Consider the following 101,994-nt stretch of genomic DNA (forward strand, 5'->3'; position numbering starts at 1 on the left):
GCGCCGGGATGGCGACGGTGTCCGCCCAGGGCCCGGTGCAGGAGGCCGGCGGCGACCTCGACCCGTTGGCGCCGCTGGACCCGGTGGACGGCCGGGAGTTGCTGGTGGCCGACGAGCCGACCGCGCCGCCGCCCGAGGCGACCGGGCCGCCCGTCGGGGACGGCGGCGCGGCGCGACGCAAGACCGTTCCGCCGGGCCGTCGCGACGGCCCGCTCCTGCCCACCGGACCGGCCGACCCGGTGCTGCTGGAGAAGGCGCTGGCGGAGCTGGAGCGGATGGTCGGCATGGAGCCGGTCAAGCGGCACGTGCGGGCGCTCTCCGCGCAGTTGCGGATGGCGCGGCTGCGCGCCGGCCAGGGCCTGCCGGTGGCGCCCCCGAAGCGGCACTTCGTCTTCTCCGGCCCCTCGGGGACCGGCAAGACCACCGTGGCCCGGATACTCGGCCGGGTCTTCTATGCGCTGGGACTGCTGGGCGGTGACCATCTCGTGGAGGCCCAACGGGCGGATCTGGTGGGAGAGTTCCTCGGCCAGACCGCGGTCAAGGCGAACGAACTGATCGACTCGGCGCTCGGCGGGGTGCTCTTCGTCGACGAGGCGTACAGCCTGTCCAACTCCGGCTACAGCAAGGGCGACGCGTACGGCGACGAGGCGCTGCAGGTCCTGCTCAAGCGCGCCGAGGACAACCGCGACCGGCTGGTGGTCATCCTGGCCGGCTACCCCGAGGGCATGGACCGGCTGCTGGCCGCCAACCCCGGGCTGTCCTCACGGTTCACCAGCCGCGTCGACTTCCCCAGCTACCGCCCGCTGGAACTCACCAAGATCGGCGAAGTGCTGGCGGCGGAGAACGGCGACCGCTGGGACGAGGAGGCCCGCGACGAACTGCGCAGCATCAACGGCCACGTCGTCGAGCAGGGCTGGATCGACGAGCTGGGCAACGGCCGGTTCCTGCGGACCCTGTACGAGAAGAGCTGCGCCTACCGCGATCTGCGGCTGTCGACCTGGCAGGGCACGCCGACCCGGGACGACCTCGCCACCCTCCGCCTGGCGGACCTGATGCAGGCCTACGGCGAGGTGCTCTCGGGGCGCGGGCCCGATCCGCAGGCACCGCCCAAGGGGATGGACTTCTAGGGCACCGACGGCCGGACGCGCGTGGGGGCGCGCCGGTTGTCCGGCGCGCCCCCACGTCCGCGTCTCCGTCCGGCGTCAGCCGGCCAGCGCGGGGTCCTCGGTCGCCAGTGGCGCCCGGTCCTGCGGTGCGCCGACCCGCCCGGTGCCGGCGCGGGGCGCCGGGCCGGCCGTCGACTCCGTGCGGTGCGCCGGATCGCGGACCTCACCGACCAGCATCTCCAGGACGTCCTCCAGGGCGACCAGGCCGAGTACCCGACCACTGGCGTCGGACACCGCGGCGAGGTGCGAGGCGGCCCGGCGCATCGCGGTCAGGGCGTCGTCCAGCGGCAGTTCGGCGCGCAGCGTGGTCATCGGGTGCCAGATCCGCTGCGGCACCGCCCGCTTCCGGTCCTCCAGGTCCAGGACGTCCTTGACGTGCAGGTACCCCATGTAGGCGCCGCCGGGCGCGCAGACCGGGAAGCGGGAGTAGCCGGTCCGTACGGTCAGCTCCTCCACCTGGCGGGGCGTCACCGTCGGCTCGACGGTGATCAGCCCGGCGGGGTCGAGGAGCACGTCGGTGACCGGGCGGCTGCCGAGCTCCAGGGCGTCGGAGAGCCGTTCCTGCTCGACCGGGTCGAGCAGGCCCGCCTGCCCGGAGTCCTCGACGAGGTGGGTGAGCTGCTCACTGGTGAAGACCGCCTCGACCTCGTCCTTGGGCTCGACGCGGAAGAGCCGCAGCACGCCCCGGGCCAGTGCGCCGAGCAGCGCGGTGACCGGGCGGCACAGTCGGGCGAAGGCGACCAGTCCGGGGCTGAACCACAGGGCGGTCTTCTCCGGCGCGGCCATCGCCAGGTTCTTGGGGACCATCTCGCCGATCACCAGGTGGAGGAAGACCACCAGCGCGAGGGCGAGGGCGTAGCCCAGCGGGTGGACCAGGGCCGCGGGCAGGTGGACGGCCTCGAAGACCGGTTCCAGCAGGCTGGCGACGGTCGGTTCGGCGACCGCGCCGAGGGTCAGGGAGCAGACGGTGATGCCGAACTGGGCGGCGGCCATCATCTGCGGCAGGTTCTCCAGGCCGTGCAGCACCCGGCGGGCCCGTTTGGAGCCCATGGCGGCGAGCGGTTCGACCTGGCTGCGGCGGACCGATACCAGGGCGAACTCGGCGCCGACGAAGAAGCCGTTGACCAGCACGAGCAGCAGCGCGAAGAGGAGCTGGGCCACGGTCATCGGGCCACCTCCGCACCGGCCGCGACCCGCTCGCGGGCGGCCTCGGGAACGACCGGGGTCGCCAGCCGGACCAGCCGTATCCGCTCGGCGCGGTGGTGCGCGACCAGCCGCACCCGCAGGCGCCACCCGTCGAGCTCCGCGGTGTCGCCGGGGGCCGGGATCCGGCCGAGTATGTGGGCGACCAGTCCGGCGACCGTCTCGTACGGGCCGTCGGGGGCGTCCAGGCCGATGCGGCGCAGGGTGTCGACCCGGCAGCCGCCGTCGGCGTCCCAGGCGGGGCGGCCGTCCTCGGGCGGTGCCTGACCCAGTTCGGGCAGGTCCACCCGGTCGTGCTCGTCGCGGACCTCGCCGACGAGTTCCTCGATGATGTCCTCCAGGGTGACCACGCCGGCGGTGCCGCCGTACTCGTCGACGACGACGGCGATCGGCTGCTCGCTGCGCAGTCGCTCCAGCAGCGGCTGCACCGGCAGCGTCTCGGGCACCAGCAGCGGCGGCACCGCGATCCGGGCCGCCGGGATGCGCAGCCGCTCCTCGGCGGGGACCGCCAGGGCGTCCTTGAGGTGCACCATGCCGACGATCTCGTCGAGCCGGGTGCGGTAGACGGGGAAGCGGGAGAGGCCGGTGGCCCGGGTGAGGTTGACGACGTCCTCGGCGGTGGCGTTGGCCTGGAGGGCGCTGACCCGGACGCGGGGCGTCATCACGTTCTCCGCGGTGAGGTCGCCGAGCGAGAGGGTGCGGACGAAGAGGTCCGCGGTGTCCTGCTCGATCGCACCGGCCCGGGCGGAGTGCCGGGCCAGCGAGACCAGCTCGCCGGGGGTGCGGGCGGAGGCCAGTTCGTCGGTCGGCTCCACGCCCAGGGCGCGGACCAGCCGGTTGGCGACGGTGTTCAGCATGGTGATCACCGGCCGGAAGAAGCGGGAGAACGCGTCCTGGGGGCCGGCGACGAAACGGGCGACCTGGAGCGGCTTGGAGACCGCCCAGTTCTTGGGCACCAGCTCGCCGATGACCATCTGGACGGCGGAGGCCACCAACATGCCGATGACCACCGCGATGCCCGGGACGGCGCCCTTGGGCAGGCCGAGTGCGAGCAGCGGGCCGGACAGCAGTTCGGCCAGCGCCGGCTCGGCGAGCATGCCGACCACCAAGGAGGTGATGGTGATGCCGAGTTGGGTGCCGGAGAGCTGGAAGGAGAGTTCGCGCAGTGCGGAGACCACGGTGCCGGCCCGGCGGTCGCCGTCGGCGGCGGCCCGTTCGGCGTCCGCCTTCTCGACGGTGACGAGGCCGAACTCGGCGGCCACGAAGAAGCCGTTGGCCAAGATCAGTGCGAGTGCCGCAAGGAGGAGCAGCAGGGGGCCGGTCATGCCGCCGCCTCCGTCGTATGCGGAGGTTCGGGAGGGGCGGCGCAGGTACTACAGGACGATCCGTCCATTGCCGGAGGGAGTCACTCCTCGGGTCGTTGGGGCCCACTCAGGGGCAGGGGTGCGGGTGCACCCCGGAGAACAGAGTAAACAGCGGGGCCCGCCTTGCGGCAGGGTCAGCGGGCCGTGTGGTCGACGGCACCGTGCCGCTCGACGAGGTCGCGCAGCGCACGGGCGTCGCGGAGGGCCTGCTCCCGGGCGATGCCGGGCTGGATGCCCATCGCGGGCAGACTGGTGCCGTCGGCGAGGTCCAGATGGACCCAGGGGTCGCCGGCACGGAGGTTGACGCGCAGGACCTGGGCCCACGCCAGGTCGCGTCGGGTGGTGAGGTTGACGACCGTGACGCCCTCCTGCCGCGCGACCACCCGGGGGCGGCTGAGCAGCAGGAGGACGGCGCCCACGAGCACCCCGGTGCCGACGAAGCTGATCCGCTCGCCGCCGCTCAGCTCCGGCAGCAGCACCGCGATCGCGGTGAGGGCGGCGAGCTGGGCGATCCCGACGGTGTACAGGACGGCCCGGGTGCGGGACGGCCGGAAGGTCACCGGGAGGGCGGGCAGGGCGGCAGCGGGGGACGCGGGCGCGGACACGTGTCGTCTTCCGTCAGGAGGGTTGGAGGCGCTGGCGGCGGTGCGTCAGAGCCGGCAGGCGTGGATGCCGGTGGTCAGGATCGCCCGGGCGCCGAGGTCGTACAGCTCGTCCATGATGCGCTGGGCGTCCTTGGCCGGAACCATGGAGCGGACCGCGACCCAGCCTTCGTGGTGCAGCGGGGAGACGGTCGGGGACTCCAGGCCCGGGGTGAGCGCCACGGCCTTCTCGACCTGGTCGACGCGGATGTCGTAGTCCATCATCACGTACCGGCGGGCCACCAGGACGCCCTGCATGCGGCGGAGGAACTGGCGGACCTTCGGGTCGTCGTCCGGGGCGCCGGTGCCGCGGATGACCACGGCCTCGGACTTCAGGATCGGCTCGCCGATGATCTCCAGGCCGGCGTTGCGCAGGGTGGTGCCGGTCTCCACGACGTCGGCGATGATCTGGGCGACGCCGAGCTGGATGGCGGTCTCGACCGCGCCGTCGAGGTGGACGACGGAGGCGTCCACCCCGTTGTCGGCGAGGTGCTTGGTGACCAGGCCGGAGAAGGAGGTGGCGATGGTCATCCCGCCGAACTCGCTGACGTCCTTGGCGGTCCCGGGACGGGTGGCGTAGCGGAACGTGGAGCCGGCGAAGCCGAGCTGGAGGATCTCCTCGGCCGGCGAGCCGGAGTCCAGCAGCAGGTCGCGGCCGGTGATGCCGATGTCGAGCTTGCCGGAGCCCACGTAGACCGCGATGTCGCGGGGGCGCAGGAAGAAGAACTCGACGTCGTTCTCCGCGTCGACCAGGACCAGTTCGCGGCGGTCCTTGCGCTGGCGGTAGCCGGCCTCATGGAGCATCGCCGACGCAGGCTCGGACAGTGAACCCTTGTTGGGGACAGCGATGCGCAGCATGACAGCGATTTCCTTTGCAGCTGAGGGAGTTGGGGACGTGCGTGGGGGTGGCTGGATCAGAGGTGGGCGTAGACGTCGTCGAGGGAGATTCCCTTGGCGACCATCATCACCTGGAGGTGGTAGAGGAGCTGCGAGATCTCCTCGGCGGCGGCGTCGTGGGACTCGTGCTCCGCGGCCATCCACACCTCCGCGGCCTCTTCGACGATCTTCTTGCCGATCGTATGGACACCGGCCTGCACGAGTTCGGCGGTGCGGGAGGTGGCGGGGTCGCCCGTGGCGGCCTTCTGCTGGAGCTCGGCGAAGAGCTCCTCGAACGTCTTCTTGGACATGATGGCGCCTACCCTACGCGGTGACGTCGCTGCGACGCGCAGCGCCTCGTGCGAAGGCCGGTGGGCCGGGGCGCCTGCGCCCGGTGGCTGAGCAGGGCGGCTCAGCGCCAGGGCTCCGCGACGGTGCGGAGCGTCGCGGCGGTGGCGACGGCGGCGGTGACCGCCTCGTGCCCCTTGTCCTCGACGGATCCGGGCAGTCCGGCACGGTCCAGCGCCTGCTCCTCGGTGTCGCAGGTCAACACGCCGAAGCCGACCGGAACGCCGGTGTCCACCGCGACCTGGGTCAGGCCCTGGGTGACGCCCTGGCAGACGTAGTCGAAGTGCGGGGTGCCGCCGCGGATCACCACGCCGAGCGCGACCACCGCGTCGTAGCCGCGGCCGGCGAGGGCCTTGGCGACGACCGGCAGCTCGAAGGTGCCGGGCACCCGCAGCAGCGTCGGCTCGTCGATGCCCAGGTCGCCCAGGGCCCGCAGCGCGCCGTCCACCAGGCCGTCCATGACCTGCTGGTGCCACTGTGCGGCGATCACGGCCACCCGCAGGTCGCCACAGTTCTTCACGGTCAGTTCGGGTGCGCCCTTGCCGCTCATGCTTCTCCTCGTACGGGTGATGCGTCGGTGTTCGGTTGACGTGGTGGTGGGGTGGTCACTGGTTGGCGCAGGTGCTCGGTGCGCCGTCCAGCCAGGGCAGGTCGTGGCCCATCCGGTCGCGCTTGGTGCGCAGGTACCGCAGGTTGTGCTCGCCGGCCTGGACGGGCATCGGCTCGCGGCCGGTGACGGTGAGGCCGTGGCGCACCAGGGCGGCGGTCTTCTCGGGGTTGTTGGTCATCAGGCGCAGCGAGCGCACGCCGAGGTCGCGGAGCATCTGGGCGCCGGCGCCGTAGTCCCGGGAGTCGGCCGGCAGCCCCAGTTCGAGGTTGGCGTCGAGGGTGTCCCGGCCGCGCTCCTGGAGCTCGTAGGCGCGCAGCTTGGACAGCAGTCCGATGCCGCGTCCCTCGTGGCCGCGGAGGTAGACCACCACGCCGCGGCCGGCCTCGTCGATCCGGCGCAGCGACTCCGCCAATTGGGGGCCGCAGTCGCAGCGCTGCGACTGGAAGACGTCGCCGGTCAAGCATTCGGAGTGGATGCGGACCAGGACGTCCTCGCCGTCGCCGAGGTCGCCGGCGACCAGGGCGACGTGCTCGACGCCGTCGGCCGTGGAGCGGTAGCCGTGGGCGGTGAACTCGCCGTGCGCGGTGGGCAGCCGGGTGGTGGCCTCGCGACGGACGGTGGGTTCGGCGGACCGGCGGTAGGCGATCAGGTCCTCGATGGAGATGATCGCCAACCCGTGCTTGCGGGCGAACGGGACCAGCTCGGGCAGCCGCAGCATGGTGCCGTCCTCGCCGGCGATCTCGACGATGGCGGCGGCCGGGCGCAGTCCGGCCAGGCGGGCGAGGTCCACCCCGGCCTCGGTGTGGCCGTTGCGGACCAGCACGCCGCCGGGCTTGGCGCGCAGCGGGAAGACGTGGCCGGGCCGGACGAAGTCGCCGGCGGTCGAGCCGCCGGCGGCCAGCAGCCTGAGGGTGGTGGCGCGGTCGGCGGCGGAGATGCCGGTGCTGACGCCGTGCGCGGCGGTGGCGTCGACCGAGACGGTGAAGGCGGTGCCCATCGACTCGGTGTTCCGGTCGACCATCTGCGGGAGGTCGAGGCGGTCCAGGTCGGGGCCCTCCATGGGGGCGCAGATCAGACCGCGGCACTCACTCATCATGAACGCGACGATCTCCGGGGTGGCCTTCTCGGCCGCGATGATCAGGTCGCCCTCGTTCTCCCGGCTCTCGTCGTCGACCACGACGACCGGCCGGCCGGCGGCGATGTCGGCGATCGCCCGCTCGATCGGGTCGAGCGTGAGCGCGCCGGCCCCGGTCTCGCCGTACCAGCTCTGCAGTGCGGTCATGCTGCGGCTCCTTCCAGTGCGGGGCGTTCGGCGGCGGCGGTCCGCGAGCGGAGCCACCAGTCGCGCATGCCCCAGGCGACGAGCGCGAGGTAGACGACGTAGACGAGCCCGGAGAAGGCCAGGCCGCTGCTGAAGGCCAGCGGGACGCCGACCACGTCGACCAGCAGCCAGGCGAACCAGAACTCGACCAGCCCGCGGGCCTGGGCGACCATCGCGGCGAGCGTGCCGACGAAGATGTAGGCGTCCGGCCAGGGGTTCCAGGACAGCTGCGGGACCAGGGCGAACAGGCCGCCGACGGCGAGCGTGCCGAGGGCGGTGCCGCCGATCAGCAGCCCGCGCTCGCGCCAGGTGGCGAACCGGACGGCGATCGAGCCGTCCTGGGCCTGTCGCCGGCCGCGCTGCCACTGCCGCCAGCCCCACAGCGCCACGCCGATGACCAGCAGTTGCTTGCCGACGCCGCCGCTGAGGTGGGCGGAGGCGTAGGCCGCGACGAGGATGACGCCGGAGAGGAACTGGGTGGGCCACGTCCAGATCGAGCGTCGCCAGCCGAGCGCGAGGGCGGCCAGGCCGACGGTGTTGCCGATCATGTCGGACCAGATGACCCGCTGGCCGAAGGCCGTGAAGGCCGGGCCGTTGAGCCAGTCGAGGACGCTCACCGGTCCATCTCCTTGATCTCCGCGAGGTCGTCGGCGTCCCCGTCGCCCCGGCCGAGCAGCCGCTCGACGTACTTGGCGAGCACGTCCACCTCCAGGTTGACCGGATCGCCGGGCGCCTTGATGCCGAGCGTGGTCAGGGCGAGGGTGGTGGGGATGAGGCTGATGGTGAAGTGGTCGTCGGCGGCGTCGACGACGGTGAGGCTGACGCCGTCGACCGTGATGGAGCCCTTCTCGACGACGTAGCGGGCGAGTTGGGCGGGCAGCGCGACCTTCACCAGCTCCCAGCGTTCGCCGGGGGTGCGCTCGACGATGGTGCCGGTGCCGTCGACGTGGCCCTGGACGAGGTGGCCGCCGAGCCGTCCGCCGAGGGCCATCGGACGTTCCAGGTTGACCCGGGAGCCGATGGTCAGCGCGCCGAGGCTGGAGCGCTGCAGGGTCTCGGCCATCACGTCGGCGGTGAACTCGCCGTCCGCGGTGTCCACGACGGTCAGGCAGACGCCGTTGACGGCGATCGAGTCGCCGTGCTTGGCGCCCTCGGTGACGACGGGGCCGCGCAGGCGGAAGAGGGAGCTGTCGCCGAGGTTCTCGACGGCGACGACCTCACCCAGTTCTTCGACGATTCCGGTGAACACGTCAGTTCTCCTCGGGACGGAGTGCGGAGGCGGAGCCCTTGGCTGCACGGGCGGTGACGGGCCGGGGCCGCGTCCCGGCAGTGGCGGGGTGGGACACGGTGGCGGTGATGCGCAGGTCGGGGCCGAGCCGGTCGGTGTCGGTCACGTCGAGCCGCAACGCCTGGGTGAGGGTGGTGATTCCGACGTCGCCGACGACGGACGGGCCGGCGCCGAGCAGCACCGGCGCGAGGTAGCCGACGACCTTGTCGACGGCCCCGGCGGCGAGGAAGGCGCCGGCCAGCGTCGGCCCGCCTTCGAGCAGTACGGACCGCACGTCGCGGGCCTGGAGGGCCTGGAGCAGGGCGGGGATGGACAGGCCGCGCCCCTGCGGTGCGCGCGGCAGTCGGACGAGCGGGGCGAGCCCTTCGAGGTGGGCGGCGTCCGCGTCCTCGGCGACCGCGATCAGGGTCGGCGCGGTGCCGTCCAGGACCCGGGCACCGGCCTTGACGGCGCTGGCACTTGAGTCGACGACCACCCGCAGCGGCTGGCTGACCGCGTCGTCCGCGAGCCCGGAGACCCGCGCGCCGAGCTGCGGATCGTCGGCGCGGGCGGTGCCGGAGCCGACGATCACGGCGTCCGCGGCGGCGCGCAGCCGGTGCACGTCGGCGCGGGACTCGGGCGAGGAGATCCAGCGGCTGGTGCCGTCGGCGGCGGCGATCCTGCCGTCCAGCGTGGCGGCGTATTTCCAGAGGACGAACGGGCGGCCGCGCAGCACCGAGGTCAACCAGGCTTCGTTGCCGGCGGCGGCCTCGTCGGCGAGCAGTCCGCCCTCGACGTCGATCCCGGCCTCAGCCAGGGTCAGTGCGCCGCCGGTGGCGGAGGGGTTGGGGTCGGAGACGGCGTAGACGACGCGAGCGACGCCGGCGTCGATCAGCGCCTGGGCACAGGGGCCGGTGCGACCGGTGTGGTTGCAGGGCTCCAGGGTGACCACCGCGGTGCCACCCCGGGCGCGCTCGCCGGCGGCCTGTAGGGCGTGAACCTCGGCGTGCGGTCCGCCGGCCCGTTGGTGCCAGCCCTCGCCCGCGGTGCGGCCCGCGGAATCCAGGACGACACATCCGACGACCGGGTTCGGGCTGGTGTGACCGAGGCCGCGGGCGGCGAGCTCGATGGCCCGGCGCATCGCCGCGGTCTCCACGGGGGCTGAGGTGGCCACCGGGTCCTCCTGCCTCATCGGGCACGGACTCCGGGGCTGTCTGGACGACAGGAGCGGACGCTGAAGCCGAAGGACACCGGGTCGGCACGGAACGACCCGACCGGACGAGACGTCCGGACGCGCCACCGACGGCGGTGTACCTCAAGCTGGCCCGCCGCGCACTGCCTCCCATCCGGACTTTCACCGTCGGTGCAGGAATTTCACCTGCTCAACCGGCCGCTGGCTGCGGACGGGTCGCGGACTATAACCGCCGGTTCGGAATTACACCGACCCCGGAGTGCGCTGCTGCTTATGTCAGTACAGCTCCAGTCTGCCACGGCCGATCGTCGCCCATGCGAGCGAAGCGCTGTGGGCTGTCTCACAAGGCGTGGGCGCGCCGCCCGTCACCGTCACGTCCGGTGCCCCGTCATGGGTCGGTACCCCCACCTCCCCTTCCCTCCCTTCTCTCCCCTTTCTGCTTTTCTGCCTTTTCTCCCCGCATGCAAGGAGGGTCCGCAATGACGGACACGACGGAGATCCTGGTCACCGGCGGCACGGGCACCCTCGGGCGCGCCGTGGTCGACCGACTGCTGGCCGCCGGCCACGGCGTGCGGTCGCTGAGCCGCCACCCGCACACCGGGGTCGCGCGCCCCCGCCCGCGGTCGTACGCGGTCGACCTGCGGGACGGCACCGGGCTGGCGGAGGCGGTGGCGGGCGTGGGCACGGTCGTGCACTGCGCCTCCACCCTCGCCGGCGGCGACGCGGAGGCGGCCGGACGGCTCGTCGAAGCGGCGCGCGGAGCCGGCGTCCGGCACCTGGTCTACATCTCGATCGTCGGCGTGGACCGGATCCCGCTGCGCTACTACCGCGCCAAGCTCGCGGTGGAGCGGCTGGTGGCGGAGTCCGGGATCGGCTTCACGGTGCTGCGGACGACGCAGTTCCACGACCTGCTGCTGCACCTGGTCAGGACGGGGGCCCGTTCGCCGGTCCTCCCGGTGCCCGCGGGGATCCGCTTCCAGCCGGTGGACTCCGGCGAAGTGGCCGACCGGCTCGCCGAGTTGGCGCTGCTCGGGCCGGCCGGGCGGGTCGCCGACGTGGGCGGGCCCGAGGTGCTGACGGCCGACGAGGTGGTCCGGATGACGCTGCGGGCCGGCGGGCGGCGTCGGCTGCCGCTGCCGGTGTGGCTGCCCGGCCCGACGGTCGCTGCGCTGCGGCGCGGCGAGAACCTCACGCCCGAGCACGCGGTGGGCCGTCGCACCTACGGGGAGTTCCTGGCGGCCCGGACCCGCGGGTGAGCCGGTGGCCGGCGCGGGCCCGGGGCGCGACGGGGCCCGGGCCGGTCCCGGCGGGTTCAGCCGGCGGGGCCGAACAGGTCGTCCTGCGCGGCGTCCCGGGCGGCGAGCACCGCGCCGCGCAGCACCGCCCGGCCGCCGACCGTGCCGGCCCGGACGTCGGTGCGCAGCGGGGAGAGCCGGGCGAGGTGGTCGGCGACGCGCTCGGCGAGCGGCGCGCCGCCGGCCCGGCCGATCTCGCCGCCGAGCACGACGCACCCGGGATCGAGCACCGCGCACACGCCCGACACGCCGAGGGCGATCCGGGCGGCCAGGTCGTCGAGGAAGCCGGCAGCGGCGTCGCCCGCGGCCACCGCGTTGCGGACCAGGGCTTCGGCGGGCGGGGCGTCGGTGCGTTCCGGGCCGTCGGCGGGGGGCGCCGGGCGGCCGTGTTCCGCGGCGAGCCGACTGATCGCGGCGGAGCCGGCCAGGGAGTGGAAGCCGCCGTCGCAGCCGGTGGCGGAGGGCAGTCCGCCGGTGCCCGGGACGGGCAGGAAGCCGATCTCGCCGGCGCCGCCGGAGGCGCCGCGCCGCACCGCGCCGTCCAGGACCACGGCGGCGCCGGTGCCGTGGCCGAGCCAGAGCAGGACGAAGGTGTCGCGGTCGCGGGCGGCGCCGTCGCGCTGTTCGGCGAGGGCGGCGAGGTTGACCTCGTTCTCCAGCAGCAGGGTGCCGGTCCCGCGCTCGCGCAGGGCGCCGATCAGCGCGGCGTGCCAGGTGGGGGCGGAGCCGCCGAGCCGCCCGGTGACCGGGTCGACCAGGCCGGGCGCGCCGATGGCGAGGGCGTGCGCAGCGCCGGCCCCGGCCTCCGCGAGCGTCGCGTCGACGGCGGCGAGCGCGGTGGCGAGGGCCGCTGCGGTGGTGTCTGCCGGGGTGGCGGCCGGCCGGTCGGCGGCGGGCGCGCCGACCGGCACGGTGCGTTCGGCCCGCACCCGGCCGAGGAGGTCGGCGACCGCCACCGTGAGGGTGCCGGTGCGCAGGTCGAGGCCGAGCAGGTGGGCGCGGTCGGCGACGATCCCGTAGAGCCGGGCGTTGGGGCCGCGGCGCTGGGCACCGCTCTCACCGACCACGGCGACCAGTCCGGCGGCCTGGAGGCGGTCGACGAGGTCCGCGACGGTGGGGCGGGACAGTCCGGTCAGGTTCTTGAGTTGACCTGCCGTCAAAGGGCCCTCGGACTGGAGGAGTTGGAGGGCCAGTCGGTCGTTGATGAGCCGGGCGGTGGCCGGGGAGGCGGTACGGCCGGCGGCTGCCGCGAGCGGTGCATGCATGGCTGGATTCTTCCATCCTGACGAGCCGTCACTCTTATTATCAGGCAGGGTTCCTGATAGTTTACCGGCCATGGCTGGCCACGGCGTTCCCGACGCCACCCCCCGCGCCCCGCTGCCCCCGCTTCCCGACCACCGGCTGCGCCGTGCCCGTTGGGCGATCGCCGCGGTGTTCCTCGTCCACGGATCGGTCACCGGAAACTTCGCCACCCGCATCCCCTGGATCCAGGACCACACCCAGATCCCACCGGGTCAACTCGGGCTGGCCCTCGCCTTCCCGGCGATCGGCGCGTCGCTGGCGATGCCGCTGGCCGGCCGGATCAGCCACCGTTTCGGCGCCCGCACGGCGCTGCGCGCCCTGCTCGCCCTGTGGACCCTGTCGCTGGCGCTGCCCGCCCTCTCCCCCAACCTCCTCGTGCTGTGCGGCGCGCTCTTGGTCTACGGCGGCACCTCGGGCACGGCGGACGTGGCGATGAACGCACTGGGCGTGGAGACCGAGGACCGGTGGGGGAAGCCGATCATGTCCGGGCTGCACGGCATGTGGAGCCTGGGCGCGCTGCTCGGCTCGGCGGTCGGCACCGTCGCCGCGCACAGCGGCACCGACGCCCGGCTCCATCTGGCCGGCGCCGCACTGGTGTTGACCGTGCTCGGGGCGCTCGCCTGCCAGGGCGTACTGGACCTGCGCAGCGGCCCCGAGGAGCATCCGCCGCCGCGCTTCGCGCTGCCGCCCCGCTCGGCGCTGGTCATCGGCGTCATAGGGTTCTGCGCGGTGTTCGCCGAGGGCGCCTCGTTGGACTGGTCGGCGGTCTACCTCCGCGACCGGTTGGGCACGGACGCGGGGCTGGCGGCCGCCTCCACCACCGCGTTCTCCTGCACCATGGCGGTCGCGCGACTGGCCGGGGACAGGGTGGTGGCCCGCTTCGGCCCGGTGCGCACGGTCCGGGCGGGCGGGGTGCTGGCCACCGTCGGCGGGCTGCTGATCGTCACCGCCGGCCATCCGGCGCCGGCACTGGCCGGCTTCGGCCTGGTCGGCCTGGGCATCGCGGTGGTGGTTCCGCTGGCGTTCGCGGCGGCCGGGCACAGCGGCCCGGCCCCCAGCCAGGCCATCGCCGGGGTGGCCACGATCACCTACACCTCCGGGCTGATCGCCCCCTCCGCGATCGGCGGAATCGCCCAGGCGACGTCCCTGACCGGCTCGTTCGCCCTGGTGGCGGTGTTGACCTGCGGCCTGGTGGCAGGGGCCCGGGTGCTGCGGGTGCCGGCCCGGACGGCGTCGACGGGCGCGCCGGCACCCGCCGACCGCGGCAGCGGCCTGGAACGCTCCTGAGCGCCGCGGCTCAGGCCGCGGCGGCCTCGTCGTCCGCCTGCTCCGGCCGGAGCAGGTCCGCGGCGATCGTCCGGGCCCGGTCCGACCACGGGGTGGGGCGCAGGGTCTGCGGGTCGACGCGGACCAGCACGCGGTGGCCCTGGGCGTGGGTCTCGGTGCCGTCGGCGCAGCAGAGCCGGAAGCCGTAGGTCAGGCTGGTGCGGCCGAGGCGTTCGACCCACAGGTGCGCGGCGTAGTGGCCGGCGCGGGTGACCGGGCGCTCGTAGGAGACCTTCATCTCCTTGATGACGTTGCACATGTCGCCCGCGGTCGCCCAGTCACCGTCGAAGCCGAAGCCGAGGCCGTGCCAGTACTCCGCCCAGGCGCGTTCGGCGAGCAGCGGGTAGCGGGAGTTGTGGAGCATGCCGAGCGCGTCGAGGTCGTCGAAGTGGACGGTGACGGGGACCAGTTGCCCGTAGGGGACGGGGGCGGCGGCCTGGAGGGGTTCGACGGTCACGGGTGGTGCTCCTGGGAATTCCGAGTGGGTGGTCCGGTGCGGGCGGCGCCGACGGTCCGGCGCGACGAGCCCGAGCCATAGTAAGCGGCTGCTTAGAATGGTTTGCGTCCGCCCGTGCACGACGGTCCCCGACGAGGCCCCCGCCGCCGCACCGCCCGCCGCACCCGGCCCCTCAGGCGGTCACGGTCTCGACGAGCCAGGCCAGCCCTCCCACCAGCGCCCCGTAGCCGGGGACGGCCAGGAGCGGCCAGGGAACGGGGCGGGGGACCAGCACCTTGGCGTGGAAGGCGAGGTCACGGTATTCCGGCATGCCCTCGGTGCCGGGGAGCACCATGAAGCGCGGCCGCACGGTGCAGAACAGCAGCCAGTCGATGACCAGCAGGTCGAACAGGGTCAGGGCGAGGAAGCCGGTGGCCCCCAGGACGAACGGCGGCAGGAAGCCCAGGCGTCCCTCGGTCCGGTCGTGCAGGTCCAGCACGCCGACCACCGGAACGGCGATGAACAGCGCGAGGTTCAGCAGGCCGGCCACCGCCGCGGTCCGCCGGCCGCGTGCGCTCTGCGTCCCGTACCGCTCCCTGATCGCGGGCGGGTAGTCGGAGAGCAGGGCGTCCCGTGCCACGAACAGGGAGCCGATGACGACCAGGGTGAAGAGGGACACCAGGACGAGGGCATAGCCCATGCTGACGCGAGCGATCACCGTGAAGCCCATGGCATCGGAGCCTAACGAGACCGTCGCCGCGCCCGTTCGTTTAGTGATCGTTTATTGCCGATCGACAGGATGTGCAGGGTCGAGAAGGATCGTTCACAGGGGACGGCATGGCCAAGCTGTATCTGGAGAAGCTCACGTGCGTCACGACTGAGGGCTGGGGCGGCTTCGACGAGCAGCGGCTCGTCGTCCAGGACCGCGGCACCGTCTGGAACGGAACGGTGCTGGGAGACCGGATGTACACCGTGAAGTACGACTGCGACTTCACGGGGACGATCGCCGTCTCCCTCGGGGAGACCGGCACCCCGGGCGGGGGCGGCGGACTCGGGGAGCAGTGGATCACGGACACGCCCGGCGAGCGCAGTCTGCGCTTCCGGGCGGACGGGGCGGAGTACCGGCTCCTGTACGCGGTGGAGTAGCAGGCCGACGGGTGGCGGGGCGACGCCCGCCGGGCCGCGGTCCCGCCGATCCGGCCCCGACCCGTCGGACCCGCCCTAGTCCCGCCCGCCCGCGCGCGGCCAGCGCGCGGTCTGCTCGTCGCGCGCCACCGCATACGTCACGGTGAAGCGATCGGCGGACATGCGGGTGCGGTTCACCTCCACGACCTGCTCCCCGACCCGGGACACCCGCGTGACCACCAGGACCGGCAGGCCGGCCCCGATCCGCAGGTGCCGCTGCTCGTGGTCGTCGGCCGGCCGGGCGGCCACCGTCTCCTCCCAGGAGAGCGCGGCGCCGAAGTGCTCTTCGATCCGGTCGTAGATGCCCCCGGGCCCGGTCTCGTCCGCACCGAGGACCGGGAGCCGGTCGACGAGCGTCATCGGGAGGTAGGACGTCGCCAGTTGCCAGGGGTGGGAGGCGTCCGGCGGGCCGATGGCGCGGTCCCTGATCAGCACGGGTTCGCCCGCGGCGACGCCGAGCAGCTCCGCCGCGTCGGCCGGCGGCGGGCCCACTTCCTGCGTCGGGGTGCCGACGCCGCGCCACTCCGCCGCGTTCGGGCCGAAGAAGTAGCCCCGCGCGTCGCGGCGGACGTGCCGGTCCCGGGCCACCGTCCGGGCGGGGGCCGCGGGGCGGATGAACGTGCCGCGGCGCCCCTCGCTGTACAGCAGCCCCTCCGACACCAGGTGCTGGACCGCGCGGTTGGTCGTCTGGCGAGCCACTTCGTAGCGGTCCTTCAGCCGGTCGATGCCGGGGATCGGCCGGCCGGTCGGCCAGACGCCGGCCTCCACGTCGGCGCGGATGCGCGCCGCGACCTCCCGGTATCCGGTCCGGTCCGACTCCTCGCGGGTCATCGTCCGTCTCCTATCGGTCGTTGCGGTCGGCGGAACTGTCGTAGTCGCTGGTCCCCGCGTCCAGCAGGGGCATGCGGCCCTGGCCGGCCGCCTGGGAGAGCCAGCGCAGCCCGTGATAGCCGGTCAGCACGATGAGCGTGCCCAGTGCGATGCCACTGAGTTCGAAGTGCTCCGTGAACTTCAGCGAGACGCCGCCGATCGCGATGATGATGCCGGCCGCGGCGGGAATGAGGTTCAACGGAACGGTGAAGTCGACCTTGTTCCGGATCCAGATCTGCGCGCCCAGCAAGCCGATCATGCCGTAGAGGATGACCGTGATGCCGCCGAGCACCCCGCCGGGGATCGCGGCGACCACCGCGCCGAACTTCGGGCACAGGCCGAAGAGGACGGCGAAGCCGGCCGCCGCCCAGTAGGCCGCGGTGGAGTAGACCCGGGTCGCCGCCATCACCCCGATGTTCTCGGCGTACGTCGTCGTGGCAGGACCGCCGACCGCCGTCGACAGGACCGTTGCCGTGCCGTCGGCGACGATGGCCAGCCCCATCTTGTCGTCCAGGTCGTCACCGGTCATCTCCCCGACCGCCTTGACGTGCCCGGTGTTCTCCGCGACGAGGGCCACCAGGACCGGGAGCGCCACCAACACGGCGGAGGCCGAGAAGTTCGGTGCGTGGAACGTCGGCAGCCCGATCCAGTCGGCCTTCTGGACACCGGAGAAGTCGATGCGCCAGTGGTCGGTCACCTTCCCCGCGCCGTTGGCCGCATGGATCATTCCGGTGGTGCGGTCGAGGATCCACGACAGCACGTAGCCGAAGACCAGGCCGAGGAAGATCGCGACCCGCGACCAGAAACCCCGGAGCACGACCAGGGCGAGGCCGGTGAACATCATGGTCGCCAGGGCCGTCCACTGGTCCTGCGGCCAGTAGGTCGAGGCCGTCACCGGTGCCAGGTTGAAGCCGATCAGCATCACGACGGCACCCGTCACGACGGGCGGGAGGACCGCATGGATCACCCGGGCCCCGAGGACGTGGATGACGATGCCGCAGCCCGCCAGACAGGCGCCGACGACGAGCATGGCGCCCGTCAGGGTGCCGGCGTCCCCGCCCTGACCGGCGATCACCGCGGACACGCCGACGAAGGAGAGCGACGACCCCAGGTAGCTCGGGATGCGCCCGCGCGTCACCACCAGGAAGAGCACGGTGGCGACGCCCGAGGCCATGAGGGCCAGGCTCGGGTCCAACCCCATGAGGACCGGGGCGACGAAGCACGCGCCGATCATCGAGACGACGTGCTGCGCGCCCAGCGCGATCGTGCGTCCCCACGTCAAGCGCTCCCCCGGCTTGACGACCTCCCCCGGCTTCAGGTGCCGCCCGTCCCCGTGAACCTTCCAGCGCAAGCCGACCATGAACGCTCTCCACTTCTGCGACGCCCTGCACGTCACAGAGCCGAGGGGATTCATAACCGAACCGCGGCTTTAGGACAAACTTGACCGCGACCGGCCGGCGATCCGCAGCACCGACCGCTTCCACCACGACGTCCACCACGACGTCCGCCGTGCAGCCGCCGCGCACGAGGGCACCGACCGCGGCCGGCGGGGCCCGGGCTTGCTCCGGAGGCGCGGGCGGGCGGTCGGGCCGCGCCCCCGAAGCGTGGCCACGGTTACTTTCCGAGCTTCTTGACGGCCTGGTAATACGTCCAGGCCAGCCCGTTGCAGGACGTCTTCTTCGCGCCGGAATAACCGGCGCAGACCCGCTTCAAATCCTCATACAGGGCACTGTCCAGGCGCGGCTTGTTGGCGGCGAAAGTGCCCGCCTTCTTGTAGTTGCGGTAGCCGAAGTCGTGCCGGGCGCAGGAGAGCTTGAAAGGGAAGCCGAAGGGGTTGTCCGGCGACTTGGAGCAATAGTCGGTGGACCAGTCGAAAGCGTAGGCGGCCCATTTTCCCTGAGCGTTGCGGGCCGCCAGCCAGTTGCCGTAACTGGCCGCGCTGGTCTGCGTGAAGCTGGCCATCACCTGCGGCTTGTCGGCGGGGACGGCCTGGGCCGGGGCGGCGGCCACGGCCAGCGCGGAGACCGCCAGCAGCGGCGTGACCAGCGCGGCGGCAAGTCTTCGGGACACGGATCAACCTCCGGAATTCTGCGCCGCGTTCAGGCGGCGTTTCCTGGGATGCCGAGTGGATATTGATTTCTCAAGGGACGCCGGGTGTGCGGGAGGTAGCGGGGACTGCTCCGCCGTCGGCCGCCCGGCCGGAAATGCGCAGCACGGATCACCGCGGTACGGAGAGCGCGGGAAGTGCACGGCGCACAACGGACGGGAAGTGCCTCAGGACGGCGCGCCGATTATTACGCCGATCCGGTCAACTCGCCATGGTCTTCGCCGTATTCGAGGTCTTCCCGATGTCACGCTGAGCGGATGACGACCCTTCAGCAGCACGGCGGCAACGGCCCGCAGCGCACCGCCGCAGGACCCGCCGACGGCGCCGCGAGCCCCACCGGACCCGCGGAGCAGGCGGGGGTGGCGCACGTACTGGCCCGGATGCGGGCGCTGGACCGGGCACTGCCCGCCGACGACGGGGTGGCCGTGTTCAACCGGGTCTACTTGACCGTCACCGAGGCCGTCGCCCAACGGGTGGGGGGCGGCGCCTTCGAGGACCCGGCGGCCGCCGGCGAGCTGGACGTCCAGTTCGCCCGCCGCTACTTCACCGCGGTGGACGCCGACGCCACCGGGCGGCGACCGCCGGCCTGTTGGCGGCCGCTGTTCCAGCTGCGCGGGCATCCCCGGGTCCGCCCGCTGCAGTTCGCGCTGGCCGGCATCAACGCCCACATCGGGCACGACCTCGCACTGGCCGTCGTGGACACCTGTCGGGCACTGGACTGCGAACCCCCGTCCCTGGAAGGCGACTTCGACCGCATCGGCACGATCCTGACCGGCCTGGAGGAGGGCATCCGGGAGACCCTGATGCCCGGCCCCGACCTCCTGGACGTCGCCGATCCACTCACCCACCTGATCGGCTCCTGGAGCCTGGACCGGGCCCGTGACGGCGCCTGGGCCGCGGCCCGCATGATGTGGGGAGTCCGCCGGCTGCCGGAGGTGGTGGAGGAGTTCGCCGACCGGCTGGACGCGAGCGTCGGGCTGATCGGCCGCTGTCTGCTGACCCCGCTGGGCTAACCGGCGGGCCCGGTGCGGCGGCGGGAGCGGGCCCGCCACGTCCGGCGTCGGCTTCGTTCCGCCGCCGGGCACCGCGTCGTAAGGTGCGCCCCATGACGTTACGACTGGGACTGGGGCTGCCCCAGATGCCGCAGTACGATCCGCGGCGCGCGGTGCGGGAGGTGGCCCGCGCCGCGGAGGTCATCGGCTTCGACAGCGTCTGGGTCTTCGAGCGGACGGTGTTCCCGCGCGCGCCGCTCGACGGGCTGTACGGCGTGCCGGACCTGCCCTGGCCCGACTTCTACCAACGGTGCGCCGACCCGCTGGTGGCCCTCGCGCTGGCCGCCGCCGTCACCGACCGGGTCAGGTTGGGCAGCAGCGTGCTGGTCTCCGGGCTGCACGCGCCGTTCCCGCTCGCCCGGACGCTGGCGTCGCTGGACGCGGCCAGTGGCGGACGGGTGCTGGCGGGGCTGGGAACGGGCTGGTCGCAGGACGAGTACCGGGCCGCCGGGATCACCCCGTACGCCGACCGCGGCGCCCAGTTGGACGAGGTGTTGGACGTCTGCGCCGCCGTCTGGGGACCCGATCCGGTCGCCTACCGGGGGCGCTGGACGGAGATCGCCCCGGCCTCGGTCGGGCCCAAACCGGCCCGCCCGATCCCCGTCTACCTCGCCGGGGGCGGCGGCCGGGCCCTGGACCGGGTGGCGCGGCGCGCCGACGGCTGGCTCCCGGCACACCTGACGGGCGAGCGGCTGGCCCCGCTCCTGGCCCGGCTGACCGGCGCGGCCGAGCGCCACGGCCGGGACGCGGCGGAGCTGGACGTCGTGCTGCGGGTCGGGGTCGAGCTGACCGACGCGCCGCTGCCGAAGGCCGGGCGCCCGCCGTACACCGGCAGTCACGAGCAGGTGCTGGCGGACCTGGCCGGTGCCGCGGACGCCGGGGCGCGGGAGGTGCTGGTGGACCTCCAGGTGCACTGCCGCGACGGCGCGGAGCTGGCCGACCGGGCCGCCGAACTCCACGGCCGCATCCGCGCGGCCGGCCTGTGACGGCGGTGGGCGGGCCCGCGTCGTGCGGGCCCGCCCACCGGTATGGGGCTCAGTCCTCCGGGAGCTCCACCGGCGCGATCGCGTCGTAGACGTCGCCCGGGCCGGGGTTGGCCGCGTCGGTGCCGCCGCCGAGGTGGTGCATCACGCCCCACACCGCGTTCAGCGCGGTCTGGATGGCGCCCTCGGCCCAGCCGGCCGTCCAGGAGATGTCGTCGCCGGCGAGGAAGATGCCGCGCTTGTCCTCCGGGAGCAGCTCCTGCATGAAGTGGGTGAACAGGCGCCGCTGGTAGCGGTAGTGGCCGGGCAGGTTGGCCTTGAACGCACCCATGAAGTAGGGCTCGTTCTCCCAGGACACGGTCACCGGGTTGCCGATGATGTGCTTCCGGATGTCGACCTTCGGGTAGATCTCGCCGAGCGACTTGAGCATGACCTCCATGCGCTCGTTCGCCGACAGCGGCAGCCACTTCAGGCTGTCGTCGCACCAGGTGTAGGAGAGGCAGATGACGGCCGGCTGGTCCGGTCCGTTGTCGAGGAGGTACGTCCCGCGCGTCATGCGGTCGGTGAGGGTCATCGACATCACGTCGCGGCCCGTCTCGTTGCCCTCGTCGTCGACGGCCTTGTCCAGCCAGAACGGCCGGTCCACGGGCACGAAGAGCTTGCTGGACTCCATGTAGTGGGTGCGCTCGATCGCCGTCCAGTGGTCGATCGGGAACAGGTCGTCGTCGCAGTCGATCTTCGACAGCAGCATCCAGCTCTGCGCGGTGAAGACCACGGCCTTGTACGAGCGGATGTCGCCGGAGGCGTCGGTGACGGTGACGTGGTTGCCGGCGGTGCGGTGCAGCCGGGTGACGGCCGGCCGGGGGGCGCCGCCGTGCAGCGACGACAGCGAGGTGCCCGGGGCCCAGTACACGATCTTGGCCGGCTCGCGCTCCCACAGGCGCAGCGGCAGCTGCTGGGAGCCGCCGACGATGCCGCGGTGGTGGTCGTCGGCCTCGGTGTAGACGACCCGCAGGATCTCCAGGATGGAGTTGGGGAAGTCGGTGTCCCAGCCGCCGGTGCCGAAGCCGACCTGGCCGAAGATCTCGCGGTGCCGGAAGGAGGTGAACGCCTCGGAGTCGCAGAGGAAGCCGTAGAAGGTCTGGTTGTCGAGCTTCTCGACGAGCTTCGCCCAGATCTCGCGGATGCGCGGCACGTCGCGCTCGCGCATCGCCTGGTTCATGTCGGAGAAGTCGGCGCCCTCCTCCAGGCAGGCGTTCCACGCCTCGGCGACCTGGCGGTAGACCGGGGGCAGGTCGTCGACGGTCTCCGCGTAGTGGGACTCGCCCTTGAGGTCGACGACGGTGGAGGGGGTGGACTCGGCGAGCGGGTTGGGGAACGGCCTGGTCGTCAGGCCCACCAGGTCGATGTAGTGCTGGAGCGCCGTCGAGGACGGCGGGAAGCGCATCGCGCCCAGCTCGCAGTTGAGCACGCTCTCGTCGGCCGCGGCGGAGCAGCCGTCGAAGCCGACGGTGCGCAGCCGGCCGCCTATCTGGTCCGCCTCGTAGACGACGGGCTTGAGGCCCATCTTCATGAGCTCGTACGCGGTGACGATGCCGGAGAGGCCGCCGCCGACGATGGCGACCTCGGTGCCGTGCTCGGTCGCCGGGATCTGGCCGAGGCCCGCCGGGTGGGCGAGGAAGTCGTCGTACGCGTAGGGGAAGTCCGGGCCGAACATGGTGATCGGCGGCTGCGCGGTGGTGTGCGGGACGGCGGGGGGCACCGTGGACGTCATCGGGGCGGACTCCTTGCGGGCAGGGCGGTCGTATCAGGGCGTATCGGGCACGGGTGGGCGTGCCGGGGCGCGGGCGTGCGCGGTGGGCCGGTCCGGGGCGCGGGCGTGCGCGGTGGGCCGGTCCGGGGCGCGACGGCGCCCGTCGCCACGGGGCGGGCGGGGCCGTCGAAGGCGGCGGGCGCCGGTCAGACGAGGTCGGTGTAGAGCTCCGGCCTCCGGTCGTGCAGGTAGGGGTTGTTCTCCCGGGCTTCCTTCAGGAAGGCCGGGTCGACCGCGGCCTGCACCAGTTGCTCGGAGCGTCCGGCGCGGGTGCGCACGACGCCGTCCGGTCCGGCCAGGCAGCTGAGGCCGACGAACTCGAACTCGCCCTCCGCGCCGACCCGGTTGACGTAGGCGACGTACAGCTGGTTCTCGAAGGCACGCACCGGGATCACCTGCTCCGGCACGATCTGGAAGGGGTGCATCTGCGCGGTGGGCACCAGCAGCAGGTCGGTCCCGGCCAGCGCGTGCGCCCGGACGTTCTCCGGGAACTCCACGTCGTAGCAGATCAGCAGGCCGATCCGGATCCCGTCCAGTTCGGCCTGGACGACCGCGCGCTCCCCCGGGGTGAACCACTCGCGCTCGAAGCAGCCGAAGAGGTGGGTCTTGCGGTAGTTGGCGAGCGCCGTGCCGTCGGGGCCGACGAGCTGGGCTGCGTTGTAGACCGTGCCGGCCGCTTCGGGGTCGCGCTCGGGGTAGCCGTAGAGCACCGCGATGCCGTGTTCGGCGGCGATCCGGCCCACCGCCCGGGCGCTGTCGCCGTCGGCCGGCTCGGCGAGGCGGTGCACGTCGCCGCCGATCGCGTAGCCGGTGAGGAAGAGCTCGGGGCAGGCGAGCAGCCGGGCGCCGGTCGCGGCCGCCGTGCGGGCCGCGTCGGCGAGCACCCGCAGGTTGTGCGCGACGTCGCCGGGCCGTCCCGAACTCTGGAGCAGGGCGGTGTGCAGCGGCGACATGGGACCCCTCGGCGGTGGCGGTTCGGGTGGGACGCAATGACGGTACGGTCCGCTGCCGATTCCGGACAAGGCGCCACCGTTGCGTGCCGAGGAACGATTCGTTGCGCGTTCAAGGGCCACCGCGGCGATTCGTTGCACGGGGCATCCGGCCAGGTCGGGTGGGTACCGGCGGGGTGATTCAGGCCACCCCGGCGGCCAGCGTCGCGCGCACCAGGCCGCGCAGCCACCGGTGGCCCGGGTCGGCGTCCTGGCGCGGGTGCCAGGCCATCGCCATCGGCATCGGCGGCAGGTCCAACGGGATGGGCAGCGCGCACAGGCCCAGGTCGCGGATCAACGAGGCCGCGGTCCGCGCCGGCACCATGCCCACCACGTCGCTGTCCCGCACCATCATCAGCGCCGCCGTCACGGTCGGCACGGTGGTGACCACCCGGCGACGCAGCCCGTGTTCGGCCAGCGCGGTGTCGATGGGTCCGGTCAGCCGGCCGCGCCGGGAAAAGTTGAGGTGCGGGGCGGCGGCGAACCGGCGGGCGGTCAGTGCCTGGTCGGTCAGCGGGTGGCCCGCGCGGACGACCGCGACCGCGTGGTCGTCGTACAGCCGCGCTGTGCGGATCTCCGGCTCGCGGCTGTCGATCACGCCCAGTTCCAGGTCGGCCGCCCCGTCCCGGAGGACGGGCACGTCGACGTGGCTCTCGCCGAGGAAGCGCAGCACCACCCCGGGCGCCTCGCGGGCGACCCGGGCGACCAGCGCGGGCCCGAGGGCGGTGACGAACAGGTCGCCGGTGTGCAGCGCGAAGACCCGGGTGAGCTGCGCCGGATCGGCCGGGGCGGACGGGGCGAGCACCCCCTGCGCCGCCTCGACCAGCCGGCGCACCTCGGCCTTGATCTCCAGTGCGCGGGGCGTCGGCACCATGTGGCGGCCGGCCCGGACCAGGACCGGGTCGCCGATGGTCCGGCGGATCCGGCCCAGCGCCCGGCTCATGGCCGGTCCGGAGAGCCCGAGCCGGTCGGCGGCGGCGGTGACGCTCTCCTCTTCCAGGAGCGCGTCCAGGGCGGTCAACAGGTTGAAGTCGATGTTTGCGTTTCGCGCAATCATGGAGTGCACACCTTGCATTTGAGATCAACTGAACGGCACCCTAGCGTCCCGGGCATGACCACGTCAGCACCGCCGCCGCCCGGCGGCCCCTCGCCCCGGGGCGCCGGTCGGCGCTCCGTCACCGCCGCGATGTGCGCCGGCGTCCTGGTGGCCCAGTCCCTGGTGGCCGCGATGAACCTGGCCATCCCGAAGATCGCCGCGAGCGACCTGCACCCCACCCCCGCCCAACTCCTCTGGGTCGTCGACACCTACGTCCTGGTCTTCGCCGGGCTGCTGATCCCGGCCGGCGCGCTCGGCGACCGGTTCGGCCGCAAGGGCACCCTGCTCACCGGCCTCGCCGTCTTCGGCACCGGCGCGCTGCTGAGCGCCCTCGCACCGACCCTCCCCGTCCTGCTGGCGGGCCGCGCCGTCTCCGGGGCCGGCGCCGCGTTCCTGGTCCCGGCCACCATGTCGGTACTGCTGTACGCGTCCCCGCCCGACCGGAAGGCCACCGCGATCGCGGCGTGGAGCACGGCGATGGGCGTCGGCGGGATGGCCGGCAACGCGGGCGGCGCGCTGATCCTCCAATTCCTGCCCTGGCAGGGGCTGTTCTGGGGGTACGTGCCGCTGGCGCTGATCCTGTTCGGCTGGGTGGCGCGGTCCGCGCCGCGGGTGCCGCGACAGACCGCGGCGCTGGACCTGCCGGGCTCGGTGCTGCTGGTCGCGGGGTCCTTCGCGCTGCTCTTCGGCATCATCGAGGGCCCCGGGCTGGGCTGGGCCTCGGCCCCGGTGCTCGGCTCCTTCGCGCTGGCTCTGGTGCTCCTCGCGGTCTTCGTGCGCCACGGTCTCAGGTCCGCGCACCCGGTGCTGGACCCCCGGCTGTTCCGGCTGCCGCGGCTGCGCGCCGGCAGCGCCGGGATCGCCGTCGGCTTCTTCGGGATGTTCGCGCTGTTCTACGTCAACGCGCAGTTCCTTCAGTACGTGAAGGGCTACTCGCCGCTGCGGACGGGCTTCGCGCTCGTGCCGATGGCGTTCGGGATGATGGTGCTGACGCGGTACGGCATGCGCCTGGCCCGGCGGATCGGCGAGGCCCGGACCGCCGGCGCGGCGCTGGTGCTGATAGCCACCGGCCTGCTGCTGCTCGCCACCTCGGGCGCCGGCACCCCCTACCCGCGCTACTTGGCGTACCTGCTGGTGCTGGCGGCCGGCGCGGGCCTGGCGATGCCGACGCTGTCGCACGCGATCGTGGCGTCCGTGCCGGCCCACCAGGCGGGCATGGGCTCCGGACTCCAGGGCGCGGCACGGGAGTTGGGCGCGGCACTGGGCATCGCCGTGGTGGGCACCGCACTGTCGGTGCGCTATGCGACGGGCACCGCGCACGGGTCCTCCGCGGCGGTCGCGTTCGCCGACGCCGCGGCCCTGGGCTACCGGATCGCGGCCGTCGTGGTGCTGGTCGTGGGCGCCGCCGTGACGGTCGGGCTCCGGGCCCGGCGGCCCGCCGCCGGCATCCCGTCGCCCGCGCCCGAAGTGCCCGCCTCGCCACCCCTTGACCTCAAGTCCACTTGAGGTCGCAGGATCGTCGCATGATCCCCAACGAGGCCACCGCCGCCACCACCGATCCGACCGCCGAGTCCACCGCGCTCCGCACGGCACGACAGCTCCAGCACCTCACCGACCGCGCCGACATCACCGACCTGTTGGACCGCTACCTGCGCTCGCTCGACGAGGGGGTCCTCGACGAGGCGTGGGGACGCGCCTTCTACACCGAGGACGCCACCGCCGAGATGCCCATCGGCACCGTCCGGGGCCGGGACGCGGTGGTGCGGCGGATCCGGGAGGGGATGGCACTGTTCGACCGCACCATGCACCTGGGCGGCAACCCCGTCATCGACGTCGACGGCGACCGGGCCACCGTCCACGGGGCCCAACTGAGCACCCACGTCCTGGCGGACGGCTCCGGGGCCCTCTTCCTCTCGGGCGGTCGCGCCGACAACACCCTGGTGCGGACCCCGGACGGCTGGCGGATCGCCACGTCCGCGCTGCGCATCGCGTGGACGCAGGGCACCCCGCCGCACCTGCCGCCGGACCGGGGCCCGGTGGCGGCCGCCTAGGGCCACGGCGCCCGGCCTCCGGGCCGCCCGGCGCACCGGCAGCGGGCACAGCCGACCCGCAGGAGCCGTCCCTAGCTCGGCGCGCCCGCCCCGTAGCGGCGCAGCAGCGGGGAGAGGACCAGGACGGACTTGGTGCGTTCGACGAACGGTTCGCCGGCGATCCGTTCCAGTACCCGCTCGAAATGCCGCATGTCGGACGCGAAGACCTGCACGAGGGCGTCCGCCTCACCGGTCACGGTGGAGGCGGACGCCACTTCGGGATAGCGCGACAGACCGCGGTGGATCGCGTCGGGCGAGGTGTTGCGGCGGCAGAAGATCTCGATGAACCCCTCGGTCTCCCAGCCGAGGGCGGCGGGGTCGACGCGCACCGTGAATCCGGTGATCGCGCCGTCCGCCCGCAGTCGGTCCACCCGGCGCTTGACCGCCGGGGCGGACAGCCCGACCTCCTGGCCGATGTCCGCGTAGCTGCGGCGGGCGTCCTCGGCGAGGGCGTGGACGATGCGTTCGTCGAGATCGTTCAGTCGCACTGCGGGTGGGTCACTTCTCTGCGGTGGCCAATCGGGAGCGGCGCATGCCGTATCCGAAGTAGATCACAAGGCCGACCGCCATCCAGACACCGAAGACCACCCAGGTCACCGGGCCGAGGCTGCCCATCATGTAGAGGCAGAGCAGGAAACCGATCGCCGGGAAGACCGGCGCGAACGGCGTGCGGAAGGCCCGCGGCATGTCCGGCCGGGTCCGGCGCAGCACGATCACGGCCACGTTGACCAGCGCGAACGCGAAGAGCGTGCCGATGCTGGTGGCGTCGGCGAGCTCGCCGAGCGGCACCGCGGCGGCCAGCACACCGCAGAAGAGGGAGACGAGGACGGTGTTCACCCGGGGGACGCCGCTCTTGGGGTGAACCTTGGAGAACACCTTGGGCACCAGGCGGTCCCGGGACATCGCGAACAGGATCCGGGTCTGGCCGTAGAGCACGGTCAGCACCACGCTCGCGATGGCGACGACGGCGCCGAAGGCCAGCAGCACCGACCAGTAGCCCTGACCGGTGACGGTCTTGAGGATCCCGGCCAGCGCCGCCTCCGAGCCCTTGAACTCCTGCCACGGCAGGGCGCCCACCGCGATGGCCGCGACCAGGCAGTACAGGGTGGTGACGATGATCAGCGACAGCATGATCGCGCGGGGCAGGTCGCGCTGCGGGTTCTTGGCCTCCTCCCCCGCCGTGGAGGCGGCGTCGAAGCCGATGTAGGAGAAGAACAGCGTGGCGCCGGCGGCGCTGACCCCCGCCATGCCCATCGGCATGAAGTTGGCGTAGTTGCCGGACTTCACGCCCTGGATCGCGACGCCGCAGAAGAGCAGCAGCGTGAGGATCTTGACGATCACCATGATGGTGTTGGCCCGGGCGCTCTCCCGGGCGCCGCCCAGCAGGAACACCATCGCCAGCAGCACGACCAGGAGCGCGGGCAGGTTGAAGTAGCCGCCCTGGCCCGGCGGCGCGGAGAGCGCGGCGGGGATGGTGACGCCCAGCGTGCCGTCGAGGAACTCGTTGAGGTACTGGCCCCAGCCGACCGCGACGGCGGCCACCGAGACGCCGTACTCCAGGATCAGGCACCAGCCGCAGACCCAGGCGATCAGCTCGCCGAGGGTGGCGTAGGCGTAGGAGTAGGACGAGCCGGAGACCGGGATGGTGCCGGCCAGCTCCGCGTAGGAGAGCGCGGAGAACAGGGCCGTGATGCCGGCGATGACGAACGAGAGCACGACCGCCGGGCCGGCGTCCGGCACGGCCTGGCCGAGGACCACGAAGATGCCGGTGCCGAGCGTGGCACCGATGCTGATCATGGTCAGCTGCCAGACGCCCATGGAGCGGCGGAGCGTTCCCCCCTCGCCCTGGCCGCCCTCGGCGACCAGCCGCTCGACCGGCTTGCGGCGCATCAACCGAGCGCCGAGTCCGCCGGCGGGCGGCGGGGAAGAGCTGCCCCCTGAGGGTGGGACGGCGCCGTTCTCCAACACTGGGGGCTCCTTCATCACTGCCGGTCAGACTGACACATTCCGGCACATTCTGGGGAGAAGACCGCAGCGGTCGGGCAGGCAGGACGAACCACCCTGCAGCAGGAGACCGCCGAGCAGGCGGTCTCCGCCACTCCACGTACAGCGCATGACACTACGGCCCCTCGTTGACCTGCCGTAATGCAGGATCCTTGCGCAACCACGGTGGTTCGTTGCGCACGGCGGCGAAGGGCGGCGGAATGTTGCGCTCCGCTGCAGTCAATCACGCCGGTCGCCGCAGAACGCCACCGGCCCCGCACCAGGTCGGTGCGGGGCCGGTGAGCGGCGCGTGCGAAGCCGGAAGCCGGCTCGGCGGTCAGTTCCAGCTGTTGTGCAGCGGCTTGCCCTCGGCGTAACCGGCGGCGCTCTGGACGCCGACCACGGCCTTCTCGGCGAACTCCGCCAGGGAGCCGGCGCCGGCGTAGGTGCAGGAGCTGCGGACGCCGGCGATGATCGAGTCGATCAGGTCCTCGACGCCCGGACGAGCCTGGTCGACGAACATCCGGGAGGTGGAGATGCCCTCCTCGAACAGCGCCTTGCGGGCGCGGTCGTAGGACGACTCCTCGCTGGTGCGGTTGCGCACCGCACGCGCCGAGGCCATCCCGAAGCTCTCCTTGTACGGCCGGCCGTCGGCGGTGTGCTGGAGGTCGCCCGGCGACTCCAGGGTGCCGGCGAACCACGAACCGATCATGACGTTGGACGCCCCCGCGGCCAGCGCCATGGCCACGTCGCGCGGGTGCCGGACGCCACCGTCGGCCCAGACGTGCTTGCCGTACTTGCGGGCCTCGGCGGCGCACTCCAGCACCGCGGAGAACTGCGGACGACCGACACCGGTCATCATCCGGGTGGTGCACATCGCGCCGGGACCGACACCGACCTTGATGATGTCCGCGCCGGCCTCGATGAGGTCGCGCACGCCGGAGGCGGCGACGATGTTGCCCGCGACGATCGGGACCTGCGGGTCCAGCGCCCGGACCGCCTTGACCGCGCTGATCATCGATTCCTGGTGGCCGTGCGCGGTGTCCACGACGAGGGTGTCCACGCCGGCCTCCAGCAGCGCCTTGGCCTTGCCGGCCACGTCGCCGTTGATGCCCACGGCGGCCGCGATGCGCAGCTTGCCGGCGTCGTCGGTGGCGGGGCTGTAGAGGGTCGCGCGCAGCGCGCCCTTGCGGGTCAGGATGCCGACCAGCCTGCCGTCCGCGTCGACCGCCGGGGCCAGCTTGCGGTGGGCGGCGTCGAGGCGGTTGAACGCCTCGCGGGGATCGATGTCGGCGTCCAGGACCAGCAGGTCCTTGGACATGACCTCGGACACCTGGGTGAAGCGGTCCACGCCGGCCAGGTCGTGCTCGGTGACGACGCCGATCGGGCGGCCGCCCTCGACGACGATGCCCGCGCCGTGCGCCCGCTTCGGCAGCAGCGACAGCGCGTCCGCCACGGTCGAGACCGGGGACAGCACGATCGGCGTGTCCAGCACCAGGTGGCGCTGCTTGACCCAGGTGACGACGTCGGTGACGACGTCGATCGGGATGTCCTGGGGGATGACGACCAGACCACCGCGGCGGGCCACGGTCTCGGCCATGCGACGACCGGCGATCGCCGTCATGTTGGCGACCACGAGCGGGATGGTGGTGCCGGAGCCGTCGCGCGAGGCGAGGTCCACGGCCTGGCGGGAGCCCACCGACGAGCGGCTGGGCACCATGAACACATCGTCGTAGGTCAGGTCGTAGGGCACCGAAGAACTCTCTTCGAGGGCGCCGTTCTTCGGATTGAGGAATCGCATACCGCCAGGATACGGGCCCTGACCAGGACTCATGTGATGGTCCTACGACCGCGCGAGCCGTGTGTGCGATCCGCCAAGCCGCCGTCCACCCACCGGACCGCCACCTCACGCGACGCACGCGTAACGTCGCAGAGCGCCGCTACCGGGGGTGGCGCCCGTCCTACGCCCCCTGCCGTCCCCGCCCGCCGGCCATGATCACCGCGAGGCCGGTGTCGGTGTCCCGCCAGTGCCCGACGGCGTCCGCGAGCACCCCCTCCACCACGCTCCAGTCCTCCGGCACGGCGGCCGCGTACCCCTGCCAGCCGGTGATGACCAGCAGCCGGCCGCGCGCCGGCGGGCACCAGGACAGATCGGTGAGGCAGTCGGCCAGCGCGTCCCAGTTGTGGCCGAAGTACGCGGGGAAGTCCAGGGCCGCCGCGCACCGCTGGAGGAAGTCGGCCTTGTCCGCGACGCCGGCGAGGTCGAGTGCGGCACCGGTCCACCCCGCGTCGCGGGCCGCGGCCAGGGCGTCCGCGATCGGGCGGTCGGCGGGCCAGGGCAGCACCCCCGCGGGCGTCCGCCCGTCGAGCACCGCGGCCAGCGCCCGGGGCACCTCGGCGCTCACCGCGGCACCGCCTTGAAGCTCTTGTAGTGGTCGTCGGTGTAGAAGAACTCGTGGTGCTTGCCGGTGATCAGGCGCCGGGCACCGCGGTTGCGGGCACCCGGGGTGTCGACCGTGTACTCGTGGTAGTAGCCGCGCGGTTCCTTGGGCAGCTGCTTCTCGTAGTTGCCGAAGACGGTGCCGTCCTTGGGGTACGGGAACGGCCCCCCGGCGTCGATCAGCTTCAGGGTGTGCTGCGCCTCGGCGGGCAGCCGGCCCGCCGGCACGGTCGGCAGGCCCTTCGCCCAGCCCGGTGCGGCGCCGTCGCCGGACGACCGGCCGCCGGCCGTGCTCGTCGCGGACGGCCGGTGCGTGCCGGCCGAACTCCCTTTGCCGTCACCGCCGGTGGAACAACCGGTCAGGACGAGCAGCAGCCCGGCGAGCAGCGCGCCGAGAACGGCGGCGGCCCGGCGCGGGGCGGTGTGGATCAGCATGCGCCGATGCTGTCACAGCCGCGCGCCGGCTGCCCGCCGACGAACGCGCCGGGCCCGCTCACTTGCCGTCGGGGTCCGCCCGGTCCAGGGCCGGCCGCGGACCGGGGCCGGTCTCCAGCAGCAGGTGGTCGGCGGCGGCGGTGTCGGTCACCAGGCTCGTCACCAGTCCGGAGCGCAGCACCGCGCCGATGGCCGCGGCCTTGCGGCGGCCGCCGGCGATCGCCACCACCTCCGGGATGCGGCGCAGCCGGTCCGCCTCGACGGTGATGCACCGCTCGCCCAGGTCCCGGCCGATCCGCCGGCCCTCGGCGTCGAAGAGGTGCGCGGACATCTCGGCGGCCGCGCCCAGCGAGGCGTAGTGCTCGCGCTCCTCCTCGGACAGCATGTCGTAGACGGTCGAGACGCCCGGCTCCCACGAGCCGATGGAGACGCAGGCGACGGTGACCTTGTCGAAGTACTCGAAGGCGCGGGCGATGCCGGTCTGGCCGCGCAGCGCGGCGGCGGTCGCCGAGTCGGGCAGCAGCATCGGCGCGTAGATCGGGTGCGCCTCGCCGCCGGAGACGTCGGCCGCGCGACGGACCGCCTCGACCGAACCGCGGTCGGCGGTGCCGGCGTCGTAGACCCCGGTCAACTGCACGACCGTGCACGGCGGAAGCTGGTGCAGGGCGGCGGCCATGTGGATCGTCGAGCGGCCCCAGGCCAGGCCCAGCACGTCGCCCTCGGCGACGAGTTCGCCGAGCAGGTCGGCGGCCACCTCGCCGAGGTTCTCCGGGTCGGCGGCGTCCTCGGAGGCGTCCGCGGGCGATTCGACGACGACCGCGTGCCGCAGGCCGTAGCGGGCACGCAGGGCGTCGGAGCGCTCCGCGTCGAGTTCGGAGGGCACCCGGATCTCGATCCGTACGAGATCACGCTCCAGGGCCGTCTCCAGGACGCGGGCGACCTTGAAGCGGCTGACGCCGAACTCCTCCGCGATCTGGATCTTGGACTTGCCCTCAAGATAGAAGCGGCGGGCCATGGCCGCAGCCTGCACCAGCTCGGCGGGGCCCATTCCGGACTGCGGGCGGCTGGCTACCACGAAATTCTCCCCTTTTGCGCATCTGATCGAGTCTTTGCTCATCCTTTCAGAAACCCGAGGTGTACGGGGACCACGAGCGGCACGCCGGGCGTGAACGCTCGGTGGCCGCCAGGTCAACCAAGGGCACGGGGCGCACCGGACGCACTGCTTCCGGTCCCCGTACTGAGCGGGCCGCCCCGCTCAGTGGGCGCAGCCCCAACTCCCGGCCGTCGCCGCCTCGGCCTTCTCCCGCAGGTCACGGACGGCCTTGGCCGGATCGTCGGCGCCGTAGACCGCGGAACCCGCCACGAACACGTCGGCGCCGGCCTCCGCGCACCGCTCGATGGTCTCCGCCGAGACGCCGCCGTCCACCTGGAGCCACATCTGCAGGCCGTGCCGCGAGATCAGCTCACGGGTGCGACGGATCTTCGGCAGCATGATGTCCAGGAACGACTGACCGCCGAAGCCGGGCTCGACGGTCATGATCAGCACCATGTCGAGCTCGGGCAGCAGGTCCTCGAACGGCTCGATCGGGGTGGCCGGCTTGAGCGCCATCGACGCCCGCGCGCCCTTGGCCCGGATCTCCCGCGCCAGCCGCACCGGCGCCCCGGCCGCCTCCGCGTGGAAGGTGACCGAACCGGCCCCGGCCTCCACGTACTGCGGCGCCCAGCGGTCCGGGTCCTCGATCATCAGGTGCAGGTCGAGGGGGGTGTCCGTCGCCTTGCTCAGCGACTCGACGATCGGCACGCCGAGGGTGAGGTTGGGGACGAAGTGGTTGTCCATCACGTCGACGTGGAGCCAGTCGGCGCCCTCGACGGCCTTCGCCTCCTCGGCGAGGCGGGCGAAGTCGGCGGACAGGATGCTGGGGTTGATCAAGGCCATGCCCCCAGTATGGCGGTCCGTGCCCGGACCGACCGCGCCCGGGCGGGGAGAGCCCCGTCACCCGGCCCGCGGGCGCGCACCGGACCGCCCCGGCCGGGCGCGCGGCCCGGCCGGGGCGGACGAGGTGCCAGAGGCGTCGCTCAGCCCTTGAGGGCCGCGAGCGCCTGGTTCAGCGTCTTCGACGGACGCATCACCGCGGACGCCTTGGCCGCGTCGGGGCGGTAGTAGCCACCGATGTCGGCCGGGGAGCCCTGCACCGCGATCAGCTCGTCGACGATGGTCTGCTCCTGCTCGGCCAGCGTCTTGGCCAGCGGCCCGAACGCCTCCGCGAGCTGCGCGTCGTCGGTCTGCTTGGCCAGCTCCTGGGCCCAGTACAGCGCCAGGTAGAAGTGGCTGCCGCGGTTGTCGATGCCACCCAGCTTGCGGCTCGGCGACTTGTTCTCGTTCAGGAACGAGCCGGTCGCACGGTCCAGGGTGTCGGCGAGGACCTGGGCGCGGGCGTTGCCCGTGGTCGTCGCCAGGTGCTCGAAGCTCACCGCGAGCGCGAGGAACTCGCCGAGGCTGTCCCAGCGCAGGTAGTTCTCCTTGACCAGCTGCTGGACGTGCTTGGGCGCGGAGCCGCCGGCGCCGGTCTCGAACAGGCCGCCGCCGTTCATCAGCGGGACGACCGAGAGCATCTTGGCGCTGGTGCCCAGCTCCAGGATCGGGAACAGGTCCGTCAGGTAGTCGCGCAGGACGTTGCCGGTCACCGAGATGGTGTCCTCGCCGCGGCGGATGCGCTCCAGGGAGAAGGTGATCGCCTCGACCGGGGCGAGGATCTTGATCTCCAGGCCCTCGGTGTCGTGCTCCGGCAGGTACGCCTTGACCTTCTCGATCAGCTGGGCGTCGTGCGCGCGGGTCGCGTCGAGCCAGAACACCGCCGGGTCACCGGTGGCGCGGGCGCGGGTGACGGCGAGCTTGACCCAGTCCTTGATCGGCGCGTCCTTGGTCTGGCACATCCGGAAGATGTCGCCGGCGCCCACGGTCTGCTCCAGGACGGCGTTGCCCGCACCGTCGAGGACCCGCACCGTGCCGGTGACCGGGATCTCGAAGGTCTTGTCGTGGCTGCCGTACTCCTCGGCCTTCTGCGCCATCAGGCCGACGTTCGGCACCGAGCCCATGGTGGCCGGGTCGAACGCGCCGTGCGCCCGGCAGTCGTCGATGACGGCCTGGTAGATGCCGGCGTAGCTGCTGTCGGGGAGCACCGCGAGGGTGTCGGCCTCCTCGCCGTCCGGGCCCCACATGTGGCCGGAGGTGCGGATCATGGCCGGCATCGACGCGTCGACGATGACGTCGCTGGGGACGTGCAGGTTGGTGATGCCGCGGTCGGAGTCGACCATCGCCAGCTCCGGGCCCGCGGCCAGCTCGGCGTCGAAGGACGCCTTGATCTCGGCGCCGTTCGGCAGGGCCTCCAGGCCCTTGTAGATGCCGCCGAGGCCGTCGTTCGGGGTCAGCCCGGCGGTCGCCAGCGCCTCGCCGTACTGCGCGAAGGTCTTCGGGAAGAAGGCGCGCACGACGTGGCCGAAGACGATCGGGTCGGAGACCTTCATCATCGTGGCCTTCAGGTGCACGGAGAACAGCACGCCCTCGGCCTTGGCCTTCGCGACCTGCGCGGCCAGGAACTCACGCAGCGGACCGACCCGCATCACGGAGGCGTCCACGACCTCACCGGCCAGGACCGGCACCGACTCGCGCAGCACGGTGGTGCTGCCGTCGTCGCCGGCCAGCTCGATGCGGACCGCACCGTCCGCGGCGATCACCGCGGACTTCTCGGTGGAGCGGAAGTCGTCGGCGCCCATGGTCGCGACGTTGGTCTTGGAGTCGGCGGACCAGGCACCCATGCGGTGCGGGTGCGCCTTGGCGTAGTTCTTGACCGACGCGGGCGCGCGGCGGTCCGAGTTGCCCTCGCGCAGCACGGGGTTGACGGCGCTGCCCTTGACCTTGTCGTAGCGGGCGCGGATGTCGCGCTCCTCGTCGGTCTTCGGGTCGTCCGGGTAGTCCGGGAGCGCGTAGCCCTGCTCCTGGAGCTCGGCGATGGCCGCCTTCAGCTGCGGGATGGAGGCCGAGATGTTCGGCAGCTTGATGATGTTCGCGCCGGGCGTCTTGGCCAGCTCGCCGAGCTCCGCGAGGGCGTCGGCGATCCGCTGGTCCTCCTTCAGGCGCTCCGGGAAACTGGCGATGATCCGGCCGGACAGCGAGATGTCGCGGGTCTCCAGCGTCACCCCGGCCGTCGAGGCGTACGCCTCCACCACCGGCAGGAACGAGTACGTCGCCAGGGCCGGGGCCTCGTCAGTGTGGGTGTAAATGATGGTCGAGTCAGTCACCGGGTACTCCGCTCCATCCACGTCGCAAATATTGCTCGACATCAAGATATCAACATTGCTCGACATCAAGATATCTCGTGCACCGGCCCGCTCCCCGGGCGGTCCGGCCCTCCTATCACGAGAACCGGCCACCGCGCGCCGGGCACGACCCGTGGACTTCTCGGACGCAGGCGGAGCGGTCCGCCCCGGTGGTCGCCGGGGCGGACGTCGACTCAGAAGAACGTCTTGTCCCACTCGCCCTCGACGAGCGCCCGGATCGCGGCGTCGAAGCCGTGGGCGACCCGCTGGATTCCGGCGTCGCCGGCCAGGTAGACGTCGCCGTCCTCGGCCAGCAGGACCGCCTCCTGCGTGTCGGTGGCCGTGCCGACGAGCAGGACCGGAGAACCGATCCGCTTGCCGAAGATCCCCACGCTCCGCGGCAGCGAGTGCGCCGAGTCCATCGTCTCCTCGACCGAGGTCGTCAGGAACGTCTCGCCGAAGCGGTAGGACCAGGTGACGGTGAACTCGCCGTAGGTCTCCAGGAATTCCCGGAGGCCGGCGGTGAACTCGAAGCCCTCCTCCTCGTACCGCTGCCGCGCCTGCTCGATGTCCGACGGGTGGATCTCGAAGCGCGCCCTGCCCGCGAGGGAGCTGCGCAGTTCGTCGAGTCCCCGCCGTTCGGTGTTCCCGCTCACCCCGTGATGACCTCTCCGCCGAAGTCGGGCACCCACGTCTGGCAGTTGGCGCACATCTTGAACTTCTTTCCCTTGGGGTTGACGGTCACCAGGTCGACGTTCTTGGGATCGGCGCCGTCCTTGATCGCGTTGGTGAACATCCGCGGCTCGGCGCACACCCCCGGCGGCCGGCCGGACGGGTGGTGCGACTCCTTGGGCATCGCGTCGGTCACCGCCTGTTCGTGGCCGGTTTCGGGACCGCTGTCGCCGTAGTAGATCTTACCGGTGGTGCGGTCCTTGCCCACGGAGTAGGCGCCGGGCGCCTCCTCCCCCTCGCCCAGGCCCGCACCCACGTGCTGGACCCGCTTCTTCCCCAGGTCCATCAGCTCCTTCTTGAGCCCGTCGTTCCCGGCCGGCATGAGGCCGAGCGGGTCGCACCACGTGTGGGGGTTGTGGACGTAGGCGTCGGGGTTCGGAGCGGGGCTGAGGCCGAGCGGGTCGGGGGTGACGTAGCGGGCGGTCTCGGGGTCGTAGTAGCGGTTGAGGTTGTAGTGCAGGCCCGTCTCGGGGTCGAAGTACTGGCCGGGGAAGCGCAGCGGGGTGCTGGTGGTGCTGTCGGCCGCCCAACTGGTGTTGCCCCACAAGGTGGGCACGGTCCGCCAGGCGATCGCGTCGGTGGCCGTGTCGACGAGTTCGGTCGGGGTGCCGACGAGGTCGGTGACGATGGCGAAGAACCGGCGGTCGATCTCGTCCTGCGGCGCCTCGGCCGTCGCGGTGCGCGTGACGGTCTCGGTCTGGGCGAGCGGGTGCAGCCCCCGGTGGTCCCAGCTCATGGTGTACGGGCCAGGCAGGGAGGGCGCGTACGTCGTCTGTTCGGCGAGGTTCGGGCCGTCCCACGTGAAGTGGGTCCGCTCCTCCACGGTGCTGCCGTCCGCGCCCAGCCGCTCCTTGGAGGTGCGCCGGCCGAACGGGTCGTAGCGGTACCGCCAGTGGGCGCCGTCGGGGGTGGTGACGTGGACGAGGCGGTCCTCGGCGTCCCAGGCGTAGCGCCACGTGGCCGGCTTCTTCGACAGGCGGGTGACCTGGCGGAGCGTGGTGCGCCCGGCGGCGTCGTACTCGTAGCGGACCCGGCCGGCCGAGGTGAGCTGCGTGCCCTCGTACGTCCGGGTGCCGACGGCCGCGTCGCGGGAGCCGGACGCGGGCCAGTTCGCCTCGGTGAGGTTGCCCGCGGGGTCGTAGGCGTACCGCTCGGTCCACTCGGCGGCCTGTACGGAGGTGACGCGGCCGCCCGGGTCGACGTCGAAGGAGCGGGCTCCGTTGAGCTGGTCGTCGACGCCGGTGAGGATGCCGTCGACGCGGTAGGTGTAGCTGCGGCGCTGGAGCACCGACCCCGGCGACCGGACGACCTGGCCGGTCAGGCGGTGCTCGGCGTCCCAGGAGTTGGCCAGCGTCAGGCGGTCGCCCAACGTGCGCTCGACCTCGCGGCCGGCGGCGTCGTAGGCGAACTCCAACCGACCGGCCGAGGTGGTCAAGGACGTGCGGCGATCGGCCCGGTCGTAGGTCCAGGAACTGGTGTGGCCGCCGGGGGTCGTCCGCCCGGTGCGTCGGCCGAGGCCGTCCCGGGTGTGGGTGAGGGTGCGGCCGTTGACGGTCTCGCTGACCAGGTTGCCGAGGGCGTCGACGGTGCGGAGCAGTTCCACGTCGGGGCTGCTGGCGCGGCGCAGGTGGCCGGCGGCGTCGTAGGCGTAGCCGGTGACGGCCCCCGCGGCGTCCTTCTCCACCAACTGGCCGAGGACGTCGTAGCGGAACGCGACCTCTTCGCCCAGCGGGTTGGTCCGTGCGATCAACTGCCCCGCGGCGTCCAGCCGGTAGTGGACGCTGCGGCCGTGGAAGTCGGTCTCGGACGTCAGCTGACCGGCGGCGTCGTAGACGTACTCCCAGGTCTGACCGAGCGTGTTGGTGACGCCGACGAGCTGCATGTTGGCGTCGTAGCTGAAGGTCAGACGGGTGCCGTCGGGCTCGGTGCGGGCCGCGAGGGTCTCGAACGGCGTGTACGCGAAGGTGGTGCGCCGGCCCAACGGATCGGTGTGCGCGAGGAGGTTGCCCTCGTCGTCGTAGGCCCACGACTCGGTGCTCCCGTCAGGAGCCGCGTACGAGGTGAGGCTTCCCTCGACGCTCCAGGTCAGCCGGGTGACGCCGCCCATCTGGTCGGTGATGGCGGTGACCCGGCCGAAGGCGTCGCGCTCGTAGCGGCTGGTGGCGCCGGCCCGGTCGGTGACCTCGACGGGCAGACCGGCCGCGTTGCAGCGGATGCGGGTGGAGTGGCCGAGGGCGTCGGTGACGGACGCCAGGTGTCCCGACGCGTCGTAGCCGTAGCGCGTGGTGGTGCCATTGGGGTCGGTGAGCGAGGTGCGTCGCCCCGCCTCGTCGAAGGTCTGCCGCCAGGTCACCCCGCCCGGCCTGGTGATCAGCGTCGGGAGGCTCGCCGCGCCGAAGTAGCTGGCGGTGGACCGCTCGCCGTCGGGGCGGGTGACGGTGACGGGACTGCCCGTGTCGTCGTACTCGAAACGGGTCGTGCGCCCGAGCGGGTCGGTCCGGGAGACCAGGTTGTCGAACGCGTCCCGCTCGAAGCGCGTGGTGTTGCCGAGCGGGTCGGTCTCGGCGACGACCTGGGCGTGCTCGTTGATCTCGTAGCGGGTGGTGTGGCCGAGCGCGTCCGTCTCGGAGTGGACCTTGAGGCCGGTGACCGGGTCGGGCTCGCCGTACGCGAAGCGGAACCTGAGCGAACCGTCCGCCCCGCCCTCCTCCACGACCCGGTCGAGCGCGTCGTAGGTGTAGAGGTAGCGGGTGCCGTTGCGGTCGGTCCAGGACAGGATGCGGCCCTGGCCGTCGTTGGCGAACACCAGTGGCCGACCGGAGGAGTTGTACACCTCGGTCAGGTGGCCGTCGGCGTAGCCGTAGCGGGTCAGCAGGACGTCCTGGCCGTCCTCGCCCGCCCCGGCCAGGTGCAGGGCGGTGATCCGGCCCGCGTCGGTGGTGACCAGGAGGCGGTAGCCGCCGGAGTGGGTCATGCTCGACGGCGTGCCGTCGGCGTCGTAGGCGAAGTCGACGCGGTGGTCCGCCTGGTCGCGGATCGCGGTCAGCAGGGCCGTTTCGCCGTCGGGCCGGCGGGTGAACTCGCGGACCAGGCCGGTGGTGACGTCCGTCAGGCAGTAGTCGCCGGTCAGCTCGTCGACGTCGAGGTCGAGGCGGGCACCGGCCGACGCCTGGGTGGGTTCGTCGGCGGTCGGGTGCGGGTACACCTGCGCCGTGCGGTCGGCGCTGAGGTGGACCACGCCGTCCTCGTCGATCTCCAGCCGCTCGTCGAAGGTGCAGGCCCAGTGCGGACCCATCCACCGTCCGGCCAGGTAGCCCGACTCGAAGGAGCGCGTGAAGAGCAGGGCCAGCGCCCCGGGGAGCGACACGTCCGTCTGCTCGATGAACATCCGCCCCGTCGCCATGTCGACCGGCTCGCCGCCCTGGCACACGGAGTCCTTCGGGCGACCGGCCTCGCGCGGGTTGTCCGCCTGCGCACGGCCGCGGCCCCCGGACGACTTGGGGCCGCCGGAACGGCCGCCGCCCCCCGTGGTGTGCGGGGCGCGCGGCATGTCCTCCTTGCCGCCCTTGAGGAGCTTGTCGAGTTCGGAGGCGTGTTTGGCGTCGTTCTCGGCATGGTTGGTGGCGACCTTCTTCAGCCGGTCCCCTGCCCCGTGATACAGGTCCTGGACGGCCTTGCTCGCATCCTTCGCGATGGTCTTGCCCAGCTTCTCGGCGCCGCCCTCCAGCGCCTTGACGATCCGATTGCTCACTCGAAACTCACCCCCGCGGCCTTCGACTCGAAATCAGCGGCGTGCGACGCCACCGTCTGCGCATGCCCACGCAACACCTCGGCGCGCTTGTGCAACTCCTCCGGATGAATGGAGAAGCCCTCCCCCGCACCACCCCCGCCGCCCCCACCGGAGACGCCGACCGCGGACTCGGCAGCCTGGAAGACCATCCCGCTCACCGCCTTGCCCACCACCTCCACCAAGGGGTTGATCGCCGCCTCGATGACCTGCCCGATGACGTACTGCTCCAACTGGTCCTCAAGGAAGGTGATCAGCTTCTTGCCCGCCGCGATGACCAGGGCCTCGGCCGCCTCCGCGATCCCGAACGTGACCACCGCAGCCGCCTGATCCGCCACGAAGGTGATCGCCAACACGATGAGTTCGGCGATCGCCTCGACCTTCATCGCCACGATCGTGTCCGCCGCGAGATCCAACGCGGTCGCCACCGTCTGACAGGCATTGACGAGCTCGGTCATGTGCCCGTCCGACAACTGCCCCCACTTGGCCAGCAGCGCCTCGTACGACGCCCCCTGATACACCTCGGCCAACTGGTGGATCGTCGACGTCGAGTCCTTGTGCGTCTCATCCAGCTTCTGCGCGAATTCCCGCACGTGGGACGCGAATTCACGGACCTTGTCCTCATTGACGCTCGGCCAGTTCACCCCGACGAACTGAAGGAACGTCACCACCTCGTCCGGCAGCTCGATCGCCATGCGCATTCCCCCTGGTCATATCTGCGACAGCTCATCAGAGTCTCCTCAAGGGGCAGCAACGAACGGGCAAAAGCGCGTCCAGGGAACCGTCATGAATGCCCCTAGTCGTCAGGATCACGACCGTTGGATCTCCTCCGGCTCACCACCGTCGAGCCGGAGCACGAGCACGGGGCCCGGACGACCACGTTCCATAGACCGCGCCGGAACACCAGGTCACCCGGCGCGCACCGGCGAACCCCCACGACGAACGGGACGCCCGGCCCGCCCCTGCCACGAGGAAGCAGGTCCGTCATCCAGGACCGAGGACGAACCACCGGAACGGAAAAGGAATTTCACCCCTGCCACTACGGATGCCACACCCAACGGCCAGCGAGCCGGTCACCGTCTCCACCGCTCCATGACAGCGCAGTTGACCAAATTTGACGCGGCTTTCGCACACCGTGCCGGCAATTCTTTCACCTCCCTTCCACGCCCTTTTCCGAGCCTTCGGCACGTCATTGCCCCCTGGCGGCCCGCCCCGGCCCGGCTGGCGCCGCCCGGCCCGCCCGACGGTCGCGGGTGGGGAAATCCCGCTGCCGGAAAGGGTGTTCGCCCCCATGCGTCGGGCCTGCCGGGAACGACAGAGTGCCGGCATGAACGTTTCCCGGCTCCGCAGGAGATCGACCAAACCCGTCGCCCTCGCCCTCGCCTGCGCCGTTGCCGCGCTGGCGGCGGCAGGGTGCGACGACGGCCGTCAGCGCTCCGCCTCCCCCGCCGCACCGACCGGGTCCCGGCCGCCCGCGGCACGCGGTGCGGTGCTCTCCGCGGCCCCCGTGGCGGACCTCGACGCCCAACAGGTCGTGGCGCGCCTGACGAAGGCCGGCATCGACCCGGCACGGGCCCGCTACGGCGTGCGCGCCCACCGGATCGTGTACCGCACCCTGGACGGCACGGGAAAACCCACCACGGCCAGCGAGTTGGTCGCGATGCCGAAGAGCGGCGACCGCGACCTCACGGCGGTGTCCTGGCTGCACGGCACGGAGGTGTACCGGGGAGAGGTCGCCTCGGTGAACGACGCGTCCCCCGACCGGACCACGGCGTTGCTCTTCGCCTCCACCGGCCGCGCGGTCTCCGCACCGGACTACCTCGGTCTCGGAAAGGGCCCCGGGATCCATCCGTACGGGGACCCGGAGGCCACCGTCAACGCTTCGGTGGACGCGCTGCGGGCGGCCCGCGCCTTCGCCCGGCAGGACGGTCGCGACCTCGACGAGCGCGTGCTGGTCAGCGGGTTCTCCCAGGGCGGGCCCGCCACGATGCTGGTCGGTCGGGCCCTGCAACAGGGCGTTGACCCGCATTTTCGTCCCGGTGCCCTGGCCCCGATCGCCGGCCCGTTCGACCTGAGCCGTTTCGAAGCCGCCGCGGCAGCCGACGAGGTCGCCCGGTCGTCGCTCTACCTCGCCTACTTCGTCACCGCGTGGAACCGGCTGTACGGCCTGTACGCCACGACCGACCAGGCGTTCCGTGCGCCCTACGCCACGTCGGTGGAGACGCTCTTCGACGGCGACCACCAGGCGTCGCAGATCGCGGCCGCGCTGCCCCCGACCTCGAAGCGCCTGTTCACCGAGGCGTTCCTCCAGCAGGTGCGCCACCCCACGGGGACGCTGCGACGGAAACTGCGGGTGATGGACAACACCTGCGACTGGCGGCCCGACGTCCCGGTCCGCCTCTTCCACGCCAAGGGCGACAAGGACGTCGCCTTCGCCAACTCCCTGCACTGCCAACGGCAGTTGACGGCCCACGGCGCGGACCGGCAACTCACCGACGTCGGGCGGCTCGACCACTCCGCGACGGTCCTCAAGGCCCTGCCGCAGGTGGTGCGTGCCTTCGACGCCACCCGCTGAGCCGACCCGCTCGGCCGCCGGCCGCGGCACGAAGGGACGGGATGGACGGGACGGCGGGAGCGGCGTCAGCCGCGCAGCGTCCGTTGCGCCGCGGCCAGCGTCACCTCGACGTCGTCGCTCCAGGAGCAGACCTCCAGCCACGACAGGTAGCCGGCCTGGGCGAAGAGCACCACCTCGCCGGGAAACCCGCCGGATTCGGTGCGGATCGTGGCCGAGGCCACCACCTTCGTGCCCGGCCCGGACGGCGCCGCCCCGACCGCGGTGTCGTCCACGCCGAAGTAGGCCGTGCCGCACCCGCACGCGCAGCGCCCGTACACGCGCAGATGCGGCACCTGGTCGCGGAGCGCCACGTGAACGGGGTCGTCGCCACCGAGCAGCGCACCGAGCACCTCGGCGACGTCGGCGGGCAGGGGGTCTCTCACGCCCGCACCGTATCCGGGCCGCGTTTCCTCAAGGAACCGGATTTCGCCGCGGGGAACCGCCCGGGGCCGGCCTCCCGTGCACGCCGCCGGCGTCCCCGGGCGTCCACCCCGTACGCGCGACGGCCCCGCGCCGCACCGGGACCGCCGACCGGTGCGGCGACCGTCAGGCGGTCCGGCGCAGCAGCGCCAGGTACATCGCGTCGGTCCCGTGCAGATGCGGCCACAGCTGGACATCCGGCCCGTCGCCGAGCTCCGGCACGCCCGCCATCAGCGGTCGCGCGTCGATCCACTCGGCCTCGGCCGCCGGACCCCCGCGGCCCTTCAGGACGTCCTCCACCACGGCCCGGGTCTCCGCCGGATGCGGCGAGCAGGTCGCGTAGCCCACCACGCCGCCGACCCGCACCGCCGCCAGGGCCTGCCGCAGCAGCTCCCGCTGGAGCGGCGCGAAACCGTCCAGGTCCTCCGGGCGGCGCCGCCAACGCGCCTCGGGCCGACGGCGCAGCGCGCCCAGACCGGTGCACGGCACGTCCACCAGCACCCGGTCGAAGGCCCCCGGCCGCCACGCCGGACGGGTGCCGTCGGCGGCGATCACCGCGTACGGACCGGGATTTCCGTCCAGCGACCGGGCCACCAACCGCGCCCGGTGCGGCTGCTTCTCCGACGCCACCAGCGCCGCGCCCCGCTGCGCCGCCAACGCGCCCAGCAGCGCCGCCTTGCCGCCCGGGCCCGCGCAGCCGTCCAGCCACGTGCGGTCCGGGCCGTCCAACGGCGCGGCGGCCAGCGCCGACGCGACCAACTGGCTGCCCTCGTCCTGCACACCCGCGCGCCCCTCGCGCACCGCGTCCAACGCGCCCGGCTCGCCGCCCTCGGCCAACCGGACCGCGTACGGCGACCACCGGCCGGGCACCGCGCCGTCCTCGCCGGCGGCCGCGAGCAGTTCCTCGGCGGTGGCCCGACCGGGCCGTGCCACCAACGTCACCTCGGGGCGCTCGTTGTCGGCCGCCAACAACTCCTCGATGCCCGCACGGCCACCGCCGAGGGCGTCCCAGAGCGCGGAGACGATCCAGCGCGGATGGGCGTGCACGACGCCCAGATGGTCCTCGGGGTCCTCGTCGTACTCCGGGGCGACCCGCTCCAGCCAACCGTCCAGGTCGTGCGCGGTGAGCTTGCGCAGCACCGCGTTGACGAACTTCGCCCGGCCGTCGCCCAGCACCACCCGGGCCAGGTCGACGGTGGCGCTGACCGCGGCGTGCGGCGGGATCCGGGTGCCGAGCAGTTGGTGCGCACCGAGCGTCAGCACGTCGAGCACCGGCGGGTCCACCTCGCGCAGCGGCCGATCCACGCACTGCGCCAGGATCGCGTCGTAGGTGCCCTGGCGGCGCAGCGACCCGTAGACCAGCTCGGTGGCCAGCGCCGCGTCCCGGGCGTCGAAGTCACCGGCCGCCCGCGCCTTGCGCAACAGCGGTGGCAGGACCAGGTTGGCGTACGCGTCCCGCTCGTCCACCGCCCGCAGTGCCTCGAACGCGAGGACCCGGACCGGGTCCTTCTGCGGGCGGCGGTAGGGCTTGCGGGTGCCGTGGCGACGCGGCGGCTGCTGACTCACAGAAAAGGTGCTCCGGATGTACGGGACGGGGATGCTCCCCAGCCTACGCGGGCCCGCACCAGCGCCGCGCACGCGGCCGCCCCGCGCACGCACCGCGCCCCCGGTCAGTCGCCCAGCCGCTCCCCGTCGGCGATCCGCACCCCGCGCGCCCAGTCCGCGGCCTGCATCGGCTTCTTGCCCTGCGGCTGGACCCAGAGCAGCTGCACGGGGTGGCTGCCGGTGCCCACGTGCACCGACTTCTTGGTGACGGCGAGTTCGCCCGCCGGCAGGGCCGACCCGTCGTACCCGGCAACCGGGGCGGCCGCCATCACCTTGAGCCGCTCGCCGCGGAAGACCGTCCAGGCGCCGGGCGCCGGCGCACAACCGCGGACCACCCGGTCCACCCGCAGGGCCGGTGCCGTCCAGTCGATCCGGGCGTCCGCCACCTCGATCTTCGGGGCCAGGGTGACCCCCTCCGCCGGCTGCGGCACCGGCTTGAGGCTGCCGTCCTCGATGCCGTCCATCGTGGCGACGAGCAGCCCGGAACCGGCGAACGCCAGCCGGGTCAGCAGGTCCCCGCTGGTGTCCGTCGGCCGGACCTCCTCGGTGAGCACCCCGTACACCGGGCCGGAGTCCAGCCCCCGTTCGATCTGGAAGGTGGTGGCGCCGGTGATCTCGTCACCGGCCAGCACCGCGTGCTGCACGGGCGCCGCGCCCCGCCACGCCGGCAGCAGCGAGAAGTGCAGGTTGACCCAGCCGTGCGTCGGGACGTCCAGCGCCACCTGGGGCAGCAGCGCACCGTAGGCGACCACCGGACAGCAGTCCGGCGCGATCTCGCGCAGCCGCGCGAGGAAGTCCTCGTCCCGCGGCTTGACGGGCTTGAGCACCTCGATGCCCGCCTCCTCCGCGCGCTCCGCGACCGGGCTGGCCACCAGCCGGCGGCCCCGTCCGGCCGGCGCGTCGGGCCGGGTCACGACGGCCACCACCTCGTGCCGGTCCGAGGCGATCAGGGCATCGAGGGCGGGTACGGCGACCTCGGGGGTGCCGGCGAAGACAAGCCTCATGGGTGACGGACTACCTCTCACACGCTGCGGAACGACGCACCAGTCTAGGGGCCTTGACGCAGGTCATGGGCCGGAACACCGGGGGGCGTGCGAAGTCACCCGCGCCCCGCGCACACGCTCGTACGCCCCTGCACCGTGACCAGAGCCGCTCCTGACGCGTTGGTCAAACAGCATTGACCGATTCCGGGCCGCTTTGGCGGCCCGAACGCTTTCACCCATCCTTTCCACGCCGGTTCGAGAGGCTTGCTCATGGCCGACCACGCAACCCACGACGCCCAGGCGCGCGCCAGCCTGCATCTCCTGGTGCGGGACATCGAGCGGGTCCGCCGGCAGGTGGACGCCCTGCGCACGCTCACCGCACAGCTCGGCAACGTCTACCGGCCGCGCCGCACGGGCCCCTCCGCGGGCTTCGTCGTCTACGGACGGGCGCCCGCCCCCACCGTGCGGCTCGCCCAAGAGCTGCGCGACAGCGTCGAGACGCTCGTCACCGCGGCCGTCGACTTCGACCGCTCGCTGGGCTTCTCCTGGGACGCGGTGGGCTCCGCACTCGGCGTCACCAAGCAGGCGGTGCACCGCCGTTACGGCGCCCGGCGGGCCACCGCCCAGCAGTCCGGCGACACCGGCGAGAGCGCGGTGCGCCCCTCCGACGCCCCGGCCGCCCGCGCGATCAGCATGGCCGGCGGCCTGACCGGGACGCCGGCCGTCCCCGCCGCCCGCACCATGCCCACGCAGCCCTCCGCCGCCTGCCGCGAAGAGGCCCGCCCCGGCGCCTTCCCCGGCCCCCGCAACGGCTGACACCGCTCCCCCGGACTCCCCCGACGTCGCCCCGCCCCGGAACCCGGGACCGCCCGCCGACCACGGTCCCGGGGCGACGCTCCCCGCCGACGCGCGGACACCCGGCCGACGCCCCGAACGGCACCACGGCACCACGGCACCACGGCAAGGATCCCGCGGACCGGCTCAGCCCAGGTCCGGCGGATCGATCCGCACCCGCACCGCCTCGCCCTCCCGCTTGACCAGCCGGGCCGCCCGCGCGGCCTTCAGCGCCGCCGCCAGCGCCGCGCCCTGCCCCGGACGCACCCGGACCAGCGCGCGCTCCCACACCTCGCCCGGCGGGGGGTCCCCCGGCCGCCGCGGTCGCCCGGGATCCGGCACCGGCAGCGGCACCGGGCCCAGCACCTCGGCCCCCACGGGGAGCTCGGCGGCCCCCAGCAGACCGGCCACGTCGTCGGACCGCCCCGCCACCGCAGCCATCCGCGACACCGGCGGGAACCCCAGCTCCGCCCGCTCCGCCAACTCGCGCACCGCATGGCCGACCGGGTCCCAGCGCACCAGCGCCTGGACCGGCCGCAACGTCGGCTCGGCGATCACCGCGACCGCGCCGCCCGCCGCCTGGCCACGGACCAGGGCGGCCGCCCCCAGCCAACGGCGCAGCGCCTCCTCCCCGGCCCGCAGGTCCGGCCGGCCCAGCAGCGCCCAGCCGTCCAGCAGCAGCGCGGCGGCATAGCCCTCGCCCTCGGCGACCGGTTCGGCGCCGGGCGTGCTCACCACCAGCGCCGGGGTGGCGGGCACCGACGCCAGGACGTGGTCGCGCCCCGACGTGCGCACCGGAACCGCCGGGAAGGCGCGGCCCAGCTCCTCCGCCGTCCGACGGGCCCCGACGATCTGCGCCCGCAGCCGGGCTCCGCCGCACTCCGCGCAGTGCCAGTCCGACTCCTCGCGGCCGCACCAGGCACAGGCCAACTCGCCCGCCGCGCGCGCCTCCAACGGACCGGCGCAGGCTCGACAGCGGGCTGGTTCCCGGCACCGTTCGCAGGCCAGTCGGGGGGCGTAGCCGCGCCGGGGCACCTGCACCAGCACCGGGCCTCGGGTGAGCCCGTCCCGCACCAGCTGCCAGGCCATGGAGGGCAGCCGGGCCGCGCGCGCCGCGGCGTCCCGGGCCTCGTCGCCGTCGCCGATCGTGCGCACCAGGGGGGCGGCGGCCCGCACCCGTTCCCGGTCGGCGGCCAGCGGCCGGGCCCAGCCGGTCTCGACCAGTTGCGCCGCCTCGACCGTGCAGCTCAGCCCGCCGAGCAGGAATCCGGCCCGCTCGCCGACCGCGCGTTGCAGGAGCACTTCCCGGGCGTGCGGCTGGGGGGCGTGCGGATCGCTGTGGCTGCCGTCGCCGTCGTCCCAGAGCGCGACCAGCCCCAGCCCGGCCACCGGGGCGAACATCGCGGCGCGCGTCCCGATCACCGCGCGCACCGCGCCCCGGCTGACCGCCAACCAGCGCCGGTACCGCTCCTCGGGCCCGCACTCGGCCGTCAGCACCACGTGCCGGCCGGGTCCGACCAGGGCGCCGAGCGCCGCGTCCACCCGGGCCGCGGCCCGGCCGTCGGGCACCACCACCAGGGCCCCGCGCCCGCCGGCGAGCGCCGCGGCCGCCGCCCGCGCCAGTTCGTCCGGCCAGGTCGGTCCGGGCAGCGCCGTCCACACCGCCCGCGGCGCGTCCCCCCGCGCCAGTGCCGTCAGGAAACCGGGACCGGCTCCGTAGCGCTCCCAACTCCCGGGATCCGGTGGGGCGTTGGGGGGCAGTGGGTCGGGGGACGACTCGGCCTCGACCCGGGCCCGGCGCGGCGGCACCGCCAGTTGCACCACGTCCGCCAGCGATCCGGCGTAGCGGTCGGCGACCGCCCGGCACAGCGCCAGCAGCTCCGAACTCAGCACCGGCTCCGGCGAGAGCACCTGAGCGATCGGCGCCAACACCCCCCGGAACTCGCTCTGCGCCACCCGCTCCACGATGAAGCCGCTGACCAGCCGGCCGCCCTCGCGCCGACCGCCCTTCTCCCCCGCACCGAACCGCACCCGGACCCGCACCCCGGGCCGGGCCTCGGCGTCCATCGCGGCCGGCACCGCGTAGTCGAAGAACCGGTCGAGGTGGACCAGCCCCTTGTCGACGAGGACCCGCGCCACCGGAAGCTCGGGCGCCAGCGCGGCCCCCCGCCACGTGCGCGGCTTGGCCCGCTCCGCCTTCGTCTCCCGCACGGTCTCCCGGATCAGGGCCAGCTGCTCGCCCTGCTCCCCCGGATCCCGCCCGTTCTCCCTGCTCACAGCATCCAGTCTTAGCAGACGCCACCGACAGCGGCCGGCCCCGGGAAAGCCCGAGGGCCCCGGACCGTCCAACGGTCCGGGGCCCTCGGGGCAAAGCCCTGGCGGCGCGGCGCCTTCTTACAGGCCCGCGGCCTTGCGGAGGGCGTCCACCCGGTCGGTGCGCTCCCAGGTGAAGTCCTCCAGCTCACGGCCGAAGTGGCCGTAGGCGGCGGTCTGGGAGTAGATCGGGCGGAGCAGGTCGAGGTCGCGGATGATCGCGGCCGGGCGGAGGTCGAAGACCTCGCCGATGGCCTGCTCGATCTTCTCGGTGTCGACCGCGTTGGTGCCGAAGGTCTCCACGAACAGACCCACCGGCTCGGCCTTGCCGATCGCGTAGGCGACCTGGACCTCGCAGCGCGAGGCGAGGCCGGCGGCGACGACGTTCTTCGCCACCCAGCGCATCGCGTACGCCGCGGAGCGGTCGACCTTGGACGGGTCCTTGCCGGAGAACGCACCGCCGCCGTGGCGGGCCATGCCGCCGTAGGTGTCGATGATGATCTTGCGGCCGGTCAGGCCGGCGTCGCCCATCGGGCCACCGATCTCGAACCGCCCGGTCGGGTTGACCAGCAGACGGTAGTCGTCGGTGTCCAGCTTGATGCCGTCCTCGACGAGCTGGTTGAGGACGTGCTCGACGACGAACTCGCGGATGTCGGGCGCGAGCAGCGAGTCCAGGTCGATGTCGCTGGCGTGCTGCGAGGAGACCACCACGGTGTCGAGGCGGACCGCCTTGTTGCCGTCGTACTCGACGGTGACCTGGGTCTTGCCGTCGGGCCGGAGGTAGGGGATGGTCCCGTTCTTGCGGACCTCCGACAGCCGGCGCGAAAGACGGTGCGCCAGGTAGATCGGGAGCGGCATGAGCTCGGGGGTCTCGTCGCAGGCGAACCCGAACATCAGGCCCTGGTCGCCCGCGCCCTGTCGGTCCAGCTCGTCGTCGTCGCCTTCGACGCGGTTCTCGTAAGCGGTGTCGACACCCTGGGCGATGTCCGGCGACTGCGCCCCGATGGACACCGAGACGCCGCAGGAGGCGCCGTCGAAGCCCTTCTTCGAGGAGTCGTAACCGATCTCCAGGATCTTGTTCCGGACGAGGTTGGGGATGTCGGCGTACGCCTTGGTCGTCACCTCGCCGGCCACGTGCACCAGGCCGGTGGTGATCAACGTCTCCACGGCGACCCGAGACGTCGGGTCCTCCTTGAGGAGTGCGTCGAGAATGGTGTCGCTGATCTGGTCAGCGATCTTGTCGGGGTGGCCCTCGGTGACGGATTCCGAGGTAAACAGGCGGCGGGACACATCGCTCCCTGGGGTTGCAGCGGCTGCTGGCTGATCACTTAGCGGAACGGCCGAGAGCTGCGCTCGGCCAAATCCACTGCCAGTTTATCGGTCGAACGTGGCGCTCGGGCACCCAGTCTCGATTTATGGAACCCCCGTGACCTGGGACACCACGGCTTCACGGTAGTGACGATCACCTTGAGAATCAGCCGGGTCAAGGGGGCACGCCGATTTTCGGGGGTCGGCGGGGAGCCTCGGCAGCCCGCTCCGGGGCTCCTCCAGCGGGGTGACCGGTCAGGGCCGGGGCTGGTCCAAACGGGCGATGACCAGGTCCCACACGGTGTCGGCGAGGGCTTCCTTCGGGCCATGGGGCACGGGGGTCTCGGTCCCGTCCGTGGCCAGGATCACGGCCTCGTTCTCGGCCGAACCGAAGGTCTTGTGCTCGCCGACCTCGTTGACGACCAGGAGGTCGCAGCCCTTGCGGGCGAGCTTGGCCCGGCCGTTGGCGAGGACGTCGTCGGTCTCGGCGGCGAAGCCGACGACCAGCTGTCCGGGGCGGGCCCGGTCCGCGGAGAGCTCCGCAAGGATGTCCGGATTCCGTACCAGGGTGACGGGTTCCGGCTCCTGCCCCTCCCGCTTCTTGATCTTGCCGGTGGCGTAGACGGCGGGCCGGAAGTCGGCCACCGCGGCGGCCATCACCACCGCGTCGGCGTCCGCCGCGGCCTTCAGCACGGCCTCGCGCAGCTGCCGGGCGGTGCCGATGTGGATCACGTCCACGCCGGCCGGGTCGGGCAGTGCGGTGTCGCCGGCGACCAGCGTGACCCGGGCGCCCCGGGCCGCGGCGGTCCGGGCGAGGGCGTAGCCCTGCTTGCCGGACGAGCGGTTGCCCAGGAAGCGCACCGGGTCCAGCGGCTCCCGGGTGCCGCCCGCGCTGACCACGACGTGGCGCCCCGCGAGGTCCTGCGACAGTCCCTCGGCTCCCCGGGCCAGCACCTGGCGGCACAGGTCGAAGATCTCCACCGGGTCCGGGAAGCGGCCCTTGCCGGTGTCGACGCCGGTGAGCCGGCCCACGGCGGGCTCGATGACCAGCGCGCCGCGGCGCCGCAGCGTGGCGACGTTCTCCTGGGTGGCGGGGTTCTCCCACATCTCGGTGTGCATCGCGGGCGCGAAGACCACCGGGCAGCGGGCGGTGAGCAGGGTGTTGGTCAGCAGGTCGTCGGCGAGGCCGTGGGCCGCCTTGGCCAGCATGTCCGCGGTGGCCGGGGCGACCACGACGAGGTCGGCGGCCTGACCGATGCGGACGTGCGGGACTTCGTGGACGGACTCCCAGACCTCGGTGCCGGCCGGGTTGCCGGACAGCGCCGACCAGGTGGCCTCGCCGACGAAGTGCAGCGCCGAGGCGGTCGGCACCACGCGCACGTCGTGGCCGGACTCCGTGAGTCGGCGCAGCAGCTCGCACGCCTTGTAGGCGGCGATCCCGCCACTGACCCCCAGGACGACCCTGGGCCGCTCCCGCTTGTCCATCGTTTCCCCGCTCCCCGAGCCTCGGACCGAACGCATGTCCCTCAACCTATGCCCTCGTGACGCACCAAGGGCCCGGCAGGCACCCCCGACTTCGCGTCGGGAGAATCACCTGCCGGGCCCTTGGTGGGGGCTGCGGTGCCGCTTACTGGCCGACCGGGCCCTCGATGGCCTCCGAGGTCAGCAGACCGGCGTTGATCTCGCGGAGCGCGATCGACAGCGGCTTCTCGTGCACGTGGGTGTCGACCAGCGGGCCGACGTACTCCAGCAGGCCCTCGCCGAGCTGGGAGTAGTACGCGTTGATCTGGCGCGCGCGCTTGGCGGCGTAGATCACCAGGCTGTACTTCGAGTCGGTGGCCTCGAGCAGCTCATCAATGGGCGGGTTGATGATGCCCTCGGGTGCGGTGATGGAAGAGGACACGCTCTACCTTCCGAAAGGGGATGAAGCAGGTGGGGGCGCGCAGGCGCCGAAATCCTTGGCGCCGCGGTCGGGACCGGAGTCAGTCGCCGGAGGTCCGGTCTTCAGGGCGGCGCAGCATCAAGGCTAGCAGCTCACGGCTGACGTCCTCGACGGAGGTGTTGACGAGCGTCACGTCGAACTCCTTCTCCGCCGCGAGTTCGATCCGGGCCGCCTCCAGGCGCCGCTCGATGACCTCCGGGGCCTCCGTGCCGCGGCCGGTGAGCCGGCGGACCAGCTCGTCCCAGCTCGGCGGGGCCAGGAAGACCAGGTGCGCCTCCGGCATGGACTCGCGCACCTGGCGGGCGCCCTGCAGGTCGATCTCCAGGAGGACCGGCTCGCCGGCCGCCAGCCGGTCCAGCACCGCCTGGCGCGGGGTGCCGTAGCGGTTGCCGGCGAACTCGGCCCATTCCAGCAGCTCACCGTTGGCGATCAGCTTGTCGAATTCCTCGTCCTCGACGAAGAAGTACTGAACGCCGTGGCGCTCCCCGGGACGCGGCTTGCGGGTGGTGGCCGAAACCGAGAGCCAGATTTCCGGGTGGACCTTGCGCAGATGCGCGACGACCGTGCTCTTGCCGACCCCCGAAGGGCCGGAGAGCACGGTCAGGCGCGGTTGTCTGGCCGGGGAGACGGGGGTGCTCCCCCGGGAGACTGCAGAACTCATGCAGCGATTATTCCAGCTTCCCGGCGGTGCCGAGAAATTCAGGAACCCGTGCTGCCGAACTCACGCTCCAGGGACGCGATCTGGTTGGAGCCCAGACCACGGACCCGGCGGCTCTCGGAAATGCCGAGCCGCTCCATGATCTGCTTTGCGCGGACCTTGCCCACGCCCGGCAGGGATTCCAGAAGGGCGGAGACCTTCATCTTGCCGATGACATCGTTTTTCTGGCCCTGCTGGATGACCTCGTGGAGAGAGGCCCCCGAGTGCTTGAGCCGATTCTTGACCTCGGCGCGCTCCCGGCGAGCCGCGGCGGCCTTTTCGAGCGCGGCAGCGCGCTGTTCAGGGGTAAGGGGCGGAAGAGCCACGCCTACGTCACCTCGGATGTCGAACTGTCGGATACGGACCGGTGTGGAACCTAGTCGCCCCGCATCAGCGGAGCAACGAGCAACGCGCTTACGTGCGGTGCTCTCGACGGAGACTAGCGGCCGACGGCGCTGGAGTCAGCGAGAACAGACGAAAAGTCCTGGTCAGACTCAGCTGACCAGGACATTTCGGGACCAAATGACCGGGTTACGTGAGCGCTGCACGCACTTCGTCGGCACAGCGGGCCGCCGCGGCGCGCAGTGCGCCGGCGTCCGGTCCGTGCTTGAGCACTCCCCGACTGACGCTCGGCACCACGTTGCGGACCGCCCGGCCGAAGACCGTCGGCAGGTCGGCGGGGGTGGCGCCCTGCGCCCCGATGCCGGGGGCCAGCAGCGGGCCGTTGATCGCCAGGTCGAAGGCGGAGAGATCGCCGAGCGTGGCGCCGACGACCGCGCCGAAGGATCCCAGCGGCTGGGCCCCGGCGTTCTCGGCGGCGAGGTGGCCGAGCACGGTGGCGGCGACCGTGCGGCCGTCCTCGCGGACCGCCCGTTGGACCTCCGCGCCCTCCGGGTTCGAGGTCAGGCCGAGCACGAAGAGCCCGGCGCCGCTCTCCCGCGCCAGCTCCACGGCGGGCTTCAACGAGCCGAACCCGAGGTAGGGGGAGACCGTCAGCGCGTCGGAGAACAGCGGCGAGTCCGGGCGCAGGAACGCCTCGGCGTAGGCGCCCATGGTGGAACCGATGTCGCCGCGCTTGGCGTCCATGAGGATCAGGGCACCGCGCTCCCGCGCCTCCTCGACGGCGGTCTCCAGGACGGCGATGCCGCGCGAGCCGAACCGCTCGAAGAAGGCCGACTGCGGCTTGAAGACCGCGACCTGCTCGCCGAGCGCCTCCACCACGGTCCGGGTGAAGCGCGCCAGGCCGGCCACGTCGTCGTTCAGGCCCCAGTCGGCCAGCAGCGAGGCGTGCGGGTCGATGCCGACGCAGAGCGGGCCGCGCTCGTCCATGGCGCGGCGCAGCCGGGCACCGAAGGGGGTGGGAGTCACGAGGAGGTCACCTTCTTGTGGTCGGCACCGACCGCGTCGGCGAGGGTGGCGTACGGGCTGTTGTGCAGGCGCGCGGCGAGGCCCTTGTGGATCGCCCGGCACCAGAACGGGCCCTGGTAGATGAAGGCGCTGTAGCCCTGGACGAGGGTGGCGCCGGCGAGGATGCGCTGCCAGGCGTCCTCGGCCGTCTCGATGCCGCCGACGCCGATCAGGGTGATCCGGTCGCCGACGCGGGCGTACAGGCGGCGCAGGACCTCCAGGGAGCGCTCCTTGAGCGGTGCGCCGGACAGGCCGCCGGTCTCGGCGACCAGCTTCGGGTCGCAGGTCAGGCCCAGGCCCTCGCGGGCGATCGTGGTGTTGGTGGCGATGATGCCGTCCAGGCCCAGTTCCAGGGCGAGGTCGGCGACCGCGTCCACGTCCTCGTCGGCGAGGTCGGGGGCGATCTTGACCAGTAGCGGGACCCGTCGGTCGGTCACCGTGCGGTCGGCGGCCTCGCGGACCGCGGTGAGCAGCGGCCGCAGGTGGTCCGTGGCCTGGAGGTTGCGCAGCCCCGGCGTGTTCGGCGAGGAGACGTTGACGACCAGGTAGTCGGCGTGCCGGGCCAGGCGCTCGGTGGAGGTGACGTAGTCGGCGACCGCCTCGGCCTCCGGCACGACCTTGGTCTTGCCGATGTTGACGCCGACCGTGGTCCGGAAGACGGGGTTGCGGGCGGCCAGCCGGGCGGCGACCGCCGCCGAACCGTCGTTGTTGAAGCCCATGCGGTTGATCAGCGCCCGGTCCGGCACCAGCCGGAACAGCCGCTTCTTGGGGTTGCCGGGCTGCGGCTGGGCGGTGACCGTGCCGATCTCGACGTGGTCGAAGCCGAGCATGGCCATGCCGTCGATGGCGACGGCGTTCTTGTCGAAGCCGGCGGCCAGGCCGAACGGGCCGTGCATCCGGCGGCCCAGGGCCTCGGTGCGCAGCTCCTTGTGGCGGGGGGCGAGGGCGGCCGCGACGAGGGTGCGCAGCACCGGGGTGCGCGCGGCCAGGCGGATCCAGCGGAAGGCCATGTGGTGGGCCTTCTCGGGGTCCATGCGCTGGAAGATCAGCTGGAAGAACAGGCGGTACATGGTGGACGGGCCTTTGCGGGAGGGGTTCGGTGGGCTCATGAAGAGGGGGACACCGACCGGTGTCCCCCTCTCGGGCCTACTCCTCGCGCGCCGAGGTCAGATGTCGGGCGTGCTCCTGGAGGGAGCGCACCCCGACGTCTCCGCGGGACGTCGCCTCGATGCCCTGGACGGCGGCGGCCAGCGCCTGGACCGTCGTCAGGCAGGGGATGCCGCGGGCCACGGAGGCGGTGCGGATGTCGTAGCCGTCGAGCCGGCCGCCGGTCCCGTAGGGGGTGTTGACGATCAGGTCGACCTGGCCGTCGTGGATCAGCTGGACGATGGTCTTCTCGCCGTTCGGACCCTCGCCCTCGGACTGCTTGCGCACCACGGTGGCCTTGATGCCGTTGCGGCGCAGCACCTCGGCGGTGCCGGAGGTGGCCAGCAGCTCGAAGCCGTGGGCGACCAGCTCGCGGGCCGGGAAGATCATCGAGCGCTTGTCGCGGTTGGCGACGGAGACGAACGCGCGGCCCTTGGTGGGCAGCGCCCCGTAGGCGCCGGCCTGCGACTTGGCGTACGCCGTGCCGAAGACCGAGTCGATGCCCATGACCTCGCCGGTGGAGCGCATCTCCGGGCCGAGGACGGTGTCCACGCCGCGGCCCGAGGCGTCCCGGAAGCGCGACCAGGGCATGACCGCCTCCTTGACGGAGATCGGCGCGTCCAGCGGCAGCGTGCCGCCGTCCCCGGTCTTGGGCAGCATGCCCTCGGCGCGCAGTTCGGCGATGGTGGCGCCCAGCGAGATCCGGGCGGCGGCCTTGGCCAGCGGGACCGCGGTGGCCTTCGAGGTGAAGGGCACGGTCCGCGAGGCGCGCGGGTTGGCTTCGAGGACGTAGAGGATGTCCCCGGCCATCGCGAACTGGATGTTGATCAGTCCGCGGACGCCGACGCCCTTGGCGATGGCCTCGGTGGAGGCGCGCAGCCGCTTGATGTCGAAGCCGCCAAGGGTGATCGGGGGCAGCGCGCAGGCGGAGTCGCCGGAGTGGATGCCGGCCTCCTCGATGTGCTCCATGACGCCGCCGAGGTAGAGCTCGTGGCCGTCGTAGAGGGCGTCCACGTCGATCTCGATGGCGTCGTCGAGGAAGCGGTCGATGAGGACCGGGTGCTGCTCGATCAGGCCGGCGTGCCGCTCCAGGTACCCGGCCAGCGAGGGCTCGTCGTAGACGATCTCCATGCCGCGGCCGCCCAGCACGTAGGACGGGCGGACCATGACCGGGTAGCCGATCTCGGCGGCGATGTCCTTGGCCTCGTCGAAGGAGAAGGCGGTGCCGTACTTGGGGGCCGGCAGCCCGGCCTCGGTCAGCACCCGGCCGAACGCGCCGCGCTCCTCGGCGAGGTCGATCGCCTCGGGCGAGGTGCCGACGATCGGCACGCCGTTGTCCTTGAGGGCCTGGGCCAGGCCCAGCGGGGTCTGGCCGCCCAGCTGGACGATGACGCCGGCGACCGGGCCCGCCTGGGACTCGGCGTGCACGATCTCCAGCACGTCCTCGAGCGTGAGCGGCTCGAAGTACAGGCGGTCGGAGGTGTCGTAGTCGGTGGAGACGGTCTCCGGGTTGCAGTTGACCATCACGGTCTCGTAGCCGGCGTCGCTGAGCGCGAACGAGGCGTGGACGCAGGAGTAGTCGAACTCGATGCCCTGCCCGATGCGGTTGGGGCCGGAGCCGAGGATGATCACCGCGGGCTTCTCGCGGGACGCGACCTCGCTCTCCTCGTCGTAGGACGAGTAGAAGTACGGGGTCCGCGCCGCGAATTCGGCCGCGCAGGTGTCGACCGTCTTGTAGACGGGGCGCAGGCCGAGCGCGTGCCGGACCTCGCGGACGACGTCCTCGCGCAGGCCGCGGATGGCCGCGATCTGAGCGTCGGAGAAGCCGTGCCGCTTTGCTTCCGCAAGGACGTCGGGTCCGAGCGTGTCGACGGCCGCGATCTCGTCCGCGGTCTCCTTGATCAGGAAGAGCTGGTCGACGAACCACGGGTCGATCTTCGTGGCGTCGAAGACCTCCTGCGGGGTGGCGCCGGCCCGGATCGCCGCCATGACGGTGTTGATCCGCCCGTCGGTGGGGACCTTGGCCCGCTCCAGCAGCTCGGCCTTGTCGCCCGGCTCGCCGGTGAAGGCGAACTGGCTGCCCTTCTTCTCCAGCGACCGCAGCGCCTTGTTGAGCGCCTCGGTGAAGTTGCGGCCGATGGCCATCGCCTCGCCGACCGACTTCATGGTGGTGGTCAGCGTGGCGTCGGCGGCCGGGAACTTCTCGAAGGCGAACCGCGGCACCTTGACGACGACGTAGTCGAGGGTCGGCTCGAACGACGCCGGGGTCTCCCGGGTGATGTCGTTCGGGATCTCGTCGAGGGTGTAACCGACGGCGAGCTTGGCGGCGATCTTCGCGATCGGGAAGCCAGTGGCCTTGGAGGCCAGGGCGGAGGAGCGGGAGACCCGGGGGTTCATCTCGATGACGATGACCCGGCCGTCCTCGGGGTTGACCGCGAACTGGATGTTGCAGCCGCCGGTGTCCACCCCGACCTCGCGGATCACCGCGATGCCGATGTCCCGCAGGACCTGGTACTCGCGGTCGGTGAGGGTCATCGACGGGGCGACGGTGATCGAGTCGCCGGTGTGCACGCCCATCGGGTCGAAGTTCTCGATGGAGCAGACCACCACGACGTTGTCGTGCTTGTCGCGCATCAGCTCCAGCTCGTACTCCTTCCAGCCGAGGATGGACTCCTCCAGGAGCACCTCGGTGGTCGGCGAGAGCGTCAGGCCCTGGCCGGCGATCCGGCGCAGCTCCTCCTCGTCGTGGGCGAAGCCGGAGCCGGCGCCGCCCATGGTGAAGGACGGGCGGACGACGACCGGGTAGCCGCCGAGCTCCTCGACGCCCCCGAGGACGTCGTCCATGGAGTGGCAGATCACCGAACGGGCGGACTCTCCGTAGCCGATCTTGGCGTTGACCGCCTTGACGACCTCCTTGAACTGGTCGCGGTCCTCGCCCTTGTGGATCGCCTCGACGTTGGCGCCGATCAGCTCGACGCCGTACTTGGCGAGGGTGCCGGCCTCGTCCAGCGAGATGGCGGTGTTGAGCGCCGTCTGGCCGCCGAGGGTCGGCAGCAGGGCGTCGGGGCGCTCCTTGGCGATGATCTTCTCGACGAACTCCGGGGTGATCGGCTCGACGTACGTCGCGTCGGCGATCTCCGGGTCGGTCATGATCGTGGCCGGGTTGGAGTTGACCAGGATGACGCGCAGGCCCTCGGACTTGAGGACCCGGCAAGCCTGGGTGCCGGAGTAGTCGAACTCGGCGGCCTGACCGATGACGATCGGGCCGGAGCCGATGACCAGGACGGACTGGATATCGGTGCGCTTAGGCACGCTGGCCCTCCATCAGGGAAACGCTGTGCTGGTTGTTGTCTCGCATGAGCTCGACGAAGCGGTCGAAGAGGTACGCGGCGTCGTGCGGGCCGGCGGCCGCCTCGGGGTGGTACTGGACGCTGAACGCCGGCTGGTCGAGGAGCTGGAGCCCCTCCACCACGTCGTCGTTGAGGCAGACGTGGGAGACCTCGGCGCGGCCGAAGGGGGTGTCGGAGACCTTGTCGAGGGGCGCGTCCACGGCGAAGCCGTGGTTGTGCGCGGTGACCTCGACCTTGCCGGTCGTCCGGTCCTGCACGGGCTGGTTGATGCCGCGGTGCCCGTACTTGAGCTTGTACGTGCCGAAGCCCAGCGCCCGGCCCAGGATCTGGTTGCCGAAGCAGATGCCGAACAGCGGGGTCTTTCGGGAGAGCACCTCGCGCATCACGCCGACCGCGTGGTCGGCGGTGGCCGGGTCGCCCGGCCCGTTGGAGAAGAACACGCCGTCGGGCTGGACCGCGTACAGGTCCTCGGCGGTCGCGGTCGCCGGCAGGACGTGCACCTCGATGCCGCGCTCGGCCATCCGCTGCGGGGTCATGCCCTTGATGCCCAGGTCGACGGCGGCGACGGTGAACTTCTTCGCGCCGATCGCCGGGACGACGTACGCCTCCTTGGTGGCGACCTGTGCGGAGAGGTCGGCGCCCTGCATCTCGGGCTGCTGGCGCACCTCGGCGAGCATCGTGCCCTCGTCGGGCAGCGCGTTGCCGGAGAAGATGCCGACCCGCATCGCACCGCGCTCGCGCAGGTGGCGGGTGAGCGCCCGGGTGTCGACGCCGCTGATGCCGACGACGCCCTGGTGGCGCAGTTCCTCGTCGAGGGAGCGGCGGGAGCGCCAGTTGGACGGGACGCGGGCGGGGTCGCGGACGACGTAACCGGCGACCCAGATCCGCGCGGACTCGGGGTCCTCGTCGTTCACGCCGGTGTTGCCGACGTGCGGGGCGGTCATGACGACGACCTGACGGTGGTACGAGGGGTCGGTCAGCGTCTCCTGGTAGCCGGTCATGCCGGTGGAGAACACCGCTTCGCCGAAGGTCTCCCCCACGGCCCCGTAGGCACGGCCGCGGAAGGTGCGGCCGTCCTCCAGGACGAGTACGGCGGGGATTTTGGCGGTCCCCTTGGTGGAGGTCGTCATCGTGCGCCTTCCGTTTCGGTGTGCTCGGTGGTGTGCTCGGTGCTGCTGAGCTGGTTGATGGCCTCGACCCAGGCGGCGTGCTCGGCCGCCCAGTCGGAGCGGAAGCCGGAGTCGATCTGCTTGCCGCCGTGTTCCCAGGTGACGACCAGCAGGCCGCCCTCGGGCAGGACCTTGCCGGCGATGCCCTTGTCGAGGCGGGCGCCGCGCAGGGCGGCGGCCGGTACGAAGAAGTCCGTGGCGCCGGGCCGTACGACGTCCAGGCCCCGGTCGTTGAGGGCCAGTTCGGCCCGGCTGCGGGTGCCCAGACCACGGGCGACGATCCGGTCGAGCCACTGCCCGGCGGTGGTCGAGCCGTGGTAGCGGCCGCTGAGGGTCAGCCGGGCCTCGCCCGCGTCGGCCGGGGCGGACGGCAGCTCGGGCAGGTCGCCCTGGAGGGTGCCGCGCCACTTCCAGCCCTGGCGCATCAGCCAGTAGACGAAGACGACGAAGACCAGCAGACCGACCACCCAGGCGATCCGTCCGGCCCAGTCGGTGACCGGGGCGGAGTGCGGTGCCGCAGCCAAGTGGATGAGTGAAGGAGTCACGCCAGGTTCCCGTCGACGAGCGTTGCGCGGCCCCGCAGGAAGGTGTGGGTGACGCGTCCCGGCAGCTCACGGCCCTCGTACGGGGTGTTGCGGCTGCGGGAGGCGAAACCGGCGGGGTCCACCTCTCCACGGTAAGCGGAATCGACCAGCGTGAGGTTGGCGGGCTCGCCGGCTGAGACGGGGCGACCGTGGCCGGCCAGCTGCCCGATCCGCGCCGGGGCGGCGGACATCCGGTCGGCGACGCCGGCCCAGTCCAGCAGCCCGGTCTCGACCATGGTGTGCTGGACGACCGACAGCGCGGTCTCCAGGCCCACCATGCCCATGGCCGCCGCGGCCCACTCGCAGTCCTTGTCCTCGTGCGGGTGCGGGGCGTGGTCGGTGGCGACGATGTCGATCGTGCCGTCGGCCAGGGCCTCGCGCAGCGCCAGCACGTCGCGCTCGGTGCGCAGCGGCGGGTTGACCTTGTAGACCGGGTTGTAGCTGCGCACCAGTTCGTCGGTGAGGAGCAGGTGGTGCGGGGTGACCTCGGCGGTCACGTCGATGCCGCGGGACTTGGCCCAGCGGACGATCTCGACGCTGCCCGCGGTCGACAGGTGGCAGATGTGGACCCGGGAGCCCACGTGCTCGGCGAGCAGCACGTCCCGGGCGATGATGGACTCCTCGGCCACCGCCGGCCAGCCGCCGAGCCCCAGCTCGGCCGAGACGACGCCCTCGTTCATCTGGGCGCCCTCGGTCAGCCGCGGCTCCTGGGCGTGCTGGGCGACGACCCCGCCGAACGCCTTCACGTACTCCAGGGCCCGGCGCATGATCACCGCGTCGTCGACGCACTTGCCGTCGTCGGAGAAGACCGTGACGCCGGCCGCCGACTCGTGCATCGCGCCCAGCTCGGCGAGCTTCTTGCCCTCCAGCCCGACGGTGACGGCACCGATCGGCTGCACGTCGCAGTAGCCGTGCTCCTTGCCCAGCCGGTAGACCTGCTCGACGACGCCGGCGGTGTCGGCGACCGGGAAGGTGTTGGCCATGGCGAACACCGCGGTGTAGCCGCCGCTGGCCGCCGCCCGGGTACCGGTCAGGACCGTCTCGGAGTCCTCCCGGCCGGGCTCGCGCAGGTGGGTGTGGAGGTCGACCAGGCCCGGCAGCAGGACCTTGCCGGCGGCCTCGACGACCTCGGCGCCCTCGGCCGACAGGTCGGTGCCGACCGCCTCGATGGACTCCCCGTCGATCAGCACGTCCTGCGGGGCGCCGCCGAGCACCTTCGCACCGCGGATCAGGATCTTGCTCATGGTGTTACTTCTCCTCGGTACGGGGGTGGGTGACGGCGGGCTCGTTGCCGCCGAGCAGCAGGTAGAGGACGGCCATGCGGACGGAGACGCCGTTGGCGACCTGTTCCACGGCCGTGCAGCGGTCGGAGTCGGCGACCTCGGCGGTGATCTCCATGCCGCGGACCATCGGGCCGGGGTGCATCACGATGGCGTGCCCGGGCATCCGGGACATCCGGTCGGCGTCCAGGCCGTAGCGCCGGGAGTACTCGCGCTCGGTCGGGAAGAAGGCGGCGTTCATCCGCTCGCGCTGCACCCGCAGCATCATCACGGCGTCGGACTTGGGCAGCACGCTGTCGAGGTCGTAGGAGACCTCGCACGGCCAGGTCTCGACGCCGACCGGCACCAGGGTGGGCGGCGCGACCAGGGTGACCTCGGCGCCCAGGGTGTGCAGGAGGTCGACGTTGGAGCGGGCGACGCGACTGTGCAGCACGTCGCCGACGAGGGTGATCCGCTTCCCGTCGAGGTCCCGGCCGAGCCCGGCGTCCGGGCCGACGAGCCGGCGCCGCATGGTGAAGGCGTCCAGCAGGGCCTGGGTGGGGTGCTGGTGGGTGCCGTCACCGGCGTTGATCACGGGCGCGTCGATCCAGCCGGAGGTGGCCAGCCGGTACGGGGCGCCGGACGCGCCGTGCCGGATGACGACGGCGTCCACGCCCATCGCCTCCAGGGTCTGGGCGGTGTCCTTGAGCGATTCGCCCTTGGAGACGCTGGAGCCCTTGGCGGCGAAGTTGATGACGTCCGCGGAGAGCCGCTTCTCGGCGGCCTCGAAGGAGATCCGGGTCCGGGTCGAGTCCTCGAAGAACAGGTTGCAGACGGTCCGTCCGCGCAGGGCGGGCAGTTTCTTGATCGGCCGGTCGGCGACCCGGGCCATTTCCTCGGCGGTGTCGAGGATGAGCACGGCGTCGTCCCGCGTGAGATCGGCGGCCGAGATGAGGTGGCGCTTCATCCGGTTTTCTCCGGGAGTGAGGGAGGTGTACGGGAATGCCCGTTGAGCAGGCATGGCTGCGGGCCCGGGGTCACCGGGTCCGTACGCGCGTGCGCTAGCGCTCGCCGGCCGGGGCTGTCGGCTCGACCGTCGAGGCCGCCGAGGGACCGGCCTCGGAGCCGGGGCGGGACGGCGCGGGGCGCATGCCGAGCAGCACGGCGTCGCGACCGTCCTCCTCGGTCAACTGGACCTTGACGGCCTCCCGCAGCGACGTGGGGAGGTTCTTGCCCACGTAGTCGGCGCGGATCGGCAACTCGCGGTGGCCGCGGTCGACCAGGACGGCGAGCTGAACGGCGCGCGGGCGACCGATGTCCCCCAGGGCGTCCAGCGCGGCGCGGATGGTGCGCCCGGAGAAGAGCACGTCGTCGACGAGGAGGACGAGGCGGCCCTCGATGCCGTCGGCGGGGATCTCGGTGCGGGCCAGCGTGCGGGCCGGGCCCAGGCGCAGGTCGTCGCGGTACATCGTGATGTCGAGCGAGCCGACCGGAATGGCGCGGCCGGTGATCTCTTCGAGCTTGTCGGCCAGTCGCCGGGCGAGGAAGACACCGCGGGTGGGGATTCCCAGCAGCACCACGTCGTTGGCGCCCTTGGCGCGCTCGACGATTTCGTGAGCGATACGGGTCAGCATCCGCGCGATGTCGGGGCCTTCGAGCACCGGCCTGGCGGGAGCTTGATTCCCCGATGCGGAACTACGTGCGTCCATACGAAACGGACCTCCTTCTCCGCCTCACGGGACGGACTTTAAAGGACGTCGGAATTACGGGGTTCAGGCTATCAGGAGGCCCTTCGGGACCCACACACCCCCCTGACGGGTGAGGGTCTGGCCCATTCGGCTTGACGAAGTCAGATTACGCTGCGTAACCTCACAGTGAGTTACCAGCCACGCGGCGGAGCCGCATGTCGATACAGCCGTCTGGGGAGCTTTATGTCCAGCGAATACGCTAAACAGCTCGGGGCCAAGCTCCGCGCCATCCGTACCCAGCAGGGCCTCTCTCTCCACGGCGTCGAGGAGAAGTCCCAGGGCCGCTGGAAGGCCGTCGTCGTGGGGTCGTACGAGCGCGGTGACCGCGCCGTGACCGTACAGCGCCTCGCCGAGCTTGCGGACTTCTACGGCGTGCCGGTGCAGGAACTGCTGCCGGGCACCACACCGGGCGGCGCCGCCGAGCCGCCGCCGAAGCTCGTGCTGGACCTGGAGCGTCTGGCCCACGTCCCGCAGGAGAAGGCCGGCCCGCTCCAGCGCTACGCCGCCACCATCCAGAGCCAGCGCGGTGACTACAACGGCAAGGTCCTCTCGATCCGTCAGGACGACCTCCGCACCCTCGCGGTGATCTACGACCAGTCGCCCTCGGTGCTCACCGAGCAGCTGATCAGCTGGGGCGTGCTGGACGCGGACGCCCGCCGTGCCGTGCAGCACGACGAGATCTGACGGGCCCGAAGCCCGCGCTCCACACGCAGAAACGTACCGCCGCTCCGGGCTGCCCGGGGCGGCGGTCGGCGTTGGGGGACGGTGCCGCGGCCAGAGGCCGGTGGACGGGCCGCTGGACCGCCGCACGGCCGAGGACCGGGACGGACGACGACGGGCCCGGAGCGATGTGCATCGCTCCGGGCCCGTTCCGTGCCTCGGTACTTCCGCCGGTCAGCGGCCGCGTGGCCGGATCAGCGGGTCTCCTCCCGGCGCAGCCCGGGCTTGAGCTCCTTGAACCGCGCGAGCAGGCCGTTGACGAACGACGGCGAGTCGTCCGTGGAGAACTCCTTGGCCAGCTGCACGGCCTCGTCGATCGCCACCGCGTCCGGCGTGCCGTCCACCCAGAGCAGTTCGTAGGCCCCGAGCCGGAGGATGGAGCGGTCGGCCGCCGGCATCCGGTCCAGGTCCCAGTCCACGGAGTAGGTGGAGATCAGCTCGTCGATGCGGGCGACGTGCTCCGCGTACCCCTCGACCAGTTCCAGGGTGTACTCGTGCACCGGGGGCTGGCGGGGGTCGGTCCGGGCGTGGCGCATCCAGTCCGCGAGCACGGACTGCACGTCGGCACCGCGCTGGTCGGCCTCGAAGAGGATCTGGAAGGCGCGCTTACGGGCCTTGGTGCGGGCAGCCACGGTTAGCTGTTCACCCGGCCGAGGTAGTCGCCGGTACGGGTGTCGACCTTGATCTTCTCACCGGTGGTGATGAAGAGCGGCACCTGGATCTCGTAGCCGGTCTCCAGCGTGGCGGGCTTGGTGCCACCGGTGGAGCGGTCGCCCTGGAGGCCCGGCTCGGTCTCCTTGATGACCAGCTCGACGGCGGCCGGCAGCTCGACGTAGAGGACCTGGCCCTCGTTCTGCGCGACGACGGCCTCGAAGCCCTCGAGCAGGAAGTTGGCGGCGTCACCGACGGTCTTGCGGTCGATGTGCAGCTGGTCGTACGTGTCCATGTCCATGAAGACGAAGTAGTCGCCGTCCATGTACGAGAACTGCATGCCCCGCTTGTCGACGGTCGCCGTCTCGACCTTGGTGCCGGCGTTGAAGGTCTTGTCCACCACCTTGCCGGAGAGCACGTGCTTGAGCTTGGTACGGACGAAGGCCGGGCCCTTACCGGGCTTGACGTGCTGGAACTCGACGACGGACCAGAGCTGGCCGCCTTCGAGCTTGAGCACCATGCCGTTCTTGAGGTCGTTCGTGGAAGCCACGGTTGCGGAATCTCCTGGACTGCAGGTGGTGGAAACCGAGGAACCGCCGACAGCGAGCCCAGTGGCTCACAGGGCGAGCAGCTCCTTGGTCGTGATCGTGAGTAGCTCGGGTCCGCCGTCCGCCTCGGGGCGGACGACGAGGGTGTCGTCGATCCGGACACCCCCACGGCCCGGGATGTGAACCCCCGGCTCGACGGTGACCGGCACGCAAGCGTCCAGTTTACCCATGGCGCCGGGTGACAACTGAGGGTCCTCGTCGATTTCCAGTCCGACACCGTGACCGGTCCATGGTCCGAGGCCCTCGCCGTGGCCCGCGCGCTCCAGGATCTGGCGGGTCACCCGGTCCACGTCGTGGCACTCCACGCCCGGCGCCAGCGCCTCGCGGCCGGCCTTCTGGGCTGCGAAAACCAGGTCGTAGAGGTCGATCTGCCAGTCCGCCGGGGTGGTGCCGATGACGAAGGTCCGGCCGATCTCGCAGCGGTAGCCGCGGTAGTTGGCGCCCAGGCCGACGGTGAGGAAGTCGCCCTCCTCGACACGGCGGTCGGTGGGCAGGTGGCCGGCGCGCCCGGAGTTCGGGCCGGTGGCGACCGAGGTGGGGAAGGCCGGTCCGTCGGCTCCGTGGTCGACCAGGCGGCGTTCCAGTTCGAGCGCGAGGTGCCGTTCGGTGCGGCCGACCAGGATCGACTCCAGGAGTTCGCCCAATGCCTGGTCGCTGATCTCGGCGGCGATCCGCAGACAGGCGATCTCGTCGTCGTCCTTCACCAGCCGCTGCGCCTCGACGGCGCAGGCCAGGTCGGCGAGGCGCATCCGCGGGGTGATCTGGGACAGCGCCCGGTGCCGGGTGACGGTGAGGTGGTGCTCCTCCACCGCGAGGGTTTGTGCGCCCGCCTTGGCGGCCAGGCCGGCGGCGGTCACCACGGGGTCGCCGCCCCGGGTGGGCAGCACCGAGACCCGTACGTCGTCGGACGGGCGCCCCTCGGTGGGATCGCCGGTCAGCGGCCGGCCGCAGACCAGGACGTCGTCGCCGGGGCCCAGCAGCAGGGCCGCGCCGGGCGGGGCGCAGCCGGTGAGGTAGCGGACGTTGGCGGGGCGCGAGATCAGTGCGGCGGTGCTTCCGGTTGCGGCGCAGCGGTCGCGCAGCTGCGTGCGTCGGACCGCGTACAACTCGGACATACCGTCAGCGTACGACCGCTCTCCCGGGCCGGCCGTTCGAGGCGGCCGGCCGGGGGACGGGGCGGCTACCAGCTGGGTGGACTGGCCAGGCTGCGGGCGACGACCTCGTCGAGCGCCCGCACCGTGGTGGCGACGTCGTGCTGGGAGTTGTCGATGATCGGCAGCCCGGAGCCGTACCAGCCGGCCATCCGGCCGTGGATGCGGGCCACCTCCTCGTCGGAGAGGCGGCGGTTGCCGCTGCGGCGGGCGTTGCGCTCCAGGACGACCTCCAGGCCCGGGAGCAGCACGATCGGCAGCAGGCCGGGGCCGACGTGGCGCTTCCAGCCGCCGAGACCGACGACCGGGCGGTCCGGGAACACCGCGTCGTCGAGGATGCAGGAGATGCCGTTGGCGAGGAAGTTGCGCGCGGCGAAACCGCAGGTGCGGCGGGCCAGGCGGTACTGCGCCTCGGAGTTGTCGTTCCAGCCGGCCTGCGGGTCGGCGAAACCGGACCGGACCCACTCCCGGACGTCGTCGAGGCTGATGTGCGCGGTCGGCACCCGCCGGCTGTCGGCCCAGTGCCGGGCGACGCTCGTCTTGCCGGCGCCGGCCGGGCCGATCAGCAGCACCGCGACGGCGGCGTGCGCGGCGTCCGGGGCGGCGTTGCCGGGCGGCGGGCTGGGCAGCGCGACGGGGGCGCCGGGGGGCAGCTGGACGTGGCCGGTGATGTCGTTGCTGTGCGGGGCGGGCGGGGCCTGCTGCGGAGCGGGGGCGTGCCAGCCCTGGCCCGGGGCGGGGTGGGCCGGCGGGGCGGGAGGCGGGGGCGGGGCCGCGGGGGTGTGCGGCGCGCCGGGGGGCTGGACCGGGCCGGGGTGCGGCGTCCAGTTCATGGTCATGCCGGCGCCTTGGGGGTGAAGTGGGCCGCGGGGCGGTGGCAGCGGAGCCCCCACTGCGTACTGCATCCGGTGGCTCTCCGTCTCGTGCGGTCGACGTGGTGCGGGGCGGCGCACCGGGCGGGGTGGCCCGGTGCGCCGTGACGACAACTGCGGGGCGGGTACGGGTCGTTGCCGTCCCACCGCCGGGTGGTGCTGCGGTGAACCGTACTCCCCCGGCAGCTGCCAGGAGGTCTCCCTACCCCCGGCGCACATCGAATGAACGGCCGAGGGCACGGGCGTGTGGCGACCGCGCCGATCAGCCGTCCAGTTCCTCGGCGAGGGCACGGAGCGCCAGGCGGTACGAGCCGATGCCGAAACCGGCGACGGTGCCGCTGGCGACGGCCGCGATGACGGAGGTGTGGCGGAACTCCTCGCGGGCGTACGGGTTGGAGATGTGCACCTCGATCAGCGGGGCGGTGCGCTGGGCCGCCGCGTCCCGCATCGCGTACGAGTAGTGCGTGAAGGCCCCGGGATTGATGACGACCGGGATCGAGCCGTCGGCCGCCTCGTGCAGCCAGCGGACCATCTCGCCCTCGTCGTTGGTCTCCCGCACCTCGGCTTCGAGGCCCAGCTCCTTGCCGAGCCGGGCGCACTCGGCGACCAGCCCGGCGTAGGAGGTGGCGCCGTAGACGTCCGGCTCTCGGGAGCCCAACCGCCCGAGGTTGGGGCCGTTGAGGACCAGCACCCTGCGGCTCACGAGGCGATCTCCGCGTGCGCGGCGAGCAGCATCGCCGGGTCCGGGCCCTCCAGGACGGTCGGCTTGGCCAGGCCGTCCAGGACGATGAAGCGGAGCCGGTCGCCGCGGGACTTCTTGTCGACCCGCATGGTCTCCAGCAGCTTGGGCCACTGGTCGCCGCGGTAGGTCAGGGGCAGCCCGACGGAGGCCAGGACGGCGCGGTGCCGGTCGGCGGTGGCGTCGTCCAACCGGCCGGCGATCCGGCCGAGTTCGGCGGCGAAGACCATGCCGACGGAGACCGCGGCGCCGTGCCGCCAGTTGTAGCGCTCGTTCTTCTCGATGGCGTGCGCCAGGGTGTGGCCGTAGTTGAGGATCTCCCGCAGACCGGACTCCTTGAGGTCCGCGGAGACCACGTCGGCCTTGACCCGGATCGCCCGCTCGATCAGCTCGGAGGTGTGCGGGCCGTCGGGCCGCTTGGCGCCCTCCGGGTCCCCCTCGATCAGCTCCAGGATCGCCGGGTCGGCGATGAAACCGGCCTTGATGACCTCGGCCAGTCCGGAGACGTAGTCGTGGACCGGGAGGGTGTCCAGCGCGGCCAGGTCGCACAGCACCCCGGCCGGCGGGTGGAACGCGCCGACGAGGTTCTTGCCCTCGGCGGTGTTGATGCCCGTCTTGCCGCCGACGGCGGCGTCCACCATGCCCAGCACGGTGGTCGGGACGGCGATCCAGCGCACCCCGCGCAGCCAGGTCGCGGCGACGAAGCCGGCCAGGTCGGTGGTGGCCCCGCCACCCACGCCGACGATCACATCGGTGCGGGTGAAGCCGGTCTGGCCCAGCGCCTTCCAGCAGTAGGCGGCGACCTCGGCGGTCTTGGCCTCCTCCGCGTTGGGCAGCTGGATGGCGATCGCCTCGTAGCCCTGGGAGGCCAGGTCCTCGCGCAGCGCCTCACCGGTGGCGGCCAGCGCCTCGGGGTGCAGCACGGCGACGCGCTGGGCCGCGGTGCCGATCAGGCCGGGGAGTTCGCCCAGCAGCTGCCGCCCGACGAGGACCTCGTACGGATCGGTGCCGGCGGTACCGCCGACCTGGATGCGGGTGGCCTGCTCCGTCATGCCTGTTCCTCCCTGCCGGCGGGCCGCGCGGCGTTCGCGGCCGGCCGTAGCTCCAAAGCGTCCACGATCGCGTCGGCGACGTCCTCGGGGGTGCGGCCCCCGGTGGCGATCACCGCCCGGGCGACCTCGGTGTAGAGCGGGCGGCGCCGCTCCATCAGCTCGCGCCACTGCTTGCGCGGGTTGACCGCGAGCAGCGGACGGGGCGCGTCCAGCCCCACCCGCTTGACGGCGTCGGCGAGTTCGACGTCCAGGAAGACCACCGGCCGGCCGGTCAGCAACTGCCGGGTGGCGTCGTCCATGATCGCGCCGCCGCCGAGGGCGAGCACCCCGGGGTGCGCGTCGAGAGCGGCGCGGACCGCGGCCCGCTCCAACGCGCGGAAGTGCGGCTCGCCCTCGTCGATGAAGATCTCGGCGATCGGCTTGCCGGCGGTGGCGACGATGTCGGCGTCGGTGTCGCGGTAGCCGACGTCCAGCCGCTCGGCCAGCAGCGCGCCCACGGTGGACTTGCCGGCCCCGGGCGGGCCGACCAGTACGACGACGGGCGCGGTCACTTGATCGCCAGGTTGTCGAGGAAGCTGCGGACGTTGCGGCGGGTCTCCGGCACGCTGTCGCCGCCGAACTTCTCCACCACCGCGTCGGCCAGCACCAGCGCCACCATCGCCTCGGCGACGATGCCGGCGGCCGGGACCGCGCAGACGTCGGAGCGCTGGTGGTGCGCCTTGGCGGCCTCGCCGGTGGCGACGTCGATCGTCGCCAGCGCCCGCGGCACGGTCGCGATCGGCTTCATCGCGGCCCGCACGCGCAGGAGTTCACCGGTGGTCAGGCCGCCCTCGGTGCCGCCGGAACGGCCGGAGGCGCGCCTGATGCCGTCGTCGGTGGCGAGGATCTCGTCGTGCGCCTTCGAGCCGGGCACCCGCGCCAGGCCGAAGCCGTCGCCGACCTCGACGCCCTTGATGGCCTGGATGCCCATGAGGGCGGCGGCCAGCCGGGCGTCCAGCCGGCGGTCCCAGTGGACGTGCGAACCGAGGCCGACCGGCACGCCGTAGGCGAGGACCTCGACGACGCCGCCGAGCGTGTCGCCGTCCTTGTGGGCCTGGTCGATCTCGGCGACCATCGCCTTCGACGCGTCCGCGTCCAGGCAGCGCACCGGGTCCGCGTCCAGCTTCTCGACGTCGGCGGGCGTGGGGTAGACGCCGTACGGGGCCTTGGCCGCGGCCAGCTCGACGACGTGCGAGACGATCTCGATGCCGGCCGTCTCCTTCAGGAAGGAACGGGCGACGGTGCCGAGGGCGACCCGGGCCGCGGTCTCGCGGGCGGAGGCGCGCTCCAGGATCGGGCGGGCCTCGTCGAAGCCGTACTTCTGCATGCCGGCGAGGTCGGCGTGGCCGGGGCGGGGGCGGGTCAGCGGGGCGTTGCGGGCCAGCTCGGCCAGCTCCGCCTCGTCCACCGGGTCGGCGGCCATGACCTGTTCCCACTTGGGCCACTCGGTGTTGCCGACCATGATCGCCACGGGGGAACCCAGCGAACGGCCGTGCCGCACACCGCCGAGGAAGGTGACCTCGTCCCGCTCGAACTTCATCCGGGCACCGCGCCCATAGCCGAGCCGGCGGCGGGCCAGGGCGTCCGCCACCATCTCCGTGGTGATCGGCACGTCGGCGGGAAGGCCCTCCAACGTCGCCACGAGTGCGGGGCCGTGCGACTCCCCCGCCGTCAGCCAACGCAACCTGCTCAACGGTGCTCCTCAGTACTGCTCATGTGCTGCTCATCCGCGTACGGTCTCCTCTGATCCTCCCACGTCGCGCCGGTCGCGCGGCGCGCCGTCCAGGGTGCGGACCGCGGGGACCACCCAGCGGGCGGAGGGGCCGCTCAGCGGGCCGCGAGGGCCGCCTCGCCGGCCCGGCGCATCGCGGCCAGCGGCGCCGGCGCCCGCCCGGTCATCTGCTCGACCTGGAGGACGGCCTGGTGGACCAGGAGGTCCAGGCCGCCGACGACGGCGCCGCCGCGGTCGGCCCAGGCGGTGGCCAGCGCGGTCGGCCAGGGCTCGTAGAGCACGTCGAAGAGGGTGCCGGGCCGGTCGGGGACGGCGGCGGCGAGCGGGTCGGTGCTGCCCGCCGGGGTGGTCGCGATGACCAGCGGCGCCGTGAAGGCCGCGGCGGCCTCGTCCCAGGGGGCGGTGCGGACCGGGACCCCCAGGCGCTCGCCCCAGCCGCGCATCTCGTCGGCGCGCGCCGCGCTGCGGACGTACGCGGTGACCTCGCCGGTGCAGATCCGGGCGAGCGCGGCCAGCGCCGAGGAGGCGGTGGCGCCGGCGCCGAGCACGGCGGCCCGCTCGACCTGCTGGACGCCGCGTTCGCGCAGCGCCGCGAGCATGCCCGGGATATCGGTGTTGTCCCCGCGCCGGCGCCCGTCGGGGGTGAACACGACGGTGTTGACCGCCTCGACGGAGGCCGCGGTGGGGGTGATCTCGTCCAGCAACGGGATCACCGCGCGCTTGAGCGGCATGGTCAGCGACAGGCCGGCCCATTCCGGACCCAGCCCCTCCAGGAATCCGGGGAGCCCCGATTCGTCGACCTCGTGACGGCCGTACTCCCAGCCGGTCAGCCCGAGTTCGTCGTAGGCGGCGCGGTGCAGCACCGGCGAGAGGGAGTGCGCGATGGGCGATCCGAGGACCGCCGCCTTCTTGTGCTCAGGACTGTGGGACACCGGCTGGCCTTCAGTTTCCGTTCTGCTTCTGCTCTTGCTGCCGCTTGTTGAATTCCTGGACGAGCTTCTCGTGGTCGGCGTAGTTGGTCGTGAAGTCCGTCTTCTTGCCGTCCACCGAGATGAAGTAGAGCCACTTATCGGAGTTGTCCGGGTTGATCGTGGCCTTGAGCGCGTCCGCGCCGGGATTTCCGATCGGACCGGGCGGGAGTCCCCGGTAGAAGTACGTGTTGTAGGGATCGTCGTAGTGCCGGATCTCCTGCGTACTGATATTGATCTTGCTCTGGTTCTTGAGGTAGTTGAACGTCGAGTCGAATTCCAGCTTCTGGTTCGTGGCCGTGTTGGTCGGAGCCAATCGGTTGTAGACGACGGCCGCCATCTTCCGGAAGTCATCGTGCGTCATGCCCTCGGCCTGGGTGAGGCTGGCGACGGTGATGAGCTGCAGCGGAGAATCCAGATGGAATTTCTTGGCGTTCGATTCAAGATCGTACTTCTGGTATTCCCGAGTGGCCCGCGAGACCATTTGCCGGAGCACGTCGGCGGGTTTTGCGTGCTCTCCGACGCTGTACGTCGAGGGGTAGAGGAAGCCCTCCAGCGGGTCCTTGATCTTCGGAGAGTCATCGGCCCAGGACGGCAGTCCGAGCTTCTTCGCCTGGTTGTGCGCGATCTCCTTGGTGGTGCCCGCCGCGAGCTTGAGCTTCTTGTCGATCAGCGTGTAGACCGCGCTGGCCCGCAGCCCCTCTTGGATCGTCAGACCGTTGCGACTGCGCGGATCCGACATCAGGGTCACGGCCGAGGCCGCGGACATCTGCTTGCGCAGCGAGTACGAACCGGGCTGGAGGAGCTTGTCCTTCTTGCTGTCGACCGCCGCTTCGGAGAACGCGTCGGCGCTCTTGACCACGCCCTCGCGCTTCAGGATCAGGCCCATCTGCAAGATGGTGGAGCCGTCGGGGATCTCGACCTGCACGGCTCCGCTGCCCTCGCCCTCGTAGTCGGGGGGCGAGGTGAAGTGGCGCATGATGAAGTCGTAGCCGAAGTACCCGACGCCGCCGACGACACCGGCCAGCGCCAGGGTCACGACCAGGCAGGCGCTACCGCTGCGGCGCTTGTTCTTCTTGTTCTTGCCTTTCCGGCCCCGGCGCTCGCGGCCCGACCGGCCGCCGTCCTCGTCGTCGTAGCCGTCGTCCTCGGCGTCCGGTTCGTCGGCGAAGAACGGGTGGTCCGGTTCCCGCTCGCGCGGCTCCGGTCCGTCGGCGTCCGGCGCCGCCCGCCAGTCGTCGCCCTCGGCGGCCGGCTCCTCGAAGGGCGCCCCGGCCGGCGGGTGCTGGTGCGGGACGGGCCCCGGCGGGTAGTCGCCCGGACGTTGCGGGTGCGCAGGCTGCCCGTACTGCTGCTGGTGCGGGTCGGCCAGCGCCTGCTCCGCCATCCCGTGGTGCTGCGGGGCCGGCGGCTGGGCCGGCATCTGCTGGGTCTCGTGGAGACCGTAGCCGTCCGGCGCGCCGTAGTAGTCGTGCCCCTGACCCGCGTAGTTCTGGCCGGTCTGGTGCGGGGCGGGGTACTCCTGGCCCGGCTGGAGGTACGGGTCGGCCGGCTGCTGCTGCCCGTAGGGATCGTACGGGTCGTACGCCGGCTGGCCGCCCGCGTGCTGGTTGCCGTCCCAGCCGCCGTGGCCCGCGGGGTACTGCTGCTGGTGCGGGTACTGCTGCGGGGGGTGCTGGTCGTGCTGCGGGTGCTGGGGGTACTGCTGTTGGGGATACCCGGTGGGCTGCTGTCCGCCCCACTGCGGCTGCTGCTCCTGGCCTCCGTACGGACCACGGTCTCCGTAGAGCGGGTCGTCGGGATGCCACGGTTCGGAGCCGTAGCCCCGGCCATACTCGGTCATCGATCCCCTAGAGCCGAGAGGCGGGGCGCACCGTCCGGGTGGCGCCTGTCGTACCGATCCGCCTCTACTTGCACGCGCGGCTGTTCGAACCGCCGCCACAACGCGCGGAACGTTACCGTACCGCGATCAGGTGACCACTTCGACGTGCTCCCCGGGCGGCCGCCCGGACGTGCGTTCGGTTTCCAGTGCGCTCTGGAGGATGACCACCGCGGCGGCCTGGTCCACCACCGAGCGGCCCTTCTTGCTGCGGACGCCGGAGGCCCGCAGCCCGTGGGTCGCGGTGACCGTCGACATCCGCTCGTCGACCAGCCGGACCCCGACGGGGGCGACGTTCCGGGCGAGTTCCTGGGCGAAGGCCCGGACCTTGGCCGCGGCCGGCCCCTCTCCCCCACTGAGGGAGCGGGGCAGACCGACCACCACTTCGAGCGGCTCGTACTCCTCGACGATCGCCTTGAGCCGTCGGTGCGCCGCCGGGACGTCCCGCCCCGGCACGGTCTCGACGGGGGTGGCGAGGACCCCGTCGGGGTCGCACGAGGCGACCCCGATCCGGGCGTCCCCGACATCCACGGCGATGCGGCGGCCGCGTCGCATCTCGCTCACGGGCGTCAGGCCGCCTCGGCCACGAGGCGCTCGACGGCCCCGACGGCCTCGGGCACCGCGGCGGCGTTCTGACCGCCGCCCTGGGCGACGTCGGGCTTGCCGCCGCCGCCACCGCCGAGCGTCTTGGCGGCGGTGCGGACCAGGTCGCCGGCCTTGATGCCCCGCTCGCGGGCGGCCTCGTTGGTGGCGATGACGGTCAGCGGGCGGCCGTTGGCCACGGTGAAGAGGGCCACGACCACGGCGCGGTCACCCTGGATCCGGCCGCGCACGTCGAGGACCAGCTTGCGCAGGTCGTCGGCGGAGGTGCCGTCCTGGACCTGGGCGGCGACCAGGGCCACCCCGCGGACGTCCTTGGCGCCCTCGGCCAGGCCGGCCGCGGCCTGCAGCACCTTCTCCGCGCGGAACTTCTCGATCTCCTTCTCGGCGTCCTTCAGCTTGGCCAGGACTCCGGAGATCTTCTCGGGCAGCTCCTCCGGACGGCCCTTGACCAGCTCGGTGAGCTGCGAGACGACGGTGTGCTCACGGGCCAGGAAGCGGTACGCGTCGACGCCGACCAGCGCCTCGACGCGGCGCACGCCGGAGCCGATGGAGGATTCGCCGAGCAGCTTCACCAGGCCCAGCTGGGCGGTGTTGTGGACGTGCGTGCCGCCGCACAGCTCCTTGGAGAAGTCGCCGATGGTGACCACGCGGACCCGCTCGCCGTACTTCTCGCCGAACTCGGCGATGGCGCCCTGCTTCTTGGCGTCGTCCATGCTCATGACCTCGGCGTGCACGTCGAGTTCACGGGCCAGGACGTCGTTGATCTTCTGCTCGACGTCGGTGAGGACCGAGCCGGGCACGGCCGCCGGCGAACCGAAGTCGAAGCGGAAGCGGCCCGGGGAGTTCTCCGAACCGGCCTGGGCGGCGGTCGGGCCCAGGGCGTCGCGCAGCGCCTGGTGGGTGAGGTGGGTGGCGCTGTGGGCGCGGGCGATGGCCCGGCGGCGCTGGACGTCGATGACGGCGTACGCGGCGGAGCCGAGCACCACCTCGCCGACCTGCACCACGCCCTTGTGGACGATGACGCCGGGGACCGGCTGCTGGACGTCGCGCACCTCGACGACGGCGCCGCTGTCCAGCTTGATCCGGCCGGTGTCGGCGAGCTGGCCGCCGCCCTCGGCGTAGAACGGGGTGCGGTCCAGTACGACCTCCACCTCGTCGCCTTCGTGGGCGGCCGGCGCGGAGACGCCGTTGACCACGAGGCCGACGACGGCGGACTCGCCCTCGGTGTCGGTGTAGCCGGTGAAGACCGAGGAGCCGGAGCTGTCGGCGATCTCGCGGTACGCCGACATGTCGGCGTGGCCGTGCTTCTTGGCCAGGGCGTCGGCCTTGGCGCGGTCCCGCTGCTCCTTCATCAGGCGGCGGAAGCCGTCCTCGTCCACCGACAGGCCCTGCTCGGCGGCCATTTCGAGGGTGAGGTCGATCGGGAAGCCCCAGGTGTCGTGGAGCAGGAACGCCTTGTCGCCGGCGAGGACCGTGCCGCCACCGGCCTTGGTCTCGGTCACCGCGGTGTCGAGGATGTTGGTGCCGGCCTTGAGCGTCTTGAGGAAGGCGGCCTCCTCGGCGAGGGCGACCGTCTCGATCCGCTTGCGGTCCTGGAGGAGCTCCGGGTACTGCTGCCCCATCGCCCGGATGACCACGTCGAGCAGGTCGCCGACGACCAGCCCGGTGGCGCCCAGCAGCCGCATGTTGCGGATGGCCCGGCGCATGATGCGGCGCAGGACGTACCCGCGGCCCTCGTTGCCGGGGGTGACGCCGTCGCCGATGAGCATCGTCGAGGTGCGCATGTGGTCGGCGACCACGCGCAGTGAGACGTCGGAGTCGGTGGCGGCACCGTAGCGGACGCCGGTGAGCTCACCGGCCTTGTCGATGACCACCCGGAGGGTGTCGGTCTCGTACATGTTGCGCACGCCCTGCAGGATCATGGCGAGGCGTTCCAGGCCGAGGCCGGTGTCGATGTTCTTCGACGGCAGCTCGCCGAGGATCTCGAAGTCCTCCTTGCCGAGGCCCGCGCCGCGCTCGTACTGCATGAAGACCAGGTTCCAGATCTCCACGTAGCGCTCGTCGTTGACGGCCGGGCCGCCCTCGACGCCGAACTCGGGGCCCCGGTCGTAGTTGATCTCCGAGCACGGGCCGCAGGGGCCCGGGACGCCCATGGACCAGTAGTTCTCCTTCTTGCCCAGACGCTGGATGCGTTCCTTGGGCACCCCGACGACCTCGTGCCAGATCCGCTCGGCCTCGTCGTCGTCCAGGTAGACGGTGATCCAGAGCTTCTCGGGCTCCAGACCGTAACCGCCCTCCGCCACGGGAGACGTCAGCAGCTCCCAGGCGTGCTTGATCGCGCCTTCCTTGAAGTAGTCCCCGAAGGAGAAGTTGCCGCACATCTGGAAGAACGTGCCGTGCCGGGTGGTCTTGCCGACCTCTTCGATGTCCGGCGTACGCACGCACTTCTGGACGCTGGTGGCGGTCTTGAACGGGGGCTTGACCTCGCCGAGGAAGTACGGCTTGAAGGGGACCATGCCCGCCGGGACCAGGAGCAGCGTCGGGTCGTCCGCGATGAGCGACGCCGACGGCACGACGGTGTGCCCGCGCTCTTCGAAGAAGCGCAGCCAGCGGCGGCGGATTTCAGCCGACTCCATCAGTGGTCCTCATTTCCGGTCGGTCCGGTCAGTCCGGGGGTTCTCGTGGTTCGGTACGACGTGTGGAGCACCGCGCGGCGCGGTGCGGGCAGCTCGGGCGCCTCGACGGGCTCCGCGAGCCCGAGGGCGTCGTGCAGTTGCTCTTCACGGTCCGCCATTCCGGCCCGTACGTCCAATGCAAATTGACGCAACCGGTTTCCGGTCTCGACGGCCTTGTCCGCGGCCTGCGCGGCGAGGCTGTCGGGCTGCAGCTTGCGCAGCTTTTGGTGGACCTTGTTGGTGGCCCACACCCCGGCGGCGGCGCCGGTGGTGAACCAGAATGCGCGGCGGAACATCGCGGTGATCAGTCCTTGGAGCGACGGGAGCGGCGCCGGCCGCGGCGGGCGCCGGGCAGGGTGCGGCCGACGACGGTGCGGTCCGGCTCGGGCAGGCCCTTCTTGCCGATCGCCCGTCGCACGCCGTAGCCGAACGCCGCGACCTTGACCAGCGGTCCGCCGAAGGCGGTGGAGACGGTCGAGGAGAGCGCGGAGGCGTTGGCGGTGACCTCTTGCACGTCGGCGGCGATGGCGTCGACGCGGGCGAGTTGGGTGTGCGCGGAGCGGACGGTCGCGGACGCGTCGGCCAGGAGCGGAACCGCCTGCTCGGACACCTCGGTCACCATCTTCGTGGTCGCCTTGAGGGTCTGTGCGAGCCTCACCAGCACGAGGGCGAGGAACGACACGAGGATCGCCCAGAAGACGGCCACGAGGATCCCGGCCACCTCTCCACCGGACACGCTGGCACCACACTCCGACTGGTCTGCTCTGGTCTGGTCTCGTCCTGCTCGAACGGCAACCTTGACCTTATCGCGCCGTGACTGTCCGTCCGTACCGTGCTCCCGGTCCGGGCCGGGGCACCGGAAGGGGTGTTTGTACGGTCCGCATCGCCACGAGTACGCTCCGTGTGCCATGCGACGCCTCACGCGCCCTGGCCCCGCCGCCCGCCGCTCCGCCCCGCGCCCGCGGGCCCGCGGGAACCTCCCCGCCGAGTTGAACCGCTTCGTCGGCCGCGCGGACGAACTCACCGCGCTCGACCGGCACCTGTCCGCCGGCCGGCTCGTCACGCTCATCGGCGTGGGCGGCGTGGGCAAGTCCCGGCTCGCCCGACACAGCGCAGCGATCTTGCAGGATCGCTTCTGCGACGGAGTGTGGCTGGTCGAGGTGTCCACGCTGCACGAGGCGCACCTGCTGGACCACGCGGTCGCCGAGGCCCTGGCGCTGGCCGATCACTCCGGCCGCCCGGTGCGCACGGCGCTCGGCGCCCACCTCGCCGGCCGCGAGGCGCTGCTCGTCCTCGACGGCTACGAGCACCTGGTCGACGACTGCGCCGAGTTGACCGCCGAGTTGCTGCGGCGCGCCCCCGGGCTGCGGGTGCTGGCCGCCGGTCGCCGCCCGCTGGAGCTGCCGGGCGAGCAGACGCTGTCGGTGCCCCCGATGGACCGGGCGGACGCCGCCGCGCTGTTCGCCGACCGGGCCGCCGCCGTGCTGCCCGGCTTCACCGTGGGGCCCGCCGACGAGCCGGCGGTCAGCGAGTTGTGCCGCCGCCTGGACGGCATCCCGCTGGCGCTGGAACTGGCCGCCGGGCGACTGCGGGCGCTCTCCCTGGAGCAGGTGCTGCACCGGCTCGACGACCGCTTCCGACTGCTGGTCGGCACCGCCCGCGGGACGCCGGCGCGGCACCGGACGCTGCGTACCGCGATCGGCTGGAGCCACGAGCTGTGCACCCCCGCCGAACGGTTGCTGTGGACGCGGCTGTCGGTGTTCGCCGGGCAGTTCGACCTGGAGGCGGCCGAGTACGTCTGCTCGGGCCCGGAGCTTCCGGCCGACGAACTCCTCGACGTCATCGGGGAGTTGGTCGCCCAGTCGGTGCTGGTCCGGGAGGAGGCCGCGGCCGGGGTGCGCTACCGGATGCTGGACACCGTGCGGGCCTACGGCGCGGACTGGCTGGCGGCGGCGGGGGACGGCGAACGGCTGCGCCACCGGCACCGCGACTGGTACCTGGGGCTGGCGACCTGGTGCGAGCTGGACTGGTTCAGCCCCCGGCAGGCCGAGATCGCGGCCCGGATCGACGCCGAGCTGCCGAATCTGCGGGTGGCGCTGGAGCACAGCCTGGAGAGCCCCCGGGACACCCACCTCGGCCAGTACCTGGCCGGCACGCTGTGGTTCTACTGGGTGGGCTGCGGGCGCCTGTCCGAAGGCCGGTACTGGCTGGATCGGGCGCTGGAGCTGGACGGCGGCCACGACGACGCCCGGCTGAAGGCGTTGTGGGTGGCGGGTTACGTGGCGGTGCTCCAGGGGGACACGGTGGGGGCGCTGGGGATGCTCCAGGAGTGCCGCGAGGAGGCCGAGCGGACCGGCAACGCCACGGCCGCCGCGTACGCGCTGCACCGCACCGGCTGCCTGGCGCTGGTCTGCGACGACATGCCGCGCGCCGAGACGCTGCTGCGCGGGGCCCTGCACCGCTACCGGGAGATCGGCGAGCTCAACAGCAACGTGCTGATGGGGCAGGTCGAGCTGGCGATGGCGGTGGCCTTCCAGGGCGAGCTGGACGACGCGGTGCGGTTGTGCGAGGACGTCCGGGAGGTGTGCGCGGACCACGGGGAGCGCTGGACCCTGGCGTACGCCCTGTTCGTGCTGGGGTACGCGGCGTGGTCCCGCGGGGAGGGCGCTCGGGCCCGCGAACTGCTGGCGGAGGCGCTGGCGATCGACCATTCCTTCCACGACCTGCTGGGCGCGGTGCTGGCGATCGAGCTGCTGGCCCTGGTGACGCTGGGCGAGGGCGACGCGGCGGAGGCCGCGGTGCTCCAGGGCGCGGCGGGCCGGCTCTGGGGCTCGGTGGGGCTGCCGCTCTTCGGCTCGCGGCACTTCAACCAACCGCACGCGCTGTGCGAACGGCAGGCCCGGGAGCGGCTGGGCGCGGCGCGCTACGAGCGCTGCCGGCGGGCCGGCGGAAAGCTGGACCTGGACGCGGCGGTGGCGCGGATCCTCCAGCCGGCGGACAACGTCCCGGGACCGCGCGGGCGGCTGCGGATCACCGCACCCGCTCCGCACCGGCCCGCCGCCTCCCCGTCCGCGAGCGGAGGGGAGCCGGCGGGCTGAGCGGTGCGCCTGCCGAGTGGATCAGCGGGCGTAGTACTCGACGACGAGCTGCTCGTCGCAGATCACCGGGATCTCCTTGCGGTTGGGGTCCCGGTCGAGGCGGAACGCCAGCGCCTGGAGGTTGACCTCCAGGTAGCGCGGGGTCTCGCCGTCGGGGGCGTAGCCACCCTCGCGGGCCACCTGGAAGGGGTGCTTGTCACGGCTGCGCTCGCGGACCATCACCACGTCGCCGGGGCGGACGCGGAACGACGGCTTGTCGACCTTGCGGTCGTTGACCGAGATGTGGCCGTGGACCACCATCTGGCGGGCCTGGTAGATGGTCCGGGCCAGGCCCGAACGCAGGACGAGCGCGTCCAGACGGCGCTCAAGCTCGACGATCAGGGCCTCGCCCGTCTTGCCATCGACCTTCCGAGCGCGGTCGTAGGCACGGGCCATCTGGCGCTCGCTGATGTCGTACTGAGCGCGCAGACGCTGCTTCTCCAGCAGTCGGACCTTGTAGTCACTGCTCTGCTTGCGGCCACGGCCGTGCTCGCCGGGCGGGTAGGGACGGGCCTCGAAGTACTTGACGGCCTTCGGCGTCAGCGCGATGCCGAGCGCACGGGACTTCTTGACCTTGGGACGCGACTGGTTCACGTGGAACGTTCCTCCATGTAAGTTAGGTGAGGCTTACCTTAGCGCGAGGAGAACGCATGTTTCGACCTGGGATCCCCCTGCCCGGCGCAGACAGCACCGGGACGGGTCAGCCGCGTCCCGTGGACGACGCCCAGCGGCCCTCGGCGGCTGAGCGCGTACGTACTCTCGTCGAGTCCAATGGTATGGGCTCGCTCGACATCCCCGGAGTCGAGGATCCCGACGAGACCGGCCTCTCGGCTCCCGTCTGCCGGACGGTCACGCCCGAAGGAGACGTGCTGCTCCTGGTTCCTGGGGACTCCGCGGCCGCCCGGGCGGCGTCGCACGCCCAGGACGACGACCTGCCGGCCGTGATGGAGATCACGGACGTGGCGCCCGTTTCGGTGCCCCACCGGATCCGCGGACGCGCCTGGGTGGCCGGCTGGCTCACCCCGGTGCGCAACGAGCAGCGCGCCCGGGCCGCGATGCTGCTCGCCGAGCGGCACCCGGTCGGCGAGCTGCTCGGCATCGGCGAGGCACTCGCCCCCGACCCGGCCCCGGGCCAGTACGGGCGCCCCGCCTGGACGCTGCTGCGCCTGGAGGTCGGCGAGGGCGCGGTGGACGACCTGTGGGGCGCGGAGTCCTTCGAACCGGAGGAGTTCGCCGGCGCGGTACCCGACCCGCTCGTCGCCCACGAGGCGGAGCTGCTCCAGCACCTGCACGCGGCCCACGCCGAACAGGTCCGCGGGCTGTGCGCGCTGCTCGGCGAGCGCGGCGAGGTCTGCGGGTTGCGGGAGCACGCCGTCCCGGTGGGCCTGGACCGCTTCGGGCTGCGGGTCCGCTTCACCGACGGCGCACACCGGACCTTCGACGCCCGCTTCGACTTCCCCGAGCCGGTCCGGGACGTCGTCGAACTGCGCCGGGCGATGCACGTGCTCTTCGAGGCCGCGGCCAGCTGACCGGCCGCCCACGGCCCCGCCGGCCGCACCCCGGTCAGTCGCCGTGCTCGCCGCGCAGCCGGTCCCGGACCCGCTCGGCGACGTCGGCGTAGCGCGCCTCGGCCCCGTGCCGGGTGGGGGCGTAGTAGCGCGTGCCGTGCACCGCGTCCGGGGCGTACTGCTGGGCCGCGATGCCGCCCGGCAGGTCGTGCGGGTACTGGTACCCCTGGCCGTGACCGAGCTTCTGGGCGCCCTTGTAGTGGCCGTCGCGCAGGTGCGCGGGGACCGGCCCGGCCTTGCCGGCCCGGACGTCCGCCAGCGCGGCGTCTATCGCCAGGTACGCGGCGTTCGACTTCGGGGCGAGGGCGAGCGCGATGGTCGCCTGGCTGAGCGTGATCCGGGCCTCGGGGAAGCCGATCAGCGCCACCGCCTGGGCCGCGGCCACCGCGGTCTGCAGCGCCGACGGATCGGCCAGGCCGATGTCCTCACTCGCGGAGATCATCAGGCGCCGGGCGATGAACCGCGGGTCCTCTCCCGCCTCGATCATCCGCGCCAGGTAGTGCAGCGCGGCGTCGACGTCGGAACCGCGGATGGACTTGATCAGGGCGCTGGCGACGTCGTAGTGCTGGTCGCCGGCCCGGTCGTACTTCACCGCCGCGCGGTCCACCGCCTCCTCCAGCGTCTGGAGGGTGATCTCCGGCTCCCCCTTCGCCAGCGCGGAACCGGCCCCCGCCTCCAGCGCCGTCAGCGCCCGCCGGGCGTCGCCCCCCGCGATCCGCAGCAGGTGCGCCTCGGCGTCTTCGGGGAGGGTGACCGCCCCGCCGAGCCCGCGCCCGTCGGTCAACGCCCGGTGCAGCAGGCCCCGCAGGTCGTCGTCGGTGAGCGGTTCGAGAGTCAGCAGCAGCGAGCGGGAGAGCAGCGGGGAGATCACCGAGAAGTACGGGTTCTCGGTCGTGGCGGCGATCAGCGTGACCCAGCGGTTCTCGACCGCGGGCAGCAGGGAGTCCTGCTGCGCCTTGCTGAAGCGGTGGATCTCGTCGAGGAAGAGGACGGTGTCCTTGCCGTAGCCGCCCGAGGCGCGGCGGGCGCCGTCGATGACCGCCCGCACCTCCTTGACGCCGGCCGTGATCGCCGAGAGCTCGACGAAGCGCTTGTTGGTCGCCTGGCTGACGACGTACGCCAGCGTCGTCTTGCCGATGCCGGGCGGCCCCCACAAAAACACCGACGACGGACCCGCCGGGCCGCCGCTGCCCTCCCCCACCAACCGCCGCAGCGGTGAGCCGGGCTTGAGCAGGTGCTGCTGCCCCACGACTTCGTCGAGGGTGCGCGGACGCATGCGTACGGCGAGAGGCGACCCCGCGGGGTCCTTCTCCTGACGGTCTTCCGCAGCGGCGGTGAACAGGTCGGGCTCCACGTCTACGGAGCCTATGCCACACCACTGACAACGCCCCGGCCGCCGGGTTCGGCTGGCCGGGGCGCGGGGCGCGGCGGCGGTGCGGAGACGTCCGGGACGTCCCCGGGAGCGCTCAGATGAGGCTGCTCCAGTACGACCACCAGCGGGTCAGGATCAGCAGGGCGATCACGCCGTACCAGAGCACCGGAACCACCCAGTGGAACTCCACGACCGCGTCGCGCAGGCCCCGGGGCGCCGGCAGGATGCCGTGCTTGAGGTTGTGCACGGTGGTGTACCAGAACATCAGGATGGTCACGCACCAGGTCAGCGTGCACCACAGGCAGAGCGCGTTGATCTCGTACAGCGACTGGGACATCAGCCACATGCAGAAGACCGCGGCGAGCAGGGTGCCCACATTGAGGCCGAGCCAGTACCAGCGGCGGAACCGGGCGCCGGCCAGCAGGGCCATGCCGATCGCGATGACCACGGCGAACCCGACCAGGCCGGCCATCGGGTTGGGGAAGCCGAAGGCCTCCGCCTGCTTGCTCTGCATGACGCTGCCGCAGGAGATGATCGGGTTCAGGCTGCAGGCCGGCTTGAAGTTCGGGTCCTTCAGCAGCTCGAACTTGTCCAGGGTGATGATCCAGGCGGCCAGGCCACCGAGCGCACCGGTGATGACCAGGAGCAGGGCGAGGCCACGACCGGAGCCGATGGTCTCCGCGGCGCTCGCGCGGTCGTCGTCGGTGGACACGTCGTCAAGCGCTGTCGTCGTCATATGGCCGTTCCGTCGGTCCCGTGGGAGGTGGGGGCGAGGCCGGCGGTCCCGGCCGCATCCTTCATTGTGCCGCACCTCCCTGTGAACCCGGGGTGCCGAGGACGGATCCGGGGTGGCTGCGCGTACCGGGGTTGACGCGCGGGGGCCCGGACGGCGCGCTGCCGTCCGGGCCCCCGCGGGGTCGGTTTCCGCCGGCTCAGGCCAGCGCCCGCCGGACCTCGTCGACCACCGCGTCCAGCGCGATGGCGGTCTGTTCGCCGCTCTGCAGGTCCTTGAGCTGGACCAGGCCCTCGGCCAGGTCCCGCTCGCCGGCCACCAGGGCCAACCGCGCGCCGGAGCGGTTGGCGGACTTCATGGCGTTCTTCAGGCCCTTGCCGCCGTAGGCGAAGTCGGTGGCGACCCCGGCCAGCCGCAGCTCGGTGACCTTGCCGAACAGCACCCGACGGGCCTCCTCGCCGAGCGGGACGGCGTAGACGGAGGTGGCCGCCGGCAGGTCGAGGGTGATGCCCTCGGCCTCCAGGGCCAACACCGTGCGGTCGACGCCCAGCGCCCATCCGACGGACGGCAGCGCGGGCCCGCCGATCATCTCCGAGAGGCCGTCGTAGCGGCCGCCGCCGCCCACCGCGGACTGCGAACCCAGGCCGTCGTGGACGAACTCGAAGGTGGTGCGGGTGTAGTAGTCCAGGCCGCGGACCAGCTTCGGGTCGTCCTCGAAGGCCACGCCCGCCGCGGTCAGCAGCTCGCGCACCTGCTCGTGGTAGGTCTTGCACGCCTCGCAGAGGTAGTCGCGCAGCATCGGCGCGCCGATCAGCTGCTCCTGGACCGACTCCCGCTTGTCGTCCAGGACGCGCAGCGGGTTGATCTCGATCCGGCGGCGGGTCTCCTCGTCCAGCTCCAGCCCGCGCAGGAAGTCCTGGAGCGCGGCGCGGTAGACGGGGCGGCACTCCTGGTCGCCCAGCGAGTTGAGCAGGATCCGGAAGTCGCTGAGCCCCAGCGAGCGGTACGACTGGTTGGCCAGAATGATCAACTCGGCGTCCAGCGCCGGGTCCTCGACGCCGATCGCCTCGGCACCGACCTGCGAGAAGTGCCGGTAGCGGCCCTTCTGCGGACGCTCGTAGCGGTAGTACGAGCCGGAGTACCAGAGCTTGACGGGGAGGTTACCGCCCTTGTGGAGGTTGGCCTCCAGCGCGGCGCGCAGCGTGGAGGCGGTGCCCTCGGGACGGAGCGCGAGCTTGTCGCCGCCCTTGGTCTCGAAGGCGTACATCTCCTTGGTGACGATGTCGGTGGACTCACCGACACCGCGGGCGAAGAGCTCGACGTTCTCGAAGCCGGGCGTCTCGATGTAGCCGTACCCGGAGTTCCGCAGCGGTGCGGCGATCGCCTCGCGCACCGCGAGGTACGTCGCGGACGACGGCGGGATCAGGTCGTAGGTGCCCTTGGGTGCCTGAAAGGTGCTCACGGAAGGTTCTCGTCACATTCCTCGTCGCGGAGCGGCGGTCGGGGTGCCGTCTCCGAGGCCGGCGGCCACCTGCCTGAGGAAGGGGTTGGTGGCGCGCTCGTGGCCGATGGTGGTCTGGGGGCCGTGGCCGGACAGGACGACGGTGGAGTCCTCCAGGGGCAGGCACACGCGTGCCAGCGACCGGAGGATCTCGGCGGAGTCGCCGCCCGGCAGGTCGGTGCGTCCGATGGAGCCGGCGAACAGCAGGTCGCCCGAGAAGAAGACCGGCGGAACGTCCGCCTGCTCGGGCATCCGGAAGGTCACCGACCCCTTGGTATGGCCCGGGGCGTGCGCGACCGAGAACTCCATCCCGGCCAGCTCCAGGACGCCGCCGTCGGCCAACTCCTTGACGTCGTCCGGCTCGCCCACGGTCAGCTCGCCCATCAGCTGCTGCCCGAGGGACCGGCCGAGCGCCTTCTCCGGATCGCTCATCATGGCGCGGTCCTCGGGGTGGATCCAGGCGGGGACGCCGTGCGCACCGCACACCGGGACGACCGACGCGACGTGGTCGATGTGGCCGTGGGTGAGGATCACCGCGACGGGCTTGAGCCGATGCTTCTTGAGCGCTTCCTCGACGCCTTGGGCGGCCTGGTGGCCCGGGTCGATGATCACGCACTCCTCGCCGGCGGCGGGGGCGACCAAGTAGCAGTTGGTCCCCCAGGCCCCGGCGGGGAACCCGGCAATCAGCACGTTCGTCCTTAAAGATCGGCGGGGTGCGGGCCTGCGGGACCGCGCCCGGAACATCTCGGCAGCTCCAGAGCCTACCGGCGGGACTCCCGGCAGGGCGAACCCGTATACGGTACGGCCACGGCAGACGGCCGCGATCGAGGCTGAGGACAAGGAGACGACCGGTGGTCAGCAAGGACCGGCGGCGACGCGAGCTCGCCCGACAGAAGTACGCGCGCCAGCGACAGCGGCGGGACGAGTCCGTGCGGCGCACCAAGCGCCGCAACGTGATCGTCGCCGGCGTCGTGGCGGTCGCACTGGCCGCTGGCGCCACCGCGTACGCCTCCGTCACGCTGATCGGCGGCGACCGCAAGGGCACCACCGACGACGCCGCCCCGGCTCCGTCCGCGACCGCCGACCCGTGCGCCCGGCCCGCCCCGGGCTCGCCGTCGAAGAAGACCTGGCCGAAGGAGCCGGCGATGACCGTCGACGCCGCGGCGTCGTACACCGCCGAGCTGGCCACCACCTGCGGGCGCATCACCTTCGCCATGGACGCGGCCAAGGCACCGCACACCGTCAACTCGTTCGCGTTCCTGGCCGGGCAGGGCTACTTCGACCACAGTCGCTGCCACCGCCTCGTCGACCAGCGGATCTACGTGCTGCAGTGCGGCGACCCGAAGGGCACCGGCGAGGGCACGCCCGGCTACACCCTCCCGGACGAGAACCTCAAGGACCCGCGACTGAAGGGCGACGTCTACCCGGCGGGCACGGTCGCCATGGCCAACCGCTACGACGGCACCGACCCCAAGACCCGCAATTCCGGCGGCAGTCAGTTCTTCCTCGTCTACCAGGACAGCCCGCTCCCCCCGAACTACACGCCGTTCGGGCGGATCACCGGAGGGATGGACGTCCTGAAGAAGATCGCCGCCGCCGGTTCGCGCCCCGATCCGGCGACCGGCAACACCGCGCCCAACGCCACCGTCGTCATCGACAAGGCGGTGGTTCGGAAATCCTGATCCGAGGTGGCCGGTACGGGGGAACGCCCGGTCGTCCCCACCGAATTTCGGTCGTGCTGGATGCGGACAGCCGACCGCCGGTCGCCTAGATTGGCGTTGTGTAGGGTGCCTGATCCGACGGCCTGCCACCCTCACCGCAATACAGCCCGTCGGACCGGTCGGGGCGCTGCCCCGCCGGACAGAAACTGTGGACGATGCCGGGGGGCCACGGGCCCGCGTCGGCATCATGTTGAGGAGGCGCTGTGAGCAGCGACCCGTGGGGCCGCGTCGATGAGACGGGGACCGTGTACGTGCGTACCGCCGACGGAGAGCAGGTCGTCGGATCGTGGCAGGCGGGCACTCCCGAAGAGGCCCTCGCCTACTTCGAGCGCAAGTATGAGGGCCTGGTCGTGGAGATCGGCCTCCTGGAGCGACGGGTCAGGACCACCGACCTCTCGGCGAAGGACGCCCAGATCGCGATCGACCACCTGCGCCAGCAGGTCGACGAGCACCACGCGGTGGGTGACCTCGAGGCGTTGAAGAAGCGGCTGGACGCCCTCGTCAGTGCGGTCGAGTCGCGGCGCGAGGAGCGCCGGGCGGCGAAGGCCCGGCAGACCGACGAGGCCCGCGAGGCCAAGGAGAAGCTGGTCGTCGAGGCCGAGGAGTTGGCCGCCAGCGAGCAGTGGCGGGCGGCCGGCGAGCGCCTGCGGGCGCTGGTGGACACCTGGAAGGGCCTGCCGCGCCTGGACCGCAAGACCGACGACGAGCTGTGGCACCGCTTCTCGCACGCCCGGTCGGCGTTCTCCAAGCGGCGCAAGGCGCACTTCGCCACGCTGGACGCGCAGCGCGAGGACGCCCGCAAGGCCAAGGAGAAGCTGGTCGCCGAGGCCGAGTCGCTGTCCGGCTCCACGGACTGGGGGACCACCGCCGCCCGCTACCGCGAGCTGATGCAGGACTGGAAGGCCGCCGGTCGCGCCCAGCGCGAGCACGAGGACGACCTGTGGAACCGCTTCCGCGGCGCGCAGGACGTCTTCTTCCAGGCGCGCAGCGAGGTCTTCGCGGAGCGCGACGCCGAGCAGCGGGAGAACCTGACCCGCAAGGAGGAGCTGGCCGCCGAGGCGGAGAAGCTGCTCCCGGTCACCGACCTGAAGACGGCCCGGGCCGCGTTCCGGGGCATCAACGAGCGGTGGGAGGCCATCGGTCACGTGCCGCGGGACGCCCGTCCCAAGATCGAGGGCCGGATGCACGCCGTCGAGCGGGCCATCCAGGAGGCCGAGGAGGCCGAGTGGCGGCGGACCAACCCCGAGGCGCGGGCCCGCGCCGCGGGGCTGACCGGCCAGCTCCAGGACGCCGTCGACAAGCTCCAGAAGCAGATCGACACGGCGCGGGCGGCCGGCAACTCCGCGAAGGCCGACAAACTCGGCCGGGAGCTGGAGGGCCGCAAGGCGCTGCTGGACCAGGCACTCAAGGGCCTGGAGGAGTTCGGCGGCTGATCCGCCGCACGACAGCAGGACGGCCCGCCGGGGATTCCCGGCGGGCCGTTCCGCGTGCGGGCGGGGGCGGGAGCCGCTCGACGGCCGCCCCCGCGCCCCGGTCAGGGACGCCGGGCCGAGGTCACCCGGTAGACGTCGTAGACCCCCTCCACGCCCCGCACCGCCTTCAGGACGTGCCCCAGGTGCTTGGGGTCGCCCATCTCGAAGGTGAAGCGGGAGGTGGCGACCCGGTCGCGGGAGGTCTGCACCGCCGCCGACAGGATGTTGACGTGCTGGTCGGACAGCACCCGGGTGACGTCCGACAGCAGCCGGGAGCGGTCCAGCGCCTCCACCTGGATGGCCACGAGGAAGACCGACGACTGGGTGGGCGCCCACTCGACTTCCAGGATCCGCTCGGGCTGGCGGGACAGCGAGTCCACGTTCACGCAGTCGGCGCGGTGCACCGAGACGCCGCTGCCGCGCGTGACGAACCCGATGATGGGGTCGCCGGGCACCGGCGTACAACAGCGGGCCAGCTTGACCCACACGTCGTCCACGCCCTTGACGACCACACCCGGGTCCGCGCTGGAACGGCGCTTGGAGCGCGGCCGGATCGGCGTCGACTCGGCGATGTCCTCGGTCGCCTCGTCCTGTCCGCCGAGCGCCTGCACCAGCTTCTGGACGACGCCCTGCGCGGCGACGTGGCCCTCGCCGATGGCGGCGTAGAGCGAGGAGATGTCCGGGTAGCGCATCTCGTGCGCCAGGGTCACCAGCGAGTCGCCGGTCAGGATCCGCTGGATCGGCAGGTTCTGCTTGCGCATGGCCCGCGCGATGGCGTCCTTGCCCTGCTCGATCGCCTCGTCCCGGCGCTCCTTGGAGAACCACGCACGGATCTTGTTGCGGGCGCGCGGGGACTTCACGAAGCTCAGCCAGTCGCGGGACGGCCCCGCACCGGGCGCCTTGGAGGTGAAGACCTCCACCAAGTCGCCGTTGTCCAGCGTCGATTCGAGCGGCACCAGGCGGCCGTTGACCCGCGCGCCTATGGTGCGGTGGCCGACCTCGGTGTGCACCGCGTAGGCGAAGTCCACCGGGGTGGCGCCGGCGGGCAGCGCTATCACGTCGCCCTTGGGCGTGAAGACGAAGACCTCGTTGCGGGAGAGGTCGAAACGCAGCGACTCCAGGAACTCGCCCGGGTCCTCGGTCTCCTTCTGCCAGTCCAGCAACTGCCGCAGCCAGGCCATGTCGTTGACGGTGTCCTGGCCGACGCCCTTGCCGCTGCTCTTGGGCGCGTCGGTGCGCACCTTGGAGGCGCCGGCAACCGCCTCCTGCTTGTACTTCCAGTGCGCGGCGATGCCGTACTCGGCGCGCCGGTGCATGTCGAAGGTGCGGATCTGGAGTTCGACGGGCTTGCCGCTGGGACCGATCACCGTCGTGTGCAGCGACTGGTACATGTTGAACTTGGGCATCGCGATGTAGTCCTTGAACCGGCCGGGGACCGGGTTCCACCGCGCGTGGATGGTGCCCAGGGCCGCGTAGCAGTCCCGGACCGTGTCGACGAGGACGCGGATGCCCACCAGGTCGTAGATCTCGGCGAAGTCGCGGCCGCGCACGATCATCTTCTGGTAGACGCTGTAGTAGTGCTTGGGCCGGCCGGTGACGGTGGCCTTGATGCGCGCGGAGCGCAGGTCGGCCTGCACCTCGTCGGTGACCACCGCCAGGTACTCGTCGCGCTTGGGGGCGCGCTCGGCGACCAGCCGGACGATCTCGTCGTACATCTTGGGGTAGAGGATCGCGAACGCGAGGTCCTCCAGCTCCCACTTGATGGTGTTCATGCCCAGCCGGTGCGCAAGCGGGGCGTAGATCTCCAGCGTCTCGCGGGCCTTCTTCTCCTGCTTCTCCCGCTTGAGGTAGCGCATGGTGCGCATGTTGTGGAGCCGGTCGGCGAGCTTGATGACGAGCACCCGCGGGTCCTTGGCCATCGCCACGACCATCTTGCGGACCGTCTCGGCCTGCGCGGCCTCGCCGAACTTGACCCTGTCCAGCTTGGTCACGCCGTCGACGAGCAGCGCGACCTGGTCGCCGAAGTCCCGGCGCAGGGTGTCGAGCCCGTACTCGGTGTCCTCGACCGTGTCGTGCAGCAGTCCCGCCATCAGCGTCGCCGGGTCCATCCCCAACTCGGCGAGGATGGTGGTGACCGCGAGCGGGTGGGTGATGTACGGGTCGCCGCTCTTGCGCTTCTGGCCGCGGTGCCAGCGCTCGGCGACCTGGTAGGCCCGCTCGACCTGGCGCAGCGTGGCGGTCTCGATCTTGGGGTCGTTGCTGCGGACGGCCCGCAACAGCGGCTCGAGGACCGGGTTGTACGGGCTGGAGCGCTGCACTCCCAGCCGGGCGAGGCGGGCCCGGACGCGGTTGGGCGAGCCGGAGCGGCCGGCCGAGGTGGTCGACAGCGATCTGCTCGGCGGCTGCGGCGCGGGGGCCGGTCGGGACCGGCCGGTGGGGGCCTGGGGCGCGGCGGGCGCGGCGGTGCCGTCGGCCGCGTCCGGTCGCTCGGGCTGCGGCGCGTCGGAGGAAGCCGCGGGCTGCGGCTTCGGCTCGTCCGGGCGTGCGGCGGGGGTTTCCGCCGGACGCGGTCCGGGGGAGAGCGGCTGAGCCTCGTCTGGCAAGGGCACTCCTCATGCGGGTACGGACCCCAGGGCCTCGAAGCGGCCGGGGTGCCATGGTATCGAGCCCATGGCCATGGCTGCCGCGCGGCCATGGGTCCGTACATGACACAGCAGCGGGGGCACCCGGAATGTTCCGGATGTCCCCGCTGCTCCCGTGCGGGTGCCGGACGGTGCCGGCGGGCGGCTCAGACCGTGATCAGGGCCTCCAGCGGAGCGCCCTTCAGACCCGGCTCCAGCCGCTGCCGGCCGTCCAGGAAGCCCAGCTCCAGCAGCACCGCCAGGCCCGCCACCTCGGCACCGGCCCGGCGGATGAGCTGCAGCGACGCGTCCGCGGTGCCGCCGGTGGCGAGCACGTCGTCGATCACCAGGACGCGGTCGCCGGGGGCCAGCGCACCGGCGTGGATCTCGATCTCGGCGGTGCCGTACTCCAGCTCGTACGCCTGGCCCAGCGTCGCACCGGGCAGCTTGCCGGCCTTGCGGACCGGGACGAAGCCGACCCCGGCGGCCACCGCGACCGGGGCGGCGAGGATGAAGCCGCGGGCCTCCAGGCCCACCACCTTGTCGACCCGGAAGCGCTCGCACAGGTCGACGAAGGCGTCGGTCAGCGCGCGGAACGCGGCCGGGTCGGCGAGCAGCGGGGTGATGTCCTTGAAGACCACGCCCGGCTGCGGGTAGTCCGGCACGTCCGAGATCCGGCTCAGCAGCAGCTCGCGCAGTGCGGCGGGAACGCTCATCGACGCCTCCCCGACGGGCGACCGCGGCCGCCGCGGTTGCGGGGCTCGGGCTGGGTGCGCGGGCCGACGACGGCGGCACCCTCGGCGTCCTCGTCGGCTCCCGCGTCCGCTCCGGCGTCGCCGCCCTCCTGGCGGGCCGCCTCCTTGGCCGCGGCCGAGGCACGCTTGGCGGCGACCCGCTTGGCCAGCGCCTTCATCTGCGGCTCGCGGTTCTTCAGGTCGGCGACCAGCGGCGTCGCGATGAAGATCGACGAGTAGGCACCGGCGGCCAGACCCACGAACAGTGCCAGCGAGATGTCGTTGAGCATGCCCGCGCCCAGCACGCCACCGCCGACGAACAGCAGGCCGGCGACCGGCAGCAGCGCCACGACGGTGGTGTTGATCGACCGCACCAGGGTGCCGTTGATGCTGCGGTTGGCGATCTCGCTGTAGGTGAAGCGGGTCTGCTTGGTGATGTCCTTGGAGGCTTCCTTGAGGCTGTCGAAGACGACGACGGTGTCGTACAGCGAGTAGCCGAGGATCGTCAGCAGACCGATGACCGTGCCCGGGGTGACCTCGAAGCCGACCAGCGCGTAGACGCCGACCGTGATCGTCAGGTCGTGGATCAGGGCGACCAGTGCGGCCACCGCCATCCGCCACTCGAAGGCGACGGCGAGGTAGAGCACCACCAGGACCATGAAGATCCCCAGGCCCAGCCACGCCTTGTTGGCGATCTGCTCGCCCCAACTCGGGCCGACCAGCTGGGTGTTGACGTCCTGGACCGGGACCTTGAGGTCCTTGGCGATCTCCTCCTGGACGGGCACCGACTGCTTGGTGTCCAGACCGCTGATCTGGATGCGCAGCGCGCCGCCGCCCAGCTTCTGCACCATCGCCTGGTGGCCGGGGGCGGCCGACTCGGCGTGGTGCTGGGCCTCCTCGGTGGAGACCGAGGTCTTCGGGGTGGTGAAGACCGCACCGCCGGAGAATTCGATGCCCATGTTCAGACCGCGCACCGCCAGGCCGACGATGGCCGTGATGGTGATCAGGATCGAGACCCCGTACCAGATCTTCCGCTTGCCGATGAAGTCGTAGCCGACCTCACCGCGGTAGAGCCGGGCGCCGAGGTTGCCGAGCTTCGACATCTCACGCCTCCTTCGTCTGGTTGGGGGCGGTGCGACGACGGCGCAGCGGCGGCTTGGCGCCCAGGCGCTTGGGGTCGAGGCCGGACCAGGAGTGCCCCTCGGAGAAGAACTTCCGGCGGGCCAGCAGCGTCATCAGCGGCTTGGTGAAGAGGAAGACCACGACCACGTCGAGGAGGGTGGTCAGGCCGAGGGTGAACGCGAAGCCCTGCACCTTGCCGACGGTGACGATGAACAGCACCGCGGCCGCCAGGAACGACACGAAGTCGGAGACCAGGATCGTGCGGCGGGCCCGCGGCCACCCGCGCTCGACGGCCGGTCGCAGCGTGCGGCCCTCGCGGATCTCGTCCCGGATCCGCTCGAAGTAGACGATGAACGAGTCGGCGGTGATGCCGATGGCGACGATGGCGCCGCAGACCGCCGGGAGGTTCAGCGCGAACCCGATGCCCGGGCCGAGCAACGTCATGATCGTGTAGGTCAGGACCGCGGAGACCCCGAGGCTCGCCAGCGCGACCAGCGCCAGCCCCCGGTAGTAGGCGACCAGGTAGATGACGACCAGCGCGAGGCCGATGGCGCCGGCGATCAGACCGGCGTGCAGCTGCTCGCCGCCGAGCGCCGCGGTGACCGTGGTCTCGTCGTCGATCTTGAAGGAGAGCGGCAGGGCACCGTAGGACAGCATGTTGCCGAGGTCCTCGGCGGACTGCTGGGTGAAGCCGCCGGAAATGGTGGCGTTGCCGCCGTTGAGCCGCTCGCTGACGCGCGGGTCGGAGACCACCGCGCCGTCCAGCACGATCGCGAACTGGTTCTGCGGCTGCGCCTTGGCGGCGAGCTTGCCGGTGACGTCCGCGAACTTCTTGCCGCCGTCCGAGGTGAAGTCCATCTGGACGATCCAGCCCTGGCCCTGCTGGCTGTCGAAGACCGCCTTGGCGTCCTTGACGTCCGTGCCCTCGACGCCGACCGGGCCGAGCACGTACTTCTGGGAACCGTCGTCCTTGCAGGCCACGACCGGGTCGGTGGGCTTGGTGCCGGCGGCCTGCTCACCGGCCTGGGCACGGCCCGCCTTGGTGGAGCAGTCCAGCGCCGCGAACTGCTTCTGCAGGGCCGGCGGGACGTCCGCACCACCGGGGGCGGGCGGCGTCGGCTGGGCCGAGGGCTTGTCCGACGCGGAGGCCGACGGCGAGGCGGACGGCTTCTTCAGCGCGTCCGTGACCGCGCGGCCCTGGGTGGAGGCGCTGGCGCTCGGGGTCGGCGAGGAGCCCTTGCCCCCGGTGGCCTTCTCGCCGGTCTTGCCGCTGGCGGAGGGGCTGGGCTTGGGCTCGGGCGTCTTGGCACCCGCGGCGGTGGTCAGCACCGGCCGGAACGCGAGCTGGGCGGTGGTGCCGACCTGCTGGCGGGCCTGCTTCGCGTCCGTCCCCTTGGGGATGTTCACGATGATGTGGTTGCTGCCCTGCGTCTGGACCTCGGACTCGGATACACCCAGACCGTTGACCCGCCGCTCCATGATGCCGGCGGCGGTGTTCATGTTGGTCTCGTTGATCGCGTTGGGCTTGCCCGGCTGGTTCTGCGCCGCCAGCGTGAAGCTGGTGCCGCCCGCCAGGTCGATGCCCAGCCGGGGCGTCATCGTGCCGGAGTAGAACATGCCTCCGACCAGCGCCGCCATCGCGATGAGGACCAGGATCAGGGTGCGCCCTGGATGCCCCTGGCTCGTGGGCGCCCTGCGGCCCTTCTTCGGTGCTGCCACCTTGTCGTTTCTCCCTGTCCAACCCCTCGGCCGGGGGTGTCTGCCGAGCGGCCACGAAGTCTTGTGGGGACGTGCCCCCGCCGGAGCCTAGACCGTCCGGGAACCGCGGTGCGTCCGATCGGGAACGTGCCGCGGCTCCCCGCTGCGGAACGGACTACTTCGCGTCGGCGCCGCCGGCCTTCTTGCCGTCCTTGGCGTCGCCGCCCTCGGCGGTCGCCTCGTCGGCCTCGGCGGCCTTGTCCACCTTGTCAGCCTTCTCGGCCTTCTCAGCCTTCTCGGCCTTCGCGGCGTTCTCAGCCTTGTCGCCCTCGGCGTCCTTGGCCTTGTCGGCGGCGGGCTCGGCGTCGTCGCCGGCCTCGGCCTTGCCCAGGTCGATCTTGCCGGCCTTGTCACCCTTTTCGGTGGCTTCGGCACCGGTCAGCGACGAGACGTCGTCCGGAACGACCGGGCCGTCCTCGCCGGTGATCGGGTCGGCGCCGTCCAGAATGCGGTTGTACTCCTCATCCGCGAGCACCGCGCCGATGGCGTTCTTGGCGTAGATGGCGTGCACGCCGGGGGCGACCTCCAGGAGGACGGTCTCCTCGTGGATCTCCTTGACGGTGGCGAACATGCCGCCGATCGTCCGGACGCCGGTGCCGGGCTGCATTTCTTCGCGCATCTGCTGGGCCGCCTGCTGCTTCTTCTTGGCGGACCGCGTCATCAGGAACATGGCCCCGATGAGGACGATGAACGGGAGGAGAGTCATGATACTCACGGGACGGAAATCCTTCGCACGACCGCTTCTCCGCGGTCTCATATACAGAGGTGGATATACCGTCCATACGGGCGGCATCGGCGGAGTCTAAGCGAGTCCGCACCAGTGGAACAACGCCCAGCATCGCACCGCAGTTCCTGACCGGGCGAGTCTCCGCGCCGTCATGCCTCGAACAGTCCACGCTGTCCGCTTCCGCCCGCTTGCTGCGGGGGCACCAGCCCGAGGTGGGCCCAGGCCGCGGGGGTCGCGATCCGGCCGCGCGGCGTACGGGCCAGCAGCCCCTCCCGCACCAGGAAGGGCTCGGCGACCTCCTCGACGGTCTCACGCTCCTCCCCCACCGCGACAGCCAGGGTGGAGAGCCCCACCGGGCCACCGCCGAACAGCTTGAGCAGGGCGGTGAGCACCGCGCGGTCCAGCCGGTCCAGCCCGCGAGCGTCGACCTCGTAGACCCCGAGGGCCTGCGCGGCGACCTCGCGGGTGATCACTCCGTCGGCCTTGACCTGGGCGTAGTCCCGGACCCGGCGCAGCAGGCGGTTGGCGATCCGGGGCGTGCCCCGGGAGCGGCCGGCGATCTCGGCGGCCCCTTCGGGCTCTATCTCCACGTCGAGCAGACCGGCCGAGCGGCGGATGACGCGCTCCAGCTCGACCGGCGCGTAGAACTCCATGTGGCCGGTGAAGCCGAAGCGGTCGCGCAGCGGCGGCGGCAGCAGACCGGCCCGGGTGGTCGCCCCGACCAGGGTGAACGGCGGGAGTTCCAGGGGGATGGCGGTCGCGCCCGGCCCCTTGCCGACGATCACGTCGACCCGGAAGTCCTCCATCGCCATGTAGAGCATCTCCTCGGCGGGCCGGGACATGCGGTGGATCTCGTCGAGGAAGAGGACCTCGCCCTCCTGGAGGGAGGAGAGGATCGCCGCCAGGTCGCCGGCGTGCTGGATGGCGGGGCCGGAGGTGATCCGGATCGGGGCGCCCATCTCGGCCGCGATGATCATGGAGAGGGTGGTCTTGCCCAACCCGGGCGCACCGGAGAGCAGCACGTGGTCGGCGGTGGCTCCCCGGGCGCGGGCCGCCTTCAGCACCAGGTCGAGCTGTTCGCGGACCCGCTCCTGGCCCACGAACTCGTCGAGGTCCTTGGGCCGCAGCGCGGCCTCGACGGCGTTCTCCTCGCCGTCGGCGTCGGCCGCCACCAGCCGGTCGGCCGGGACGTCGGCGGTCTCCTCGGCGGTGGACGGTGCGGTGTCGTCCCAGTTCACTGCGGATTGCCTCGCGGGGTCGGGGCGGCCGGGCCGCCTGCGGGGTGGTGCGGTCGGGGGTGCGCGGGCGCGGCGCCGGTCATCGGGCGCGGTTGAGGGTCTGCAGCGCCGCCTTCAGCAACTGCGGCACCTGCGGCGTGCCGCCCGCGGCGGCGGTCGCCTCGGCCTGCGGAGCCACCGCGGCGACCGCCTCGTCGGCCTCCCTGGCGGCGTAGCCCAGACCGACCAGCGCGGCCTGGAGCTGATCGCGCCAACCGGCCGGTGCCGCCGCTCCGGCCACCGGACGGGCCGTGCCGACCGGTGCGCCGAGCCGGTCCTTGAACTCCAGCAGCAGCTTCTGCGCGCCCTTCTTGCCGATGCCCGGCACGGCCGTCAGCGCCTTCTCGTCGCCCGTGGACACCGCGAGCCGCAGGGCGTCCGGGGAATGCACCGCGAGCATCGCCTGGGCCAGCCGCGGGCCGACCCCGCTGGCGGTCTGCAGCAGTTCGAAGGTCTGCCGCTCGTCGTCGTCGGCGAAGCCGTAGAGGGTCAGCGAGTCCTCGCGGACGACGAGGGAGGTGGCGAGCTTGGCGAGCTCGCCGAGCCGGAGGCCGGAAAGGGTGTTCGGCGTGCACTGGACGGCCATGCCGACGCCGCCGACCTCGACGACGGCGGTGTCCGGTGCCAGGGCCGCGACCGGGCCGGAGACGAAGGCGATCATCGAGTGCCCTTCAGGGTGCGTGCGGGTGCGGGTGTGCGGCGGGCCGCGGCCTGGGCCTGCTGGAGGCGGTTGACCGCGGGGGCGCGCCAGATGTGGCAGATGGCCAGGGCGAGGGCGTCGGCGGCGTCGGCCGGCTTGGGCGGTGCGGAGAGCCGCAGCAGACGGGTCACCATCGCTCCGACCTGCGCCTTGTCGGCCCGTCCCGAGCCGGTGACCGCGGCCTTGACCTCGCTGGGGGTGTGCAGTGCGACCGGCAGCCCGCGGCGCGCGGCGCACAGCATGGCGACCGCGCTGGCCTGGGCGGTGCCCATGACCGTACGGACGTTGTGCTGGCTGAAGACCCGCTCCACGGCGACGTACTCGGGGCGGTGGGTGTCGAGCCACTCTTCCAGGCCGCGCTCGATCAGCACCAGGCGGTGGGCGACGTCCGCGTCCGCCGGGGTCCGCACGACGCCGACGCCGACCATGGTCAGCGGCCGCCCGGCCACCCCGTCCACCACGCCGACCCCGCAGCGCGTCAGCCCCGGGTCCACCCCCAGCACCTTCATCGGGCCCCGCCCCTCGCCGTCGTTCGGTCGTCTGTTCCTTACGTTCCTGCAGGTTAGTGGCTGCCACTGACAAACCGACGGGCCGGCGGGGTGTGTTCCCCGCCGGCCCGTCGTACGACCGGTTAGCCCTCGACCGTCAGGCGTCGACCTTGGCCATGACGTCGTCGGACACGTCGAAGTTGGCGAAGACGTTCTGCACGTCGTCGCTGTCCTCCAGGGCGTCGATCAGCTTGAAGATCTTGCGCGCGCCCTCTTCCTCCAGCTCGACCTGCATGGTCGGGACGAAGTTGGCCTCGGCCGAGTCGTAGTCGATGCCGGCCTCCTGGAGCGCGGTGCGCACCGCGACCAGGTCGGTGGCCTCGCTGAGCACCTCGAAGGACTCACCGAGGTCGTTGACCTCCTCGGCGCCGGCGTCCAGGACCGCGCCCAGGACGTCGTCCTCGCTCAGCTCGCCCTTGGGGACGATCACCACGCCCTTGCGGTTGAAGAGGTACGACACCGAACCCGGGTCGGCCATCGAGCCGCCGTTGCGGGTCATCGCGACGCGGACGTCGGACGCGGCACGGTTGCGGTTGTCGGTGAGGCACTCGATGAGCACCGCGACGCCGTTGGGACCGTAGCCCTCGTACATGATCGTCTCGTAGTCGGCGCCGCCGGCTTCGAGGCCGCCACCGCGCTTGATCGCGGAGTCGATGTTCTTGTTCGGGACCGACTGCTTCTTCGCCTTCTGCACGGCGTCGTACAGCGTCGGGTTGCCTTCCACGTCGACGCCGCCCATCCGCGCCGCGACCTCGACGTTCTTGATCAGCTTCGCGAAGAGCTTGCCGCGCTTGGCATCGATCACGGCCTTCTTGTGCTTCGTCGTAGCCCATTTAGAGTGGCCGGACATCCGCCTGTCTCCTTCGCGTAACCCATGTCAGAAACGATCGCCCCAGATCCTACCGGGAGGGCGGCCGGTCTCCCGAACTCCGCCCCTCACACCGCGCTTACGCGCGCTTCCCCTGAGGGGTCACCGCACGGACCATGTCCACGAAGAACCCGTGGATCCGGTGGTCACCGGTCAGCTCCGGGTGGAAGGACGTGGCGAGCACGTTACCCTGCCGCACTCCCACGGTATGTCCACCGTACGTCGCGAGGACCTCCACGGAGGCGCCGACCGACTCGACCCAGGGCGCCCGGATGAAGACGCCCTCCACCGGGCCGCCGTCGATCCCGGCCACCTCGACGGCCGCCTCGAACGACTCGTTCTGCCGCCCGAAGGCGTTGCGGCGCACGATCATGTCGATCCCGCCCAGCGTCTCCTGGTCGTCCCGGGCGTCCAGCAGCTTGTCGGCGACCATGATCATGCCGGCGCAGGTGCCGTAGACCGGCCGCCCCGCCCGCACGAACGCGCGCAGCGGCTCCAACATGCCGAACACGACCGCCAGCTTGGACATGGTCGTGGATTCGCCACCCGGAACGACCAGGCCGTCGATTGCGTCGAGCTCCTCGGGACGACGGACCGGCAGCCCCCGGGCGCCGGCGTCCGCGAGCGCCTTGAGGTGCTCGCGGACGTCGCCCTGGAGCGCCAGCACGCCGATGATGGGAGTGGTGCTCATCAGTTCCTGCGTCCTTACCAGCCGCGGTTGGCGTAGCGCTCGGCCTCGGGGAGGGTATCGCAGTTGATGCCGACCATGGCCTCGCCCAGGTTGCGGGAGACGTCCGCGATGACCTTCGGGTCGTCGTAGAAGGTGGTGGCCTTCACGATCGCGGCGGCGCGCTTGGCCGGGTCGCCGGACTTGAAGATGCCGGAGCCGACGAAGACGCCCTCGGCGCCGAGCTGGCGCATCAGCGCGGCGTCGGCCGGGGTGGCCACACCGCCGGCGGAGAACAGCACGACGGGGAGCTTGCCCAGCTCGGCGACCTCCTTGACCAGCTCGTAGGGGGCGCGCAGCTCCTTGGCGGCGGCGAACAGCTCGTTGTGGTCGCAGCCGCGCAGCTTGGCGATCTCGCCCTTGATCTGACGCAGGTGGCGGACCGCCTCGACGACGTTGCCGGTACCGGCCTCGCCCTTGGAGCGGATCATGGCCGCGCCCTCGGCGATCCGGCGCAGCGCCTCACCGAGGTTGGTGGCGCCGCAGACGAACGGGGTGGTGAAGGCCCACTTGTCGGAGTGGTTGACCTCGTCGGCCGGGGTGAGGACCTCGGACTCGTCGATGTAGTCGACGCCGAGCGACTGCAGGACCTGGGCCTCGACGAAGTGGCCGATCCGGGACTTGGCCATGACGGGGATCGAGACCGCGTCGATGATGCCGTCGATCATGTCCGGGTCGGACATCCGGGCCACGCCGCCGTCCTTGCGGATGTCGGCCGGGACCCGCTCCAGGGCCATGACGGCGACGGCACCGGCGTCCTCGGCGATCTTCGCCTCTTCCGGCGTGACGACGTCCATGATCACGCCGCCCTTGAGCTGCTCGGCCATGCCGCGCTTGACGCGCGCGGTTCCGGTCTCGGGGGTCTGGGGCGTGGTGGGCGTGCTGGACACGTTGACCTCACTCAGTGCGGGTGGTTGCGCTTCGGCGCCTACACAACCGTGGGTCAGCGACCTGGGAAAAGGGCCAATTAGAGGCCGGTGGCTTGCCGACCTCGACCGTCCCACCAGCCGGATGGTCTGCTTCCGCTTCGTGGTCGGTCAGTTCCCGACCGAGCGGTCGTCCAAGACGGCCGGCGGCTCGTCGTCCATCTCGAACGCCATCGGGAACGGCGCATGCCCGGCCAACCGCACATAGCGCACCACCCGATGCCGACGGACCGCCCGCGCCGCCCGCACCGCGTCGTTGTGGAACCGCCGCGCCATCGGGACCCGGCGCACCGCAGCGGTCAGCTCCACGACCGTCCGCTCCCCGCCCGGCGCCTCCCGCACCGCCGCCAACTGCGCCTCGTCCTCGAAGACCGCCCGCAACGCCTGGCTCAGCTCGCTCTCCGCGACCTCGCGCTGCTCCTCCGTCGCCTGCCGGGCGTCATGCGCGGCCTGGTAGAGCACGATCGAAGCCGCCGGATCCAACACCCCCGACGTCCCCACCTCCTGCGCGACCGAAGCCCGCCGCAACAACTGGGCGTCCAACGCCGCCCGCGCCGCGTCGATCCGCGCGTGCAGCCGGTCGAGCCGACCGGCCGTCCAACTCAAGTAGAGGCCGATGAGGACGATCGCCGCGGCGATCCAGATAAACGTTGTCACGCCGAGTCACGCTATCGCTTGCGCGGGGCCGCTGCGCGGGGCGTCGTCGTACGTCGTCGGCTGTCCCGCCGTGGGGGTTTCCGTTTGCGCCTGCGGCGCGGGGCCGCTGCGCGGGGCGCCGTCGAACGTCTCCGGCCGTCCCGCCGTGGGGGTTTCTGTTTGCGCCTGCGGCGCGGGCCGCTGCGCGGGGCTTCGTCGAACGTCTCCGGCCGTCCCGCCGTGGGGGATTCCGTTTGCGCCTGCGGCGCGGGCCGCTGCGCGGGGCGCCGTCGAACGTCTCCGGCCACCCCGCCGTGGGGGATTCCGTTTGCGCCTGCGGCGCGGGCCGCTGCGCGGGGCGCCGTCGAACGTCTCCGGCCGCCCCGCCGCGGGGGATTCCGTTTGCGCCTGCGGCGCGGTGCCGCTGCGCGGGGCGTCGTCGAACGTCTCCGGCCGCCCCGCCGCGGGGGTTTCCGTTTGCGCCTGCGGCGCGGGGCCGCTGCGCGGGGCTGGTCGGGTGCGGTGCCGGGGGTGCGGGTGGTGGGGTGTCCG

93 protein-coding genes and 1 riboswitch (1 of these 94 cut by a window edge) are annotated in these 101,994 nt (G+C 72.3%); of the genes, 15 read left to right on the top strand and 78 right to left on the bottom strand.

Going from position 1 to position 101,994, the window contains the following annotated elements:
- Positions 1-1,127, top strand: the 3' portion of a protein-coding gene (locus ACJ6WD_RS23145) for an AAA family ATPase (protein WP_233659757.1). 775 nt of this gene lie to the left of the window's left edge; only the last 1,127 of its 1,902 coding nucleotides appear in the window; the start codon falls outside the window, past its left edge; the stop codon is at positions 1,125-1,127.
- A 75-nt stretch (positions 1,128-1,202) separates the two neighbouring features.
- Here the strand turns inward: ACJ6WD_RS23145 and ACJ6WD_RS23150 are convergent, their stop codons facing one another.
- The 10 genes from ACJ6WD_RS23150 to ribD form a co-directional block, all read right to left on the bottom strand.
- Positions 1,203-2,333 carry a hemolysin family protein gene (locus ACJ6WD_RS23150; protein WP_233659756.1) on the bottom strand — a complete coding sequence of 377 codons (1,131 nt, stop codon included), beginning with the start codon at positions 2,331-2,333 and terminating at the stop codon, positions 1,203-1,205.
- Entirely contained in the window at positions 2,330-3,694 is a 1,365-nt protein-coding gene (locus ACJ6WD_RS23155) for a hemolysin family protein (RefSeq protein ID WP_275465565.1), read from the bottom strand. Before ACJ6WD_RS23155 ends, ACJ6WD_RS23150 begins: the two co-directional genes overlap by 4 nt.
- A 173-nt stretch (positions 3,695-3,867) precedes the next feature.
- On the bottom strand, positions 3,868-4,338 hold the full coding sequence (locus ACJ6WD_RS23160; RefSeq protein ID WP_016571915.1) for a PH domain-containing protein: 471 nt from the start codon (positions 4,336-4,338) through the stop codon (positions 3,868-3,870).
- Between the two features lie 45 nt (positions 4,339-4,383).
- Positions 4,384-5,232, bottom strand: a complete 849-nt coding sequence (hisG, locus tag ACJ6WD_RS23165; protein ID WP_016571914.1) for an ATP phosphoribosyltransferase — start codon at positions 5,230-5,232, stop codon at positions 4,384-4,386.
- A 56-nt stretch (positions 5,233-5,288) separates the two neighbouring features.
- On the bottom strand, positions 5,289-5,561 hold the full coding sequence (locus tag ACJ6WD_RS23170) for a phosphoribosyl-ATP diphosphatase (RefSeq protein WP_016571913.1): 273 nt from the start codon (positions 5,559-5,561) through the stop codon (positions 5,289-5,291).
- Between the two features lie 101 nt (positions 5,562-5,662).
- The gene (ribH, locus tag ACJ6WD_RS23175) at positions 5,663-6,148 is read right to left on the bottom strand and encodes a 6,7-dimethyl-8-ribityllumazine synthase (RefSeq protein ID WP_233659754.1); all 486 of its coding nucleotides are present in this window, start codon (positions 6,146-6,148) and stop codon (positions 5,663-5,665) included.
- Positions 6,149-6,203: 55 nt separating this feature from the next.
- Complete coding sequence (locus ACJ6WD_RS23180; protein ID WP_233659753.1) at positions 6,204-7,490, bottom strand: bifunctional 3,4-dihydroxy-2-butanone-4-phosphate synthase/GTP cyclohydrolase II; 1,287 nt, start codon at positions 7,488-7,490, stop codon at positions 6,204-6,206.
- Positions 7,487-8,146 carry a nicotinamide mononucleotide transporter family protein gene (locus ACJ6WD_RS23185; RefSeq protein ID WP_016571910.1) on the bottom strand — a complete coding sequence of 220 codons (660 nt, stop codon included), beginning with the start codon at positions 8,144-8,146 and terminating at the stop codon, positions 7,487-7,489. Before ACJ6WD_RS23185 ends, ACJ6WD_RS23180 begins: the two co-directional genes overlap by 4 nt.
- Complete coding sequence (locus tag ACJ6WD_RS23190) at positions 8,143-8,778, bottom strand: riboflavin synthase (RefSeq protein ID WP_016571909.1); 636 nt, start codon at positions 8,776-8,778, stop codon at positions 8,143-8,145. The genes ACJ6WD_RS23185 and ACJ6WD_RS23190 overlap by 4 nt, the downstream gene beginning before the upstream one ends.
- Position 8,779: 1 nt before the next feature.
- On the bottom strand, positions 8,780-9,988 hold the full coding sequence (gene ribD, locus ACJ6WD_RS23195) for a bifunctional diaminohydroxyphosphoribosylaminopyrimidine deaminase/5-amino-6-(5-phosphoribosylamino)uracil reductase RibD (RefSeq protein ID WP_044373757.1): 1,209 nt from the start codon (positions 9,986-9,988) through the stop codon (positions 8,780-8,782).
- 136 nt (positions 9,989-10,124) lie between these two features.
- Positions 10,125-10,255: riboswitch (FMN riboswitch) on the bottom strand.
- 212 nt (positions 10,256-10,467) lie between these two features.
- On the opposite strand from ribD, the gene ACJ6WD_RS23200 reads away from it, so the two are divergent.
- Positions 10,468-11,244 carry an SDR family oxidoreductase gene (locus ACJ6WD_RS23200; protein WP_233659752.1) on the top strand — a complete coding sequence of 259 codons (777 nt, stop codon included), beginning with the start codon at positions 10,468-10,470 and terminating at the stop codon, positions 11,242-11,244.
- Between the two features lie 56 nt (positions 11,245-11,300).
- Here the strand turns inward: ACJ6WD_RS23200 and ACJ6WD_RS23205 are convergent, their stop codons facing one another.
- The gene (locus tag ACJ6WD_RS23205) at positions 11,301-12,548 is read right to left on the bottom strand and encodes an ROK family transcriptional regulator (protein WP_331247213.1); all 1,248 of its coding nucleotides are present in this window, start codon (positions 12,546-12,548) and stop codon (positions 11,301-11,303) included.
- A gap of 70 nt (positions 12,549-12,618) precedes the next feature.
- On the opposite strand from ACJ6WD_RS23205, the gene ACJ6WD_RS23210 reads away from it, so the two are divergent.
- Positions 12,619-13,872, top strand: a complete 1,254-nt coding sequence (locus ACJ6WD_RS23210) for an MFS transporter (protein WP_233659750.1) — start codon at positions 12,619-12,621, stop codon at positions 13,870-13,872.
- A gap of 10 nt (positions 13,873-13,882) precedes the next feature.
- Here the strand turns inward: ACJ6WD_RS23210 and ACJ6WD_RS23215 are convergent, their stop codons facing one another.
- The gene (locus tag ACJ6WD_RS23215) at positions 13,883-14,368 is read right to left on the bottom strand and encodes an acyl-CoA thioesterase (protein ID WP_407616428.1); all 486 of its coding nucleotides are present in this window, start codon (positions 14,366-14,368) and stop codon (positions 13,883-13,885) included.
- Positions 14,369-14,540: 172 nt separating this feature from the next.
- Positions 14,541-15,077, bottom strand: a complete 537-nt coding sequence (locus ACJ6WD_RS23220; RefSeq protein ID WP_233659749.1) for a hypothetical protein — start codon at positions 15,075-15,077, stop codon at positions 14,541-14,543.
- 107 nt (positions 15,078-15,184) lie between these two features.
- Here ACJ6WD_RS23220 and ACJ6WD_RS23225 point away from each other — a divergent pair, with 107 nt between their 5' ends.
- Positions 15,185-15,493, top strand: coding sequence for a hypothetical protein (locus ACJ6WD_RS23225; protein WP_016573807.1), 309 nt, complete (start codon positions 15,185-15,187; stop codon positions 15,491-15,493).
- 75 nt (positions 15,494-15,568) lie between these two features.
- Here the strand turns inward: ACJ6WD_RS23225 and ACJ6WD_RS23230 are convergent, their stop codons facing one another.
- The 3 genes from ACJ6WD_RS23230 to ACJ6WD_RS23240 all read right to left on the bottom strand — a co-directional run bounded on the left by ACJ6WD_RS23230 (position 15,569) and on the right by ACJ6WD_RS23240 (position 18,472).
- Entirely contained in the window at positions 15,569-16,363 is a 795-nt protein-coding gene (locus tag ACJ6WD_RS23230) for a GntR family transcriptional regulator (protein WP_331247215.1), read from the bottom strand.
- A gap of 10 nt (positions 16,364-16,373) precedes the next feature.
- Entirely contained in the window at positions 16,374-17,762 is a 1,389-nt protein-coding gene (locus ACJ6WD_RS23235; protein ID WP_016573809.1) for a uracil-xanthine permease family protein, read from the bottom strand.
- Positions 17,763-18,016: 254 nt separating this feature from the next.
- Positions 18,017-18,472: a phospholipase gene (locus ACJ6WD_RS23240; RefSeq protein ID WP_055582141.1), complete on the bottom strand. Its 456-nt coding sequence runs from the start codon at positions 18,470-18,472 to the stop codon at positions 18,017-18,019.
- A 396-nt stretch (positions 18,473-18,868) separates the two neighbouring features.
- Between ACJ6WD_RS23240 and ACJ6WD_RS23245 the strand changes: the two genes are divergently transcribed.
- Both ACJ6WD_RS23245 and ACJ6WD_RS23250 read left to right on the top strand, forming a co-directional pair.
- On the top strand, positions 18,869-19,522 hold the full coding sequence (locus tag ACJ6WD_RS23245; protein ID WP_103377441.1) for a DUF5995 family protein: 654 nt from the start codon (positions 18,869-18,871) through the stop codon (positions 19,520-19,522).
- A gap of 92 nt (positions 19,523-19,614) precedes the next feature.
- The gene (locus ACJ6WD_RS23250; RefSeq protein ID WP_376442621.1) at positions 19,615-20,547 is read left to right on the top strand and encodes a TIGR03619 family F420-dependent LLM class oxidoreductase; all 933 of its coding nucleotides are present in this window, start codon (positions 19,615-19,617) and stop codon (positions 20,545-20,547) included.
- A 49-nt stretch (positions 20,548-20,596) separates the two neighbouring features.
- Here the strand turns inward: ACJ6WD_RS23250 and ACJ6WD_RS23255 are convergent, their stop codons facing one another.
- From ACJ6WD_RS23255 to ACJ6WD_RS23265, 3 genes are all read right to left on the bottom strand, one after another.
- Positions 20,597-22,318 (bottom strand): flavin monoamine oxidase family protein, encoded by a 1,722-nt coding sequence (locus tag ACJ6WD_RS23255; RefSeq protein ID WP_407616429.1) that lies wholly within the window; start codon positions 22,316-22,318, stop codon positions 20,597-20,599.
- 185 nt (positions 22,319-22,503) lie between these two features.
- Positions 22,504-23,310 carry a carbon-nitrogen hydrolase family protein gene (locus ACJ6WD_RS23260; protein ID WP_407616430.1) on the bottom strand — a complete coding sequence of 269 codons (807 nt, stop codon included), beginning with the start codon at positions 23,308-23,310 and terminating at the stop codon, positions 22,504-22,506.
- 178 nt (positions 23,311-23,488) lie between these two features.
- Positions 23,489-24,403 (bottom strand): LysR family transcriptional regulator, encoded by a 915-nt coding sequence (locus ACJ6WD_RS23265; RefSeq protein ID WP_233659744.1) that lies wholly within the window; start codon positions 24,401-24,403, stop codon positions 23,489-23,491.
- A 54-nt stretch (positions 24,404-24,457) separates the two neighbouring features.
- Between ACJ6WD_RS23265 and ACJ6WD_RS23270 the strand changes: the two genes are divergently transcribed.
- Positions 24,458-25,948 carry an MFS transporter gene (locus tag ACJ6WD_RS23270; RefSeq protein ID WP_407616431.1) on the top strand — a complete coding sequence of 497 codons (1,491 nt, stop codon included), beginning with the start codon at positions 24,458-24,460 and terminating at the stop codon, positions 25,946-25,948.
- Positions 25,949-25,965: 17 nt separating this feature from the next.
- On the top strand, positions 25,966-26,493 hold the full coding sequence (locus ACJ6WD_RS23275; RefSeq protein ID WP_407616432.1) for a nuclear transport factor 2 family protein: 528 nt from the start codon (positions 25,966-25,968) through the stop codon (positions 26,491-26,493).
- Between the two features lie 71 nt (positions 26,494-26,564).
- Here ACJ6WD_RS23275 and ACJ6WD_RS23280 read toward each other — a convergent pair whose 3' ends face one another.
- From ACJ6WD_RS23280 to ACJ6WD_RS23330, 11 genes are all read right to left on the bottom strand, one after another.
- Positions 26,565-27,020, bottom strand: coding sequence for an Lrp/AsnC family transcriptional regulator (locus ACJ6WD_RS23280; protein WP_016570648.1), 456 nt, complete (start codon positions 27,018-27,020; stop codon positions 26,565-26,567).
- Positions 27,021-27,030: 10 nt separating this feature from the next.
- Complete coding sequence (locus ACJ6WD_RS23285) at positions 27,031-28,500, bottom strand: amino acid permease (RefSeq protein ID WP_233659741.1); 1,470 nt, start codon at positions 28,498-28,500, stop codon at positions 27,031-27,033.
- Between the two features lie 352 nt (positions 28,501-28,852).
- Entirely contained in the window at positions 28,853-30,316 is a 1,464-nt protein-coding gene (locus ACJ6WD_RS23290; protein ID WP_233659740.1) for a GuaB1 family IMP dehydrogenase-related protein, read from the bottom strand.
- Positions 30,317-30,476: 160 nt separating this feature from the next.
- The gene (locus ACJ6WD_RS23295) at positions 30,477-30,920 is read right to left on the bottom strand and encodes a barstar family protein (RefSeq protein ID WP_233659739.1); all 444 of its coding nucleotides are present in this window, start codon (positions 30,918-30,920) and stop codon (positions 30,477-30,479) included.
- Positions 30,917-31,390 (bottom strand): ribonuclease domain-containing protein, encoded by a 474-nt coding sequence (locus tag ACJ6WD_RS23300; protein ID WP_407616433.1) that lies wholly within the window; start codon positions 31,388-31,390, stop codon positions 30,917-30,919. Before ACJ6WD_RS23300 ends, ACJ6WD_RS23295 begins: the two co-directional genes overlap by 4 nt.
- A gap of 58 nt (positions 31,391-31,448) precedes the next feature.
- Positions 31,449-32,438, bottom strand: coding sequence for a sugar-binding transcriptional regulator (locus ACJ6WD_RS23305; RefSeq protein ID WP_016570653.1), 990 nt, complete (start codon positions 32,436-32,438; stop codon positions 31,449-31,451).
- A 207-nt stretch (positions 32,439-32,645) separates the two neighbouring features.
- The gene (rpe, locus tag ACJ6WD_RS23310; RefSeq protein ID WP_233659738.1) at positions 32,646-33,326 is read right to left on the bottom strand and encodes a ribulose-phosphate 3-epimerase; all 681 of its coding nucleotides are present in this window, start codon (positions 33,324-33,326) and stop codon (positions 32,646-32,648) included.
- Positions 33,327-33,466: 140 nt separating this feature from the next.
- Positions 33,467-35,689 carry an NADP-dependent isocitrate dehydrogenase gene (locus ACJ6WD_RS23315; RefSeq protein ID WP_376445930.1) on the bottom strand — a complete coding sequence of 741 codons (2,223 nt, stop codon included), beginning with the start codon at positions 35,687-35,689 and terminating at the stop codon, positions 33,467-33,469.
- 212 nt (positions 35,690-35,901) lie between these two features.
- Positions 35,902-36,363, bottom strand: a complete 462-nt coding sequence (locus ACJ6WD_RS23320) for an SUKH-3 domain-containing protein (RefSeq protein WP_016570656.1) — start codon at positions 36,361-36,363, stop codon at positions 35,902-35,904.
- Complete coding sequence (locus ACJ6WD_RS23325; protein WP_407616434.1) at positions 36,360-40,190, bottom strand: RHS repeat-associated core domain-containing protein; 3,831 nt, start codon at positions 40,188-40,190, stop codon at positions 36,360-36,362. Before ACJ6WD_RS23325 ends, ACJ6WD_RS23320 begins: the two co-directional genes overlap by 4 nt.
- Entirely contained in the window at positions 40,187-40,921 is a 735-nt protein-coding gene (locus ACJ6WD_RS23330; protein WP_233659735.1) for a WXG100 family type VII secretion target, read from the bottom strand. Before ACJ6WD_RS23330 ends, ACJ6WD_RS23325 begins: the two co-directional genes overlap by 4 nt.
- A 632-nt stretch (positions 40,922-41,553) precedes the next feature.
- Between ACJ6WD_RS23330 and ACJ6WD_RS23335 the strand changes: the two genes are divergently transcribed.
- Positions 41,554-42,801: a hypothetical protein gene (locus tag ACJ6WD_RS23335; RefSeq protein ID WP_407616435.1), complete on the top strand. Its 1,248-nt coding sequence runs from the start codon at positions 41,554-41,556 to the stop codon at positions 42,799-42,801.
- A gap of 65 nt (positions 42,802-42,866) precedes the next feature.
- On the opposite strand, the gene ACJ6WD_RS23340 is transcribed toward ACJ6WD_RS23335, so the two are convergent.
- The 3 genes from ACJ6WD_RS23340 to fmt form a co-directional block, all read right to left on the bottom strand.
- Positions 42,867-43,223 (bottom strand): hypothetical protein, encoded by a 357-nt coding sequence (locus tag ACJ6WD_RS23340; protein WP_233659733.1) that lies wholly within the window; start codon positions 43,221-43,223, stop codon positions 42,867-42,869.
- Between the two features lie 163 nt (positions 43,224-43,386).
- Positions 43,387-44,826, bottom strand: coding sequence for an RsmB/NOP family class I SAM-dependent RNA methyltransferase (locus ACJ6WD_RS23345; protein ID WP_233659732.1), 1,440 nt, complete (start codon positions 44,824-44,826; stop codon positions 43,387-43,389).
- Positions 44,827-44,930: 104 nt separating this feature from the next.
- Positions 44,931-45,869, bottom strand: a complete 939-nt coding sequence (fmt, locus tag ACJ6WD_RS23350; RefSeq protein ID WP_233659731.1) for a methionyl-tRNA formyltransferase — start codon at positions 45,867-45,869, stop codon at positions 44,931-44,933.
- Between the two features lie 249 nt (positions 45,870-46,118).
- On the opposite strand from fmt, the gene ACJ6WD_RS23355 reads away from it, so the two are divergent.
- Complete coding sequence (locus ACJ6WD_RS23355; protein ID WP_233659730.1) at positions 46,119-46,664, top strand: hypothetical protein; 546 nt, start codon at positions 46,119-46,121, stop codon at positions 46,662-46,664.
- 165 nt (positions 46,665-46,829) lie between these two features.
- Here ACJ6WD_RS23355 and ACJ6WD_RS23360 read toward each other — a convergent pair whose 3' ends face one another.
- The 14 genes from ACJ6WD_RS23360 to pyrR all read right to left on the bottom strand — a co-directional run bounded on the left by ACJ6WD_RS23360 (position 46,830) and on the right by pyrR (position 63,566).
- Positions 46,830-48,959: a primosomal protein N' gene (locus ACJ6WD_RS23360; RefSeq protein ID WP_233659729.1), complete on the bottom strand. Its 2,130-nt coding sequence runs from the start codon at positions 48,957-48,959 to the stop codon at positions 46,830-46,832.
- 117 nt (positions 48,960-49,076) lie between these two features.
- A complete protein-coding gene (gene metK / locus ACJ6WD_RS23365) occupies positions 49,077-50,285 on the bottom strand; it encodes a methionine adenosyltransferase (RefSeq protein ID WP_016572367.1) in 1,209 nt (402 codons plus the stop codon).
- 273 nt (positions 50,286-50,558) lie between these two features.
- Positions 50,559-51,788 (bottom strand): bifunctional phosphopantothenoylcysteine decarboxylase/phosphopantothenate--cysteine ligase CoaBC, encoded by a 1,230-nt coding sequence (gene coaBC / locus ACJ6WD_RS23370; RefSeq protein ID WP_233659728.1) that lies wholly within the window; start codon positions 51,786-51,788, stop codon positions 50,559-50,561.
- Positions 51,789-51,930: 142 nt separating this feature from the next.
- The gene (rpoZ, locus tag ACJ6WD_RS23375) at positions 51,931-52,206 is read right to left on the bottom strand and encodes a DNA-directed RNA polymerase subunit omega (RefSeq protein WP_016572365.1); all 276 of its coding nucleotides are present in this window, start codon (positions 52,204-52,206) and stop codon (positions 51,931-51,933) included.
- A 79-nt stretch (positions 52,207-52,285) separates the two neighbouring features.
- Positions 52,286-52,906, bottom strand: a complete 621-nt coding sequence (gene gmk, locus ACJ6WD_RS23380) for a guanylate kinase (protein ID WP_044373781.1) — start codon at positions 52,904-52,906, stop codon at positions 52,286-52,288.
- A 38-nt stretch (positions 52,907-52,944) separates the two neighbouring features.
- The gene (locus tag ACJ6WD_RS23385; RefSeq protein ID WP_016572363.1) at positions 52,945-53,268 is read right to left on the bottom strand and encodes an integration host factor; all 324 of its coding nucleotides are present in this window, start codon (positions 53,266-53,268) and stop codon (positions 52,945-52,947) included.
- A 205-nt stretch (positions 53,269-53,473) separates the two neighbouring features.
- The gene (gene pyrF, locus ACJ6WD_RS23390) at positions 53,474-54,310 is read right to left on the bottom strand and encodes an orotidine-5'-phosphate decarboxylase (RefSeq protein WP_331247224.1); all 837 of its coding nucleotides are present in this window, start codon (positions 54,308-54,310) and stop codon (positions 53,474-53,476) included.
- A complete protein-coding gene (locus ACJ6WD_RS23395) occupies positions 54,307-55,419 on the bottom strand; it encodes a quinone-dependent dihydroorotate dehydrogenase (protein ID WP_407616443.1) in 1,113 nt (370 codons plus the stop codon). Before ACJ6WD_RS23395 ends, pyrF begins: the two co-directional genes overlap by 4 nt.
- 76 nt (positions 55,420-55,495) lie before the next feature.
- Positions 55,496-58,807 (bottom strand): carbamoyl-phosphate synthase large subunit, encoded by a 3,312-nt coding sequence (gene carB, locus ACJ6WD_RS23400; RefSeq protein ID WP_233659726.1) that lies wholly within the window; start codon positions 58,805-58,807, stop codon positions 55,496-55,498.
- Entirely contained in the window at positions 58,800-59,975 is a 1,176-nt protein-coding gene (gene carA, locus ACJ6WD_RS23405; protein WP_233659725.1) for a glutamine-hydrolyzing carbamoyl-phosphate synthase small subunit, read from the bottom strand. Before carA ends, carB begins: the two co-directional genes overlap by 8 nt.
- A complete protein-coding gene (locus ACJ6WD_RS23410; RefSeq protein ID WP_376445132.1) occupies positions 59,972-60,559 on the bottom strand; it encodes a hypothetical protein in 588 nt (195 codons plus the stop codon). Before ACJ6WD_RS23410 ends, carA begins: the two co-directional genes overlap by 4 nt.
- Positions 60,556-61,842 carry a dihydroorotase gene (locus tag ACJ6WD_RS23415; protein WP_016572357.1) on the bottom strand — a complete coding sequence of 429 codons (1,287 nt, stop codon included), beginning with the start codon at positions 61,840-61,842 and terminating at the stop codon, positions 60,556-60,558. The genes ACJ6WD_RS23410 and ACJ6WD_RS23415 overlap by 4 nt, the downstream gene beginning before the upstream one ends.
- A gap of 4 nt (positions 61,843-61,846) precedes the next feature.
- Positions 61,847-62,824, bottom strand: a complete 978-nt coding sequence (locus ACJ6WD_RS23420) for an aspartate carbamoyltransferase catalytic subunit (RefSeq protein ID WP_016572356.1) — start codon at positions 62,822-62,824, stop codon at positions 61,847-61,849.
- Positions 62,825-62,918: 94 nt separating this feature from the next.
- Complete coding sequence (gene pyrR / locus ACJ6WD_RS23425) at positions 62,919-63,566, bottom strand: bifunctional pyr operon transcriptional regulator/uracil phosphoribosyltransferase PyrR (RefSeq protein ID WP_331247225.1); 648 nt, start codon at positions 63,564-63,566, stop codon at positions 62,919-62,921.
- 222 nt (positions 63,567-63,788) lie between these two features.
- On the opposite strand from pyrR, the gene bldD reads away from it, so the two are divergent.
- On the top strand, positions 63,789-64,289 hold the full coding sequence (gene bldD / locus ACJ6WD_RS23430; RefSeq protein ID WP_016572354.1) for a transcriptional regulator BldD: 501 nt from the start codon (positions 63,789-63,791) through the stop codon (positions 64,287-64,289).
- 230 nt (positions 64,290-64,519) lie between these two features.
- Here bldD and nusB read toward each other — a convergent pair whose 3' ends face one another.
- From nusB to ACJ6WD_RS23500, 14 genes are all read right to left on the bottom strand, one after another.
- On the bottom strand, positions 64,520-64,957 hold the full coding sequence (gene nusB, locus ACJ6WD_RS23435) for a transcription antitermination factor NusB (protein ID WP_016572353.1): 438 nt from the start codon (positions 64,955-64,957) through the stop codon (positions 64,520-64,522).
- A 2-nt stretch (positions 64,958-64,959) separates the two neighbouring features.
- On the bottom strand, positions 64,960-65,526 hold the full coding sequence (efp, locus tag ACJ6WD_RS23440) for an elongation factor P (RefSeq protein WP_016572352.1): 567 nt from the start codon (positions 65,524-65,526) through the stop codon (positions 64,960-64,962).
- Between the two features lie 66 nt (positions 65,527-65,592).
- Entirely contained in the window at positions 65,593-66,699 is a 1,107-nt protein-coding gene (locus tag ACJ6WD_RS23445; RefSeq protein ID WP_016572351.1) for an aminopeptidase P family protein, read from the bottom strand.
- Positions 66,700-66,764: 65 nt separating this feature from the next.
- Positions 66,765-67,640: a Pro-rich N-terminal domain-containing protein gene (locus ACJ6WD_RS23450; protein ID WP_407616436.1), complete on the bottom strand. Its 876-nt coding sequence runs from the start codon at positions 67,638-67,640 to the stop codon at positions 66,765-66,767.
- A 229-nt stretch (positions 67,641-67,869) separates the two neighbouring features.
- Positions 67,870-68,310, bottom strand: a complete 441-nt coding sequence (gene aroQ / locus ACJ6WD_RS23455) for a type II 3-dehydroquinate dehydratase (RefSeq protein WP_233659721.1) — start codon at positions 68,308-68,310, stop codon at positions 67,870-67,872.
- Complete coding sequence (gene aroB, locus ACJ6WD_RS23460) at positions 68,307-69,398, bottom strand: 3-dehydroquinate synthase (RefSeq protein ID WP_233659720.1); 1,092 nt, start codon at positions 69,396-69,398, stop codon at positions 68,307-68,309. The genes aroQ and aroB overlap by 4 nt, the downstream gene beginning before the upstream one ends.
- Entirely contained in the window at positions 69,395-69,949 is a 555-nt protein-coding gene (locus ACJ6WD_RS23465) for a shikimate kinase (protein ID WP_331247825.1), read from the bottom strand. Before ACJ6WD_RS23465 ends, aroB begins: the two co-directional genes overlap by 4 nt.
- Entirely contained in the window at positions 69,946-71,130 is a 1,185-nt protein-coding gene (gene aroC / locus ACJ6WD_RS23470; RefSeq protein ID WP_233659718.1) for a chorismate synthase, read from the bottom strand. Before aroC ends, ACJ6WD_RS23465 begins: the two co-directional genes overlap by 4 nt.
- 134 nt (positions 71,131-71,264) lie before the next feature.
- Positions 71,265-72,101 (bottom strand): shikimate dehydrogenase, encoded by an 837-nt coding sequence (locus tag ACJ6WD_RS23475; protein WP_233659717.1) that lies wholly within the window; start codon positions 72,099-72,101, stop codon positions 71,265-71,267.
- A gap of 10 nt (positions 72,102-72,111) precedes the next feature.
- Positions 72,112-73,980, bottom strand: a complete 1,869-nt coding sequence (gene mltG / locus ACJ6WD_RS23480) for an endolytic transglycosylase MltG (RefSeq protein ID WP_407616437.1) — start codon at positions 73,978-73,980, stop codon at positions 72,112-72,114.
- A gap of 126 nt (positions 73,981-74,106) precedes the next feature.
- Positions 74,107-74,571: a Holliday junction resolvase RuvX gene (gene ruvX / locus ACJ6WD_RS23485; protein ID WP_016574290.1), complete on the bottom strand. Its 465-nt coding sequence runs from the start codon at positions 74,569-74,571 to the stop codon at positions 74,107-74,109.
- Between the two features lie 14 nt (positions 74,572-74,585).
- The gene (alaS, locus tag ACJ6WD_RS23490; RefSeq protein WP_233659715.1) at positions 74,586-77,255 is read right to left on the bottom strand and encodes an alanine--tRNA ligase; all 2,670 of its coding nucleotides are present in this window, start codon (positions 77,253-77,255) and stop codon (positions 74,586-74,588) included.
- A complete protein-coding gene (locus ACJ6WD_RS23495; RefSeq protein WP_016574288.1) occupies positions 77,255-77,590 on the bottom strand; it encodes a DUF6167 family protein in 336 nt (111 codons plus the stop codon). The genes alaS and ACJ6WD_RS23495 overlap by 1 nt, the downstream gene beginning before the upstream one ends.
- Positions 77,591-77,598: 8 nt before the next feature.
- Entirely contained in the window at positions 77,599-78,030 is a 432-nt protein-coding gene (locus ACJ6WD_RS23500; RefSeq protein WP_233659714.1) for a DUF948 domain-containing protein, read from the bottom strand.
- 172 nt (positions 78,031-78,202) lie between these two features.
- Between ACJ6WD_RS23500 and ACJ6WD_RS23505 the strand changes: the two genes are divergently transcribed.
- Complete coding sequence (locus tag ACJ6WD_RS23505; RefSeq protein ID WP_407616438.1) at positions 78,203-80,392, top strand: ATP-binding protein; 2,190 nt, start codon at positions 78,203-78,205, stop codon at positions 80,390-80,392.
- A 21-nt stretch (positions 80,393-80,413) separates the two neighbouring features.
- Here the strand turns inward: ACJ6WD_RS23505 and rpsD are convergent, their stop codons facing one another.
- Positions 80,414-81,025: a 30S ribosomal protein S4 gene (gene rpsD, locus ACJ6WD_RS23510; RefSeq protein WP_233659712.1), complete on the bottom strand. Its 612-nt coding sequence runs from the start codon at positions 81,023-81,025 to the stop codon at positions 80,414-80,416.
- 182 nt (positions 81,026-81,207) lie between these two features.
- Here rpsD and ACJ6WD_RS23515 point away from each other — a divergent pair, with 182 nt between their 5' ends.
- On the top strand, positions 81,208-81,960 hold the full coding sequence (locus ACJ6WD_RS23515; RefSeq protein WP_016574284.1) for a DUF2470 domain-containing protein: 753 nt from the start codon (positions 81,208-81,210) through the stop codon (positions 81,958-81,960).
- Positions 81,961-81,994: 34 nt separating this feature from the next.
- Here ACJ6WD_RS23515 and ACJ6WD_RS23520 read toward each other — a convergent pair whose 3' ends face one another.
- The 4 genes from ACJ6WD_RS23520 to ACJ6WD_RS23535 form a co-directional block, all read right to left on the bottom strand.
- Positions 81,995-83,353 carry a replication-associated recombination protein A gene (locus ACJ6WD_RS23520; RefSeq protein ID WP_233659711.1) on the bottom strand — a complete coding sequence of 453 codons (1,359 nt, stop codon included), beginning with the start codon at positions 83,351-83,353 and terminating at the stop codon, positions 81,995-81,997.
- Between the two features lie 112 nt (positions 83,354-83,465).
- Positions 83,466-84,107 carry a vitamin K epoxide reductase family protein gene (locus ACJ6WD_RS23525; RefSeq protein WP_016574282.1) on the bottom strand — a complete coding sequence of 214 codons (642 nt, stop codon included), beginning with the start codon at positions 84,105-84,107 and terminating at the stop codon, positions 83,466-83,468.
- Between the two features lie 196 nt (positions 84,108-84,303).
- Positions 84,304-85,566, bottom strand: coding sequence for a histidine--tRNA ligase (hisS, locus tag ACJ6WD_RS23530; RefSeq protein WP_233659710.1), 1,263 nt, complete (start codon positions 85,564-85,566; stop codon positions 84,304-84,306).
- Between the two features lie 12 nt (positions 85,567-85,578).
- On the bottom strand, positions 85,579-86,295 hold the full coding sequence (locus ACJ6WD_RS23535) for an MBL fold metallo-hydrolase (protein WP_044373799.1): 717 nt from the start codon (positions 86,293-86,295) through the stop codon (positions 85,579-85,581).
- 161 nt (positions 86,296-86,456) lie between these two features.
- Between ACJ6WD_RS23535 and ACJ6WD_RS23540 the strand changes: the two genes are divergently transcribed.
- Together ACJ6WD_RS23540 and ACJ6WD_RS23545 are read left to right on the top strand one after the other, a co-directional pair.
- Positions 86,457-87,287, top strand: a complete 831-nt coding sequence (locus tag ACJ6WD_RS23540) for a peptidylprolyl isomerase (RefSeq protein WP_407616439.1) — start codon at positions 86,457-86,459, stop codon at positions 87,285-87,287.
- A gap of 242 nt (positions 87,288-87,529) precedes the next feature.
- Positions 87,530-88,759 carry a DUF349 domain-containing protein gene (locus ACJ6WD_RS23545; RefSeq protein ID WP_233659708.1) on the top strand — a complete coding sequence of 410 codons (1,230 nt, stop codon included), beginning with the start codon at positions 87,530-87,532 and terminating at the stop codon, positions 88,757-88,759.
- Between the two features lie 101 nt (positions 88,760-88,860).
- Here the strand turns inward: ACJ6WD_RS23545 and ACJ6WD_RS23550 are convergent, their stop codons facing one another.
- From ACJ6WD_RS23550 to ACJ6WD_RS23605, 12 genes are all read right to left on the bottom strand, one after another.
- Positions 88,861-91,401 carry a bifunctional (p)ppGpp synthetase/guanosine-3',5'-bis(diphosphate) 3'-pyrophosphohydrolase gene (locus ACJ6WD_RS23550; RefSeq protein WP_275465512.1) on the bottom strand — a complete coding sequence of 847 codons (2,541 nt, stop codon included), beginning with the start codon at positions 91,399-91,401 and terminating at the stop codon, positions 88,861-88,863.
- Positions 91,402-91,586: 185 nt separating this feature from the next.
- Positions 91,587-92,135, bottom strand: coding sequence for an adenine phosphoribosyltransferase (locus ACJ6WD_RS23555; protein WP_020931183.1), 549 nt, complete (start codon positions 92,133-92,135; stop codon positions 91,587-91,589).
- Positions 92,132-93,256, bottom strand: a complete 1,125-nt coding sequence (secF, locus tag ACJ6WD_RS23560; protein ID WP_376447246.1) for a protein translocase subunit SecF — start codon at positions 93,254-93,256, stop codon at positions 92,132-92,134. The genes ACJ6WD_RS23555 and secF overlap by 4 nt, the downstream gene beginning before the upstream one ends.
- A 1-nt stretch (position 93,257) precedes the next feature.
- Positions 93,258-94,994 carry a protein translocase subunit SecD gene (gene secD, locus ACJ6WD_RS23565; protein ID WP_020931184.1) on the bottom strand — a complete coding sequence of 579 codons (1,737 nt, stop codon included), beginning with the start codon at positions 94,992-94,994 and terminating at the stop codon, positions 93,258-93,260.
- 154 nt (positions 94,995-95,148) lie between these two features.
- Positions 95,149-95,748, bottom strand: coding sequence for a preprotein translocase subunit YajC (gene yajC / locus ACJ6WD_RS23570; RefSeq protein WP_407616440.1), 600 nt, complete (start codon positions 95,746-95,748; stop codon positions 95,149-95,151).
- A 161-nt stretch (positions 95,749-95,909) separates the two neighbouring features.
- Positions 95,910-96,998 carry a Holliday junction branch migration DNA helicase RuvB gene (gene ruvB / locus ACJ6WD_RS23575; RefSeq protein ID WP_016575945.1) on the bottom strand — a complete coding sequence of 363 codons (1,089 nt, stop codon included), beginning with the start codon at positions 96,996-96,998 and terminating at the stop codon, positions 95,910-95,912.
- Between the two features lie 79 nt (positions 96,999-97,077).
- The gene (gene ruvA, locus ACJ6WD_RS23580) at positions 97,078-97,698 is read right to left on the bottom strand and encodes a Holliday junction branch migration protein RuvA (RefSeq protein ID WP_407616441.1); all 621 of its coding nucleotides are present in this window, start codon (positions 97,696-97,698) and stop codon (positions 97,078-97,080) included.
- Positions 97,695-98,246, bottom strand: a complete 552-nt coding sequence (ruvC, locus tag ACJ6WD_RS23585) for a crossover junction endodeoxyribonuclease RuvC (protein ID WP_016575943.1) — start codon at positions 98,244-98,246, stop codon at positions 97,695-97,697. The genes ruvA and ruvC overlap by 4 nt, the downstream gene beginning before the upstream one ends.
- Before the next feature lie 136 nt (positions 98,247-98,382).
- The gene (locus tag ACJ6WD_RS23590; protein ID WP_016574126.1) at positions 98,383-99,135 is read right to left on the bottom strand and encodes a YebC/PmpR family DNA-binding transcriptional regulator; all 753 of its coding nucleotides are present in this window, start codon (positions 99,133-99,135) and stop codon (positions 98,383-98,385) included.
- A 97-nt stretch (positions 99,136-99,232) separates the two neighbouring features.
- Entirely contained in the window at positions 99,233-99,844 is a 612-nt protein-coding gene (pdxT, locus tag ACJ6WD_RS23595; protein ID WP_233659701.1) for a pyridoxal 5'-phosphate synthase glutaminase subunit PdxT, read from the bottom strand.
- Between the two features lie 14 nt (positions 99,845-99,858).
- On the bottom strand, positions 99,859-100,770 hold the full coding sequence (gene pdxS / locus ACJ6WD_RS23600) for a pyridoxal 5'-phosphate synthase lyase subunit PdxS (protein ID WP_016574128.1): 912 nt from the start codon (positions 100,768-100,770) through the stop codon (positions 99,859-99,861).
- 147 nt (positions 100,771-100,917) lie between these two features.
- The gene (locus tag ACJ6WD_RS23605; RefSeq protein ID WP_233659700.1) at positions 100,918-101,463 is read right to left on the bottom strand and encodes a hypothetical protein; all 546 of its coding nucleotides are present in this window, start codon (positions 101,461-101,463) and stop codon (positions 100,918-100,920) included.
- Positions 101,464-101,994 lie beyond the last annotated feature (531 nt).

Origin of the sequence: Streptomyces sp. VTCC 41912, assembly GCF_045799175.1 — a bacterium.
Lineage (GTDB): Bacteria > Actinomycetota > Actinomycetes > Streptomycetales > Streptomycetaceae > Streptomyces > Streptomyces albulus_C.

Excerpts from the sequence above, each read along its gene's own strand:
- ACJ6WD_RS23150 (WP_233659756.1), bottom strand. The coding sequence starts at position 2,333 with ATGACCGTGGCCCAGCTCCTCTTCGCGCTGCTGCTCGTGCTGGTCAAC.
- ACJ6WD_RS23155 (WP_275465565.1), bottom strand. The coding sequence starts at position 3,694 with ATGACCGGCCCCCTGCTGCTCCTCCTTGCGGCACTCGCACTGATCTTG.
- hisG (WP_016571914.1), bottom strand. The coding sequence starts at position 5,232 with ATGCTGCGCATCGCTGTCCCCAACAAGGGTTCACTGTCCGAGCCTGCG.
- ACJ6WD_RS23170 (WP_016571913.1), bottom strand. The coding sequence starts at position 5,561 with ATGTCCAAGAAGACGTTCGAGGAGCTCTTCGCCGAGCTCCAGCAGAAG.
- ribH (WP_233659754.1), bottom strand. The coding sequence starts at position 6,148 with ATGAGCGGCAAGGGCGCACCCGAACTGACCGTGAAGAACTGTGGCGAC.
- ACJ6WD_RS23180 (WP_233659753.1), bottom strand. The coding sequence starts at position 7,490 with ATGACCGCACTGCAGAGCTGGTACGGCGAGACCGGGGCCGGCGCGCTC.
- ribD (WP_044373757.1), bottom strand. The coding sequence starts at position 9,988 with ATGAGGCAGGAGGACCCGGTGGCCACCTCAGCCCCCGTGGAGACCGCG.
- ACJ6WD_RS23200 (WP_233659752.1), top strand. The coding sequence starts at position 10,468 with ATGACGGACACGACGGAGATCCTGGTCACCGGCGGCACGGGCACCCTC.
- ACJ6WD_RS23205 (WP_331247213.1), bottom strand. The coding sequence starts at position 12,548 with ATGCATGCACCGCTCGCGGCAGCCGCCGGCCGTACCGCCTCCCCGGCC.
- ACJ6WD_RS23210 (WP_233659750.1), top strand. The coding sequence starts at position 12,619 with ATGGCTGGCCACGGCGTTCCCGACGCCACCCCCCGCGCCCCGCTGCCC.
- ACJ6WD_RS23220 (WP_233659749.1), bottom strand. The coding sequence starts at position 15,077 with ATGGGCTTCACGGTGATCGCTCGCGTCAGCATGGGCTATGCCCTCGTC.
- ACJ6WD_RS23225 (WP_016573807.1), top strand. The coding sequence starts at position 15,185 with ATGGCCAAGCTGTATCTGGAGAAGCTCACGTGCGTCACGACTGAGGGC.
- ACJ6WD_RS23230 (WP_331247215.1), bottom strand. The coding sequence starts at position 16,363 with ATGACCCGCGAGGAGTCGGACCGGACCGGATACCGGGAGGTCGCGGCG.
- ACJ6WD_RS23235 (WP_016573809.1), bottom strand. The coding sequence starts at position 17,762 with ATGGTCGGCTTGCGCTGGAAGGTTCACGGGGACGGGCGGCACCTGAAG.
- ACJ6WD_RS23250 (WP_376442621.1), top strand. The coding sequence starts at position 19,615 with ATGACGTTACGACTGGGACTGGGGCTGCCCCAGATGCCGCAGTACGAT.
- ACJ6WD_RS23255 (WP_407616429.1), bottom strand. The coding sequence starts at position 22,318 with ATGACGTCCACGGTGCCCCCCGCCGTCCCGCACACCACCGCGCAGCCG.
- ACJ6WD_RS23260 (WP_407616430.1), bottom strand. The coding sequence starts at position 23,310 with ATGTCGCCGCTGCACACCGCCCTGCTCCAGAGTTCGGGACGGCCCGGC.
- ACJ6WD_RS23265 (WP_233659744.1), bottom strand. The coding sequence starts at position 24,403 with ATGATTGCGCGAAACGCAAACATCGACTTCAACCTGTTGACCGCCCTG.
- ACJ6WD_RS23270 (WP_407616431.1), top strand. The coding sequence starts at position 24,458 with ATGACCACGTCAGCACCGCCGCCGCCCGGCGGCCCCTCGCCCCGGGGC.
- ACJ6WD_RS23275 (WP_407616432.1), top strand. The coding sequence starts at position 25,966 with ATGATCCCCAACGAGGCCACCGCCGCCACCACCGATCCGACCGCCGAG.
- ACJ6WD_RS23290 (WP_233659740.1), bottom strand. The coding sequence starts at position 30,316 with ATGCGATTCCTCAATCCGAAGAACGGCGCCCTCGAAGAGAGTTCTTCG.
- ACJ6WD_RS23300 (WP_407616433.1), bottom strand. The coding sequence starts at position 31,390 with ATGCTGATCCACACCGCCCCGCGCCGGGCCGCCGCCGTTCTCGGCGCG.
- ACJ6WD_RS23305 (WP_016570653.1), bottom strand. The coding sequence starts at position 32,438 with ATGGGCCCCGCCGAGCTGGTGCAGGCTGCGGCCATGGCCCGCCGCTTC.
- rpe (WP_233659738.1), bottom strand. The coding sequence starts at position 33,326 with ATGGCCTTGATCAACCCCAGCATCCTGTCCGCCGACTTCGCCCGCCTC.
- ACJ6WD_RS23330 (WP_233659735.1), bottom strand. The coding sequence starts at position 40,921 with ATGGCGATCGAGCTGCCGGACGAGGTGGTGACGTTCCTTCAGTTCGTC.
- ACJ6WD_RS23335 (WP_407616435.1), top strand. The coding sequence starts at position 41,554 with ATGAACGTTTCCCGGCTCCGCAGGAGATCGACCAAACCCGTCGCCCTC.
- fmt (WP_233659731.1), bottom strand. The coding sequence starts at position 45,869 with ATGAGGCTTGTCTTCGCCGGCACCCCCGAGGTCGCCGTACCCGCCCTC.
- ACJ6WD_RS23355 (WP_233659730.1), top strand. The coding sequence starts at position 46,119 with ATGGCCGACCACGCAACCCACGACGCCCAGGCGCGCGCCAGCCTGCAT.
- coaBC (WP_233659728.1), bottom strand. The coding sequence starts at position 51,788 with ATGGACAAGCGGGAGCGGCCCAGGGTCGTCCTGGGGGTCAGTGGCGGG.
- gmk (WP_044373781.1), bottom strand. The coding sequence starts at position 52,906 with ATGAGTTCTGCAGTCTCCCGGGGGAGCACCCCCGTCTCCCCGGCCAGA.
- ACJ6WD_RS23395 (WP_407616443.1), bottom strand. The coding sequence starts at position 55,419 with ATGTACCGCCTGTTCTTCCAGCTGATCTTCCAGCGCATGGACCCCGAG.
- carA (WP_233659725.1), bottom strand. The coding sequence starts at position 59,975 with ATGACGACCTCCACCAAGGGGACCGCCAAAATCCCCGCCGTACTCGTC.
- ACJ6WD_RS23415 (WP_016572357.1), bottom strand. The coding sequence starts at position 61,842 with ATGAGCAAGATCCTGATCCGCGGTGCGAAGGTGCTCGGCGGCGCCCCG.
- ACJ6WD_RS23420 (WP_016572356.1), bottom strand. The coding sequence starts at position 62,824 with ATGAAGCGCCACCTCATCTCGGCCGCCGATCTCACGCGGGACGACGCC.
- pyrR (WP_331247225.1), bottom strand. The coding sequence starts at position 63,566 with ATGGACGCACGTAGTTCCGCATCGGGGAATCAAGCTCCCGCCAGGCCG.
- bldD (WP_016572354.1), top strand. The coding sequence starts at position 63,789 with ATGTCCAGCGAATACGCTAAACAGCTCGGGGCCAAGCTCCGCGCCATC.
- ACJ6WD_RS23445 (WP_016572351.1), bottom strand. The coding sequence starts at position 66,699 with ATGTCCGAGTTGTACGCGGTCCGACGCACGCAGCTGCGCGACCGCTGC.
- ACJ6WD_RS23450 (WP_407616436.1), bottom strand. The coding sequence starts at position 67,640 with ATGCAGTACGCAGTGGGGGCTCCGCTGCCACCGCCCCGCGGCCCACTT.
- aroB (WP_233659720.1), bottom strand. The coding sequence starts at position 69,398 with ATGACGGAGCAGGCCACCCGCATCCAGGTCGGCGGTACCGCCGGCACC.
- mltG (WP_407616437.1), bottom strand. The coding sequence starts at position 73,980 with ATGACCGAGTATGGCCGGGGCTACGGCTCCGAACCGTGGCATCCCGAC.
- ruvX (WP_016574290.1), bottom strand. The coding sequence starts at position 74,571 with ATGCGACGCGGCCGCCGCATCGCCGTGGATGTCGGGGACGCCCGGATC.
- alaS (WP_233659715.1), bottom strand. The coding sequence starts at position 77,255 with ATGGAGTCGGCTGAAATCCGCCGCCGCTGGCTGCGCTTCTTCGAAGAG.
- ACJ6WD_RS23495 (WP_016574288.1), bottom strand. The coding sequence starts at position 77,590 with ATGTTCCGCCGCGCATTCTGGTTCACCACCGGCGCCGCCGCCGGGGTG.
- ACJ6WD_RS23505 (WP_407616438.1), top strand. The coding sequence starts at position 78,203 with ATGCGACGCCTCACGCGCCCTGGCCCCGCCGCCCGCCGCTCCGCCCCG.
- ACJ6WD_RS23515 (WP_016574284.1), top strand. The coding sequence starts at position 81,208 with ATGGGCTCGCTCGACATCCCCGGAGTCGAGGATCCCGACGAGACCGGC.
- ACJ6WD_RS23525 (WP_016574282.1), bottom strand. The coding sequence starts at position 84,107 with ATGACGACGACAGCGCTTGACGACGTGTCCACCGACGACGACCGCGCG.
- ACJ6WD_RS23555 (WP_020931183.1), bottom strand. The coding sequence starts at position 92,135 with ATGAGCGTTCCCGCCGCACTGCGCGAGCTGCTGCTGAGCCGGATCTCG.
- secF (WP_376447246.1), bottom strand. The coding sequence starts at position 93,256 with ATGTCGAAGCTCGGCAACCTCGGCGCCCGGCTCTACCGCGGTGAGGTC.
- ruvA (WP_407616441.1), bottom strand. The coding sequence starts at position 97,698 with ATGATCGCCTTCGTCTCCGGCCCGGTCGCGGCCCTGGCACCGGACACC.
- ruvC (WP_016575943.1), bottom strand. The coding sequence starts at position 98,246 with ATGAAGGTGCTGGGGGTGGACCCGGGGCTGACGCGCTGCGGGGTCGGC.
- ACJ6WD_RS23590 (WP_016574126.1), bottom strand. The coding sequence starts at position 99,135 with ATGTCCGGCCACTCTAAATGGGCTACGACGAAGCACAAGAAGGCCGTG.
- pdxT (WP_233659701.1), bottom strand. The coding sequence starts at position 99,844 with ATGAGCACCACTCCCATCATCGGCGTGCTGGCGCTCCAGGGCGACGTC.